The sequence below is a fragment of the Psychrobacter sp. MES7-P7E genome, from assembly GCF_002863645.1.
In the GTDB taxonomy this organism is placed as follows: Bacteria; Pseudomonadota; Gammaproteobacteria; order Pseudomonadales; family Moraxellaceae; genus Psychrobacter.
Genome location: NZ_PJBU01000116.1, coordinates 1 through 110,330, shown reverse-complemented (window position 1 = coordinate 110,330; position 110,330 = coordinate 1). Strand labels below are relative to the sequence as shown.

Sequence of the window (110,330 nt, the reverse complement as noted above, 5' to 3'; positions counted from 1 at the left end):
GAACTTATTTTAAGAGAGAAACAAATCTGTATTTCTTTCAATGGGTTATAAAACTGAGGATTTCTATTTTCTTTAATACTAGTGTGCAATACCATTTAGTTCATCAGTTTCCATTAAAGACCAGCTTTATCTAATCCTCATAACTGGACTTATTCATCTTGATATTCTTACATATTTCTCTTAAGCAGATGATCTATGATGTTTTTGAATGTTGATATTCATATAACTAGCACTATATAGAAGCTAAGTTATTCGGGGTTATATGATGCTTTCAATATATTGTCCTATATAGTTCAGTATTTGATACTACCTTTATCATAAGATATGGCTCTTATATTAGTCGTCGCGCAATCCCTTGATATCTAGTGTTGAGAGACGGTTTTTGCTATAATAGGTATTTTGCTGCATTACTTATATATGTTGGCTGTTGTATTATTCATATAGCGAAATGCATTTTGCTGCAATGCTATTGATTAACTGGCCTTAAGCCTTACATCAGCTCTAGCTTAGATAGTCATAGTAAAACTCTAGGTAATGCGTCCCTTTCACAACATATCACGATGATTAGATATAATTGATGTGGTCTCACGGTTATATGATTGATGGTTGCAATCATCACTGCCAACGGACCCAATAATAGGCGAATAGATTATGGTAGCGATTACTTTACCCGATGGTAGTGTAAAAGACTTTGAAGGTCATACAACAGTCATGGAAGTGGCGCAAAGTATTGGGACAGGACTCGCTAAAGCGACGGTTGCTGGACGTGTAAATGGTCATCTAGTAGATGCACATGATCCTATCGTCGCTGATGCCAATGTTGAAATCGTAACGCCAAAAGACAACGACGGTGTTGATATTATTCGTCACTCATGCGCTCACCTGTTAGGTCATGCTGTTAAACAGCTCTACCCTGATGTGAAAATGGTCATTGGTCCTGTTATTGATGATGGTTTTTATTACGATATCTTTAGTGAAACGCCATTTACGCCTGAGCATATGGAAGCGATTGAAAAACGCATGATGGAGCTGATCAAGCAAGATTATGACGTTATCAAGAAAATGACGCCCCGTGCCGAAGCGATTGAGATATTTGAATCACGTAACGAAGACTATAAGTTAAAGCTTATTAATGATATGCCAGGTGAAGAAGCCTTCGGTTTGTATCATCATCAAGAATACGTGGATATGTGCCGTGGCCCGCATGTGCCAAACACGCGCTTTTTAAAAGTATTTAAACTGACCAAAATGTCAGGTGCTTATTGGCGCGGCGATGCGAAAAATGAGCAGTTACAACGTATCTATGGTACTGCGTGGGCTGATAAGAAACAGCTAAAAGCTTATATCCAGCGTATTGAAGAAGCAGAAAAACGTGACCATCGTAAAATCGGTAAAGCGCTGAACCTATTTCATATGCAAGAGCAAGCGCCAGGTATGGTGTTCTGGCATGCTAATGGTTGGACGATTTATCAAGTACTTGAGCAATATATGCGCAAAGTACAATACGATAACGGCTACGAAGAGATTAAGACACCTCAAATCGTTGATCGCAGCTTGTGGGAGCGTTCAGGACATTGGGGCAACTATGCAACCAATATGTTCACGACTTCTAGCGAAAACCGTGATTATGCAGTAAAACCGATGAACTGCCCTTGTCACGTGCAAGTGTTTAATCAAGGTTTAAAGTCTTATCGTGATCTACCATTACGTATGGCTGAATTTGGTTCTTGCCATCGCAATGAGCCATCAGGATCATTACATGGTCTGATGCGTGTACGTGGTTTTACGCAAGATGATGCGCATATTTTCTGTACGCAAGCACAGATTCAACAAGAAGTTGCTGACTTTATTAAGCTAACGCTCGCTGTCTATGAAGATTTTGGTTTTGACAATATCATTATGAAGCTTTCTACCCGCCCTGAAAAACGTGTTGGTAGTGATGAGTCTTGGGACTTTGCAGAAAAGGCTCTTGCAGATGCGCTTGATAGCTCAGGGCTAGACTGGGATTACTTACCTGGCGAAGGTGCATTCTATGGTCCAAAGATTGAGTTTAGTCTAAAGGATTCATTAGGACGCATTTGGCAGTGTGGCACTATTCAGGTTGATCCGAATATGCCTGAACGACTAGATGCAGAGTTCGTCAATGAGCAAAACGATCGTGAAGTACCTATTATGTTGCACCGTGCAATCTTAGGGTCGTTTGAGCGTTTCATCGGTATTTTGATCGAAAACTATGCCGGTTGGATGCCAGTATGGCTAGCACCGCAGCAAGTTGTGGTCATGAATATCACCGATAAACAGGCTGATGCATGCGAAAACGTAGTTAGCGAGCTTAAAAATGCAGGTTTGCGCGCTATTAGCGACTTGCGTAACGAAAAGATTGGATTTAAGATACGAGAGAAAACATTAGAACGTATTCCCTATATGCTAGTATTAGGGGATAAAGAAGTCGAATCGGGCAGTGTCAACGTCCGAACTCGTGAAGGTGAGAACCTTGGCGTGATGAGTGTTTCTGAATTTATTACATTAGTACAGACCGCTGTCAGTAAAAAAGGCCGACAGACCCCAAAAACAGATGAGGAGTAATACCTATTAAACAGTCCAACCGTTTGAACATCAACGAAGATATCAATGTCAAAGAAGTCCGTCTCGTTAAAGAAGATGGCGAGCAAATGGGCGTGGTTGATATCGCAACCGCGATGAAAGCGGCACGTGATGAAAATCTAGATTTGGTTGAATTAGTTCCTGAAGCTAAGCCGCCAGTATGTAAGATCATGGATTATAAGCACTTCCTCTATGATCAAAAGCAAAAGGCTAAAGAAGCTAAGAAGAACCAAAAGCAGACTCAGCTGAAAGAGATGAAGCTACGTCCTAGTACCGAAGAGGCCGATTATCAGGTTAAACTGAGAAAAATCGTGAGCTTCTTGGAAGATCAAGACAAAGTTAAAATTAGCATCCGTTTCCGCGGACGTGAAATGGCGCACCAAGACATCGGTCGCAAACAACTTGATCGTATCATTGAAGATACTGCTGATATCTCAAACGTCGAACAGTACCCTAAGATGGAAGGTCGTCAGATGGGTATGCTGCTTGGACCCACTAAGAAAAAGTAATCTGTTTATTGGATTGCTTTGAGTGGTGGCTGTTAGTCTATATAGCTATTTATAACTCTAACCATCAATATGCTGCGGGATATTGATGGTTTTTTATTATTTGGACTCAAAAACGGCAGTAATGAACGCAGCTATATTGAACATAAATAGCCTAGCATCATTGATTGACGCTATTTTACAAAACCCACCTTCTCAACTTTCTGATTACACGGTAATCTAAAGGTCTAGTTATATTTACTAGTTAGTATTTAGCAGTAACTAATGATCATTTGATAAAAATTAGTACGAGCTAAAAACATTTTATAAATGTATAAAAGCTAAGTGTATAAATAAAAACAATGTATATCACGACTGTCAGAGTCGTTGAAAAAAACACTTCCCTTCTCCGATATCAGAGGATATTTCATGCAAGAATTGACGCCACCAGAAAACGCTACAACTCCCAGTATCTCTCTAACAGCACCTGAACCTGTCAAAGAAATACAGAAAAGTGAAGCAGATCAGATGGTCAAATTGGATGAAAGCCAAATTCCTGAGCTCGATGCCAAGGTTGATGCTTTTGTTGATCATGTGCTTACCAACTCTGTGCATAGCGATGAGTTTCGACAAAATGTGCAGTCTATTCATAATCTAGGTACCAAAGAGATTCGTGAATCTGCGCAAGTATCTAATCGAATGTTAGATTTGCCTGCAAAAAGTCTTAATGACAGTTTATTCGACAACTCTCCTATCGCCAAATCATTGACGGAACTACGCGGGATTGTCGAAGACTTAGATCCGAGCAAAAAAGAGCTGACCAGCTCACGCAAGTTGTTCGGTCTCATTCCCTTCGGCAATAAGGTGCAAGATTATTTCCGTCAGTATGAATCAGCACAATCACATATCAATGCGGTCGTTACCAGTCTCTACAATGGTAAAGATGAATTGCTCAAAGACAATGCGATGATTGAGCAAGAAAAAGTCAATATGTGGGAGCTGATGCAGTCTATTCGCCAGTATGTCTATGTTGGCAAAAAAATTGATGAGCAACTTGAGCAGAAGGTCTATGCGATAGAAGCAACAGATCCAGAAAAAGCGCGCATCATTAAAGAAGAGATGTTGTTCTATGTCCGTCAAAAAAACACTGACTTTTTAACCCAGTTAGCAGTGAATGTACAAGGCTATTTGGCGCTTGATACCATTCGCCGTAATAACTTAGAGCTGATTAAAGGTGTCGATCGCGCAACCACGACGACGGTATCTGCACTACGCACGGCTGTTGTCGTTGCTCAAGCCATGACCAATCAAAAATTGGTATTAGATCAAATCACTGCTTTGAATAAAACCACCAGTAGTTTGATTGAATCAACTTCAGCGATGCTCAAGCGTCAGTCAGGTGAAATCCATGAGCAGGCGACCAGCAGTAGCATTGAGCTTGATAAACTGCAAAATGCCTTCAATAATGTCTATGACACTATGGATATGATTAGCAATTATAAAATTGAAGCACTAGAGAATATGAAGCAAACGGTCAATACATTGACCACTGAAGTAGATAAAGCACAAAAATACTTGGATAAATCAAATCAGACTACGGTGTTAGAAGTCTCAAAAGAGTTGGATAGTAAAAAAATCACTAACCAATCGAGCAATGTCGATATCGATATTTGATTTATCCCTATAGCGGTCGCCAGAAAACTGACCGCTTCCTGCTACCGAATACACATAAGACAATTGACGCAAGATATTGCAACGTCGTTCGTGTTAAGATAGCCACTATTAATAATTTTAAAAATAGATACGGTAATTTATGAGTTGGAATGATCCAAACGCCTCAAGTGAGGCAAAAAAATATGATAACCCGATTCCTAGTCGTGAGCTGATACTCAGCACGATTAATGAACATGGGGAAGTCACGCATCAGCAATTGGCAAAAGCCTTTAACATTGATGACCCTGATCAGTTTGACGCTTTGGGCAATCGTCTAAAAGCAATGGCACGTGATGGCCAAGTGAATCGTGATGGTCGTCCTTATCGCTATCGCACAGTGACCAAGCAAGATATCGTTTCAGGTACAGTGTCTGCCCATCCAAAAGGTTTTGGTTTTGTGGTGCTAAGTGATATGCCAGATTTGTTTTTACATGAAAAACAAATGCGCTGGGTATTCAATGGCGACACGGTAGCAGCCGTCGGCACTTCGACAGACAATCGTGGACGTACCGAAGGGCGTATCGTCGATGTTGTCGAACGCCGCCAAAACAACTTTATCGGTACACTTGCTCGTGATGAAGACGGCTATTGTGTTGAGCTTGGTAGCCCGAACAATCATCAACCGATTACGGTTACTGATGACAATGTTCAGGCGCTAAATATCAAACAAGGCGCTCCTGTTAAAGTCGATATCATTGACTGGCCAAACCAGCATGAATTTGCCACTGGTAAAATCACTGAAGTGCTGTCTGACGATAATGATCGTGAATTGATTATTGAGACTACCCTGCTCAACTATGATATTCCATCAGATTTTAGCGAAGCTGCGCTTAAACAAGCTGATGACTATCAGGAGCCAACCGAAAAAGACATAAAAGGCCGCACAGACATACGTCATCTACCGCTTGTCACTATCGATGGCGAAGATGCTCGTGACTTTGACGATGCTGTATTTGCTGAAAAGCGTTCTGGTGGTAACTACCGTGTCGTGGTTGCGATTGCGGACGTCAGCTATTATGTGACACCGAATTCACCACTTGACCAAGATGCTTATGAGCGTGGTACTTCAGTATACTTCCCGCATCGCGTGATTCCAATGTTGCCTGAAGTATTATCTAACGGCCTATGTTCATTGAACCCTAATCTAGATCGCTTATGTATGGTTGCTGATATCAAGATATCGCGTGCCGGTAAAGTGACTGGATATGAGTTCTATCCGTCAGTGATGCACTCACAAGCACGTCTAACTTATAATCAAGTAAATGATTATCTTGTGAACCCAAATGATAAGAGATTACCTAAATCACTGACAGGTAATAAAGACGTTAAAAAATCTGTTGATACGTTACATCAATTGTATGAGCTACTGCTTAAAAAGCGTGAAGAACGTCATGCAATGGAATTCGAAACAGTTGAAACGTATATCAAGTTTAACGAGAAAGGCGGAATCGAAGCGATTTTACCACGCACTCGTGGCGACTCTCAGAAGCTAATCGAAGAATGTATGCTGCTTGCCAATACTTGTGCGGCAAACTTCGCGCTTAAGCATGAGTTACCAGTTTTATATCGTAACCATGATAAGCCTGATAATGAGAAGTCGATGCGTATTCATGAATATGCAAAAAACTTTGGCTTACCATTCCCCGAAGAGAATCCAACGCAAGCGGATTATCAGCGGATTATCGAAGCGACCAAAGACAGACCAGATGCCATCAGTATTCATAGCATGCTGCTGCGTTCAATGATGCAAGCAAATTATGCACCTGACAATATTGGTCACTTTGGCTTAGCATATGACGAATATAGCCACTTTACCTCGCCAATTCGTCGTTATCCAGATTTGATGCTGCATCGTGCGATTAAGGCAAAAGTTACCAACAGCCCACAGCCTGTTATGGACTTTTCTCTTGAAGGTGCTGGTACACAAACGTCAGATACAGAACGCCGTGCAGAAAAAGCATCACGTTATGTAGAATCTTGGCTCAAGTGTCACTATATGACCGATCATGTCGGTGAAGAATTTGAAGGCGTTGTGACTACGGTTACTAGCTTTGGTCTATTCGTCACATTGACTGACTTATATATCGACGGTTTGGTTCATATTTCAAACGTTGGCGATGACTTCTTTGTCTACGATGAGCAGCAACAGCAGCTTATCGGTAAGGATAAAGGCACGCTATTTGGACTGGGCGATTCAGTTAAGGTGAAGGTTGCGGGTGTCAACATGGACCTGCTACAAATTGATTTTGATTTGAAGGCTAAATTGCAATCTAGTGCAATGAACCAAAGCAAAAAAGGTCAACCGAAGAAAGAACAGCCTAAGAAAACCCCAGCGAAAAGAAGCAGCAACCGCAGAGGCGCTGCCAAAAAAAGCTAAGCTTAGACTGATACTTAGATACTGATGTTGTAATACAATAAAAAAGGCTAACGTAATCGTTAGCCTTTTTTATGCTGTGTACTTTTCAATCATCAATGATATAGCTATTTATTGTGCCTATTGCGCATCGTCTAATTGCTCTACACGGTCTTGCTCGGCTTGCTGCGCTTGATCAATTTTGCTAGTAGCACTATCTACGATAGCTTTCGGCTGTTGACTAAGTGGCTGGCTAGTAATATCTGTATCAGAGGTAGCTACTGTAGAATCAGGCTGTTCAGCCGCTACGCTACTGGCTGCGATCTCTCTATTTTGTTCGCGACTATTGCCATTGATGATGTTGAAGCCGAGTAATGCCACAATACCAATTACTGCAAAGATAATGACGTGTTTCATTTCCATAAAAAGCCCCGTATTTGAATAACTACCAAATATAGATTCTGTTGCACTTTTTATGCCTAAACTTTATTTAACGTTTAATATCTATTCTTGAGGACTATTATTATTCAATAAATCCGTCTCATCTGAGCTTTGAGCAATCTCTTGCTCGACTTTTTCCATCAGCTTATCGTCAGGACGGGCATCGAGAACATCATTAGCACTGCGACCTTGCAGAATGGTTTTGGCTCGAGCCTTGGCTTGTTTTTTATCTTGGTCATCCGTATGACTCTCGCTGACCTGATTTTTTTCAGCAGATTCAGGAATCGTCGGCGTAATCGTCATATCAGATTGAACATTATTAGCATTGCTGACACTGCTTTGCATGTGCTCAAAGGCTTTTTCTAACTTATTGTTGAAGCGCAGACGATAAATAGGCTCAGGTAAGCTAAAGCCTTTATCTTCTAGTGCGTGCTTGGTTTCACGAATGGCGATACTGCGTGCTTTGGCAAAGTCAGTCTCTGATTGATCTACCCAAACCTGAAATTCCAAAACAATATTAGAATCACCCACATTGGTAATAACCGCAATCGCCTTTGGTTCATTCAACACAAACGCCAGCGTATGTATCGCATCCAATCCGACTTTGATTGCTGCTAATGGATCATCATTGGCATCAACGCCCAATTCAAAAGTAAATCGGCGCTCAGGATTTTTGGTATAGTTTAGAATCGTACCTTTAAAGACTTCAGCATTAGGAATACGTAACTGATTACCATCTAATGTCATCAGTATCGTCGCGCGCGAGGTCAAACGAACCACGATGCCCTCTTGCCCATTAATCACGATATGGTCACGAGCACGAAAAGGTTGGCGAATGCTCAGCATTAGTGAAGCGATATAATTCTCGATAGTATCTTTGACTGCGAAACCAACCGCAATACCAATGACACCTGCACCACCAAGCAATGTGCCTAAAATAGTCTCTGCACCTATAAGACTTAGTCCTAGAATCAGACCAAAGATAATAAAGATGACTTTGACTGTTTGTGACAGCAGCTCAGCGACAAATGGATTGGGCGTCAGACGTTGCCACATTTTTTTGCGATTAGATAACCAGCTGCCAAACCATGCTACCAAGGCAAATATAACAATGCCGACCAATAGTAGCGGCAGCGCCTTCACAAGATTGGTCACCTGCGCTTTTAGACCTTGATAGACCGTTGAGACATTCTCTTGAACATCTAGTGTACGGTTAATTCTGTCTTCTACAGTGACGACATCTGTTAGACGGTTGGTTAGGTTAATAGCTTGTTGTGCTTTTTTTTCGTTGGCTGTTTCTCCCGTTAGGGTAACGACCCCTTGGGTGACACTAACGTTGACGGCTTGTAAGCCTTCGATTTCAGAGAAAATACCGCTGATACGTTGACGAATGTCGTTGTCTTTTTGCGGTGTGGGTGTAGTCTCGATTTGAGCATTATTAGTGCTTTCGCCACTGATTACTGGCGGTGGAGCAGGCGTTGGCAATGAGCTGTCAAGTTCTGTTGTATCACCTGTTGATGTTTCATTTTCTGATGTGGCAGAATTATCGTTAGATACGCTTTCCTCTGTCGTTTCTACACCTTCAGTTGTCTCCATACCTAGTGCTGCTGCGATACCAGAAATTTCTTCACTGGCAGCATGCGCTGAAAACGCAAAAAGGATGCTTAGTAGCAACACTATTTGACCCCACGCTTTTATAAAAATGCGTACTATCGGACGGTCAATATAAGTGGCCATAAGCATCCTTTATTTTTTACGGATTTTCTCGCTTAGCTTGTTGTTGGTAACTGGCTATCTGGATTTAGCTATCTAAATAAAGCTGCGCTTCGCTCAAATTCAACGTGCCTTCATAGATAGCACGACCAGTGATGATACCTTCGATACAATCACCATACGGCTTTAACAGCTCGATATCTTTCATATCAGTAACGCCGCCTGATGCAATCACAGGTAATCCGCCTTCACGCGCCAAATTAACAGTTTGTTCGACGTTGACTCCTTGCATCATGCCATCACGGGCGATATCAGTATAAACGATTGATGACACGCCTACATCTGCAAAGCGCTTAGCAAGCTCGGTCGCTTTGGTATCTGTCACGTTTGCCCAGCCATGAGTAGCTACCATACCGTCTTTGGCATCGATACCGACGATGATATGCCCTGCAAATTCGCGGCAAGCTTCCGCGACAAAATTAGGATCCTCAACGGCTTTTGTACCGATAATGATATACGTCAAACCTGCGGTAATATACTGCTCGATGGTATTCATGTTACGTACACCGCCGCCCAATTGAATAGGCAGGTTCGGGTAGGCTTTGGTAATATCATTGACTACTTGTCTATGTACTGGCACGCCATCAAAAGCACCATTCAAATCGACCAAATGTAAGCGACGCGCGCCTTCATCTACCCAACGCGCTGCCATGGCAACTGGGTCATCTGAGAACACCGTATCATCTTCCATACGGCCTTGTTTTAAACGTACACACTTACCATCTTTTAAATCAATAGCCGGGATAATGACAGGCACAGCACACATATAGCATTCCTTATAAAGCACAAGATTGGCAATAAATTTAGTAAATTAAAATTTTGAGAATGAAACGTTATTGAAGCGTCAAATAACGATAGAAAACGCTGCTTAAAAGTAGCATAAATTATGGACAGATCGAAAACCAAGACATCGCTAAGTTAGCAATCTGTTTGAATACAAATAAGAAAGACAGAAACTAGACAATCATAACCATAAGTTTTAGTACGTAGAATCACTACCAACAATCGTTAAATTCTATTACTGACTGGCAATTTTAGGTCAATTTAGCGTATAATCCTAGGTAAATTTTTATTTGTTTCTATGTGATAGTAACCATGTGTTACGCTTTTTGTTGAGTTGTTACAGCTCACTAATACAGCATGGTGATCAGGATGGATCGAGCAATCGTTCAATACGCCAATAAAATATTGGCCAAGAAATTGCTAAAAAGGACTATCTGAAAAAATCTCAACCAATAGTCTCTAAACCATCGATTCTGCGGTATTTAACCTTAATTAGATGTCTTGCAAGTCCCTATCACTAGCTAACTATATTAAAACCGTTACGATTAAAACTATAGCAGCTTATAATAAGTGAGGTTTGCTTATCAGTTGCTTAGCTAGTTTGTCTTTTAACCAGTATATCATCTACCTTAATAGATCGTTATTTGGCCACACTCTTATTCTATCGAATATCTTTGAACGATATTAGTGAACGAGAGAGGGTCAAACATACTGGTGTTACAAGTTTTAAATTTCAATGAAACGTGTGATAAAGCCATTTGTATTTAAACCAGTCTCTTTTAGCCATGCGCTGTAGCGATTGATTTCGATGAAACGGTTTTAGCATACACCTTGGTAGCCAGTCGCCACTTTGGTAATTCGAATAAGACATTAACGTGTTGTTAAGGAGTCTAAGGTCAGCGTTAATACTCTTACTAGTAGTTATGATCATGTATTGTCTTCACAGAGCTTTCATCCCTATTTCACTATAAAGGAAATAGGCGATTGAAGGCTTTGTTGAGTGATACAAATGTTCATGCTACCGATATACCAAACAGGACGTCTGGTATCGTTTTAGACTATGGACTAAGTTTTCGCTTATGATTACCATCAAAAAAGGTTTGGATTTGCCCATCACTGGTGAACCCTCCCGCGAGATATCTGAGCACCAACCGACACATGTAGCACTTGTTGGCTATGATTATGTGGGCATGAAGCCCACTATGAATGTCAAAGAAGGTGACATTGTAGCCAAAGGTCAGCCCGTTTATGAAGACAAAAAACGTGTTGGCGTGATCTACACTGCCCCTGCTGCCGGTAAGGTCGTCGCTGTTAAACGTGGCGAACGTCGAGTGTTTGAGAGTCTTGTGATTGCGGTCGACCCAAATGGTGAAGAAGTAGACTTTGAGCGCTATGACTCACAGCAGCTTGCTGACCTAGACTCTGAAGTCGTTGAAACCCAACTGATTGCCTCTGGTGAATGGACGGCGTTCCGTACGCGTCCTTATAGCCGCGCACCCGAAATCGGCGCTCGTCCACATGCCATCTTTGTCACAGCAATGGATACCAATCCACTTGCCTTTGACCCGATGCTTGTGATCAATGAGCAGCTACAAGCGTTCAATGATGGACTTGCTGTATTATCTACGCTTAGTCCAAAGACCTTTGTCTGCCATCACGGCGATACCCAACTGACGCCAGTTGCAAAAACTGCAGCGAATAACGTCACTGAGTATCATGGTTTTGCTGGTAAGCATCCAGCTGGTCTTGCTGGTACGCACATTCATTTCTTGCACCCTATCAGCCGCGGTGTAACCGTATGGACGATTGGTTATCAAGACGTGATCGCCATCGGTAAATTATTTACGACAGGTCGTCTATATACGCGCCGTATGGTGAGCTTAGCAGGACCTGCGGTCACTAACCCGCAGTTGGTTATGACTGAGCGCGGTGCTGATATCACTGCATTAACCAAAGGTAAGCTGGCTGCTGGCGAGAACCGTATCATTTCAGGTTCAGTATTGTCTGGTCGCAAAGTGTTTGAAAACATCGCCTATTTGGGTCGTTTTCACAATCAGATCAGCGTCTTGACTGAAGGTCGTGAGCGTCCTGCGTTCCATTTCTTTACTCCAGGTAAAAACCGCTTCTCAAAACTGCCTATCTATATTTCGCAGTTTTTTGGTGGCAAAAAATACGACTTTACTACGACCAGTAACGGCTCACCACGAGCCATGGTACCAATCGGTGTCTATGAAGAAGTCATGCCACAAGATTACCTACCAACTCAATTACTACGTGCATTGATTGTCGAAGACATCATTAGCGCAGTAGATTTGGGTGTGCTTGAACTGGACGAAGAAGATTTGGCACTATGCACCTTTGTATCTCCTGGCAAATATGAATTCGGTGATATTTTGCGTGATAACTTAACGCGCATTGAGCTGGAGGGCTAACCACGATGAAATTTTTACACAATATGTTCGATCGTATGGAGCCATCTTTCACCAAAGGCGGCAAACACGAAAAGTACTACGCTATTTTTGAGATGTTTGATACGTTCTTACGTCAACCAAGCTCAACCACTTATGCATCATCGCATGTACGTGACGGGATTGACCTAAAGCGTATTATGATTACCGTATGGCTATGTACGTTCCCAGCGATGTTTTGGGGTATGTACAATATTGGTCATCAAGCACTAACCGCTATCGCTCAGCTTGGATTGCAGCCAGAAGGTTGGCGTACTGTGATCACTAGCATGGCAGGCTATAATCCAGACAGTATCTGGGCAAGTTTCGTCTATGGTGCGATGCAGTTTTTGCCTATTTATATCGTGACGTTTGCGGTAGGTATTCTTTGTGAGATTATCTTTGCTGTCGTCCGTGGACACGAAGTTAACGAAGGTTTCTTTGTGACTTCAGTTCTATTTGCATTATGTCTACCACCTGATATTCCTTTATGGCAAGTCGCCCTAGGTATTATCTTCGGTGTGGTTGTCGCAAAAGAAGTGTTCGGTGGTACTGGTAAAAACTTCCTTAACCCTGCCCTATCGGGTCGTGCATTCTTATACTTTGCTTATCCAGCCTATATGTCTGGTGACTCAGTATGGACAGCAGTAGATGGTTTCTCAGGTGCAACCCCTCTTGGCCTTGCAGCCCTTGGTGTGGTTCCTCAGGACTTCGTCGATGTCTATGGTAATGCCATCACGTGGAGTGATGCATTCTTAGGTAACATGCAAGGTAGTATCGGTGAAGTATCGACGCTAGCTATCCTAATGGGTGCGGCAGTGTTGCTATGGACGCGTATTGCTTCTTGGCGCATTATGGCAGGTTGTGTGGTCGGTCTGATTGCGACGTCTCTTGTATTCAACATGATTGGCTCTGAAGACAATATGATGATGAGCTTGCCGTTCTACTGGCACTTGGTTATCGGTGGCTTTGCTTTCGGTGCTGTATTTATGGCAACCGATCCAGTATCAGCTGCGCATACAAACAAAGGCCGCTGGGCTTACGGTATCTTGATTGGTTTTATGACCGTATTGATTCGCGTCATCAACCCTGCTTTCCCAGAAGGCATCATGCTGGCAATTCTATTCGCCAACTTATTTGCTCCATTGTTTGATTACTTTGTGACTCAAGCAAATATCAAACGCCAAACCGCTCGGAGGGTTCGCTATGTCCAAGCCCAAAAGTAATAACGCGAAAACCATCAGTGTGGCTTTGACGCTATGCTTGGTGTGTTCAGTGTTGGTCTCAGCAGTGGCTGTTGGTCTAAAGCCTGCGCAAGTTGAAAACGCTCGTTTAGACCGTAACAAAAACATCTTAGTCGCGGCTGATATGTATGACGCTGAGTCTGATACAGCAGATGATGTCGCCGAACGTTTTAAAGACTTTGAAGTCAAAATTATTGATCTAAACGAAGGTACTTATCTCGATGACGATGCGCTAAAAACTGCTGGCATCCCTGATCGTAATGCTTATGACGCCAGTCAAGCGACAAAAAACCAAGCTTTAAGTGAAGACTTGGGTGACAACGATCCTGCTGGTATTGGTCGTAAGCCAAAGTATGCCAAAGTCTATGTCAAAAATGATGATGCCGGTCAGCCAGAAACGGTTGTATTGCCAATTCAGGGCTACGGTCTATGGGGCACTATCTATGGTTTCTTAACGCTCGAAAGTGATATGAATACCATCAAAGGTATCAGTTTCTACGAGCATAAAGAAACCCCAGGTCTTGGCGCTCGTATCGAAGAGCCAGAATGGCGTGCAAAGTGGAGCGGTATCGAGTCTTATGACGAGAATGGTAACGTTGCCACTGGTGTAACCAAAGCTGGTAACCCAAAAGAAAACTGGGTTGATGGCATCAGCGGTGCGACATTGACTAGCCGCGGCGTCAGCAATATGATTCAGTTTTGGTTAGGTGAGCAAGGTTATAAGCCTTATCTAGATACGCTACGCGAAAAGAGCGGCCAAACGGTTGAAGGTGCAGACACGCAAGCAAATCAATCAAAGCCGGCAGCTCAACCTAAAACCGAATTGGCAGCCAAGCTACCAGTAGCAAACGGCAAGGAGGCATAACATGGCTGACACTAAAAGCATTTTAACCACGCCTATCTTTGATAATAACCCTATTGCCCTACAGATCCTTGGTATCTGTTCGGCATTGGCTGTCACCACCAGCATGGCTAACGCTATGGTCATGTGTGTGGCATTGACCTTGGTAACGGCATTTTCAAGCTTCTTTATCTCGATTATCCGTAAGCAGATTCCATCAAGCATTCGTATCATCGTACAGATGACGATTATTGCTTCGTTGGTTATCTTGGTTGATCAGGTACTAAAAGCAGTTGCTTATGACGTCAGTAAAGGTTTGTCAGTTTTCGTTGGTCTGATTATCACGAACTGCATCGTTATGGGCCGTGCCGAAGCATTTGCTATGAGCAACCCACCAGTCCCAAGCTTTTTAGATGGTATTGGTAACGGTCTTGGTTACTCAGCAGTACTACTATTCGTTGCAACTATCCGTGAGCTATTGGGTGCTGGTACTTGGTTCGGTATTACGATTCTACAGCCAGTCACTGATGGCGGTTGGTACATACCAAACGGTCTATTACTGTTACCACCATCAGCGTTCTTTATCATTGGTTTGTTCATCGCTGTTGTCCGTATCTGGAAACCAGAACAAGTTGAAGAAGCTGAGTTTGTAATGAAGCCGCAGTCTAAAGGCATGGCACATGGAGGCGGTCACTAATGGGACATTATGTTAGTTTATTTATAACCTCAGTCTTTATTGAGAACATGGCGCTTGCCTACTTCTTAGGCATGTGTACTTTTTTGGCCGTATCCAAAAAAGTCTCTACAGCGATTGGTCTAGGTGTTGCTGTTGTTGTCGTGATGGCAATTACCGTTCCACTAAACAATTTACTATTCCAGTTCATCCTAAAAGATGGTGCGCTGGCATGGGCAGGGTTCCCTGATATCGACTTGAGCTTCTTAGGATTGCTAAGTTATATCGGTTTGATTGCAGCCACCGTACAGATCCTAGAGATGTTCTTGGATAAGTTTGTACCGAGTCTATATAACGCGCTTGGGGTATTCTTACCACTAATCACCGTAAACTGTGCCATCTTGGGTGGTGTATTATTTATGGTTGAGCGTGACTATAACTTTGGTGAATCTGTTGTCTATGGTGTGGGTGCAGGCTTCGGTTGGGCACTTGCTATTACAGCATTGGCGGGTATCCGTGAAAAGCTAAAATACTCAGATATTCCAGCACCGCTGCGTGGTCTTGGTATTACTTTTATCACGGTTGGTCTTATGTCGCTCGGCTTTATGTCGTTCGGTGGTATGTCCATCTAAACCGCTAAGCTCAAAGCTTTCATTAGCTATTTGACTTATTTAATTCATTTATTCGGTAGAGGTTTGGGTACAGCATAGATTATGCTCCCACACCCCTACCCCATAGATTAAGGATACCTACCATGGATTACGCTACGGCGATTGGTGGCGTTGCTATGTTTACCTTGATCATCATGGGCCTCGTCGCTATTATTTTGGCGGCGCGCTCAAGACTGGTCAGTTCAGGCGATGTCACTATCCATATTAATGATAATCCCGATAATGATGTGGTGACACCAGCTGGCGGCAAACTACTACAAACGCTAGCGGGCGAAGGTATATTTTTATCTTCAGCTTGTGGTGGTGGTGGTACTTGTGCGCAGTGTCGTTGCCGCGTTATTGAAGGTGGTGGTTCTATTTTGCCCACCGAAGAAGGCTACTTTACTCAAGGTGAAATCCGCAATCACATGCGCTTAGCTTGTCAGGTAGCTGTTAAGCAAGACATGAAAATTGAGATTGACCCTGAGTTCTTTGATGTACAGAAATGGGAATGTGAAGTTATCTCTAACGATAACGTTGCCACTTTCATTAAAGAGCTGGTACTAAAAATTCCAGAAGGCGAAGAAGTAAACTTCCGCGCTGGTGGTTATGTACAGTTGGAAGCGCCACCGCATGAAGTGCACTACAAAGACTTTGTGGTTGATGAAGAATATAGAGAAGACTGGGAAAAATTCGGTATCTTCAACTATGTTTCAAAAGTTGATGAGCCAGTTATCCGTGCTTACTCAATGGCCAACTATCCTGAAGAGAAAGGCCTCATCAAATTTAACATCCGTATCGCAAGTCCACCGCCACGTGGTCCTGACGGTATTCCACCAGGCAAAATGTCTTCGTGGGTATTTAGCTTAGTACCTGGTGACAAAGTGACGGTTTCAGGTCCTTATGGTGAGTTCTTTGCCAAGAAGACTGAAGCTGAAATGATCTTTGTCGGTGGTGGTGCTGGTATGGCTCCCATGCGCTCGCATATCTTTGATCAGCTCAAGCGCTTGAAAACAGATCGTAAGATCAGTTTCTGGTATGGTGCTCGCTCGATTCGTGAAATGTTCTATGTTGAAGATTACGATCAGCTAGAAGAAGAGTTTGACAATTTTGAATGGCATGTGGCTCTGTCTGACCCATTACCAGAAGATAACTGGGAAGGTCCAACAGGCTTTATCCATAACGTGTTGCTCGAAAACTATCTGAAAGATCATCCAAACCCAGAAGACTGTGAATACTACATGTGTGGGCCACCGATGATGAACGCTGCTGTGATCGATATGCTACACAGCTTGGGCGTAGAAGACGAAAACATCATGCTTGATGATTTCGGTGGTTAAATAACCCCGCCAGATAAACTTAAAAGTGTATGTAAAAGAGTCTCAATTGAGGCTCTTTTTTTGTGCGATTTTTACACATAGTAATGCCGTTACAGACTACAAATCTAGCTAGTAGAGTCGCTTTATTATCCTATATGATGGACTATCTAAACATTGAGAAAGGACTCTTATGAAAACGAAATACAAAGATCTAACCATTTGGATTACAGGTGCCTCTAGCGGTATTGGAGAAGCCCTTGCCATAGCCTTTGCCAAAAAAGGTGCTCGGATTATTTTAAGTGGACGCGATCAGGACAGATTAGACACAGTCAAACAACGCTGCAAGCGTGCTGACACACATATTGTCATTCCCTTTGATATCAGTGATTCCAGTCAAGCAAAATCCGCTTATGAGATGGCACTAGCTCAAGTAGGAAAGATCGATTGGCTGATTAATAATGCCGGTATCAGTCAACGCGCACTTATCATGGATACCGATGAAGAGGTCGAGCGTCAAATCATGGAAATAGATTATTTTGCTCAGACGCGCCTTACTAGACTGGCACTGCCTGACATGATTGCACAAGGTGGCGGCAAAGTCGTGATGGTCTCGAGTGTGGCAGGCCTATTAGGTACACAATATCGCGGCGCTTATGGAGCAGCCAAGGCGGCACTGCATATGTGGGCAAATAGCTTGCGCGCTGAGCTACATGACCAAGGTATCGAAGTAGCCACGATATTCCCCGGGTTTATTCAGACCAACATCTCTATCAATGCATTGACTGGCGATGGTAGCGCACAAGGTACGATGGATGAGGCAACCAATAATGGTCTAACTGCGACTGAGTTTGCTAAACAAGTTGTGAAGGCGCTCGCCAAGGAAGAAGAATATATTATCGTCGCTGGTCGCAAAGAAAAACTGGCAACACGGGTCAACCGCGTCTCTCCGCCACAACTCTATAAGCTCATACGTGAGTCACAAGTAAAATAATTCGATCAACCGAACGAATTGTCGCTGAATGGTGCCTTCATTAGTATTTTTGGGTTCAAGGGGTGTAAAATAAGCGTGGCTTGTTTTACACCCTACTCATTTCTACGCCATACCGAAAATATTATGAAAAACACTATATACAGCTTATCTTCCAAAAAACCTCTACACCTTACCTTAGTAGGCGTCGTCAGCCTTGCCAGTACTTTAGGTCTCAGCGCTTGCCAGCAAACCCCAGACTATAACTATCTGATCGGTGAGACGATGGGGACGAGCTACCATATTAGCTATCAGTTGCCTGATGATGCGGACGAAGCTGCCATACAAGCTGCGGTAGACGAGCGCCTAAAACAAATTAACGATAGCATGTCTACCTATCAAAACGATTCAACAATATCTACATTCAACCGTTTGGGCAAAGACAAACCTATCACTATCGATGCTGATTTTAGTCGTGTGCTAGATGTCTCGCAAATTGTCTATCAGCAATCAGGCGGTGCTTTTGACCCTACCGTTATGCCACTCGTAAACACCTGGGGCTTTGGAAGTACCATGACGGTCGAGCGTTTACAAAGTCCACCGACCGCAGTAGAGATTGCTCAAGCAAAAGCATTGGTCGATTTTGAGAGCATCATAAAGAAAGACGACACCATCTATAAGACCAAAGACGGCGTTGGTTTAGATTTTTCTGCCGTTGCCAAAGGCTATGGCGTCGATGTCATCGCTGATGTGTTGAGAGATGATTACCAGATTCGTAACTATATGGTTGAGATCGGCGGTGAAATTGCCACCTCTGGTGTGAACAACCAGCAGCAGCCATGGCAAATTGCGATTGACGCTCCTATTGAAGGCAGCACGGTCAGCGAACGCCAAACCGTATCTGCTATTCGCCAGCCCAAGAATACGGCTAGTCAAATGCATTTAGCGACCTCTGGCAACTATCGTAACTCTGTCATATTCGATGGCAAACGCTATAGCCATACTATCGATCCGACAACGGGCAACCCTATTGCAGGCGGCGCACCTTCAGTCACTGTCGCAGCTGATTCGGTTGCACTGGCGGATGCGTGGGCAACTGCCCTTACCGCGATGCCTTATCACAAGGCACTAGATGTCGCTAAAACACAAAATCTGGCGGCCATGTTTGTGGTGCTAGCTGATGATGTAAAAGCAAAAGGTTCTGACGATATGTCTAACGAAGCTGCTGACGATGACATTGACGACTGGCAGGTGGTACAGACACCAGCGATGAAAGCGTTACGTGCTGATAAAAAGCTCTAAACGTTCTCTAAGCTCTAGACGGTATACTCTACAAGCCACTGGTAAGTGATAGATGTGAAACAAGAGAATACGTTAACGCACAACGAGCTGCACTAAAATTTGCTATACTATTATACAGTTGTTATTAACGGTGCTTAGCTGTCATGAACTTAGACAACACTACTAATAACTGCCCTATTTTTTAAAATGAGGTTTCCTCTATGCTTAGCCAACTGCTTCCTATGCTTGCCATTACTTTCACCGTATTTGTCCTATTCTTCATTTTTATGGGCGTCGGTTATATGGTCAAAAAAAAGCCGCTTAGAGGATCTTGTGGCGGTGTTGCCAAATTGATGGGCGACGAAAATTGCTCGTTTTGCGGCAATGATCCCAATAAGTGCGATTCATTAATCGCTGAACAACAAGAGAATGCATTAAGAGCTGCTCAATTGGGTAAATCGGTTTAATAGCCTATTGGTTACCATACGCTGGTAGCATTTACCTGACATATGTTCTTATAATAGCGTCAAGTCATTCAAAAGTGACTTGGCGCTATTTTTATTGTGCGATAAGACTACTTATTTAAGATTCCTTATTATCGCCATCTTTTATTATCACTGTTCTAAAGCCGTAACTCGAAGTAACCACTCATATATTAAGCTGCCTGCCGATTTAGCAAAGTCAGTTAAGCGAATGTATGTCTTACGCGCTACATATATTTTTCGGTCGCATTTAAGATATCGATTACCGTTTAGGTACGTGTCTGGGTAAATGCTCTCTGGTGTTATTTTATAAGCGGCAATTTCTTGGCGCTGTTTGATAACGTGTTCTTTTTTCGCTGTCATCGTTGTGCTGCTATGTCTACCTCGTCCAATCTATCTGCTTCATCTAGCCTGCCCTCCTCACGCTTTACCTTTTGGTTGGTACTGTGTGCCATGATTCTGCTAGCTACCAATATGCGTGCGCCTATCGTCGCGCTAGGTTCTATCGCCCCAGTGGTAAAAGACGCGCTTGATATCTCTGAGTTTCAGATAGGCTGGCTAGGAGCAGTGCCTATGCTGAGCTTTGCCGTTGGTGCGCTGATTTCCCCAACCATTGGTAAGCGATTCGGACTAGAAAACACACTGATTGCCATGATTGGGCTATTGACGGTAGGGATGATTATCCGTACCGCTATCCCGACATGGAGTGGGTTTTTAATTGGTACTTTGCTACTTACCCTTGCTATTGGTTTCGCTAATACTTTAGCAGCACCGGTCATTAAACAGCGTACCCCGCAACATATTCCGCTGATTACTGGTCTGTTTAGTCTGACGATGACCACAGCAGCAGGTATCGTCGCAGGCGTCGTATTACCGCTATCGGAGCAAGTAGGTTGGCAGTGGGCATTAGGCGGTTGGACAATACTAGGCGTATTTGCCTTTGTTATCTGGCTGTTCTTACGTGTACGTTTGGGTTCGTCCAATCATCAAGCAGTTATCCCTGCGGCTTTAGGTTCTTCTGATATCTCTATGTGGCGAACCACCTTTGCGTGGCAGATTGCTATTTTTATGGGATTGCAGTCATTATTGTTTTACACCGTTGCCAGTTTTTTACCATCGATTTGGGTCAGTAAGGGACTATCTGCCGTCAGTGCTGGACAGATGGGCTCTGTATTTCAGTTTATGGCACCGGTTTCTATCTTAAGTTTAACTTGGTTGGTCAATCGCGGCCGACCTATTCAAGCATTGGCTGTATTTGCTGCTGTGCTAAACGTCGTTGGTATATTGGGTGTCAGCTATCTATCGACTGATTTGGCATGGCTATGGTCAGGTATGATGGGCATGGGCTGTTCAGCAATTTTTACCTTGAGCATGATGCTGTTCTCTATGCGTACTTATACGACCAATCAGGCAAGTGAGCTGTCTGGCATGGCTCAAGCAGTTGGTTACGTCATTGCGTTTTTTGGGCCATTGGGTACAGGCTGGCTGCATGAAACAACGGGCAGTTGGAGTGTGCCACTTTTTATTATGCTGATACTGATGATTGTCAACGTCGTGATTGCTTGGCTTGTTAGTCGTCCAGTGATGGTCGATGGCAAATATATTTGATTGCTATAAGCCTTTGTTATTCATAAGGCCATAATTGCTAACACGCAATAAAGCGGCTTTAAATTAACCTTAGGGCAATATAGGTCACTGTCTTATTTTGCTATAGTCAGTTCAATATAACTTAGATACTTAATATAAGCTGGATACTCAATATAATCTGGATAAAAGGAAGGTGAGTGACAGTACTACCAATAGTAGACTGAGCGAGCCTGACGACTCATCCGACTGATACCGTATCTGATTTAGATAGGATTTGACTATACCTTGGTTTGATTGCATATAGGACATAACACCCATGATGAAATTTCCCTCTCGTTTTGGTCGGTGCTTGCCTGCTATCGCTATGCTCGCAGCTGTAATGGCTATCAGTGGCTGTCAAAAAGAAGCTGAAACGACACCTGCTACTGACACGCAGAGTACCAGTACTGAAGCGACTAACCGTCAAGCCAGCACTGCTCCAGTAGCCACTGAAACCGCAGCATCAACTGATCAACAGGTCAAATCCTCATCACTTACTATTCTAGCGCTTGGTGACTCACTGACAGAAGGTTTGGGAGTGGACAAAGACGACAACTATCCTGCTCAGTTAGAAGATCGTCTGCAAGAGATGGGCTACGCTAACGCCAAAGTTATCAACTCAGGTCTAAGCGGTGAAACCAGTACGGGATTGGTCAATCGATTGGACTGGGTATCGCAAACCAAACCTGACATCACTATATTAACTATCGGTGCTAACGATGCGATACGCGGTATCGATGTGGCGACCATTGAAGCCAATATTCGTACTGCGGTTAAGCACCTGCAAGACAATGGCAGTGTCGTCATCTTGGGCGGTATGTCGATCTATGACAATCTAGGCAGTGAATACGTCGCGGCATTCTCAGACATTTATCCACGTGTTGCCAAGGATATGAATCTAACGCTTATTCCGTTCTTCTTAGAGGGCGTCGGCGGTGACCGAGAGCTTAACCAAGCAGATGCGATTCATCCAACCAAAGAAGGCTATGAGATTATCGTTAATAACAATATCCTGCCTATTCTAGAGACTAAGTTAAAAGAGCTAGAAGAACTACAAGAGTTAAAAACAGCCGATACCGATAACACAGCTACGACTGCTCAAGACAATACGACAGAAAATAAGACAAACGAGACTATTTAACGAGACCATTAAACGAGATACTGTAATGACATCATCATCTTCGACTGCCACAGCAACGCCACAAGCAGACGCTAAGACACAAGCACTACTGACCGCCTCACAGTTAAATAAAACCGTACAAGTCGGTGAGCAAAAGCTGTCCATCATCAAAGACGTGGATATCTATGTTAATGCTGGCGAGTTTGTGGTCATTATGGGCAAATCAGGCTCAGGTAAATCTACTTTGTTAGGTTTACTCGCGGCATTAGACTATCCCGATAACGGTACGGTATCGCTGGCAGGTCAAATGCTTAGCAGTCTTGACGAAGATGCGCTAGCCGTTATTCGTCAACAGGATATGGGCTTTGTCTTTCAGTCGTTTCATTTATTGCCCACACTGACCGTCGCTGAAAATATCGCCTTTCCACTTGATATTGCCAGACGTCCAAACCTAGCACGCGTAGACGAGCTGATAGATGCGGTCGACTTAGGGCATAGACGTCACAGCTTACCCAATCAGTTGTCAGGTGGTGAGCAGCAGCGTACAGCAGTAGCACGAGCACTGGTATCGCATCCAAAGATTGTGTTTGCGGATGAGCCAACGGGTAACTTGGATGAGCAAAATGCTGATCAAGTCATGCAGCTATTGTTAGACCTACGTCAACAGGTTGGCTCGGCACTGGTGGTCGTGACTCATGACCCTGCACTTGCCGAGATGGCAGATCGCGTCATCACTATGCATGACGGCCGCATTGTACCTACATGAATAACTGGATTGTATCTTAATGAATAGTAAGCCCACAGACAACAAATCGCCTGATACAAAAAAGACTGCTACCAGTATGCATCAAGAGTCCAGTTATCCTAGCGGCATTCTTAGTCAACTATTTACCCGTACTCTAGGTTTTCAAACACTAGGCTCACAAGCACTCAGCCGTAGTTGGTGGCAGCGCTGGGTGTATCCCGTGTTGTTCCTACTAACGTTGACCTTGTCACTTGCAACCTACCTAACCCTCGACTCTGTGCAGCAGTCTGTCGATAGCTACATCAATGACAATCAGCGCGCGCTCGTTGGTGGGGATCTAATCCTAAACAGTAAGCAAGACTGGCCAAGCGAAGTATTGTCACAGGTAGAAACTATCCCTGATACACAGACGGTGTATGACTATCAGTTTAGCGCCATGCTGGTCAACGATGAGCAAACCTTGCTTGCCAGCGTCAAAGCCGTCTCGCCGTCGTATCCCCTATACGGCACAGCGGAGCTTGCCTCAGGACAGCCACTGTGGGATCAGCTAACATCTGACAGTGTGATCGTCGCACCAGAAGTGCTCAGTAGTCTACAGGCCGATGTCGGCGACCGTATCACCATTGGCGATGCGCAGTTCACGATTAGTGATGTACTAACCAAAGAGCCTGACCGTCCGCTGACCACCTTTGGTTTCGGTGGGCGTGTGTTGATGAAACAAGATGCACTTCCATCAACCAACCTATTGGGACAACGTAGCCGAATAAACTATCGTATCGAGATGGCAGGCGATCCAGAGCTAATAACCACGCAGCGTGACAAGCTCACAGATATCCTGACTAATTATCCTGATATCGAGCTCTCTGACGCAGAGTCTGCAGATACCTCGGTTTCGCGTATCTCTGATAATGTGCTGATGTTTTTAAAACTGCTAGTCATCGCGGTGTTACTACTATCTGCGGTCGCCATGTACGGCGTCATTAGTGCGTTTGTCAGCAAGCAGCAGTCCAATAACGCGATTCGCTTGGCGCTCGGCGAGCCACTTGGCTCACTCAAGCGTAGCTACTATCAGCTACTTATCGTCACGACTGTCATTGCTTGTATCGCAGCGGTTACCCTTAGTCTGGGCTTGCTTAAAATCGGTCAGCCGTATCTGGTCGCTATATTGCCTGCCGACGTTGGTCTAGCCATCAATCCAATCAGTGCGATTAAAACCATTGTGATTGCTTTAGCCCTGACGCTACTGATTGCGCAGCGTGGTCTAAGCGCACTTAACACGACCAAACCCGCTACCCTACTCAATCAAGGGGCGAGCACGCAAACACAAAGCTTGCCTTGGTATCGACGCGTACCGTTACTATGGTATGGCTTGGTGCTGGCAGGGCTGTATGCTTTCTTTGCTTATGAAGTGGGTTCGCTGTCATTAGGCGCACAGTTATTGGGCGGCTTGATTGGCTTTGTGGCGATATTTTGGCTATTGGCACGTGGGTGGCTCTGGCTGCTCAACAAGTTGGCAAGTAATACCAAGGTCAGTTGGATGCAGCGTATCTCCATTCATAATCTGGCGCGTAAAGGCAACCAATCAGCGTTATTCTTTGTCACCTTATCACTATCGGTGGCGGTGCTGACGCTTATCACCACACTCAATCACAGTATCAATGCGCAGTTTATCAATGCTTATCCTGAAGACGCGCCCAATCTGTTTTTGCTCGATGTGCAGAGCGATCAGCATGACGATATTGATGCGTTCATTGAGGCGCCTGTCACTTATTATCCCGTCATTCGTGCCCGTGTGGAAACGGCAAATGATGTGGCGGCAAAAGATATCGAGCCTGCTGATGGGTTTGATGATCCCACGCGTGTCTTTAACTTGAGCTATGCAGATACGGTCATGGAGACAGAATACATCACTGAATCGCTCACAGATGATGCGCTATATACCCCTATCGATGCGACAAATGAGCAAATCAAACCCTTGTCTATCTTGGACACTGCTGCCAGTATGCTCAATGTCGGTATGGGTGATCAGGTACGTTTTAACATTCAAGGTATCGAAATCATCGGGCAGATTACCAGTATTCGCACGCGCTATGAGCGTGGCCCAAGTCCGTATTTTTACTTCTTGTTTGAGCCGTCTGTACTATCCGCCGCCCCGCAGATTCAATTTGCCACCGCGCACGTATCAGAAGATGCCATTCCAGAACTGCAAGGCAAGCTGGTACGCGAGTTCCCTGCTGTCACTACGATTGATGGCACTGCTATCGCCAAGCAAATCCAAGAGTTGGTGGTACAAATGAGCCGCTTGGTCTATGTGTTTACCTTACTTGCCCTACTCACTGGCGTCATGGTGCTGATCAGCTCGCTACTGTCTACCTCACAAGATCGCATGAAAGACAGCGCGTCATTTAGACTGCTCGGTATGCAAAAGCGGGACTTGTATATGCTCAATATCTTAGAGCTGGGTGTGCTTGGTATTAGTGCGGCGACCTTTGCCGTTGTGATCGCCAGCGTTGGCGCATGGGCAGCAATCACGCAATGGTTTAATCTACAATTTAGTGTGCCGTGGACGAGCTTGGCGATTGGCGGTGCAGCATTAATCGTGTTGCTGTTTGCCATTGCTATTATTTATGTGAGATTGGTGATTGGGCGCGGAATTATGGCAAGAGTAAGGGCGATGATTTAGTGAGTTGATGTTGAAGATTTTGTTGTAACGAAAATATGTTTAGTGCATGTAACCAATATCTCGTGTATTATTGTATTTAAATGTAGATTAAATATTACAATATTTTACATATTTCTATATCTTGTCATCACCTGAATAGGATAGAATAAATGCTTGCATTTATTCTATCCTATTCAGGTGATGACATAGTTTTTCATGCCTTTCATCTTATTTATCTTTTATAAATCAATATCTTATACATCACTAAAATTTATATTCTGATAATGATTTTTTCTAATATAGAGGTTAGTTATTACTATCTATATACATTAACTCCTTGTTAATCCTTAATATTACAGTTACGATACCTTAGAAATAAAGCTGTGCTCATTATCATAATATGAGTATAATATCCGACCATTAAAAATTAGAGGTTTCTATGATAGGAGATATTTTTAGAAAACTAGTAAATTCAAGTGCTGAAAATCTTTCTATTCTAGAAATCGAAGAGAAAGTAAGAAGTACTAAGAATTTAGAAGTGATACCATTTACTAAATCCGAGAATAGTCTTGTTCCTGCAAGAGGGAATGTTTTTGATTATAAAAAAATGACTACTAGTGATATTAATGATGCGCTTGACGAGTACGTTTTTATAGAGTGTTAGATTAATGACAGTGACTAATGAAGATGAAGTCTACAAATTTTATAATGAAACATTTAAGTACTTATACGCTGATTTAGTTGCAACCATTGGAGAGAAAAGCGAGCAAGTATCATTCGAACTGCAAGCATGCTTAAGCCATTTAGTTGTTGCTAAAACCACTACTTGTCTTGAGACAGCTACAAAGAACTATGACAAGGCACACGGTCATCTAGTTAGGGCGTCTTTAGACTGCGCAAAATTGATATGGATTGAACTACGTAAAAGAGCTAAAGACTTTTCTAGTGATGCAGACTTGATGCAACTTGGACATAATTCTACAATGGATGGTTGTTATAAATTACTCAAAGAATCTGAAGAATTTGCTAAAAAAGCTCGAAGAGCAGAAGTAACGAACACAGGTGTAAACCCTGAAGACACAATTATTCTGTGGTATCAATCTATTGAGGCTTTAAATAAATTTTTGGATTTATTTGTAGCAAGCAAAGTGAGTTCTATTAAAAAGGTTAGAAAAACCAAGACTTTTAAAGATAGATTATGGGATATATTAGTAGCTTTTGTTATAGGTATGATTGTTACACTATTAGCTGGTTATGCATCGGGAAGTTTTGAACTAAAAAAACCAGATTTCTTAGTAAATTTTTTATACTCTCAAACGACTGTACAAAAGTAAGTTTCTTCAAACGTAGTACTCATAACTATTATAGACTGTTTTATTGGTCCAAACATTTGTTACTTTTAACCAGATCTACCTAGCAAACTTTTGTTTAAATTTATATTTCGTTACATTCACAATTAAGATTTGGAAATTTTGCGCCCCTATTCATTTAGCGGGCGTTTTTTATTTACTTGACGTACAAACAGATAAGACAATATCAACACTACTGCGTGCTTACCTTACCCCCACCATTTGCTATACTAGCCCCACTTTATCGGTTAAATACCCACTTATAACACCCTCCCAAACAGCATGGTAGCCTTATGAAATTCTCAAAGTTCGGTCAAAAATTTACCCAGCCCACTGGCATTTCACAATTGATGGACGATTTGGGCGACGCGCTAAAAAGCGATCAGCCAGTCAACATGCTGGGCGGTGGTAATCCTGCCAAAATTGATGCTGTCAATGAGTTGTTTTTGGAGACCTATAAGGCGCTGGGCGTTGATAACGACGCAGGCGTACCCAACAGTAGCGCGATTATTAGCATGGCGAACTACTCTAATCCGCAAGGTGATGCCGCCTTTATTGATGCGTTGGTTGGCTTCTTTAACCGTCATTATGATTGGAATCTTACTTCAGAAAACATTGCCCTGACCAATGGCTCACAGAATGCGTTTTTCTATCTGTTTAATCTGTTTGGCGGTGCGTTCGTTGATGAAAATAGTCAAGATGAGAATAGCGAGTCTATCGACAAGTCCATTCTACTGCCATTGACCCCTGAGTATATTGGCTATAGCGATGTGCATGTGGAAGGTCAGCATTTCACCGCGGTATTACCGCATATCGATGAAGTGACGCATGATGGCGAGGAAGGTTTCTTTAAATATCGTGTGGATTTTGACGCGTTAGAGAACTTGCCAGCGTTAAAGGAAGGTCGTATCGGCGCGATTTGCTGCTCACGCCCAACTAATCCTACTGGCAACGTGCTAACCGATGATGAAATGGCGCATTTGGCCGAGATTGCCAAACGCTATGACATACCGCTAATTATCGATAACGCCTACGGTATGCCCTTCCCCAATATCATCTACTCTGACGCGCATCTGAATTGGGATAACAATACGATTCTGTGCTTTAGCCTGTCGAAGATTGGTTTGCCTGGTATGCGTACGGGTATTATCGTGGCTGATGCCAAAGTAATCGAAGCGGTCAGCGCGATGAATGCAGTGGTCAATCTAGCGCCGACACGCTTTGGTGCAGCGATTGCCACGCCGTTGGTAGAGAATGACCGTATCAAGCAGTTAGCCGATAATGAGATTAAGCCGTTTTATCAAAAGCAGGCGACACTCGCGGTGAAGCTATTAAAAGAAGCCTTGGGCGATTATCCGTTGGTCATTCATAAGCCTGAAGGCGCGATATTCTTATGGTTATGGTTTAAAGACTTGCCAATTAGCACGCTGGATCTATACGAGCGCCTTAAAGAAAAAGGCACGCTTATCGTGCCAAGTGAGTACTTCTTCCCTGGTGTCGATGTTAGCGATTATCAGCACGCACATGAGTGTATCCGCATGAGTATCGCCGCTGATGAGCAGACGCTAACGGATGGTATTAAAGCCATTGGTGAAGTCGTACGTGAGCTGTATGATGAAGCCAAGAAATAAGATGAGCTGCTAGAATTATAAATTCAAATAGCAAAGTGAAAAAACGGACTAATCAATAGTCCGTTTTTTTATGGCGTTTGGTCAATGAAGTAGATTTATAGGTTGGTCGAAATATAGTCGTCCACTTATTCAATGCAAAGAGCACATACGACAGCATACACGTATTAATCAAATCACGGATACTCGCGAGTATCTGATCACGGCTCAAGCTTGCCAAGCCAAGCGATTCAATCGTATCTCGATTGTCCAGATACTCACCCAACAGCGCAATGCAAGTCACGACGATCAGAGCGATAAATGACCGAATACCTTGGCTTTTGATAATAGGACGCAGCGCAACCAGACACAGCAGATAAACACCGACACCGACATAGATATGTAAGGCATCTTTGGCAAGGCCAGTTGTTTCCACAACATTCATTTTAAAGGCAGTAAAATCCACTGAGATATTCCAAATATAAGCAAGTAGAAAATAACTGAGCGTATCACTAAACCATGATGGCTAAACTATAATAGCTGAAGAATAGCAGCTACAAAGTGATGGCTGAGCATAAAAAAGGCAGATTATACAATTGATAATCTACCTTCTACTAAATTAAATATTCACTTCACGTTTATCGCCTACTTACACATTCCACTCTACGAAGTTCTTGAGCAGTTGCAAGCCAGCAGTATGGCTCTTTTCTGGATGGAATTGGGTGGCAAATAGATTGTCTTGGATCACACTGGCGCAGAACGGTTGACCATAGTCACATACCGCCGCTACTTGTGAGCTATCGGCAGGCTCACAGTAATAACTATGCACAAAGTAAAAATGCGCATTGTCTTCGATACCGTGCCAGAGCGGATGGTCAAAATCCATACCGCTGATGGTATTCCAGCCCATATGCGGTACTTTTATCGTCGCACCCTGCTTGTCTTTCCACGTAGGGTCAAACGCTTCTACAGTGCCGTTTAAGATGCCTAGGCAGTCCGTACCACCATTTTCAGCTGACTGCTCAAACAACGCCTGCATGCCCACACAGATGGCCATAACGGGCTTGTTAAACACTGCATGACGTATGACATCATCAATGCCCGCCTCGTGCATACCAGCGATACAATCACGCATCGCACCCACACCAGGGAAAACAATTTTATCAGCCGCCGCAACGACTTTTGAATCATTGGTGATAGAGACTTCTGCCCCGACTACTGATAGGGCTTTGCTAGCAGAATGCAGGTTGCCCATACCATAATCTAGTAGTGCTACTTTAGTCATCGATTGGTTCTCATTTTTAAATATTTTGACTACTGTACTATTTATATTATTGACCATTTATATTGTTGGCTATTGCCCTTTCTATTATCGCGGGTGTAGATAAGGTTTTGCTACAAGGAAGTCAAGCGCAGGCTGTACAACTAGTACGCCAAGCTTGACTGACACCGTAGAAGAGCCTTAAATGCGCCTTAGAAAGCCTCTTTGGTCGATGGCAAGGTGTTCAACGCACGCTCATCGTACTCACAGGCCATACGTAACGCACGAGCAAAGGCTTTAAAGGTTGATTCGATCTGATGATGGCTGTTTTTGCCTTTTAGATTGTCCAAATGCACAGTCATCCATGAGTGATTGACGAACCCGTAGAAAAACTCACTGAATAGGTCAACATCGAAACGGCCGACGTGCGAGCGCGTAAATGGAATGTCCATATGCAAACCAGGACGCCCTGACAGATCGACGACAGCACGGGTCAATGACTCATCTAGCGGCGCATAGAAATGCCCATAACGACGAATGCCTTTCTTGTCACCCAATGCTTTATTGAACGCTTGGCCAAGGGTAATGCCAGTGTCTTCGACGCTATGATGGTCATCAATAAACGTATCACCGGTACATTTGATATCTAGGTCAAACAAACCGTGACGCTTAATTTGATCAATCATATGATCCAAAAATGGCACACCAGTGTCTACCACACCTTTACCCGTACCATCTAGATTAACGGTACAGGTGATTTGTGTTTCGGCAGTGATACGCTCAACGGTCGCGATACGTTCAGGGCGACCATATAGATTTACGTTTTTTGACTCAGTTTGCTCAGGTGTGGCAGCAGTCGTCGTTGCATTGGCTGTCATGGCTACTCTCTATCAGTTTTTTATCAGTGAAAAGCGGTCAATAAATAAGGCAAAAACCTGCCCAAAATATTTTACTAGTGTCTGGGTCAGACCTTAGCAAAAAATGATATATACAAAAGATATCAACATATTAGGGTTTATACATACTAAATATTATATAGCCTCATCATAGCAAACCCTAACATTTACTGCCACGACCAAGCGGTAAACCACGCACAAAATCACCTCATTCTGCTAAAATAGTGTGTTCAGTATTATCAATCATGACTCGCGCTGACTTTGAAGACCCTTACTTACGGCACTGCACGCTATGACTTGTGCTGTCTCATACTGCTTATTTATACTATAGAAACCCTCTATTTATAGGAACTGCTATGCCTTTAGAAGCGATCGCCATTAATAGTTTGGATGCGCCACTTATCAAAAAACCTGCTCGCGACAACGAGCTAGCAGAGCGCTTGCAAGCGTTGTACGATAGTGATGATGCACAGCCTGACGGTCTCGAGGTATTAAATATCATTAAGCAAGGGTTTAAACGTGGACAGTACCTCTATGTCGGGATGTTCAATGATAAGCCTATCGCCGCTGTCGCCTGCTTTGATGACGGGCAGACCAATGCTAAGCGCCTGCAGTACCTCACTGTGCATCCAGAGAATCGTAAACGTGCTATCGATGCCAAGTTTATTAAACTGGTCTATGATTGCGAAGTTAGAAAAGGCGTACGTGAATTTGTCCCTGCTGACGCCGATATTCACCGTATCATGAGCGAGTACGAACTATTACGTGTAAAAGACTAAACTGAGCGCTAAAACGGTTAATTTTGCCAATATCTAATTATTTATCGTCTTTTATCAGATATAATGCAAAAACAGCTTGACAGAAGCGCGTATATTTAGTTTAATAGCGACCTCAACGAAGACGGCTCGATAGCTCAGTAGGTAGAGCAACGGATTGAAAATCCGTGTGTCGGCAGTTCGATCCTGCCTCGAGCCACCATTCGTTAATAGAATTCTAAAAAGCCCTAAACAGCAATGTTCGGGGCTTTTTTTATGTTTAAATTTTACCGTATTCTTTAGCGTTCATTCTATTCATGTGTTGCTCTTATTTGTAGAGCCGACCACTATTCGTACAACCGACCACGTAATAATAAATTACAGCGCTCACGCGAATCCAAGTCGTATATAGTTGCGTGGTAATCAATACCGTGACGCCCCTCAAAAAATATCACTCGGTCGCCCACTGCCAAAAAACAAGACGTGCGTGCATCATAGATAAAGCCATCTATCACAAATGCCAAATCGCGATCTATCTCGCGTACCGTGTAGGTCTCACCTTGCGGAATCAAACGTTCAAACCATGCGCTGTGAGCCGTCGTGTTGGCTAGTATGCTTGTCGTTAGCAATAGCCATGCCACCAGTATATTTTTGGTCAATCGCAAACGGCTCAGCTCATTTACACTTATTTTATTTCTCAACATAGTATCTCTCGTGGCATTGCACTCATCATATTTGTAGCCTTCATACGTCCCACAGCTGACTTTACCATAACCATTTCTACTTAACGCTTTTGATGCTAAATACCTACTGTCACGGTTGCATAACATTTTTGTGCTTTTTTCTAAACAGCTTGGCTAAGTATACTCAATAACCATATATGAATAGACAAAAATAATAGGTCATAGCTATGAGAGAGTTTGATTACGACTTGGATTATAAGAGTTTAGATTTGCGCGCTCAGCCTGAGTTGTACCGTGTCGCTCGCGGTGAGCAAGGCGTATTACTGGTAGAGCCGTATAAGTCTGAGATTTTACCCCATTGGCGTTTTGCGACTCCTGACATTGCCCGCGAAAGCAGTGAAGCTATCTATCAGATGTTTTTAGATTACTTGGCTGACGATGATTTCGTCGGTGCAGATATGGCGCGTAAGTTTATACAAATGGGCTATACCCGCGCTCGTCGCTATGCCAATCATAAAGGCGGCAAAAAATATAAAGGCGCGGTACCTGATGATAAAAAAGGTCAAAGCGGCGCCCATGGCCGCGAAGAATTGCCACGACAAGAGGAAGACCCAGTCAAAGCAGAGTCCGCACGGATCTTTAAAGTTAAATGGGATGAATGCCGTGAGAACGAAGATTATTTAAGAATGAAGAAAGAGCATCGTGAACGCTATAAAGATGTCGAATAGTTGCTACTGTGCTAAGGTATGGCCAATATAATAAATATAACGATTTCCAATAGTGAGGAACAATGAATAAGCAGCTTTTAATTTTTGATTTTGATGGAACACTCATTGATAGCGTACCCGATTTGGCCGACGCAACCAACGCCATGCTAACCACATTAGGCAAAGACACCTACCCTATCGAGACGATACGCAATTGGATAGGAAATGGCTCACGCCTGCTCGTAGAGCGCGCTTTGGTTGGTAAAGTGGAAGTAGCAGATGGCGAGCTAACGGTCGGAGAAGCTGATCACGCAGAGCAAATATTTTTTGAGGCTTATAGGAATCTTAGTGGTAGTAAAACCGTTGCCTATCCAGATGTCGATGACGGACTCAAAAAACTGCACGCAGCTGGCTATACGCTTGCTTTAGTCACCAACAAGCCCATTCGATTTGTACCGAAAATACTACAGTCGTTTGGCTGGCAAGATTTGTTTAGTGAAGTGATGGGCGGTGACAGTTTACCTGTCAAAAAACCAGACCCAACGCCCCTACTGCATGTCTGTGAGACTCTCAATGTCAGTGTCGAGCAAGCAGTGATGATTGGTGACTCTAGAAACGATATGTTGGCTGGACAGAACGCCAATATGGACACGCTCGGCCTGTCTTATGGCTACAACTATGGGCAAGATATTCGCGAATTAAATCCAACCGAAGCCTTTGATCACTTTGCTGACTTGGTTGCTTGGATTATGAAAGATAAAGCCTAGTGTATATGGAATCTAACAATTATCACGGTGTAACTTTCTCAAATAGGGATTACGTTTTACTGCGATAGCTCAGCGCCTCAGATACGTGGGCGCTGTTGATATCGGTACTGTTAGCCAAATCCGCGATTGTACGTGCTACTCTTAGCACTCGATGATAACCACGAGCGGACAGATTCAAACGCTGCTGAGCAAGTTGCAATAACTGCTTTTCATTGTCGCCTAGTTGGATATATTCATCAATTTCGCTAGGGCTAAGTTCATTATTAACCTTTTGCTGGCGCTGCATTTGATGCTGATGCGCGACCACTACGCGATCCCGTACTTGCTTGGAGGTTTCACCTACCTGACTATTTTGCAAATCAGCAATCGGTAACGCAGGCACGGTAATATGTAAGTCAATACGATCTAAGAGAGGTCCAGATAACTTATCTTGATAGCGTTTGATTTGCTCAGGTCGACATCGACAACGTCCTGATGTATCGCCATCATAGCCACATGGGCAAGGATTCATCGCAGCGACCAATTGAAAATTCGCTGGAAAGGTCATTTGAGAGTTAGCACGGCTAATAGTAATTTGTTTGGCTTCTAACGGCTGGCGTAATACTTCAAGCACGCTCCGATCAAATTCTGGTAACTCATCAAGGAACAATACCCCTTTATTAGCAAGCGTAATCTCGCCTGGTTTTGGCCGTGAACCACCACCGACTAATGCTACAGCTGATATCGTATGATGCACTTGTCTGAACGGCCGCGTCCCATAGTCATAATCGCTGTCCGCCACCGAATAGGTACTGGCAACCTCTAGCGCATCTTCATCACTTAAGTCTGGCAATATTGTTGGCAATCGTGACGCCATAAGCGTCTTGCCAGAACCTGGTGGCCCTGTAAATAACAATGAATGACCACCCGCGGCGGCAATCTCTAGCGCGCGCCGAGCATGATGTTGTCCTTTGACATCGGCTAAGTCCACTTGATAGCCAACATGCTGCGGTGCTGGATTAGGCTGCACCACTGACAAACTCTCATAGTTTGCACTTGGGTCAACGAGCGACTGTAGATGATCACAAACTGCTTTTAGACTCTGAGCAGCTAGTATCGTTACGCCATCAACGCGGCTGGCCTCACGACCATTATCAATCGGTACAATCAGTTGCGGTGTCATCGGCGGCGAGTTATTTGAGTTATTTGAATTATTTTGCCTTTGTTCATCCGCTGCTACCTGAGACAACGCTATTGCTAGTTTTTCAGCTTTAATCGCCCGTGCGACTGCCAAACTACCAGTTACTTGTCGCAACTGGCCATTGAGCGCTAATTCGCCGATAAACTCAAATCCTGATAGTACCTCTGGCTCAAGCTGTCCGCTTGCTGCCAGTATGCCGATAGCAATTGGTAAGTCTAAACGCGCGCCATCTTTAGGCAAATCAGCAGGGGCTAAATTAATCGTGAGGCGGCGGTTAGGAAACTGGAAACCTGAATTGAGAATGGCAGAGCGCACCCTGTCTTTACTCTCACGCACGGCGGCCTCAGGTAGGCCAACGATGGTCAATGCAGGTAATCCTTGCGATAGATGCACTTCAATGATGACCTTGGGAGCATGCAGACCAACCACCGAACGGGTATAGACTTGGGCAAACGACATCAGCATCTTCCTAATACAGAGTGTCATTGATAATAAAGTATTATTTATCAACGCGCAAATGTCGTGTTTTATTGCTGGTGTAGAGAGAATCACCACAACCTCAGCGTCGTTCTGGGTTTTTTTATGTGTAAATGATAGCTCTATTCTAATATTTAAGAATACTCTCCGACCACCCCACTGCTAACAAGGATTTGTTATACTATCTACTATACATTTAGCGATACATACTGCTGCCGATGACGTATTAGAATCTTATTCTTAATCATTGATACAAGCGAAAAATAAACACCAAATCCGAAATCATTGTTAATCCAGAAACCAGCAGTATCTAGAGTAAAAACGAGGAATATCGCATGACAGACTATTCAGAACAAAATACTCAGCAGCCCTACAACCGTGCGGACGAGCCGCCCACGACTGTGCGCCCTGTTATGCAACCTGACAACCCTTATGCCAGTACACGCGGCAGTATTACGAGCAAGCAGCTACCAGCATTTGATGAGGCAATCATCAATAAGTACAATCGCTCAGGGCCACGTTATACCTCTTATCCGACTGCGCTAGAGTTCGCGCCAATACCAGATAGCTTCGAGAATATCGGTCTTGAGACGAAAATCCTGCAAAACCGTGAAGCGCGTGCTCCTTTATCGCTATATTTTCATATTCCGTTTTGTCGTCACCTTTGCTACTACTGTGCTTGTAATAAGATTATTACCAAAAAAAATAGTGATTCTGGCGATTACTTGCAGTATTTGATTGGTGAAATTACACATAAACGCCGCTTATTATCTACGCCAGAAGGCAGCGACAAACTATTGGTCAAACAGCTACATTTGGGCGGTGGTACGCCAACGTTTTTGCGTGACGAAGAGATGGTGCAGTTGTGGGAGTTTTTACAGACTCAGTTTGATTTTTTGCCAGAAGATGAAGGTGACTACTCTATTGAGATTGACCCTCGTGAGCTGAGTGAAAACACTCTAAAGATAATGCGTAATCTCGGTTTCAACCGTATTAGCTTAGGGGTGCAGGACTTGGATGAAACGGTGCAAATCGCCGTTAATCGTGTGCATTCAGCAGAGATTATTGAAACCGTGCTAACAGAAGCACGTGAGCTTGGTTTTCGCTCTATCAATATTGATTTGATTTATGGTTTGCCGCATCAAACACCTGATACGTTGGACAAAACTGTAAATCGTATCATCGAGATGTCACCAGACCGCCTATCGGTCTTTAACTATGCGCATTTGCCTGAGCGATTTAAAGCCCAACGTCAGATAAAAGATGAAGACTTGCCCAGCCCAGCTGCCAAACTGACGATGCTCGGCAATACTGTCAACACATTGACCGAAGCCGGTTATCAATATATCGGTATCGATCACTTTGCCAAACCTGATGACGAGTTGGCTATCGCCCAGCGTGAGGGTAAATTACATCGTAACTTTCAGGGTTACACCATCATGGGTGATTGTGACTTATTAGGCTTTGGTGTCTCATCAATCAGTCAGATTTCTAATGCCAATACGCGCTATATTTTGCAAAACGATACTGAACTACAGAGCTATCAAGCCAAGATTGATATGGCGAAAATTAATCCAACTGTCATGCCTGCAGTAAAGTACATTAAAACCTCTATTAAGGATCGCTTGCGTGAATATGTCATCATGAACCTACTATGTCATGACTATCTCGATTTTAAAGATGTGAATCAAAAATTTGGTATCGATGCCATCACCTATTTTATTAGTGAGATTCAGCAGTTGGGCGCTATGCAAGACGATAGATTGATAGATATGGATGCAGCAGGTATTCGCGTCTTACCTAGAGGTCGCTTGCTTGGCCGTAACGTCGCCATGGTATTTGATGAATATTTAGAAAAGAAACATCAAAACCGCTTTTCAAAAGTTATCTAAGCTAGCGAAACTTTAGTCCAATTAATACACATAAAAAAGACCTCAAGCGAGGTCTTTTTTTAATATTGCTATGACTTTTTACACTTTTAATTTATCACCGACCATACCTTTTACAGTGCTTAAGATATCTGCTGGTAATACCACCATTTTGGAGTTATCAGATTCAGCCAACTCTCGTATCGCTTTGATATACTGCTCACCCAGCAAGTATACGATGGGCATCTCTTCCTCGCCCATCGCACTAGTAATCAAACGAATCGACTCTTCAGAACCTCTGGCTAGTACTACTTGCGCTTCAGCATCACGGCGTGAAGCCTCCAAGCGACCATCTGCTTCTAAGATAGCAGCTTGCTTTTGACCATCAGCACGGGTCACGGTTGCACGGCGTAAACGCTCTGCCGCTGCTTGCTCTTCCATAGACGCTTGCATGGTCTGCGAAGGATTAATATCTTGAATCTCTACTGTCTTAAGGGTAATACCCCAATCTGCGATATCTTCTGAAATTGCATGTTTGAGCTTGGTTTTGATCTCGTCACGACTGGACAATGCACTATCAAGATCCATCTCACCAATGATTGAGCGCAATGACGTCTGCACCAGATTACGGATACCGTACTCATAATCTTCGATACCGTAGACCGCCTTGTCAGGACGCACGATATTAATATAAGCGACAGCGTTTGCAATGATAACGACGTTGTCACGAGTAATGACTTCTTGTGACGGGATATCGAGTACGATGTCCTTAGTCGTTACTTTATAAGCCACATCATCTACATAAGGGATGATGAGGTTGAGTCCAGGCTCTAGCGTTTGGCTATACTTACCCAGTCTCTGCACCACCCATTTATAACCTTGCGGTACAATACGTACGCCTTTAAACACGGTGAATACCACCAGTGCAATCAATACCACCATGACAATACTAAAGCTTTCCATAACTCATCCCTTATTATTATACCTGCATACTTTTATGCATCGCTGCCTGCGCTTTTGTACTGCTCACAATCAGCTCGTTACCCACGATATCCGTCACTACCACTCTATCGCCGATTGCCACCTGCTCCCCTCTCGTACGGCACATCCATTCAGCAGCACCAACGATAGGAACACTAAATCTAACTGTGCCAGCTTTATCTAGCTGCGGTGACACGATAATCATTCCGACCTCACCAACTATGACACTACCGCCTAGCCCAGCTTTGGTACGATCTACTGACAACGGTTTGATAAACTTAAACCAAGCTAGCAAAAACACAGCAGAGAGCACTAACCAGACGATAATCTGAACAGAGACAGAAATAGGCAACAGCCATGATAGCGCTGCAACGATGATGGCAGCGGCACCAAACCACAGACTGGCAAACGTCGGTACAAACATCTCAACGATTAGTAATAAGAAACCTAATACTAACCAATGCCAAGGTTCAATCATCCAAAGTATCTCCATCCTTGCCACCATTCCTATCTTTATCATTCCAGTTTTTAATGTAGCACATTTTTAAGGATAACAACGCTTTAACGATAATGATATATTATCGGTGAGCTACTTATAAATTATTACCCTAAAAGCCCCATCATAAATTTTAAGCAAAAAAAACGACCACTTAAAGTGATCGTTCTATTGACTAACTCTAACTCTATACTAGAATTTAAAATGGGCACCTAGAGTAATGCCGCTTGCATCAAAATCATCGCCTTCTACATCTATAGAAGGATAATAGTTGTACATGACTTCGGTAGAGACCATAGGAGTGAAGTTATAGCCTAAACCCAAGCCACCAGCTATACCTGTTTCTGAGTAGCTATCATCTGCACTAAATTCAGAATCTTCTTTGTCAGTATATTCTAAATCTAATTCATTCTTTGCTATTCCTAAACGACCTTTTGCATAAAGTGTAGTATTTGGAAATGCATAATCATAAGTTGCATATAAACCGTATACATCAGTGCTGTATTCTAGCTTTTCGAATGCATCATTGAAAACTTCTTCATCGCTAGTTGTCAAATATTCAGCTTCAATACCTATCTCTGGAGCAAACTTGTATCCCCCATAAACTCCATATGATACCGCATCATCAAGGTCAACTGCATCTACATCTGGGTTGTACTGGCCTACTTTCGCACCAGCATACGGTTGGCCTGCATAATTAACAGCTGCTTGTGCGCTCATCGTCATTACTGAACTAGCGATTACTGCGATTAAGGCCTTTTGTAGATTTTTCATAGATTTTCTCAACTTTATGTTTAGTAGAAAAACAACTTTCTAGTTATCAGATTTTACTGAACTATTTTTCACTAGATAGCAGTATCAGTATCAGTATCAGTATCAGTATCAGTATCAGTATCAGTATCAGTATCAGTATCAGTATCAGTATCAGTATCAGTATCATACCAAACTGTTTGATAAAGTAAACATATGTTTTGTATAATTTTAAGCAAAAAAAAACGACCACTTAAAGTGATCGTTTCTTTATTATAGCTGTTTGCTAAAAGCTTGTTTTCTAAATAATTAGAACTTTAAGTTAGCACCAACAGTAAGCAGCTTAGTATCTGCATCACTATCCATCATGGCATATTCTGTTTCAACATTGAAGTTAGGATTCACCGCATAGCCAAGACCGATGCCACCAGCAATACCAGTATCACTCACTGAATCACTGCTACCGTCGTTAAAATCAGCTTCTAGCTCTGTTTTAGCGATACCAAGCTTACCTTTGGCATACAGTGCAGTATTTGGGAACGTGTAACGATAAGTACCGTACGCACCATAAGTTTTCGTATCATAATCGCCAGCATTATTGTCTAGATCAGCATCATCTGAACCAACATATTCAACTTCCATACCAAAATTAGGATCGAAGTTATAACCAGCATACACACCATACGCAGTTGGATCGTCGCCGCTTACATCATTATCGAACTGACCAATCTTAGCACCAACATACGGTTGACCTGTATAGCCGTTACCATAATTAACGGCAGCTTGTGCACCTACAGTAAGTAAAGAACCAGTTGCTAGTGCAAGTATAGTTTTTTGTAGAGTTTTCATTATTAGCTCCTTCAAGTAAATTTGGACAAACAAGTTATTTAGTTGTATTGACCATTTGGCCGTATCGCCTTGTTTGCTAACGATGGGTACATAGTAACAAACTATTTCAGACACTCTGTCAGTGTTTAATGGTATGAGAGTTAAGATTTGAAAGCATTTGTCAGTGCTCGGGTTACAAAGGCCTAGATATGAAACCTTTTGTTACATCCACCCAGTTTATGCAATAATTCGTACTCATTTCATATTTTTCTTGCTATACAAATCAGATAAATATGGCTGATATAACAATAATTAGAGAGAAAAAATGCAAAATTCAATCACTGAGCGTTTGCAAAGCACACTTGCAGACTTGAAAGCAAAGCAGCAGTACCGTCAATTACCAAACCTGCAGCATGACGGACGATACGTTATTAGCAATGGTAAAGCTCTGCTTAATATTGCGAGTAATGATTATCTTGGTTTAGGCGGCGATACTGAGCTGCAAGCTGAGTTTCTTACTCAAGTGGGACAGCTATCTACTACACACACTCCTAAAATGAGTGCCACTTCCTCACGCCTACTGACAGGCAACGATATACAGTTAGAAGCCCTAGAAGAAGAACTGCAAAATTGGTATCAAAGCGCCATAGAAAAACAGAGTTTGACCGATTCAAAATCTGTATTGGTATTGAACAGTGGCTATCACGCCAACCTAGGTATCTTGCCAGCATTAACAGCTTTGCCAGTCAAGACACTCATTTTGGCTGACAAGCTAGTGCATGCCAGCATTATCGATGGGATGCGCTTGAGCCAAAGCAAACTGGTCACCTATCGTCGTTACCGTCATAACGATTACGAACATTTGGCCAAGTTTATTGAACAAGCAGACGAGACGGTTGAACGCATCATTATTGTCACCGAGAGTATATTTAGTATGGATGGCGACCGTGCTGACTTGCCTGAACTAGTACAATTAAAATCCAAAGATGCTCGTATTGAGCTATATATCGATGAAGCACATGCTGTTGGAGTGCTTGGCGATACAGGTCTAGGATTAGCGGAAGAAACGCATACCTTGGCCGATATTGACTACTTGGTGGGTACCTTTGGTAAAGCATTTGCTTCAATGGGTGCTTATATCATGTGTGATGAGGTCGTCAAACAATGGCTGATCAATGCCATGCGTCCATTGATTTTTAGCACTGCACTTCCTCCTATCAATCACGCATGGACACGATTTATTTTAGCAAAGATGCCGACCTTAACTAATCAACGTGCGCATCTAGCACAGTTATCTACCACGCTTAGCCAAGCCATTAACCCACGGCACCGTGTATCGCCAACCTTGGAAGATATACACTATGAATCCCCTATCGTTCCTTATATATTAGGCGATAATGCGAGTACCCTTGTCAAAGCACAACAGTTGCAAGCCGCTGGATTTTACGCGCTACCTATCAGGCCGCCTACTGTGCCTGCAAACACTGCTCGCATTCGTTTAGTTATGAATGCCAAACTGACTAACGAAGACTGTGCGCGACTGATACAGCAGTTGTAACTTTATCGTTTGACACAAACTTTATTTCTACTATTGATAGATAACTGGCACACTTGGATATAATGAAGCCTATGACAACATTCGACACAGCTGACGACCTCAGTGTTAGAAAACAAACCATCGCTCGCCACTTTGCTAATGCAAGCGATTATGACCAGCATGCCAATGTCCAGCAGATCGTTTGTCAGTACTTATTAGACAGTATTGCTCATACCAAACAAAGTAGTGTGCTAGAAGTGGGTGCAGGCACAGGTCAAATGACGCGCCTACTCGCTGATCATATTCAAAGCCAGTATTGGCTTATTAATGAGTTATGTAGTGAGCAGAGTGCTACATTGCAATCAATACTGCCAACTGCTGACGTAATGATTGGTGATGCTGAAACGATAGATTTAGCAGAAAATCATAGCTTGATAATTAGTGCCAATGCCGTGCAATGGTTTGATAATCCGTTGAGTTTCGTCACGCAATCAGCGCAGCGTTTACAATCTGGGAGACAGCTGGTCTTTAGTACTTTTACGCCAAATAACTTTTCGCAAATTAAAACTCTCACGGGCCAAGGACTTCACTACCCAGATATTAATGAATGGCAATTGGCATTAGATAGTGCTGGCTTTGAGAATATCAAACTCTCAATTCAGCGCTTTGATTTACCATTTCCTACCCCCTACGCTATCTTAAAGCATATGAAACTCACTGGTGTATCGACCAATCAAACGCAAGTTAAATCAGAAGATACTCAAACCTTTATATGGACCAAATCGCGTCTACAGCAATTTGAGTCAGACTATTGGCAACATTTTTCAAGAAAGGATGAAACAGGACAGCTCGTGGTTAATTTAACCTATGAAGTGCTCATAGTAAGCGCGTTTAAACTATAAGCACGCATCTTATTAAGAAAAACAATAGCTAGCAGAAATAGTAACCGATAGGAAAAATAGCCATAAAAAAACGCACCCCGAAGGATGCGTTTTTTAATTTAACTAGTTAATAGCCGTATTATTTTTTATCTTCGTCTACTTCAGTGAACTCAGCATCAACAACGTCGTCATCAGCTTTGTTGCTACCAGCATCGTCAGCACCTTGTTGGAACTGGCTTGGATCCATACCTTCTGCGCCAGCGCCGCTATCAGCGTAGATTTTTTGGCTGATTGGCAAGAATGCATTGTCTAATGCTTCAAGCTTAGCTTTGATTTCGTCATGATCGTCTTCTTTCGCCGCCGCTTCAAGCTCAGTGATGGCAGATTCTACTGTTGATTTTTCTTCATCAGTCACTTTATCTTCTGCTTCTTTCAGCGCTTTTTGTACCGCATGGATACGACCATCTGCTTCGTTACGAACTTGCGCTAGGTTAGCGAACTTCTCATCTTCAGCAGCATTAGCTTCTGCATCACGAACCATTTGTTCGACTTCTTCGTCCGACAAGCCAGAATCCGCTTTGATCTGGATGCTTTGTGCTTTACCAGTACCTTTATCGGTTGCTGAGATATTCATGATACCATCAGCATTGATGTCAAAAGACACTTCGATTTGTGGTAAGCCACGTGGTGCTGGTGGAATATCCGTCAAGTCAAAACGGCCAAGCATTTTGTTTTGGTTAGCGATTTTACGCTCACCTTGATATACCTGAATCGTTACTGCTGGCTGATTGTCTTCAGCCGTTGAGAATACCTGTGATTTCTTAGTAGGAATCATGGTGTTTTTCTCGATAACTGGCGTCATGACACCGCCCATCGTTTCGATACCTAAGGTCAATGGCGTTACATCAAGTAGCAATACGTCAGTTTTGTCACCAGACAATACGGCACCTTGAATCGCTGCACCAGCTGCAACTGCTTCATCAGGGTTCACGTCTTTACGTGGCTCTTGACCAAAGAATTCTTGTACTTTTTGTTGTACTAGTGGCATACGCGTCTGACCACCGACGAGGATAACGTCATCGATATCGCCAATTTTTAGGCCAGCATCTTCAAGTGCAGTCTTACAAGGACCCATTGTACGTTGTACTAATTCTTCAGTTAGGCTCTCTAGTTTCGAGCGGCTGATAGTTACAACCAAATGCTTAGGACCACTGCTATCAGCAGTGATGTATGGCAAGTTTACTTCAGTGCTTTGTGCACTTGATAGCTCAATCTTCGCTTTTTCTGCCGCTTCTTTTAGACGCTGCATCGCAAGAGAGTCACCTTTTAGGTTAACGTCTTGCTCTTTTTTGAATTCAGCAACTAAGAAGTCAATCAATGCTGAGTCAAAATCTTCACCACCTAGGAAAGTATCACCGTTGGTCGCTAGTACTTCGAATTGTTGCTCACCATCTACGTCTGCGATTTCGATGATTGAGATATCGAAAGTACCACCACCCAAGTCGTATACAGCAACAGTGCTATCGCCTTGCTTCTTGTCCATACCATAAGCAAGTGCAGCAGCAGTTGGCTCATTGATGATACGTTTTACATCAAGACCAGCGATTTTACCCGCATCTTTAGTTGCTTGACGCTGTGAGTCATTGAAGTAAGCAGGTACAGTTACAACCGCTTCAGTCACGCTCTCACCAAGATAATCTTCTGCTGTTTTTTTCATTTTTTTCAAGATTTCAGCAGAAACCTGTGGTGGCGCAAGCTTTTTACCATTGATTTCTACCCATGCATCGCCGTTATCTGCTTTAGCGATTTCGTAAGGAACCATGCCAATGTCTTTTTGTACGACTTTGTCATCAAAACGACGACCGATCAAACGCTTGATCGCAAACAAAGTGTTGCTTGGGTTGGTTACTGCTTGACGCTTAGCTGACTGACCAACAAGCGTTTCGTCATCTTTATAGGCGACGATCGATGGTGTTGTACGAGTACCTTCAGCATTTTCGATGACTTTGACTTTGTCACCTTCCATTACTGCTACACACGAGTTAGTAGTACCTAAATCAATACCAATTACTTTACCCATAATCAATTGCTCCTAATTTGTTTTTAACTATAAATACTTATTTATCCAGACCGTAGTCGGTCACTTGTTGCTATATATCGGTTTACCCGTCGTATTTTTCAAGGCGATAATCACGCAAAAACTGTGTTTCATGTCATTTTTTGTGAAAAACCTTCATATTAGTAGGGTTTAGCCCTAAAAATATTACTGACCAACACGAACCATAGCTGGACGTAATAGACGACCGTTTAGGCTATAGCCTTTTTGTAAGACCGTACCAACTGTATCTGCCGCTGCTTCTGGGTCAATACCCACTGCTTCATGGAAGTCAGCGTTGAATTTTTCGCCTTGTGGATCGACCACTTCTACGCCGTTTTTGGTCAATACCGCAACCAATGCTTTGTGCGTTAATTGCACACCCTCAGCGACTGGATCATTGGCATCGGCATTTTCGATAGCGCGCTCTAAGTTGTCAACGATGTCTAACAATTCTTTAGCAAATTTCTGTAGTGCAAATTTTTTGCTCTTATCCGCTTCTTGCTCCATGCGTTTTTGCGCATTATAAGCTTCAGCATTAGCACGTGCAGTACCTTCTTTGGCTTGTTTTACTTCGCCTTCTAGCTCAGCAATACGCGCTTTAAAAGTATCAAGGTTGATTTCGTTTTCGATAGTCGTTTCTTCACCTGAATTATTCTGTGGATCAAACTCTTTCATGGTTTCTTCTAAGATACTGTCATTGTGATCAATATTCTCATGTGCCACATTTTGGTCAAGATTTTCGTGGTTCGGGTTTTGCTCGCTCATGATAGCTCCTTGGAATTTCAATAATGAAGATTAAGAGACAGCACAGTAGACCGAATAATTACTGGTCCTACTATGCCATTATTAAATACTCGATGTTTCTAACTCATTGTTTTTTTTAATACGCTTCAATAGCTGCTTGATAAAGGTGATAAGGACAAATTTCAAGCCTAGAGCAAAGGAATTTTTACCATTTATGACAAATATTCGTGAAGTGTCATTAATACGATGCGTCAAACATTTTTGTTCCATGTCAATAAATCTCAATATTTATTCACAAAAAGAACAAAAAACCGCTATTTATTCCAATTGCTTTACGCTTATTAATCAAGCTATTACCAAACGATACGCTATTATTCTGCTGTCTATTTTATCATTGCTATAAATATTATCGCCTACACTCAAATGCACGCTAAAAATCATTTATGAGAGCTGTTATGTCTAATTCAAAAAATTTATCTATCAATACTTTGCTTAATAAAGCATTGATGACATTGCACTTAGCGTCAAAAGAAAATCCAGCGTCAAGAGAGTCATCGAACCAAGATGCACAAACGTATGACTTATTAGAAAAACGTCTGAGCGTTAAAGAAAAAATACTCGCTTATAACCCTGTCGCAAACTACCAGCCGCATACATTGCACTATGCAATGAAAAGTCTCGGTTACTTACCAGATCCTATTTTAGAAGGGGTAATTGGTTACCTTAAAGGCCCTAATTCAAAACAATATCTGCATGCAAACGCTCACCTGCGTCTCATCCTTGCAGTAAATAGCTACCTCAAAACACCGTTAGAACTAACTCCAATGCCAGAGTTGCGTGAGAGATTTACTGCTGATGCGGTAGCCATGCAGTCACCTAGAGTATGGCAGCAAGCCAATACGACTATGCTAAGCAATATAAAGCCCTTCACTAAAAAAAATGATTCACCTGTTAGTTGGAAAGATGAAACGATTGCCAATGCTGATGATGGCGACATGACCGTCCGTTGTTATAAAGCCGGCGGCAAAAAATCTGGTTTTAGAAGAAAACGTATCCATAATCCTGATGAAACAGTCATGCTGTTTTTTCATGGTGGCGGGTTCTGCATTGGTGATGTCGATACACATCATGAGTTCTGTCATGCGGTATGTGAGCAGACTGGCTGGTCTGTGGTTAGTGTCGATTATCGCTTAGCTCCTGAATGCCCTGCTCCAGCAGCATTGAAAGACTGTATCACTGCATATGCTTGGTTAGTTGAGCACTGTCACACATTGGGCGCATTACCTTCTCGTATCGTATTAGCTGGTGATAGCGCAGGGGGTGGTCTATCAACTTTAATTGCGCAGCAGCTGACAGCACCGAGCAAAAGCGCATGGGCAGACCTAGGGATAGAAGGTCAGAAAATGTTTAATCTATTAGAAAAACTACCCGAACCTCTAGCGCAAATGCCCTTGTATCCAGTCACTGATATTGAGACAGATTATCCTAGTTGGGAGCTATATGGTGAGGGTCTACTATTAGATCATGCTGATGTAGCAGTATTTGATGCTGCTTGTTTGGAAAATAGTCCGCTGCCTCGTCTACATATACTGAACTCACCTATGCTGGGTGATAATAGTAAAGTTTGCCCAACTTACATTGTAGCTTCTGAGCTCGATGTATTACGTGACGAGGCATTTGCTTATGCAAAGCAGCTGAGAGGTTATGGCGTTGCTGTAGAGACCTATACTGTGCTTGGAGCACCGCATGGCTTTATACACTTTATGAGTGTTCATCAAGGTCTTGGACAAGAGACAAGCAATATTATTCATGGCTTTAGCAGCTTTGTACGTGAAATCATCAATACACAATCCCAGTTAGCTGCATAAACCGTTAGTTATTTAGTTAGCCAGCTAATTAATGATTTGTATAACTGATTAATTGGTATTACCAGATAGCGTAATCAACCAAATCTCTGAGCGCGATCCCAATCGAAAGGGAATGCCCCAAAAACCATAGCCAGAGGACACGACAAAGTGTCCTTTACCAATCTGCTCATAGCCATAGCCTAATCTATTAATAGCATTGACGATGAAATTAGCGGGGAATACTTGACCGTTGTGAGTATGTCCCGAGACTTGTAAATCTATAGGTAATTGACTGTGATTATCTATATCACTCGGTCTATGATCTAACAATATCACTAGCTGCGACGTATCTACTTGCGCAAGCAGATCAGTAGTCGCTACACGTTGACGTTTATGGTTATCAAAACGTCCAACTAGCCATACTGATTGACCCTCATGCTCGATACAGAGCACCTCATCGTTCAACAGTTGTATACCTGCATTTTGCAGCGCTTCGCTAATAGGTCGCTCATGACCATACAAATCATGATTACCCAATGTCGCATAGACACCACCTGGCAGACTACGGCACAATTCTGCTAGGTTTTGCTCCATATGATATTCATTAAAGGCATCTGTATTATCATCCATAATATCCCCAGGCATCAGCAGCATATCTGCACCAGAGCGAATTATAAGTTGCTGCAATCTATCTATGGCTTTTACACCAAATAATCGGCCTATATGCAAGTCACTAGCGACTGCAATGCGTAGCGGCTTGGTTAAAGGTTTACCTATATTAATAGAAAGCTTGCGTATAACAGGGGTATAGGCACTATATAACGAATAAATAAATAGTCCTAAAAATAGGAATAGCGCTAGTACTCTTAGCCCTATAGCCATTTCATTCGATTGGTGTAACGTACTACCTGATAAAGCAACTACTAGCAGATACCCTCCGTAGAATAGACTCACTGCCAACGCCGTCAGTATCATAAAATGCATGATTAGCATCCATCCACTAATCCAGCGATAACTGTTAGCAAATGCTCTTTTTACGCTCAATACTAATAGACCATTAGTAATAATAAATACACTAACCCATATCGTTGTCTGTAATGTTGGCGTCATCCAAGGCTGGAGCCACCACTGTATACTTAATACTGTACCCAGACTGAACAGCTGTAATAGCAAAAAGATAGTGAAGAAAAATGCGTAACGCATGGACTGCCCTTAGACATAAATACTGTTTGATAAGTGATTATCAGAAAATAAACTCTAATGTTTCACATGAAACAACTGCTATATAACTATTTCTGATTTCCTAATGCTTGCTGGAGTGTCGAGTGTTTGAACGAATAACCTGCATCCAATAGCGCTTGTGGCAGCACCTTTTGACCATCGATAAGTAAGGTCGACATTTTGCCAAACATCAGCTTAAGCAAAAACTCTGGTAAAGTAAAAAAGGTTGGGCGATGTAGCCATGAGCCAAGTGCTTTGGTAAAAGTATGATTGGTCACAGGATTCGGAGCAGTAAGGTTATATACGACTGCATTTGTATTATTTGCGGTACCGCTTGCAGTTTTGATAGTGCTATCATTAATAGGTGCATTGTCTTGGGCTAAGCTTTCAATGTGATTAACGTCTGATTCTTTAGTAAGTTTAAGCTGCTGCTCAATAATAAAGATGACCGCACTAACCCAATCTTCACGGCTGATCCAGCTCATGACTTGCTGTCCATCACCCAACTGTCCACCGACACCAAATTTAAAGGGTAGCAACAATTTAGCCACCATTCCGCCCTCAGGATGAATGACTACACCTGTTCTGACAATAGCTACAGGAACATCATGATTGGTTGCTTTAAGCGCTAATTGCTCCCATTCATCACATAATGTATGGGCAAAGTCTGTCTCATAATCGCTATTTTCAGTCAATGGCTTGTCGCCTTGCGTACCATACCAACCGATTGCTGAGCCGCTTACCAGTAACTTGGGTTTTGTGCTAGCACGTGCTATAAAATCCAATATCGACTGAGTAGGTTTGATACGGCTCGCCATCAACTGCTCTTTGCGCTCATCGCTCCAACGAGAGTCAGCAATCCCAGCACCTGCTAAATTTAATATGACATCAAAACTCATATCAGACTTCGCAAGCTCGTCATAAGTCATCATATTGATATCATCGGGATGTGGTTGACTGCTATTACGAGTTAACCAAGTAATCGTCACGTCTTTATTCTGCGCGCGAGACCGTGCCATTAGCTCTCGACTAAAAGCACTTCCCAAAAACCCTGAACCACCACTAATCAAAACATTCATACCCTACTCCCTATATGCCTCAAATCTCGCCAATATGACTGATCGTTAAATTATTTATTGTTGAAGTACTTATCGTTCAATAAAAACCAGACCGTTACAACCATCGTCTGCTTTTTTGTGGTTTTTATCAAAACGACTTTTACATACTTTTGGTAAAGGAAGGTGAGGAATGAAAGGTTTACGAGGTCAAACATTGCACTTTGATAATTACTGTCAAAAATAGAAGTTTTTTTATTAAAAAAGTATCCTAATTTTTTGGCTAATATTGCAGACTTTGTTTAGGTTTAGGTAATACGGACATACTCACAATCAAAGCACTTATACCTCCTACTAAGCTAATCGCCAACCATGTACGAGCATCTTGACCAATAAAAAATGTGGCATTAATAGAAAAACCAACAAGAAAAACTCTTACCCACCATCTTTTGGACTTATATGTTTGTTTGGAAGCAAGCCATATACCGCACAATAGTGTAGGCATTCCAATAAGAAATACACCTGCAATAAGGTAAAAAGGTATGGCTACAGCGTATGCCAGACCTATATCCTTATTCCACATTATCAGCGATACTAAAATAGGGAATAAGATCAACTGATATAGCGTACCTAAAGTTAAAAATAAAAATATCACCATTTTTTTTGGATAGTGGCTGTTGTTATCTAACATTAGTTTTAACTCATAAGTTGGTCAATTTGTGAATGGAAATAATATAGCTGTTATAAACCGTTTCGAACTTTCTTGACCATCCAAACGCATCATAATATTTCAGAAATAGTTTGATCAGCTCTTTATTTAATGGCTCAGCCTACGTCTTCAATATTTTCTTTCAATACTGGTAAAGCTGACATACCTGCTAATACGGCACTTACTCCTCCAGTTAAACTGATAGAGAACCATATCACTAAACCAAATTTAGAAAATATAAACCAAACAAAAAATAAAGCATTAATAAGAACTCCCATAAAAAAAGTTCTTATCCACCACCCATCTTGTATGTATATTTCTTTATACGAATGCCACTTTCCCATCATTAATGTAGTTGGCATCGCAAACAAGCCACCTGCAATAAGATAAACTGGAAAAAACAGTATGAACAATAGACCTATGCTGTCATCTGGGCTAAGAGGTGTCGCTATCCATGGAAAGATAATGAGCTCATACAGCGCTCCTACGAATAAAAATAACTTAGTAACCTTCATTTTTGGATATTCAGCCAAACTTTCGTTCAAACTATGACTTGGCTGATTTAATTTATTTTTCATATGACTGCCTAAATCCTATTCAGGGCTACCGTCAGTGTGTGATAAACAGTATTTGTGCCAGCATTACTGTAAAAATGTAGCTCATACAATAGAAAACATGTTAAGTAAGGCAAACAGGTAGCAAAAAAAACGTCTACATCTTTCTTGTCCACTAACGAATAACCAAGCCTGTCGTTGCGTCACGAATCTGGCTAGGTAAGGTATAACCCAATGTATCACCCTGCAAATAACCAATTTGCTCTTTGAAATAAGCATAGGCGGCTTCAAAGGTGCTAGCAGGCGTTTGTCCTGATCGGTTGCAGCTTGTAGAAACCAATAGCCCAAATGGGTTTTGCTCACTGACCATCTGTTGACAAAGCTGACGAACTGTAGGATGCGAGATAACTCGAACAGCAATAGTCTGATGCTGACCGGTAATCCAAGTGGGCACAGTGCTTGCAAGCGGCTGAGGAATCGGTAATAACCAAGTATGTGCTTGGCGATTGTGCTGTTCATCTCTACTATCGTCTGTCTGCCAGCTATCAATAACCTGCTGGCGCTGAACATCATCTAAAGAGGCTAGTAAGGGGGCTAAGCGAGACACACTATCAGTAACGACTATCATGCCTTTGGCTTGTGGACGTTGTTTGATATCCAAGATACGCTGAACAGCTGCTTGGTCATAAGGGTCGCAACCAATACCCCAAACGCTTTCTGTAGGATACGCGAGCAGTTTTCCTTCTTTTAGCCACTTAGCAGCTTGGATGGCAGAATTAGTAATAAGAGGTGTAGGTTGGCTCATGACTTAAATGGTTCGTAGAAGTAAATTCTAATAATACCACAAGAGGGATATTGTCTAGGAGAGACTATAACTAAGGGCTATCTATGCCAGCGTCTAATAAGGAATATTTGCAATATTTTAAACGCGTAAATATCGTCCACCTTGTTCGCTGATAAGACCCATTAACTCAAGCTCCATTAGCTGACCAATCAACTGCGGCGGTGCAAGCTTGGTTGCACTAATAAGCGCATCTAAATCTTGCCCATGCCAGTCAAGCTGCTCATAGATTGCAGTTAAATGCTCAGGCACAACGACTGTACTGCGCGCAGGTTTTATCTCAGAGGATGGTTGCCGGCTAGTAGATTTGATTGAGTTTTTCTCTATCTCAAACGTATCGGAAGTCTGAGTGACATTCGAGTGATTGCTATTAGAGTTGGTAGCGTTTGCTGTTCTATAAGCGCCTTTATCGTAATCAAGCTGACCATTGACGTCTTCTAGTACTTGCTGCGGATGATAAATCAAGGTCGCACCTTCACGTATCAAATGATGGCAACCCTCTGCATTACTATTATCAATATGACTGGGAATAGCAAAGACCTGTTTACCTTGTTCAGACGTGAGACGTGCTGTTATAAGCGAGCCGCTTTTGATGGTCGCTTCCGTTACAATGGTCGCGAGACTCAGCCCAGCTACCAAACGATTGCGACGCGGAAAAGTATGTTTATGTGGCTGCGTATGCGGTAGTAGCTCACTAATAATGCAGCCACCTTGCTCGATAATTTGAGTAAATAACTGATCTCGATGATTGGGATAGTTTACATCGATCCCCGTACCCATTACACCAACTGTACGTCCCTGATAGTCAGAATCTGCCTGTGCTAGTGCACCTAAATGTGCGCGTTTATCCACACCCATAGCCAGACCGCTAGTAATAATATAGCCTGCTTGCGCTAAGTACTGCGCCATATCAAACGTGATTTTTTGCGCATGCGCGGTGGGTTTTCGGCTACCTACTATAGCGATTTGTGCTTGATGCAGGCGTGCGCTATTCCCACGATAAAATAATAATGGCGGCGGGTCGTAGATTTGTGAGAGTTGGGCAGGATAATCGGCGTCATCAGCGAATAGTAAACCATAACGCCCATCTATCAATGCTTGCTGAATCTTATCGATATTGGCGAGTGTTTGCTCTGGCTGTTCATGACGTTTGAGATGGGTATGATGAATACCGAGCTGCTTCCATGCCTCTACTTTGGCTTGCCAAGCAAGCTGCGGATAACCAAAAGAAGTGATCAGTTTGTGATAAGCAGATAACGACGCATTCACCTCATACCACAGCGCTAAGATAGCGCGCTGATCGTCGGATAAAGAAGAGGTGACTGCCGTCATTGTCATCTGTCTCGTATAGGCAAGCTTAGATTAGTATTTAGTTTAATATATTGCTTAATACGGCCTTATAGCTATTTATAAATAAGGGGGTGGTAACAACTGATCGCCAATATTAAGTGGTAACTCAGAGTCAAGTACGTAAGCATAGCTGATGTGGTCAAAGGTATTAAAAATCATCACCATACCGCTAGGCTCGTTTGGTAGACGTACAGGTGTGTCATTGTCCTTAGTATCACGTACCAAAGGTCCTTTTTGATAAACCGTTAGCACATCACCTGGTTTGGCGCCTTGCAAGCTACCCAAGTTAATAGCGACCACACTACCCTTTGCAGCCGAGCTGATAGAGTCCATCACACGTACGATCATACCGCCGCGACTGACACTTGCAGGCGTTGGATAAAAGACAGGAGGAATAGCGTTATCTAACTCTACAAATACGCGATCTCCTTCACGCACTTCTTTGCCATAACTATCAATAAGCTGCAAGCTAGTCACACCATTACTTTCTGTAGAAGTTACTAGTCCTGTCGCTACTTGTGTAACTTCCAAGCCGATCACTTCTTGCGTTTTGGGATCTACATATAGCTCACCTTCACGGTATACACCGTAACGCTGGCCTACGATAAGCGGTACGCCTTTAGCATAGACCTTATCACCGCGCGCAGTAATTAAGTTACGGTTTTTAGAAGCTAAAATATAAGGCGTGGTATTAAAGTCTTGGGGATTAACGATAAGCGTTTTATCAAGCCAATGCTGAATAGCTGACCACGGAATAGGAGGAATACTATTGGCCGTCGAGGTAATCGCGACCGTGCTCGTACTTACATTTCCAGTAAGCTGCTTTTCAACGCCGGCACAGCCTTCACCAGTATCAACGCCAATCAGCGTTTTACCTTGAATCACACAAAGGATAAGAACGTCATTAGGGTAAATAAGGTTTGGATTTTTGATTTGCTTATTGGTTGCCCAAATTTCTTTCCAGCGCCATGGGCTATCTAGATAGCGACCTGAGATGTCCCATAAAGTATCGCCTTTTTTGACGATATAACGATTGGGCGCATCAGCTTTGATAGTTGGTGGCGGATTGTTAGCTTGAGCCGTGCTCATCAACATGGCACTACTAAACGTCGTCATTAACAGTGCTTTTGCTATCTTTTTTAAGCTCATCTTCATCGTTATATCCACAATATGTACCACTGTGTTCCACGCAAAGAACTGTACTTAATTTATTACTGTAAAAATCTCTTAAATCAATAAAAAATCAAATTTATCAGCAACTTATTAATAAAATTCTCATGGCGATTATAGGGTAACTGTTCAGTGTAATTGGCTAGAATAATTCCTAAAAAAGCGCCTAGCACGATGATGACTTGCTGACGCTGTTTCTAATATTACAATTATATCTACCATAACACAATCATAAACACTTTATTACAATGTTGTAACTTTTACGCGGATACTTTTCCTTGTTGATGATAAGCCTTAAGACCGTAATTACTTAAGCAGGATTCGGCGTAACATGTTGGCGGATTTGTTCAGCGACCAGTTCAGCCTTGTTATCCAGTACCACTACGTGCTGCGGTAAATCTTCTAACCCTTCAGTATGCGCTGGACGCTCAATGTCTATTTGACCTACTGCTTCCATAATAGTATCCGCAAATTTGACGGGTAATGCCGTCTCTGCACAAACGATGATTTCATCTTCTAACTGTAGCTCTTTGGCAACTTTAATCCCGTCTGCAGTATGTGGATCAACCAATTCACCATGCTGCACATAAAGCGCTTTGATAGTCTGCAAGCGGTCGCTATGAGTAGATTTACCAGCAGCAAAGCCATAACGCGTATTAACTGCTTCCATCAAGTCAGACAAGTCAAACCCTCGACCTGATTTTACGCCGTCAAATAACTCATGAACGCGCGCACTGTCTTTTTCTAATAATAAATAAACAAAACGCTCAAAGTTAGAGGCTTTTGAAATATCCATTGACGGACTAGAGGTTACATAGGTTTTTTCAGTCGGACGCGGCTGATAAGCGCCTTGGTTAAAGAAATCATTCAACACGTCGTTTTCATTGGTTGCAACAATCAGACGGTCAACTGGCAATCCCATTTCGCGAGCGATGTGACCAGCACAAATATTACCGAAGTTGCCTGATGGTACGCTAAAACTGACTTTTTCATCGTTACTCGTCGTGACCGCAAAGTAAGCTTTAAAGTAATAAACAATCTGCGCTAGGATACGACCCCAGTTGATAGAGTTTACCGTGCCTAGGTTATAAGCCGCTTTAAATTCAGCATCTTGCTGTAGCGCTTTGACGATATCTTGGCAATCATCAAACATCCCATCGATAGCGATATTGTGAATATTAGCATCGGTCAAGCTATACATTTGCGCACGCTGGAATTTACTCATTTTGCCATGTGGTGACAGCATAAATACTTCGATGTTTTCTTTGCCGCGCAATGCATACTCTGCTGCACTACCCGTGTCACCACTGGTCGCACCAATGATCGTAATACGCGCGTCTTTTTTCTTAAGCACATACTCAAAGCCATTGCCCAAAAACTGCATGGCGACATCTTTAAATGCCAATGTCGGACCGTTTGATAATCCTAGAATATATAAGTTATCTTCGAGCTTACGGACAGGAACAATCTCGTCAGAGCCAAACACCTCAGTGGTATAAGTACGCTCAATAATATCTTGCAAATCAGCCGCAGGAATATCCGTCGCAAAACGCTGCATAATCGCCATCGCAAGCTTTGGATAGCTGAGCGTACGCCATTCATCAAGCGTTGCGCTATCGATGTTTGGATAGTGCTCAGGCAACATCAAACCACCATCTGGGGCAAGACCCATCAAAAGCACATCACTAAAATCCATCGGCGCTGTCTGACCACGGGTACTGATATATTTCATTAGATTGTCCTGTCTACAATAATGTTATTCAATAGTTAAAAATGGTTTATTCAGCAGTTTTTTGTAGCAATGCATAATAAAAACCATCGCCACTCGCGCTATCAATCGGTAAGCACTGACGACCGATCGCTTGTTCGATGCCCCATTTGCAATCGTCGGTAAACTCAATCACTACCGCATCATTATGATGAGTAATAAAGTCCTGCATTTGCTCGACGTTTTCTTGCTTTAAGATAGAACATGTCACATACAACAGATAACCACCAGCTTTGAGTTGTGGCCATAAATTATGCAAGATGTCTGCTTGTAGCAGCGCTGTTTGCTCGATATCTTCTTCGGTACGCAAGATACTGATATCTGGATGACGGCGAATCACGCCAGTCGCAGTACAAGGAGAGTCCAATAATATCGCATCAAATACGGGTTCATTTGTCGCCGCTTTTTTATTTTTTCCATGCTGCCATCTGGTCGCATCTGCACAGACGATATTAAGTGCAATGCTGTTATCTGCTTGCTGCAAATCATGCTGACTTAAATTTAGGCGCTGTAAATTCTCACGAATACGCTCGATACGTGGTGCTTCGTTATCGATAGCTGTTACTTTGATGTTGGTATTTTCAGGCGACGTTTCAGATGACATCCCATTGTTATCTTGTTTCACGTGAAACAACGATGACTGGTCGTTAGCACTTATAAGCTCTAACCAATGAGCAAGCTTACCACCAGGGGCTGCACAAGCATCTAGAATATGTATCTCTTTCCTAACACTATCACTGTCAGTATCGTCAGCACTTTTACTTTCAACGCTGAGCTTAGCCATCAATGCTTGATTAATAATAGGTGCAGCTAACTGAGCATGCATATCTTGAACGCTAGCTGTTCCTAAAGCAAAATCAGGCAAAGCGTTAACGGCAGTGCTTTGATGTAGTCTAAGACCTTTGGTTGATAGCGTGGTGGAAGTGGCAGACCCTGATGAGTTTGCTACCTTAAAACCAGTCGTTAGCTCAACGATATCTGCATCAATTTCTGCGCCATCCAATGCATGCTGATAATCCTCTACCGAAGTAACCGCCGAATTCACTCGTAAAAACATCGGGGCTGGTTGGCGCAAGCCTTGTGTCAGCTCATCATACTGTTCGCTCCAATCTTGTTTAAGCTGATAAGCGAGCCAATTCGGTAGACTATGCTTTTTATCGCATTTCTTACGGAATTTGCTTGGATTCTTGGCGACTTTACGCAAAATAGCATTTACTAAACCAGTCGAATGAGCGAACTCAATTTCTTTGGCAGCTTCAACGGTTTCATGAATTGCAGCATGGTCAGCCACTTCTAAATATAGCAACTGTACTAAGCCGACTTGAATAGTGGTACGCACTTCAACTTCGTCGATAGGGTTGTCTGCTAAGCTATCGAGCAAACGTGCCAGCGCATGCCACTGGCGCAATGTCGTGAGCAGTAACGCATGAGCAAAGCCTTTATCGCCATCGTGCAGACTATTCAGTAACGGGTCAAGGACGCTTGAGAGCGACTGACCATTTTGAATAGCCAGTAAGGTACGAATCACACGCACGCGTACGCTGCCATTCATAATAAGATTGCTTGATGGTTTGAGCTTATTGTTTCTAGGCGCAGTACTGTTTTGTCTCATTAAATTTCATTTCCTTGACGTATGATCGATAGCGTCTTGTGCAAGTAGGTTAAATATAAGTAAAAGTTATTTTGATTATGACGTAAATTGATCGCCGTCATTTAATTGGTTGCCGTGGCAAACTTGTTCAGCAGTCATCGGCTTACCACCCGCAAACTGTAAATGGGTAATGGCTAAAGTGGTGGCTGACGATTCAGCGTCACTCTCTTTACCACAAGCGACTAAGATCGCTTTTCGTCCGACACTGATGACAGTTCCAGCAGGCTCATTGGTTTGCTGCGATGTATTTACAGGCAAGCTAGCCAACACTTTGACACGTTGCCCCGCCAAAAAAGTATAAGCACCTGGCCATGGTGTCAGCCCTCGAATTTGGCGTTCAATAGCGGCAGCAGGCTGCGACCAATCAACTTCGCCTTCGGTTTTGACCAGCTTTTCAGCGTAGTTGGCTTGACTATCATCTTGAGCGATAGCTTGAGCTTGATAAGCAGCTAAATCTTTTAGCACCGTACTAATGGCTGTCGCACCAAGTGCAGCCATCTTATCATGTAGGCTAGCAGCGGTATCATCAGAGGCAATACTTTCGCTAACTTTATAAAGCATGTCACCCGTATCAAGACCTTTGTCCATCTGCATAATGGTAATGCCGGTCTCATCGTCTCCGGCCAAGAGTGCTCGATGGATAGGTGCAGCACCGCGCCAGCGTGGCAACAGTGAAGCGTGAATATTCAAGCAACCATGAGTAGGCGTCTCTAATACACCGATAGGTAAAATCAATCCGTAAGCGGCGACAATCATCACATCTGGTTGGTAGGTGCGCAGGGTTTGCCTAGCAGCTAGCCCTTCTGCACTAGACTTTTTAAAAGTGACTGGTTGCTCTACAGCGATATCATGTGCCAATGCAACTTCTTTTACCGCAGATGCTGACAGCTTTTGACCACGACCTGCTTTACGATCAGGCTGCGTATAAACAGCAACTATCTCTATATTCAGCGCTTCTTGCTGATTAATTAACGATTCAAGGCTAATAGCAGCGAATTCAGGTGTACCCGCAAATACTACCCTTAATCGGTTAGTAGTTGGGTTATCATGGTCAGTAAGCGAGTTAGATGTATCAAAGGTAGGAGCAGTTGTAGTCATAATCATGCATTATATAAGGTTTATTTGTTCATTATAGGTGAGTTTACGGCGCAGTGCCATGATTGTAATGACCTCACTTCATGATAACCAATGACATTATTTGCCTTTATAATATCAAGGACATCGAACGTTCTATTTATATCTTTTACAAAACAATTTGGTGTTAATAACCACTCTCTGTAAACAGTAAGCCGTTATTCTGCTATAAATAGAAGGTAACACTAAAAATTTTAGACAATTCAACTGTCGTATAATTCACCTACTATATGTAGAAACCTCATTTTTATTTCACTATATTCTTTCGTGTCGAGATAGGGCCACGCTTTCATGCAACAGTTTCAGTCCTTACAGCGCTTATTGATTTTCTATACCTTGTCTCTCACGGTTATGTTACTGCTGTACTATGTCACACTGTTTGATGGGATAAAAAAACATAGTGAGCAACATAGCATAGATACTTTTTATTCCCTACAGCACAGTATTATTGAGCATGCAGCACCTGTAGATAGTGAAATAAAAAAAATCTTAGAACAACCTACTTTTGATCAACTGAGTTATCAGCTGATTTTGATGATGCCTTCTGGGCAAACCTATATTCATCATAATACTCGTCCTAATGAATCTGCTTTTTCTACCGTTGCTTTCCCTACCATCGGTACATCAGCTTCTAGCAGCAGCGACCATAGCTCCTATACAGTTAATAGCAATGAACTAACAGGAATCATTACTCTAAAAAGCGGACATCAGATTTATATCGTATTACGCCATGAACCTTTTGTTGTCGACTGGATATCTTACCGTTATTGGCTCCCCTTGATGGTCGCCATCGTACTGTTCTTCATGGCATTGCTCTATATGCTCAATCGTCGAACCAACTGGGAACAGTTACTGGTTTATACGGATAATTTGAGTAGCCGCGCAAAAGAATCTTATACGCCGCCGCCATTTCTACAAAAGAAATCTACTACCGAGTTCATGCTGTTAGGTCATGCATTAAGTCGAGTCAGCTACCAACTACATAATGACTATCGGCGTATAAAAACATTGACTCATCGGTTAGAACGCTTGGTTGATCAAGCACCCTTACCAATGTTGATGAGTATACGACATGGTCAAATTAGCTTCTATAATCAACGCTTTGAGCAAGTATTTACCCCTCCTACACAGAGGGAACAGAGCTATGAGCTGACTGATTTCGTTGAAGGGAAAGATGAGGCCACTCAAATACTGTTAAAAACCATCTCAAGTTTACGCGTTACTCGCACACTGATAGTTTATGGCTTGGAGAATAAACAAGCCTACCAACTACACGTAACACCATGGTTCGGTGAACATGGGCAAGTTCATGGTTTTACTGTGATTTTTAATAATGTCGATGAGATTTTCCATCAATCTGAGCAATTACAGCTGCACAACCAACAACTGCAATTACAAATTGATGAATCAAACGAAGCCCAGGCATTTATAGGTCGTAAGTTAAGGTTACCACTAGAGAAGATAATTGATTCGTTGGAACCCATCGACCCTTCAACATTGACAGCTCAAGGCAAAAAAACTCTAAATACATTGATTACAACCAGTCAAAGCATGTTGACTGTGCTCAATGAGACGCTAGCAACAGAGGAAGTTGAAGTCAGAAAAACACGTCTAAGTATAGAAACGGTTGATATTTATAAGGTAAGCAAAGAGGTTAGCAATTTAGTCACAAAAGAAATAAGACAACAAGGGTTAGAATTGATCTATTTCTTTGCGCCAGACTGTCCTCGTTACATCGAAACTGATTACATTCGACTGCACCATATCCTATTAAACATGTTGAAAAACGCTATTAGCTTTACAACATCAGGCTATGTCGCGCTCACTGTTGATCGTGTACCTGAAGATAAAGTAACGCGAATAAGTAATCAGCATTTAACTCCTAACAATGACACGACAATGCCTGCGCAGACATCTTATTGGATTCGGTTTAGCGTAAAAGACACTGGAGCAACTATTACTCCTGAGAGAAAAAATCAATTAGTCAATATCTTGAATCAAAGCAATCATAACTTAGTTGAAGACAGTAATATTGGCTTGAGTGATGCCAATAGCTTTGCTCAGTTACTCGGCGGTTTTATCGAACTAAATAATACGGTGGATAAAGAAACGATATTTAGCCTCTACCTTCCTTATCCTCATGCCACTTATCAATCGGTATATCATCGTTGTTCGCAGCTGCCCCATATTCACCTTATCGCTGTCATCAATCAGCCTCTAGTTGCTGAACATTTACAACGTTTGTGCGAGTACTTAACGATATCCGTGACTATCTACAGCACTTTAGATAGAGCTACTGTACAGCAGCTAAAAAATAAATTAAAACAAGATGAGCAAACCGTCATTCCTATCTTGTTATTAGATTATGAATACAGCCAATCCATCACCTTATCAGCTCATGCGAGCAACAAGTATAGCGAGCAGCAAGAAGCATTAAATGACCTAGTCACTACGCCTTCACTACCAAAGATATTACTTAGCATGAAACTTGAAAGGCATATCCCTTCTACTTTACTAGGCCAGTATGATGGATTTTTGACCAAACCCTTGGACGCAAGTTTACTACTGTCTGAGCTACTACGCTTAACCTTGTTTGCAAGGAAAACGCTAAACATACTGGTCAAACATCAATATGACAGCAGTTCATCTTTTATGGAAGAAGAGATACCTAAGAAAGAAATCTTGTCTCCACTGATTTTGGTGGTAGAGGACAGTCCTACTAACCAAAAGATAGCCTGTAAGATGTTAAGTAAGCTTGGTTATCGTAGTATTGTCGCAGAAGATGGACAGCAAGCACTCGAGAAACTCAAAAGCCAACGTGAAGAGATTTCTTTGATTTTGATGGACTGCAGAATGCCCGTTATGGATGGCTTACAAGCCACACAAGCGATTCGCTCGCAAGGTGATAAAATACCGATTGTGGCGCTAACTGCAAATAATACAGAAGAAGATCGCGAGGCTTGTATGCAAGTTGGTATGGACGAGTTTTTATCCAAACCCATTAGTAAGAAAGACTTAGAATCCGTTTTGCAGAGTTTTATACAATAAATCTCTAGTGCAAATAAAAAACACCCTATCGATATCATTTAATCAAAATAATATCGATAGGGTCGAAAACTTGGTACGAGGATAATATTTCGGTAAGCTTAATTATTATTTCATAAACCCATTATCGGCCAAAAATGTTTCTGTGATTTGGCTTTGCGGGCTTGATGCATTCATACCGCCAGATTGAGATTTATTTAGTAGACGTTCTAGATAACGAGCAACGATATCTACTTCAATATTAACTTTGTTACCTACTAACCAATGCTTAGCGATATTCGTCACTTGAGCAGTATGCGGAATGATATTTAGAGAGACAATATTGTCACGCACTAAATTGGTCGTCAGACTAATACCATCTACTGTAATAGAGCCTTTGGTCGCTGTATAGTGCGCTAGCTCTTGCGGTATCTCAATCTCAATATAGATAGAACGAGCATCTTGTTGTAATTTACTAACGATCCCTACGCCATCTACATGACCAGCGACAATATGACCACCAAAACGAGTTGTCGGTAGCATGGCCTTTTCTAGATTGACCGTATGTCCTGCTTTTAACCCTTCTAATGCTGTTCTAGCAATCGTTTCACGTGAGACATCAACAGAGTAGTAGTTGCTTCCGAGCTCCACCACGGTTAAACAAATACCATTTGATGCAATAGAATCGCCTAGCTTCACGTCACTGAAATCCAAGTCATCAGACTCTACTGTCAAACGTATGTCACCGCCTGTCGCCTGCATCGATTTAATTTTTCCAACGCTTTCTATAATTCCAGTAAACATATTATCCTCATCTCATTACTGAATTGCCTTCATAGGCGAATATTTTAGTTTATCAAATCAGCTATCAATTCTTTATCACAATTTGTTCAAATAGATGACAGTGAAACATCGTTAGACTTGACCTTTAATAGGATAGATTGTGGATAAGTAGGGATAAATCAATAGAGGTATAGCTAGAACCCGCTATAAATACATAGTTATCCACAATAAATAAAAATTTCACATCAAACCTATTTACTTATGAATAGACTTTTAAGGTATTGATTTATATAAGCATTTATTAAAATAATCAAGATATTAACATCTTTTGTGTTTCATGTGGAACAAAGTTATACACAGTTCCATGTGAAACACGTAAAACGAATAACTAATTTATCCACATTTTGGGATTATTATCAGAACTCATGGAAAACATACTTATTTGAAAGATATTTATAAAGGTAATAAGGTTAATTTGAGATCTGGACCAAGCTGCTGATGACTTTCTATATCAAACCGTAATTGCTGAGCAAGGAACATAGGATTGAAATCAACCATTGGCCGAGCGTCATCACCAAGTAAACAAGGTGCTTGATACACGATTAACTCATCTACCAACTGTTGACTCAAAAAACTACCTGCAACGCTAGCACCTGCTTCCACCAACACGTCATAGCATTGATGCTCACTGACTAACTTTACTAACAACGCTGGTAAATCGTCTTCATGCCAATAGATAGTATCTGGATGCTGACACAGCTGATACTCAGACTGTAGACTTCGCTTTAAACGCTGACGCCTATCAAGTATGACTATCTTAGGGTTAGGTATTTTCTCAGGTGGTACGTCCAGTTGTCTTGAGCGCACATTGAGCTGTGGGTTATCAGTTATTACAGTTTCACTACCTGTAATAATCGCGCCACTTTGTGCTCGTAGTTTTTGTACATCTTCGCGAGCAGCTGTCGAGGTAATCCACTTTGATTCACCAGATGCCATCGCTGTACGGCCGTCTAAACTGGTCGCTATTTTCAATCGTACATAGGGCATCTGAGTGCGCATAGCTTTTAGAAACCCACGGTTTAGTGCCTCTGCCTGCTCTGTCAGGACACCGACCGTTACCTCAATACCAGCTTGCTCTAATAGTTTCACACCGCGACCTGCGACCTGCGGATTTGGATCCAGACCTGCAATCACAACGCGCTTTACCTTAGCGGCAACAAGCGCCAATGCACATGGCGGCGTACGTCCCGTATGACTACATGGCTCTAATGTAACGTAAGCAGTTGCCCCTGCTGCCTGTGTACCAGCCTCTTTCAGCGCAAACACTTCTGCATGTGGCTCACCAGCTTTAGGGTGAAACCCTTGACCAACAATCTGCTCTGCCTGAACAATAACGCAGCCCACTGCAGGATTCGGTCTAGTAGTATACAAACCGCGCTTCGCTTGTTCGATAGCAAGCATCATAAAGTAGCGGTCTTGAGCATCTTGAGCATGGCTTTGAGTAGACATAAGGCTAGGCTTAATAAATGATTAAGGGTTCTATATAAGAAAATAAGGTTTGAAAGCTGATTGGTAATTAGAAATTACTTATCAACTAAGGATTACTTAAAAGCTTGCTTCACTTACTTCTCATTTGGACGAATATTGGCAATTTCTTGATGGAATGCATCGATATCTTGAAAGTCGCGATACACGCTAGCAAAGCGTACATAGGCGACATCATCCAAAGTTTTGAGTTCACTCATGATGATTTCACCCAAGACTTTACTACTGATTTCTCGCTCACCCATCTGCCTAACACGCTTTTCAATACGACTAATCATCGCCTCTTGTTCATCGATAGTGATAGGACGCTTTTGTAAAGGTAGTAAAATAGAACGGCGCAGCTTTTCATTGTCATAAGGTTCAATCTTGTTGCTTGATTTGATAATCCTTGGCATGACAACTTCTACCATCTCAAAAGTCGTAAAACGTTCTTGGCAGCTGTTACACGAACGGCGTCGACGCACTTGTGCACCTTCCGCAGCAAGACGTGAGTCAATAACCTTGGTCTCTGACGCATTACAGTACGGACAGTGCATAGCATTTCCTTATTTTACGATTGAGAATAAGAGCAGTATTTCCAAAATAGCTAATTTTATTAAAAAATAAAGAATACCGTTTATCAGTTATTTACCAATACAAAAGCTGCCGAATATCTTACCCAATAAGTCATCAGCACTAAACTCACCTGTGATTTCACCCAAGCTCTGTTGGGCCTGACGTAAACTATCAGCAACCAACTCACCTGCTTCAAATACGGTTAATTGTTCATGTGCTTCTGCCAAGAAATTAGCTGTCCGTCTAAGCGCGTCTAAATGTCTGGTACGAGCAATTAAACTGTTTTCTGGTGGATGAAAGCCTACTTTCTCACATAGTGCTTCAACTAAATCATCAATACCAATACCTGTTTCACATGAAACATTGACTTGCTGATAACCTCTTTTCTTGATCTCAGCTTGAGTCTTAGCAGCACTTTCTTCTCTATCATTATTGCTCAATAAGTCGCTTTTATTAGCAATGATTAGTAAGCGTTTAGCTTCTGGTAACTCACCAAATAACTGTTCAGCAAGCTGTAACGGTGTACTTTCTTCTTCAACATCGCGAGTCACATCGTAGACCATCAGTAGCATATCAGCTTGCGTGATGGCAGTACGGGCACGCTCAATTCCGATACGTTCCACAGTGTCTTCTGTCTCGCGTAGGCCTGCTGTGTCGGTCAGATGTAGTGTCAAACCATTGAGCACAACTGTCTCTTGCAGCGTATCACGTGTAGTACCAGCGACATCAGTCACGATAGCACGCTCTTGTCCTGCAAGACGGTTGAGCAAGCTAGATTTACCTGCGTTTGGCCTACCTGCTAGCACGACATGGATACCATCGCGCAAAAGCTGACCTTGCTTTGCCGTTGATAAAACTTGTTGTATCTTATCTTGCGTCTGCTCAAGTTTGCTTTGTATGACGCCATCAGACAAAAAGTCCACATCCTCTTCATCAGGGAAATCAATCGCTGCTTCGACATGTAAACGAAGGTGAATGAGTTGTTCTAGTAGCTGGTTAATTTTTTGTGAAAACTCACCGCTTAGAGAACGAATCGCACTACTGGCCGCGGCAGCACTAGTCGCATCAATCGCATCAGCGATCGCTTCGGCCTGTACCAAGTCCAATTTATCGTTATCAAAGGCACGGTAAGAGAACTCTCCTGCACTCGCTTGCTTGGCACCTAGCTCAAAAACTCGTGCAAGCAACTGGTTTTGCAAAATAACACCACCATGCCCTTGTAGCTCAATAACGTCCTCACCTGTGAATGAATGCGGACCTTTGAAAAACAAGACCAATCCCTCATCGATGACAGTGCCATCAGCTTGATAAAAACGACAAAAGCTGGCCATCCGCGGCGTAAAAGCAGACTTACCTGTTAAAGCACATGCCATATCGTAAGCACGGCTGCCTGATAGACGTATGACACCCACACCCCCTCGCCCGAGCGGCGTTGCAATCGCAGCAATTGTAGCCAATCCAGATGTATTAGACTTTTCAGAAGAATTAGGTACGGCTAATGCTGTCTCTAAGGAATCCACAATGACTCTCAATGTTTAAAAGCTCCATTATAGACGTCTGGACTCATACTGACAAAGCAAACTTTGAAAGGTAGCCGCATCAGACATATTTTCGTTTTAATATTTATAAACTATGGATAATGTTGATAAGCTGTGGATAACATTTACCACTTATACACCACCTATAAAAAAACCACCGCTTGCGCGATGGTTTTTTATATTTCTAAAAAAGAACTAATTAATCGACTACTTTTACCGTACGACGCTTCTGCTCTTCATCGACTTTCTTATTAACGATATATTGCTGAGTCATACTAAACAAGTTGTTGACTGTCCAATATAAAACCAAACCTGCTGGGAAGAACAACATGAACGCAGTAAAGATAATCGGCAAGAACTTCATGACTTTTGCTTGCATCGGATCTGCTGGCTGCGGGTTCAACTGCTGCTGTACAAACATCGACGCACCCATTAGCAATGGTAAGATAAACCATGGGTCCATCGCTGATAGATCTTGAATCCACAAAATCCATGGTGCATGACGCAGCTCAACACTCTCTACCAACACCCAATATAAAGCTAAGAAAATAGGCATCTGCATCAAGATTGGTAGACAACCTGCCATCGGATTGACTTTTTCTTCTTTGTATATCGCCATCATTTCTTGCGACATTTTCATCCGATCATCGCCATGCTCTTCTTTAAGCACTTTAAGTCTTGGTGCAATGGCACGCATTTTAGCCATCGAGTAGTAGCTCTTATTAGAGAACCACATCAAGGCAATTTTTACTAAGATAGTCAGTAAAATAATTGACCACCCCCAGTTACCAACAACCTTATGCACACCTTCCAAGATAGCAAATAAGACCTTTGATATTGGCCACAGCAGACCATAATCAACTGTTTTGTTAAGGCCTACCGCAACGTCTTTTAGCTCAGACTGAACTTTTGGACCTGCATACAGTGTTGCATTTAAAGTAACTTGTTTGTTTGGTGCTACGTTCACTGGTTGACTATTGAAGCCAATAAAGTAATCACTACCTGTTTCACGTGTAAAGAATTTGCCAGTGAAATTTTCAGGTGTCCAAGCAGATACAAAGTAATGCTGTACGATACCAACCCAGCCTTTATCGCTAGTCGTCGTCAACTCACCATCACTAAAGTCGCCAAATTTCAGCTTATTATAAGGATCATCTGGTGTACCCCAAGCGCCGCCTAGATAAGTCGCCATGCTCAGCGCGCCTTTATCAGACATACCAGGGTCTTTACTATCATCACGCTTTAATTGCGCAAACATCTGACCTTGCCAAGCATTGGTAGACGCGTTTTGGATCTGATAACTAATATCGATTGGATATTTATTTTCAGTGAAAGTGAAAGTCTTGGTGATCGTCACGCCGTCTTTTTTGTAAGTAAGCGGCACTGACAACGTTTGCTGTCCATCTTCCATCACATAATTGTTAGCAGTATGGCTATAAGTCGCTCTACCTTCTGCTGTATCAATACCGTTCTGACCAATAAGTCCAGATTGAGCCACATACACACGGTTACTATTGTTTTCTAACAATACGAAAGGCTTATCGCTATCGAGCGTTGCGTCATACTGCTTTAGCGCAGCATAAACAATATCACCACCTTCTGGATTGATTTTTATATCATAGCGATCAGTTGTTACCGTGATTAGACCAGCGTTTTTCGCAGGCGTCGCTGTCACAGCACTGTTATCCACAGGTAATGTCTGTACCGGGATATCACCTGCTGCACCAGTAGTAGAAGGAATGTCAGCACCTACCGAACTCGTAGTTTCTGGCACCGCATCTACAGCTGGAGCATCGGCATAATCATCTCGCCATGCCAAAATCAGCAGATAAGCGGTAATTAGCATCGCAATGATGATCATCACCCGAAATATCTTTTGCATAAACCTTTCCTAGATTAAAAAATTAGGGAATGAAAAATTAGGGCATGTGTCATGACTGACCTACACAGCTGTCCTGTCACATTGCAACTGAATTAGTAGTCATTTACATAAAATGTGCATCATTTTACTAAAAATCTGTCTCAAATGATACCAAGAGTGTGGATAACTTGTGGGTAACTCAACAGAGTATCTATCTGAGACTAAAGAGGTCAACTTTATGTTGATTTCATCAAATAATTAAGCTGTGAAACATAGCTAGTATTGTCTCGATAGACACCCAAACCCTGAAGGTTGATATTTAGTACATCACTAAAAGATATATATTGATAACTATAGGAAGCTAAGGGTAAGGGTACAAAGTCTATACCGTGCCCACCTAAAGGGTGACACCTACTAAGACGTTTTAACAACAACCAACCACCCTTACAGGCACCATGCCATGTTAAAGCTTGTTTGCCATAATTTGAGCATGTCGGATAATAGCGACAACGAGCAGGTATTACAGGACTAACTATTTTTTGATAAAAAACAATAAAATCAAAAAATACTTTATAGAAAAATTTATTTATATTTTTTATTTTTAATAAAATATTCATTTTATTTTTTTTCTATTTTTTTAAAGATATTAATTATTTGATTTTTTAATTCTTCATTATCTATATCTTTAATAGATTTTTTGACAATAAAAACAATATCTTTATTTTCCATTTTAAAAGCTTTGGTACGGAACTCTTCACGCACATATCTTTTGATTAGATTACGAGCGACAGCAGTAGGGACTTTACGCTTGGTAATAGCCATACCGACTCGCGGCTGTGCATGCTCGTTAGCACGTACAAAAGCCATTAAATGACTCTGATGAATCTTGCGCTCAGGTGCGTCAAATACCTCACGAAAGGCTGCAGGAGTAAGCAGGCGTTGCTGTTTAGTGAAACTAGCTGCAGGTGTATCTGATAGAGTATTGGACATAGTACAACCTAGTAGAATAACGATAGGAGAAATAATAACAAATTATAGAGACAAAAAAAGCGCCGATGTAGGCGCTTTTAATATATGGCTAAGTATCAGTTGTGATGATTGACTATCGCAATCTATAAACAATAAGAACACAACAAGCACTATTAGCCATGCTTATCGCAATCTACTGATTATACAGTAAGGCGATGACGTCCTTTAGCGCGGCGACGAGCTAAGACCTGACGGCCTTTTTTAGTTGCCATACGAGCACGGAAACCGTGAGTACGTTTACGCTTGATCACGCTTGGTTGGAATGTACGTTTCATAACTCACCTATCAAAATAATGGACTAAATTCGTAATAACGGAGGATTATACCATTCAGTATAGTTTTGGTCAATAAACTAATTTGCTTTGTCCCTAAATAGGAAATACCTCATACGAACTTAGTAGAGATATTTCCTTAAAAACTTATTTCTAGTAATCAAATTTTATAGTTATATATTCTATAATTTACAAGGTTATCCACAGCTAGACTGAAATACTATAATAATAATTAATTAATATAAATATAGTATTGTTATTATTGGGACCATGATTATCTGTGGTTAAGTCCATTTTCCTTTTTATTATCAAATTACTAGACTATGGGTAAGCCTGTGGATAAACTGTGGGTTAAATATGGATAACTAACTTATAAAAGTTATACACAAAATTATCCACAGTCTTATCCACAAAAAAACGAGGTTTTATCCACAGGGTATCTGTGTTAAATTAGGCGCTACTTGATATACACCTTCGTATAGGGTGCTAGTACGAACTCTTTGGTTAGTTGTTACGTGTAATATCGAGGCTTAGGTAGCAAGTTATATTGCTAAAAAATAACTATTATTTCAGATCACAAGGTCAGTACTTTTCATGATAGACACAGCAAATATTTGGGATAAATGTCTAAACGATTTGCGTTACAACGTCAAAGACAACGTGTTTACTATGTGGCTGAGACCTCTGTCAGCTCATCAAGAAGCGCAAACTTTGATTATTCTTGCTCCCAATGATTATTTTGTGACGTATATCAAGAAGAATCATCTTCAAGATATTCAGCAGTTGGTGACCAAACACAGTCAAGGTAGTATTGAAGAGGTCGTCGTACGTGTTGATAATGCTGGCCGCAATGCAGAAGATAATAGTCAATCAGGTTCTTTGTTTATAGAAGACGAGGTCTCCCCTACCCCATTCGAACATAAATTTGAATCTATTCATCATAACAACGCAAAAGCAGATATCGACGCGAACATGCGTCATAATGAGCCAGTTGAGTCTGCTGATACAAAATCATTAAGCTACCTGAACCCCGAATTTACTTTTGAAACCTTTGTTACAGGTAAGTCCAATAACTTGGCTTACAAGGCTTGTTATGAACTTGGTAAGCGCCAATCGAAAAATCGTCATAATCCTTTATTTATATACGGCCCTTCTGGATTGGGAAAAACCCATTTAATGCATTCTGTAGCTCATCGCTATTTAAAAAATAATCAAAGTTTTTATTATTTCACTTCTGAAAAATTTATAAATCAATTAGTTTATTCCTTAAGAAATAATAAAATAGAAGATTTTAAAAAGAAAATAAAAAAAGTAGATTTGTTAATTGTAGATGATATTCATGTATTGGCAGGAAAGACTAAAAGTAGTAATGAGTTTCTAACATTATTTGCAGATTTTACTAGTGGTGATAAACAACTTATTTTAGCCTCTGATCGACATCCCTCCCAAATGACAGAATTTGATGAACGATTTAGATCACGGTTTTCTTGGGGGTTAACAGTCGCTGTTGATCCTCCTGAGATTGATACTCGAGTACAAATTCTGCAGAAAAAAGCAGCCTCCTACGGTATGGTATTACCAAAGGAATGTGCGCTATTCATTGCGCAAAATGTGGTGTCTAATGTCAGACGTTTAGAAGGTGCCCTAAATCAGGTGTTTGCCAATGCTAACTTAACAGGGGCACAGATTACCCTTGAGATGGTGCAATACGCACTAAAAGACATCGTTGCGATGCGTGTGCAGGCAGTGAATATGGATAACATCCGTAAGGTAGTGGCTGAGTACTATGATGTCACGGTCAAAGATATTATGGGGCGCAAACGTACGCGTAGTATTGCAAGACCACGTCAAATAGCGATGGCTTTGTCGCGTGAATTAACAGGCGATAGCTTCCCTGAAATTGGTCAGTCGTTCGGTGGACGCGACCATACGACGGTGATGCATGCTTGTGATAAAGTAAATGAGTTGAGAGCAGCAGATCCTGCATTTGATAAGGATTATAAAACCCTAGCTCTGATGTTACAGGCAGGATAAAAGCGCTAGATATCGTTGTATTCTAGTAGATACAGATGGTTTATAATATCGAAAATATAAGTCCACAGATGCTTTGTAGATTATCGTCAGCAGACAAGGTATTATTAAGTCATTACGACAAATTTTTATAAAAGAATCATTCAAATAAGAGTAACTAAGCATGCAATTATCGATCAATCGAGAATCGTTACTAAAAGCTATCAACTTGATCGCCAAAGCCGCTGATAAACGCCACAATATGGTTATATTGGGTAATATGAAGCTACAGCTATCAGACTCCGAGCTTATCTTAACAGCGTCAGATTTAGAGGTAGAGCTGACATCGACATTGAAATTGCCTGCTGGTGCTTGTGTTGAAGCAGGTACAACGACGCTTCCTGCAACCAAGCTAAAAGATATTTGTAAATCGCTACCAGCGCAGGCGCAAGTTAATCTAGCAACTCAGGTAAATGAGCGTTGCTTGTTAACTAGTGGTAAGAGTCGTTTTACATTAGGAACATTGCCAAGCGAAGACTATCCGAGCTTGGGTAACCCTGAAAATATCACACCTCTGACCATTAGCCGTAATCGTCTGACAGATTTGATTCATAAAACGCAGTTTGCAATGGCGATTCAAGATGTACGCTACTACTTAACAGGTATGCTCTTTGACGTTTCACAGCAGCAACTGACAACGGTAGCAACAGATGGCCATAGATTGGCATTAGCCCGTAGTGTGATCAATGTAAGCGCAGATCTCAATATGCAGGCTATCTTGCCACGTAAGGCAGTGATCGAACTTGAGCGTTTGGCTTCTGAGCTTGGTAAAATGTTGGGTGATCAGGACAACGCAGTTACTCTGAGCTTCGGTCGAGAGTTTTTACAAGTAAGTTTGCCATTTGGTGATGTAGATAGTGCAGGGCAGGTCAGCCAAGATCTAATGGTAACATTTACCGCACGTTTAATTGATGGTAAGTTCCCTGATTATCGCCGTGTGATGCCAAGCAATACTGACAAGCTGGCTTTATTCAGTCAGGAAAAAATGACAGATGTTCTACGTCGTGTTGCCATCTTGAGTAATGAAAAATCTCGTGGTGTGATTTTTAATTTTGCTAGCGATGGTATGGTAGAAGTACGTGCTAATAATGCTGAGCAGGATGAAGCAGTCGAGATGATACAAGCTAAGTATCAAGGTGAGCCAATGGAGTTGTCATTTAATGCTGCTTATCTGCAAGATGTATTAGGCGTCATCCAAGGCGATTTGCAAATGCATATGAGTCAATCGAATGCCTCTGTATTGGTCAATCAACTAAATGATGAATTCCATCAGTATGTCATTATGCCAATGCGTATATAGTGAGTTTTTCTTTGGAAATAAACAAAATTGAATAGAACTAGTATGTTTCAAAGGGTTTTGTTTTCAATACTCAGTATTGATTTTTAATAAACTTTTGACTGCTAAATAAGTAGGCTTTAATGGGCGGCTATCGATACTATGATTGAACGTCTACAAATATCCCATCTTAGAAACCTTACTCAAATTAGTTTAGAGCCTGCTGCCTGCAACATCATTATCGGTGCAAATGGCAGTGGTAAAACCTCGTTGCTTGAAGCTATATTCTTGTTATCAAGAGGTAAGAGCTTTCGTCATCACCAGCCTAAACGTTATATCCAACATCATCAAAATAACACGACTGTTCATGCTAAGCTCAATGATAGTCGTACTTTAGCTATTCAAAAGCAAGCAGATGCTACGACCATCTTACGCCTCAATCAAACCACTGTTTATAACCAAAGTATCTTGACAGAGCAGCTACCTACATTGCTGATAGATCCATCGACGATGGATATGTTGGAGCAGGGAAGTGCGAGCCGTCGACAGCTGCTAGATTGGCTAGTGTTTCACATGAAACAAGGGTTTCATCCACAATGGATGGCTTATCAACGCCTACTGAAACAGCGCAATAGTTTGCTAAAGAGGACTCGTCATTTAACCCAAGTACAGCTTTCTGAGCTGAAATCATGGGATAAAGGGTTGAGTAACCATGCTGCTTTGATTCATCATTATCGCGAGCAAGTATTTACTGAATGGCAGCCTTATTTTGCCAAGAGTATTTTACAGCTATTGCCTTCTTACGCTGAGCAACTGAGCCTAAGCTATAACGCTGGTTATGACACCAGTGTCGCGCTAGATGTGCAGCTTAATGAGCGGTTAGAGCAGGATTTGCAATTGGGATATACTCGTATAGGCAATCATCGTGCTGATATTCATGTGCATTGGCGTTCTAATGAGTCTGTAAACGATCAAACGACAGATCACAGAACAGCAGCTTCAGCAAATAGTATCCAAACCAAATTACCGACTTTAAAAGAGCAGGCAGCAAATGTATTGTCTCGCGGTGAAAAGAAACTGCTCATTACTGCACTGCGCCTATCGCAGCTACCACTGTTGCTAAACGATAAAGAGAGCAGTGACTCACTCAATGATGATTTATCATCGAAAGCAACCCCTGTTGTGCTTCTAGATGATATCACTGCAGAACTAGATGATAGAGCTATAGAAATACTGCTATCGACCCTAGCTCAACTCCCTTGCCAAGTATTTATGACCAGTCTAACAGACGATATTTTACCTTTAGTTAATGAACTTTGGTCACAACCAAATACGTTTCACGTGAAACAAGGAAAAATCTCATTTACTAACTAATATTTCATTCTTCTGCTTATACTTTTGATGATTACCCATCTACTTTAACTTCTCATTATTCAATACACTAGCCACTACTATCTGTCCTGACAGTTACTATGTTAAGACGACCTTTCACAGACCGTAAAACTCTCAGTAAACAGTGACTTAGAAGCAAAAAAATGTTAAAATAACCCTTTATTTTTGTCCTGTGCTCAGCAATTTATTTGATAGCATCATAGAAAAGATTTCTATTTTTCAATTATTCATAAATGTTTGATAAATTTGTATTTTATTTATTTCAATAGTTTTAACAAAGGTTAGAAAAACAAAGACTATTACTAATAAATAATTTACTAATTTTATCTCTGTGCGGCCTTTTTTGAGGCTACCGGTGGTTAGTGGTTTAGCTGCTCATATGCACTTTAGATTATGAATAATAGACGTTAATTCTAAGATGCCACTATGTAGCGGACTTTTTATAAGTGCGCTAATCGTAAATGGCTGATTATGGCTAGATTAAGGAATGTACATGAGTGATTCATTACCTATTGACCACGAGCAATTGATAGACGACAGTGCTACTGAAGCCACCGTGCCTACTGTAGTTTCAGAAGTATTGCCTTCTGATTATAGTTCTAAAGATATTCGCGTATTGCGTGGGTTAGAGGCCGTACGTGTGCGTCCTGGTATGTATATCGGCGATACCGATGATGGCACAGGCTTGCATCATATGGTCTTTGAGGTAGTGGATAACTCTATCGATGAGGCGCTTGCTGGTCACTGTGATCAGATTGATATCGTTATTCACGAAGATGAATCTGTCAGTGTGATGGATAACGGTCGCGGTGTGCCTGTTGATATTCATCCAGAAGAGGGTGTATCAGCGGCGCAGGTTATTATGACGGTCTTGCATGCAGGTGGTAAGTTCGATGACAATAGCTATAAAGTGTCAGGTGGCTTGCACGGTGTGGGGGTATCAGTAGTTAATGCTCTATCTCAAAAACTTGAGATGAATATCTGGCGCGAAGGCTATCATTATCATCAAACTTATACTGATGGTGTACCTGATAGCGATATCCAACAGATGGAAGCCACCGATCAGACGGGCACACAAATCCGTTTTTATCCTAGTAGTGATGTGTTCACTGGTACGATTTTTGAGTACGATATCTTGGCAAAACGCTTACGTGAGCTGTCATTTTTGAACTCTGGTGTGCGTATTGTTTTGACTGATGAGCGTATTGATAAGCGCCATGAGTTTGAGCATAAAGGTGGCTTGCTAGAGTTTGTTAGTTACATCAATGCTGGTAAAGACGGTATCAATGAAGTATTCCATTTTACCAGTCAGCAAGATGACGGTATCAGCGTAGAAGTTGCGCTACAGTGGTCAGATACATATAACGAAAAAGTGCTATGTTTTACCAACAATATCCCGCAAAAAGATGGTGGTACTCACTTATCAGGTTTCAGATCAGCACTGACACGTGGCTTAAATAGCTATATGGATCGCGAGAACTTGTTTAAGAAGGAAAAAGTAGCTGCAACTGGTGATGATGCTCGTGAAGGTTTAACGGCAATCGTCTCTGTTAAAGTACCAGATCCAAAGTTCTCAAGCCAGACGAAAGATAAGCTAGTATCAAGCGAAGTAAAATCTGCTGTCGAATCTGCGATGCACGATAAATTTAACGATTATCTATTAGAAAATCCAAGTGCTGGTAAAGCCATTGCTAATAAAATTATGGAAGCAGCGCGTGCACGTGATGCGGCTCGTAAAGCACGTGAAATGACACGTCGCAAGACCACTTTGGATATTGCAGGTCTGCCTGGCAAGTTGGCTGATTGCCAAGAAAAAGATCCAGTATTATCTGAACTATACATTGTGGAGGGTGACTCTGCAGGTGGGTCAGCTAAACAAGGTCGTAGCCGTAAAACGCAAGCAATCTTGCCACTAAAAGGTAAGATTCTAAACGTCGAGCGTGCTCGTTTTGACAAGATGTTATCATCTGCTGAAGTGGGTAACCTGATTACGGCATTAGGTTGTGGTATTGGTCCTGATGAGTATAATCCTGACAAAGTACGCTACCACAAAATCATCATCATGACCGATGCCGATGTTGATGGATCGCATATTCGTACGTTGTTATTGACGTTCTTCTTCCGTCAAACACCTGAATTGATCGAGCGTGGTTATGTATATATTGCTCAGCCACCGCTATACAAAGTGAAAAAAGGTCGTCAAGAGTTATACCTAAAAGATGATGAAGCGCTTAAAGCGTATCTATTGTCTTCAACGATTGATAATACCAAGCTACATATCAGTGCCGATGCGCCTGCGATTACTGGTCAAGCACTTGAGACACTGCTTAATGACTATAACCAAACTCAGTTGATCAAAGCACGTCTGCAGATTCGTTTCCCAGCGGTGATTTTGGACGCATTGACGCATACGCCAAAACTTAATACTGACATGACTTATGATGAGTCTGCCATGCAGGATTGGAAAGCAGCGATGCAGACTAAGCTAGATCACTTCGGTAGCGATCTAAGCCCTGAGATTGAATTGGTTAATATCCACGCGCCGCAGCCAAAAAATATGGACGCAGCCGCAGCAGATCTATTGGGTATGACGCCAGTAGTAGGTACTGAGGAAGGCGAAGCGTCAGATAGTGAGGCTTTATCTACCAAGGCACAGTGGCTACCACGCGTCACAGTATACGTGCATCAACTGGCGCATCATTATCTGCTAGATGCTAGCTTCATCAACTCTGGTGAGTATAGCAAGTTGCTACGTTTATCAAGCGAATGGAATACGTTGCTTGAGAGCGATGCCTTTATCCGCCGTGAAGCGTCTGCGGGAACGACTAAAGACATCCCAGTACGCGACTTCGATTACCTATGGCAACAAATGATGCTGGATGCGCGTCGTGGTTTAGCTATCCAGCGTTACAAAGGGCTAGGCGAGATGAACGCTGATCAGCTATGGGATACAACGATGGATCCTGAAAATCGTCGTATGCTACGCGTCACTATCGAAGATGCTATCGCCGCTGACCATATGTTTACTTGCTTGATGGGTGATCACGTTGAACCGCGTCGTATCTTCATTGAAGAGAATGCGCTAACAGTATCGAACTTAGATATCTAAATTTGAAACTGGTTACTGACAATTTATAAAAATACCGCTTTGATATTCAAGGCGGTATTTTTGTTTCACGTGAAACTCATTTGTTAGCGTTTCTATTACCTAATAATTATAATTTGTGGGAATCAAATGGTTGAAGTAATTTTACTCGCTATTGCTTTAGCGATGGATGCGTTTGCAGTGTCGATAGGGTTGGGTGCTAAGGCTCAAAAATACAGTCATCAATATGTACTGCGCTTGGCTATCTATGCTGCGCTTTACTTTGGTATTGCTCAAGGTGTCATGCCGCTTATCGGATATTTATTGGGTGCGGCAATGTTGGGTTGGTTGGCCGCTGCTGCACCTTGGATTGGCGGCACTATTTTGATTGCTCTAGGTGGGAAAATGCTTTACGAAGTGTTTACTGCTGATGAGTCGGATGATGACAGTGATGATCTGGACGTCAATGATGTTGCTATTAACACTGGTAGCGACACAGTAATAGCCACGAGTAAGCATGGACATATCAATCATCGCACTATGTTTACGTTAGCGGTTGCAACCAGTATTGATGCAATGGCAGCAGGGTTTACGCTGAATTTATTGGCACTGAACGCGTGGTTAGCTTGCTTTATTATCGCTATAGTAACCGCTATATTTGGCTGGCTCGGGGTCTATTTGGGACGTCGCTCAGGCACATGGCTAGAAGATAAAGCTGAAGCATTGGGCGGTATCGTGCTTATTGCGATTGGTCTAAAAGTAATGTTTTTTTAGCTAATTTAGTTTTTTACTGAGTATTTATACAAAAGCACCGCTTTGAATATCAAAACGGTGCTTTTTTGTTTCACGTGAAACTCAAGTTAGTAGTTTTGCTTAGTGGTTACTCTTCGTCACTGTCAAAGCGCCAAGCTAGTACGCGAGTGCTTTTTTGACCTTGGCTCATTTCGATGATACGCATTTGAGCGACGTTTAGCTGCTTTAATAATAATTGCAATGGCTTAACGTTTTCAGATTTTGATACTAAGGTTGTGAACCAACCAACGTGTTCTGCAAAGCTCTGACTTTCTTTTGCCATCTTGGTCAGGAAGGCAATCTCGCCACCTTCACTCCATAGCTCTTTGTGCTGACCGCCAAAGTTTAGGTTTTGCGCAGCGTTGCCTGATTTGGTTGAGCTACGGCTGATTTGCTCGCTTTCATTTTTACCACGATGGCGCTGCAAATTGTGCTGCTTGCGGCTATTGGCTTCCATCGCTTCTTCTAATGAAGCATGAAACGGAGGGTTACAAACCACGACGTCAAAATAATCTTGACGACCAATGATGTTTTTAAAGATAAATTTAGGCTCAGGCTGTAGCTTTACCTTGACCGCACTCTTTAGCTTTGGATTGGCTTCACAAATCAGCGCTGCGGTATTGACAGAGATGGGGTCAATGTCGCTTGCTGTAAAGCGCCAGCCATAGCTCTGACTACCAACGATAGGATAGATAGCACTGGCACCAGTACCGATATCAAGAGCATGAATTTCTTTACCCGTTGGCGGTGTGTTATCAGCGTTTACGTGAGTGGTTTGCGCCAATAAATCTGCGATGTAGTGAATATAATCGGCACGTCCAGGAATAGGCGGGCATAGATAGCCTTCAGGAATGTCCCAGAATTTAACCCCGTAATAGTTCGCTAACAGTGCTTTATTTAACACGCGAACAGCCTGATGATCCGAGAAGTTAATCGTCGACTCACCTTTAGGGTTGGTAATGGTATGGTCAGCAAGCTCGGGTAAGGCACGAGTCAATACCGCAAAGTCATAACGACCTTGGTGCGGGTTGCGTGGGTGCAGCTGACCGAGTTTTTTCGCGGTCGCAGGAGATCTGTTTCTGTGTTTACTATTTGCAGGGTTACGGGTCATGGGCTTACTTGTCATAATGTCAGGCTACGATATATGGATATAAGTAACCAGTGTAGCAGATTTCGCAGGTTGCTAATTGTTTATCCGCGCTTTATCGGTCGCTTATCGGTGACGCAATATCAAGTTAAGCCCTAATACGATCATCGCAGTACCCAATACGCGGTCGATCCAATGCTCAAACCTTTGGAAGCGTCGATGTACCGCAGGGATAGAGAGTAGCATGACGACCGTACTAAACCACGCCATCTGTAACACCATCATCCATACGCCATAAATAGCCAATTGCCACAGCGGTATGTCAGGTGACAATACGAGTGTGAATATCGCCACAAAATACACGGGCGCTTTTGGATTGAATACATTACAAAAAAAGCCACGGCGCATGGTGGCAAACGTTGATTCGTTATTGCTAGGCGATTTTTCGATAGTGGTTTCTTTGGTTGTAGGTATAGTTTGACTAGTGAGCGTATCTTGTGGAACGTGAGCACTTGAACTTACTTGTGGTTCTGCTTTTTCTAAAGCATGTGTTTTTTCAAAAATATGAGCTGTGTCTAAATCCGCTGGTTTTTTAGGCTTAGCTTGGATACCTTGCCAACCTAAGTAAATTAGATAGCCGCCACCTAACCATTTAATAGTAGTCAATAAAGGCTGTGAATGAGCAATGACAGTCGCCAGTCCTAATACAGAATAGATAATATGGACGGCAAGACCCAAGGTAATACCGAAACTACAGATCAAACCAGTGCGTCGACCTTTTGCCAACGTCTGCTGTGAGACTAAGACAAAATCAGGACCAGGTGAGGCTGCAGCCAATAGATGAACGCTGGTGATGAGTAAAAAGCCGTGCCAAAATTCCATAAAATACTCTAAACAATACCTAGACCTGCATCATAGTTGCACTTATCGCAAATGAGGTCAACTTTTATCGATTTTTGCACTATGCGAGTCATCTCTATTGCTTGTGTTATAGAACAAGGGTGTCTATATTAAAGGTGACTTCTCACTCAATCTCTACCGATAAATTATTGAGAATTGATCATATAACCACTCATTATATGCCAATGATTACTTTAACAAGGATGGAACCATGACTACGGATAGTAACGCCACAGAGAACCGCATCACTTATAACACACAAGGCCATGTTTGCCTTGTCGGGCTAAACCGTGCCAACAAACGCAACGCCTTTGACAGTCATATGATTGCCCAACTGTCTGACGCCATGACTCGCTACGAGCAAGACGACAACTTACGCTGTGCATTAATATTTGCCCATGGAGATCACTTCACTGCTGGGCTAGATTTGGTAGAGCTACAAGACAAGCTAAACGATGGCGTGTTTGAGTTTAATGATGATCAAATCGACCCATGGGGCATTAGCGGGAAACTACGTACCAAACCCGTGGTCGTCGCGGTAAAAGGTACTTGCTTTACGGTAGCTATCGAGCTGATGCTAAATAGTGATGTGGTCATCGCTAGTGATAACTGCAACTTTGCTCAAATGGAAGTCCAGCGAGGCATTATGCCATTTGGCGGTGCGACGGTACGGTTTGTCGCAGCAGCAGGCTGGCAAAAAGCCATGCCGTATCTACTCACTGGTAAAGCATTTGATGCGCAAACGGCCGATAGGATGAATTTGGTCAGTGAAGTAGTAGCAAATGGGACTGAGTACGAGCGAGCATTGACGCTGGCGCAAGAGATATGTAAAGCTGCGCCTTTGGGTGTGAGAGGTGCATTGTCGTCAGCACAAGATGCTAGCCGTAATGGCGCAGCAACGGCATTGGCCAATATCCATAGCTATCTGCCGCCGCTGTTTCATTCAGAAGATGCGAAAGAAGGTGTGATAGCGATGGTTGAGAGACGTGAGGCTGAGTTTAAGGGGCGGTAGTTTTAGGAAAAATACTAAAAAATTATTAATTTATAGGAATAAATATGGAGCAGGTCGTCGTTAGAAGTGATGATTATAATTCTAAATCGCAAGTTACTAAGTATGAATGGTTGGAGATATTATCTGACGATAATTTTATGACCAGTAACTATAAATATGTACTGAGTATCTTTTTTTTAGAACCTGAGTACAAGGCAACCTGTAAATATTTAGCAGAAAAATATCATACACATTCTAACTCTCTTACTGCTCTAGTAACACATTTTAGTAGAGTTGTTCAAGAGCGTTTAAATAGGTTTGAAATAACTACTGAGGAGGGAGATAAGACCTACTGGCTAGTTACAATGCTTGGCAAGAAGGTAGCGGGTAACTTATTTGAATGGAAACTACGGGACGAGTTAGTTGAAGCAATGAAGGAACTCGACTATATCAATGCCAATGCTATCAAAATAGATAGCATTGGTCATTTAGTCAGTCTTATAAACAAAGACGTTGGTGATTTAAAAAGAGACTTTCTTATAGCGAGAAAAGAGCTGACAGGCAATCAAAGAATCACTAACTCTAAATTGCTGTTCAAATATGATAGCGAAGACAGAGAGTGGGCAATTAACGAAGGGGCTGGTACCGAAGTTCAGTACCATATTTACTTGTCAGACAATAGAATTGGTTATGGACTGGGGTTTAATACGCTGTATGTCAGATTCAAAGAAGAAAAGACTCCGATAGAGTATATCAAGCCTTATATAGATGCTTTCATTGCTTTGAAAGACAGTGACGAGATGATCAAGCTTGCCAATAGAGACTTTGCATTAAATACGGATGAATACGACTTCCAAAATCCTGTTAGAGACGAGCATTACTTATTTGGTCGAATAGTAGCGTTAGATGATGAACAAAAACTGCATTTAGTAGAATACTACAATATTATAAATGATCTAAAAGGCGATCTATTTAATGCCTATAAAAATATTTTTAAACTCGCCAATGAATTAAATATGACTGAAAAATCAAGTAATCAAAATCATCAGCCACCTATCACTAATCCTTTGCTACAAGAAATTAGCGAGTTATTACTAGCCAACAAAAACATTGTTCTTACAGGTGCGCCTGGAACAGGTAAAACCTATTTAGCTAAAACGTTGGCTGAGGCATGGGGTGCAGAATATAAACTTATTCAATTTCACCCTTCTTATGACTATACCGACTTTGTAGAAGGCTTACGACCTATTCAAAATGAAGACGGAAAAGTTGGTTTTGAGCTACGAGATGGAAGCTTTAAAAAGTTCTGTAAAGAAGCACGAAAATATCAAAATAATCAACAGTTAAATAATTTTGAAGAAGTTTATCAAAGATTTATAGATGATATATCCGAAAGCGCTATAGACTTAGTGACGCCTAGCCAAGGAAGTCCATTCACAATTATTGTGAACACGCGTGAAAACATCACAGCTGTTTTATCAAGTGAAACACAGAGACAAATCACATTAACTAAATCGTTGATACAAAATTACTTTGAAACAGGCAAAGCGCTCAACTGGAAGCCTTATCTGATTCCAGTATGCGAATATATCAAAAAGAACTACGACTTAACCCTTACCAATACAGATAATCAGAATAAAAAATTCATTATTATCCTTGATGAGATTAATCGGGCTGAAATCTCTAAAGTATTGGGTGAGCTGTTCTTCTCTATTGACCCTGGCTATCGAGGGGAGAGTGGTAGAGTCACTACTCAATACGCCAATTTGCAAACGGATGAAGACGTATTCAAAGAAGGTTTTTATATACCAGATAACGTCTATATTATCGGCACAATGAATGATATCGACCGTAGCGTTGAGTCTTTTGATTTTGCTATGCGCCGCCGTTTTGCATGGAAAGAAATTAAATCAGAAGATCGACTATCTATGTGGGAAGGTCAAATTGATGATTGGGCAGAGGAAGCCGAACAGCGCCTAATGGATTTGAACAAGGCTATCGAATCTGTGCAAGGATTGAATTCGGCTTATCACGTTGGCCCATCTTACTTCCTAAAGCTTGCCAACTATGATGGCGATTTTGATAAGTTATGGACATATCATTTAGAGTCGCTACTTTTTGAATATCTGCGTGGTTATCCTAATGCTGAGCAACAGATTCAAGGATTAAAAGATGCCTATAATCTACAGTTAGGGTTTGATGATGATCGTAACGACGGATAATACCTCATTAATTTTAGGCTCTAATGAGCCAAACGTTAATAAAATTATAGATGATTTATCACTACTCGCTAGTAAAAATATTGGCGAGCTAGTGACCGCACACCCCAATTTATTGATTTTCCCCACACATTTTGAAGATAACGAAGATGATATTGCCAGTAAGCCAATCTTTGAATTAAATGTTAGTGAGTCTCAGACCGTTTTAGAGACAGGCAATGTCATGGGCTTTATTGGTGTAAAAGGTACACAGTTGAAAATCCAGTCCCGTTTTGCTCGGGCATCTGTTGTAGGTAGTGATGACCAAGCCAATCAAGAAGAGGCTATTGAAGAAGATTATTTTCTACATTATATGCTGCAAAAAGTATTGTGTATTAACCTGTTTGATTTAAAGCACAGTAGAAATCAAACCAACCTATTTGATTTTTTAGTATATTTATTTCCTCATTTTCTTAAAAAAGCGCTCTCACAAGGCCTGTATAAAGAGTATCAAAAGCAAAGCTATAACGACAGTAGTCTCAAAGGGGCTATCGATGTCAAAGCCCATCTGCGACAGAATCTGCCGTTTCGAGGCAATGTTGCCTACAGTGTGCGTGAGCATAGTTTTGATAATCCAATTTCCCAGCTCATTCGTCACGCCATAGAGTTTATCAAACAAAAACCCAATCTGAGAGATGTGTTGCATAGCGACAGCGAAACACTTGATTTCGTCAATCTGATTGTCCAACATACTCCGTCATATCATGTACGTGACCGGCATACTATTATCAATACTAACCGTAAGCCTTTTGTACATCCTTACTTTACGGAATACAGTGGCCTGCAAAAAATCTGTCTGCAAATTTTACGTTATGAAGGTTTGAAATACGCTAACAATGATGATAAGGCTCACGGCATTTTGTTTGATGGAGCGTGGTTATGGGAGGAGTACCTCAACACACTACTACGTCCTATCGGATATGACCATCCCACTAATAATAACCGACAAGGTGGTATCAAGGTCTATGCTCAAAAATTTTCAGGTAATAACGTCCGTCGTTATCCTGACTTTGTGAAAGACAATCGTATTATTTTAGACGCTAAATATAAGCGTATGAAAGATAATAAAATCGATAGAGATGACCTTAATCAAGTCCTGTCATACTTGTTTTTGTATAAAGCAGATATCGGAGGTTATATTGCCCCTACAGAAGAGGATGACTTGGCGCTAAATATGGGATTGCTTAATGGTTTTGGTGGCAGTATCCATAAATTTAAGCTATCCATTCCCCAACATGTTGCAAGTTATCCAGAGTTTAAAAAAGCTATTGCTGAAAATGAAGCAAAGTTAGTTAAGAGTATTGATGAGTTATCAGGTATTCAGAGTAGTAATCAACCACTTATGATTATTTAAAATTCGTCACTATATAATATGAGTTTTAAGGTACGTTTTAGCCATGAGATAATCTCTAATGGCAGGATTAGCTCCAATTTTATAATAACTCTGATAACCACAAAATCTAACGCAGCACTCCAAAATACCACCAAGCAAACCAAAAAAGACCTTGCAATTGCGAGGTCTTTTTTATTTTATTGAGTGTAGCTAATTACATCTGTACCAGCGTTAGAAACTAAGCTGTGATTGACGATTATTTAGCCGACTTGTAGTAATCAACCATCATAGTACCCAAAGTGCCGTTGTCATCGATCGTGACGATTCTGACCGTACCTGATTGTGCTGCGGTACTCGACTGCACTTGTCCAGCGTTACCTAGGACGACTTGGTTGTCTTTGGATGCTTTCGCCTCGTTACCGATAGCGATACTGTTCATGCCGCCTGCCATAGATTTATTACCGACCGCCACCGAAGTTGCGCCTTGTGCCATAGCCGCTTCACCGACAGCGGTAGAGCGCATACCGCTTGCATTGGCTAGATGACCAAACGCTTGTGCACGTTCAGCGGTGGCTTTTGACTGCCAGCCGATAGACGTTGAGCCTAGACCAGCAGCATTGGCTTCACCGCCTACGGCAGTGGCTGAGTTGAGACCTGCATTGGCTTTATTACCGACAGCAACCGTGTCATTATTGCCACCTGCCATAGCTGCCTCACCGACAGCGGTAGAGCGTACACCACTTGCATTGGCTAGATGACCAAAAGCTTGCGCACGTTCGGCAGTGGCTTTTGACTGCCAACCGATAGAGGTTGAGCCTAGACCAGCAGCGTTGGCTTGACCGCCAACCGCAGTAGCTGAGTTTAATCCTGCATTGGCCTGACTACCGATGGCAACGGTATCATTGGTGCCGCTAGTTGTGGCAGCATTGCCAAGAGTGATGGCGGTGCTGCTAGTTGCGTTTGCAGTCTGATGGTCAGTTCCTGTTGCCATAGCAGTGCAAGAAGCGGTTGCAGCAATGGCAAAAGTGAGGGCACTAATCTTTAGTACTGATTTCGGTAACAAGTCCATTTTCATTCTTCATTCCTTTTTGTTAGCCTTGATGGCTTATTAGATAGTTTGGGTAGATGTTGATAGATTATAATCATGGCAACATCAGCGCACTCTGGCACAAACAACTTTATGATAGATAGAGTCCGAAACCTTAATGTAGCATTAATTTTTAATCATTATTAAAACAATGTTCACTTTATATCTTTGACGGTTATTTAAGCCGATAAATGGATAATTAAAGTCTAAAAGCACTTTAATTATTTGTAAAAAATCGAATGCGCCTTAATCTACTAGAGCAGATAGCGTAGCGTATATTGATAATATAGTGCACATATTGCGATGTGTTTTTGACGTTTCAAACCATTATTATTCCAAATAAGAAGAGTAGCAATGCAATATAACTTTGATGAAATAATCGACAGACGCGATACCGGCTCACTTAAGTGGCACTATACCGATGACACGATTGCGCTATGGGTCGCGGATATGGATTTTAAGGCTGCCGCACCGATATTAAGTGCGGTTGAGCAAGTCATGCAGCATGGCATCTTGGGTTATACCAAGCCTACTGATGCTTTATACGACTCGATTATTAACTGGCATGGCAGTCGTTATGAATTGCAGTTAGAGAAGCAGAATATCTTGTTTTCCCCTGGTGTCGTGCCAAGCCTAACGCTGATGATGAATGTCTTTACCAAGGTAGGCGAGGCGGTAATGGTCAACGATCCTATTTATACACCCTTTATGAGTAAGGTTGAGCAAAATGGCCGCAAGCTTGTGCTCTCTGCATTAAAGGAAGTCGAAGGTAAATATCATTTAGATTTGGCTGATATCGAAGCCAAAATCATCGAGCATGAGGTTAAGCTTTATCTACTGTGCAATCCACATAATCCTGGCGGGCGTGTATGGACGAGGGACGAGCTGGAAGCGCTACTTGCGATTTGTAAAAAGCACAACGTGGCGATTGTTAGTGACGAGATTCATCAAGATTTGACCTTGACTGGTCATACATTTACGCCATATCTGACGCTGGCAGAAGGCTATGAGCACAACGTCGTCAGCCTGACTTCGATGACCAAAACCTTTAACATCGCTGGTATCAAAGGCTCTATGATATTCGCTAAAGATAAGGCACTAACCAAAAAAATCAGTCAGCAGCAGCAGTTAAATGATGAGTACGAGCTGAACCTATTTGCGTATACAGCCATGCGTAGTGCTTACGAGCACGGCGGTGAGTGGCTAGAGCAGGCGCTTAATTATATCGAGGCCAATATTGAATTGACCGTGCAGTTTTTAAATGAGCATTTGCATAATATTAAAATCATGCGCCCAGAAGCATCGTACCTAATTTGGGTAGATTGCTCAGCATATAGCCAAGACGATCAAGCGCTGTATGATGCGCTTAGAGCCGCCAAAGTTGAGTTAAACGCTGGCATTAAATATGGCAAAGAAGGGCATTTAAAGATGCGCCTAAATGTGGCCTGTCCTAAAGAAGTATTGATACAAGGGTTAAATCGTATGCACTCAGCTTTGAGTGATATTACGTAGTAAACCTAGTAAATGGCTGATGAATAGAGAAGAAGATAGTTTGCTCGTAATTGGGTTTGCTGTCTACTCTTTGCTTATTTTGATCCTTACTTAGGGAGTGATTATTCAAATTGAGGGTATGCGCAAATAATAATCGCGAATAATTAACCATCTAATAGCCAATAGAGGGCGTAAACTTGTTAAAATAGGGCACCAATTTATCTATTGATGGATATCGATTTATGACCACTGCTGCTGCCACTCCTGCAATCAAAGAAGATCGCATCTTAATCCTCGATTTTGGCTCGCAATATAGCCAGTTAATCGCTCGCCGTGTGCGCGATTCTGGGGTGTTTTGTGAGATGTTCCCTTATGACATTGACACTCAGCGCATCATCGATTTTGGCGCAAAAGGCGTCATCCTATCGGGTGGCCCTGAGAGCGTCCACGCAGAAAATAGCCCACGTATTAACGACGCGGTATTTGATCTAGGCGTACCAGTACTAGGTATCTGCTACGGTATGCAAGCAATGGCAGATCGTTTCGGCGGGCAAGTTCATGCCAGTGATATTCATGAGTTTGGTGCGGCGACTATCGAAGTAAATGGGCATTCGCAGCTGACTGACGGTATCGAAGACAGCAAGACTGACGGCGCGGCTGCCAAGCTAAACGTTTGGATGAGCCATGGTGATAAAGTCATCGAAGCGCCTGAAGGCTTTGACATCATTGCTAGTACGCCAAGCTGCCCGATTGCGATTATGGCTAATGATGACAAGCAATACTACGGTCTACAGTTCCACCCAGAAGTGACGCACACCCTACAAGGTCAAGCGCTGCTAGGTCGTTTTGTCCATCAGATTTGCGATTGTGCTGGTGAGTGGACGCCAGACAATATCGCTGATATGCGTATTGCGCAGCTCAAAGAGCAAATCGGTGACAAGCAAGTATTGCTCGGACTATCGGGCGGCGTGGACAGCTCAGTCGTTGCAGCACTATTGCACAAAGCCATTGGCGATCAGCTGACTTGTGTGTTTGTGGATAATGGTCTCTTGCGTCTGCATGAAGGCGACCAAGTGATGCAAATCTTTGCAGAAAACATGGGCGTAAAAGTCATCCGTGTTGATGCCGAAGATTTGTTCTTAGATGCGCTAGCAGGCGAGTCTGATCCAGAGAAAAAACGCAAAATCATTGGTAAAACCTTCATCGACGTATTCGCTGATAGTGCGCGTCAAGTGAGCGAGCAGAGCGATGGTAAAGTTGTTGAGTTCTTAGCACAGGGTACGATTTACCCAGACGTGATCGAATCTGCTAAGTCACATCAAGGTAAAGCACACGTCATTAAGAGCCATCATAACGTTGGCGGTTTGCCAGATGACTTGGCGTTTGAATTGGTTGAGCCGTTACGCGATCTATTTAAAGATGAAGTGCGTAAACTTGGTATCACGCTTGGCCTACCAGAGAAGATGATTTACCGTCATCCGTTCCCAGGGCCAGGTCTAGGCGTGAGAATCCTTGGCGAAGTGAAAAAAGAATATGCTGATATCCTCCGTCTTGCCGATGCTATCTTTATGCAGGAGCTTGAGCGTTCAGGCTGGTATGACAAAACCGCGCAAGCCTTTGCGGTATTCCAACCAATCAAATCTGTCGGCGTGGTCGGTGATGGTCGCCGCTATGCATGGGTAATCGCGCTACGTGCAGTTGAGACCGTAGACTTTATGACGGCTCGCTTTGCGCATCTGCCATATGATTTGATCGAGACAGTATCGAACCGCATTATGAATGAAATCGCTGAAGTATCACGTGTGACTTATGATGTTTCGAGTAAGCCGCCTGCAACGATTGAGTGGGAATAAATTGTTTAAGTGTTCTAAACGGTAACGGCGTTAACCTCGCTAGATATACAAACACGTATTATCTGCGCTCGGCTGCCTTGTTACCATCTTAGACTACGTAAACTTATCTAAACAGCTTTTCAACTCAGTTTTTTGAATTGATATACAGCTTGTCGTCAATAAAAAAACACTCAACTTGGTTGGGTGTTTTTTTTGGTTTATTTAGCCTAGTTAATTCAACTTATTTAACTAATATATAAGGTAAAATTAAAAAAATAATCGACATTATTGGTATAAAAATGAAAGAGTCATTTGTTCTATGTTCAAGTTGTTTTTCTAATCAAGGTTTAAAAATTTCAGCACAGAAGCTCGGTACTAAAAGCAATACGAGCTGTAAAGGTTGTAATGAGAGTAAGGGCTATAAACTGACAAAGAATATTTTAAATGATTTAGCTCATCAGTTTTTCGTAATGGGAAGTAGCATTAAAAGTGATTATGGAGGCGCACCCCGCATCCAGTTCAATGAGCATCAAGAAACAAGCATTATTTGTACTGATGATATTAATCAAGATATAAAGCTATTTGAAAAATATCTTGGTGTGGGATTTTTTCACTATGGGCCTAGATTATGGACTCTAGGTTATATTACACCCTTGGAAGAACTCCAAGATGAAAATAAGAGAATGTATATAATAAAGAGAATAATCAATGAATACCCTATTTTTGAGCTTAACAGTTCAAAAGTATTCTATAGATTGAGAGTTGAGCCGAGTGAACCTAGTAATATAGGCGAGTATGATAGCTCGCCTTTCCCAGGAAAAGGCAGACTAGATTCAAAAGATTTCAAGGTGTTTTATGCCTCACAGGATTTGGAAGTTTGTATTCATGAATGTAGAGTAAGCGTGACTGATGAGTTGTACGTCGCTACAGTTAGACCTGCGAAAAGCTTAAAAATGTTAGATTTGAGTACATCAATTTCAGAACAGTGTACTGAGTTTGAGAGTTTAAATATTTCTCTAATGATGTTGTTCTATGCTGGTAAGCATTCTTACGAAATTTTAAGGTTGCTAAGTTTGGAAGCCTATGAGAAAGGTTTTGACGGTATCATTTTTCCATCCTTCTTTACACAGGCTAGACTAGGCAAGCTACCATTGCCTTCTATATATCAAAGTTTAGATAATAGAATAGATGAGTTTAGAGAGATTGAAATCTCTGGTAAAATTCCGAACATTGCTATTTTTGGGCAACCTATAGAAGATAAACGTGTTGAAGTAGTAAGTATAAATAAGCTAGTTCTAAATAGGGTTGTATATGATTACTTCTTTGGCCCAGCAGATGTGAATTAACCTTATTCATTCTTATTGAACGAGTACTTTCGAAGATTTTATAGTGGTGAACGAATACAAGTTTTAACCATTTACCTGTTCCCAAAAAAAGGCAGCACCTCAAAAGAGATGCTGCCTTTTCTTTATAACGCTAACTCTTAAAACCTAACCCTTCACATTCACCACATAACGCCCAACCACTTTGCTAGACATAAAGCGATCTAGGTATTCTGGCGTTTGCTCTAACGTAATCTCTTCACCATAGCTCTCAAGATTAGGCAGCTTCATATCGGTAGCGACACGTTTCCAGATGGCTTCTTTATCAGCCAATGGGATATAAACCGAGTCGATACCCAATAGCGACACCGCGCGGGTGATAAAAGGAATCACCGACATCGAAAACTCAGCACCACCCGCTAGACCACAGCTCGTCACTGCGCCGCCCGCCTTGGTTTGTTTGAGCAAGTTAGATAGATAGTCGCCGCCGATAGTATCAATGGCGTTTGCCCATAGCTCACGGCCGACAGGTTTGTTACCGATTTCATTGATGGTATCGCGATGACGTACTTCGCTCGCGCCTAATGCCTTTAAGTGTTCGCTTTGCTCTGGCTTACCTGAGAATGCAATCACCTCATAGCCGAGCTGCTTTAAGATAGCGATACTGATTGTACCGACGCCACCTGTTGCACCAGTTACAGCGACTGGGCCATCACTTGGTTTTGCGCCCATTTTTTCTAGCTTTTGGACACTTAGTGCTGCGGTTAGACCGCCAGTACCATAGGTCATTGCTTCTTTTAGCGTCAGCATTTCTGGGCAAGGTAGCGCCCAATCTGCTGGTATAGATATCATCTGACCGAGGCCGCCATCGGTATCCATACCGAGATCATAGCCGAATACTAATACTTCTTGTCCTGCGCTAAACGTGCCTGATTTATCACTGACGACCACGCCAGCGGCGTCGATACCAGGGGTATGTGGGTACTGTTTGGTGATTCGTTTATTACCAGTGGCTGACATCGCATCTTTAAAGTTTAATGATGAATAATGCACTTCGATGAGCAAGTCATTTTCTGGCAAGTCACTAACTTTGCGCTCTTGGATGCTTTTTTTGAATTCGCCATCACTGGTTTCTTCGACGACTAAGGCTTTGAAGGTTGTATCGTTTGACATAGTTATATCCTTATTAAATCTTATTATATGGGTTGATGAGTAATTGTTGATGGCTCTAATTACATTAGAGTCATCATGACAACAGCATGGTTAGAATAAAAAAGCCCATAGTATTATCTAACGAGTAATACAAATGGACTTTTCATATTTATGATGCCTTTAATGACAATCATTACAAGGTTAAAGTATCACTTAAGGTTTTAGGATAACTTTACCTTTTTTGCTTGATTGTACTTTTCCAGAAACGGCAGTCGTGATGTCGTCCAGACTATAGATGGCTTCGATTGGTAATTTTAGGTCGCCGTTCGAAGCACGTTCTAGTAGCTCATCGATTAGACGTTGTTTGTTGTCTAGATCCATTTCTTGACTGGTTTTGCTGCCCCAGAAGCCTTTTACAACGGCTTGCTTAAAGATCAAGCTGCCAGCGTCTAGTGCCATTGGCTTGCCTGACATGATACCAAATGAGACCAGCGTGCCTTTGCTACCAAGTAATGATAGTAGCTCGTTGCTCGACTCACCACCGACTGAATCGACGGCTGCTGTTATCTTGTCATCACCAATGATAGCGCGAACTTGGTCTTTCCAGTCATCATCAGCGGTGACGACATTGTTTTTGATACCGAGTGAGGTCAGCTCTTCTATCGCGTCTTTACTACGTACGAGGTTAATCGTATTTACACCGCGTGCTGCTGCTAGCATCGCAAGCGTTTTACCGACAGCGCCGTTTGCCGCGTTATGAATAATCCATTGACCTTTATCTACTTCCAGGAATTCTAATAGCATTAGGGCAGATAACGGCATCGCAATCAGTTGGGCAGCCAACTCGTCTTCGATGCTATCAGGCATGTTAAATACCATGCTGGCAGGGGCGACAAAATACTCCGCCCACGTCTCGTGCACACTGGCACAAGCCACACGTTGACCAACACTTAGATCTGTCACATCATCGCCCACGGCATCGATAATACCTAGCGCTTCACTACCACCGATGGCTGGCATCTCAGGCTTATAGCCGTATTGACCACTTACGGTTAGCAAGTCATGGTTATGAATAGGGGAGAGAATGGTTTTGATACGGACTTCGTTGGCAGCAGGCTGCGGCATGGGACTGTCGCCAACGCTTAATACGTTGGAGGGTTTGCCAAAGCTGTTATGAATAGCACTACGCATGATGATTTCCTTTATATATTTATGATTTAATTTACGTATAAGTGTATGAATAACCGACTATAAACATCATGTCATTGAGATCACTCATCGATGTATTTTTTCTTCTAGTAGAAACGATACCATGATAATGATGCTTAGAGGTTATCGACTAACAAAGACACTATACTTAAAAATAGACTGGTCGTCTAGGAATTGGATACATTTGCGCTAACGGAATTTTGTTATAGAAAGCTTGGCTTACATCGGTCATATTCTCTAGCGTTAGATAGTCAATCGCATATATATGGAGTACGGCATTAGGCTAGTTCAGTCTATTCTCTATAGAACCTTGACTTGCTTGCCCTATATCTAAACTATCTTATAACGACGATGACTCAGAATTATGATAGCTATCGATACTGTTTAATAAAACTCTATCCTGCTCAGTACATGCTCTTGTACTAGATAGGCGCAGATGTACGCACTTGGCCACGCAAAAATAAAGGCCAGTCCCCAAGAATGCATCAATTCTGTAAAAAAGCCATCAACGTAGCCTACTTTTACTAATAATAGCGCTGACGAGATAATCAGTGACATCATCATCGCCATTAGACCTGTAAATATAAGGCGGTAATATTTGCGGCGCGTACGTATTCTGATAGTGGGGAAGTTGGTCATAGTATTCGGTTGTCCTACATAGTGTTAGCTATGCCCAGCCTATGATGCGGGCATACGTTGTAAGTTAATAGTTAGGTGGTGAGCAGGCATAATAAATGGATAAGGTATTGGCTACCAGTGTTCATCATACTCCGTGAGGTCAAACGGGTAAAATCGTTATTATCAATGGTAGGGTTTGCGATATGTTATTAATATGATTATTGTCTTTAAGGCAGCATTTTAAAGCTTTTTGAAGAGATTATTTCTAAAACGGATATCTCTAAAAATAGCGCGTTCTCAACAGTCGATTTTGCTACGATAACTTACTATAACTAAGAACAAAAACCACTAGGGGTATAGTATGGCAGTTCAAGAGCAACGAGGGTCTCAACAAAAAACATTAGGAATCATCGGAGGTATGAGCTGGGAGAGTACCGAGAGCTATTATCGTCTGATCAATGAAGGTATCAAGCAACAGCTTGGCGGACTACATTCAGCAGATTTGTTGATTCATAGTGTGGATTTTGCGTTGATCAATACGTTACAGGAGCAAGGCAGATGGGACGAGCTAGGCGTGATAATGGCTAGCAGCGCTCAGCGTCTACAAGCAGCTGGCGTACAAGGAATCATGATTGCCTCTAACACGATGCACAAACTTGTCGATGACGTGCGCTCCGCCACAGACTTGCCGTTGACTCATATCGCTGATGCGACTACTGGTGCTATCAAAAAACAAAATCTTACCAAAATAGCCTTACTTGGTACTCAGTTTACGATGACTCAAGATTTTTATAAGCAGCGTCTGATTGATGCGGGTTTACAAGTATTGATACCAGAAGATGAGGCAAGAGCAGAAGTGCACCGCATTATCAAAAAAGAGCTGTGTGTCGGTGAGTTTAAAGACAGCTCACGAGAGTATTATCGTCAAGTGATTAAAGATTTGGCAGCGCAAGGGGCAGAGGGTGTGATCTTGGGCTGCACAGAGATTGGTTTACTTATCAAACAGGCTGATAGCCCGATACCTGTATTTGATACCACAGCTATTCATGCAGCTGCGGCGGTAGATTTTTTATTAGATTAGCGCGGACTGATAAAAATATTTAAGCCTATAACGTTTTTACCAGTCGCTCAAGCAGTTCAAGCGTGCTTTCTTGTTTGACCAAAGTTACCCCTTGTCCTGCCCATAAAGATTGATGTTCTGCATCCATATTTTTAGAGGCATGAGCTCGCATAGATTTGGACATGGCATTTAATTGTGGGTAGGGCGGTAGCTCATCAGCGCTTTCAAATTGAGCAAAATCACGCAGATAATCGTTTAATAAACCACGAGCGAGCTTACCTGAAAACAATCGAGTTAAGCGCGTTTCTGAGCTGCGCCTGCTGTGACTGGCATCGAGTAAGGCTTGTTTATAAATATTATTGATACCGCATTGGTCGGTGGTCAAGAACGCCGTTCCCATTTGTGCAAGCTCAGCACCTGCCGCTTGTACTGCTTTGATATCCTGTCCTGTCATAATGCCACCTGCTGCAATCAAAGGAATATCAGTACAGGCGCGGGTTTGGCCAATCAAAGTCAATAATCCCAATGGATCGCTTTCACTTTGTGGTAACCAACCACCGCGATGTCCACCCGCTTCGACCCCTTGTACACATACCGCATCTGCGCCAATATCTGCCCATGCTTTTGCTTCTAATGGATGATTAGCGGTACCGATGACGCGTGTGCCGAAACTTTGCAGACGCTGAGCTTGCTCAGCACTGATAATGCCAAAGGTAAAACTGGCAACAGGCACAGGGTTGTCATAGAGCACTTGTAGCTGCTCTGCGAAGCTCTGCGCGGGGCGTTCAGGTAGTGTAAATTCGATATTATTGTCTTGATAGTACTCACTCAGCCAAGTGGGGATTTCGGTATCAAAGGTCGTAGATTCTTGCTCAGACAATACCATGAGATTGACCATAAACGGACGGTCGGTGAGCGATTTAATGGTATCAATTTGGCTGGTCAAAACATTTGGCGCAGTCATGCCAGACCCTAATGAGCCCAGCCCACCAAAATTACTCACCCTCGCTGCCAGCTCAGGTGTGGTTGCTCCTGCCATGGGTGCTTGGACGACAGGGTAGGTTAAATTCAGAGTATCAAGTAAGCTCATGACTGGCTGCCTTTTTAGTAGGGTGTTTGCATGACTTACTTTAACAGAGCTGAGTACAGAGTATGTGAGATAGTGTTTATTTAGTTAGGAAATAGGAGGGGTGGGTTTTTGCATTTGAAAAACTATCCTAATGTTTTATTGAAGCTGTTAAAGTGTTTGTATATAAAATCTAGGAGTTCAAAATGTCTTATGATGATGCACTAACTAAAGTATTCGATGCTTCTCATACGAAAGTCTTAGAAAATAAAGAGTTAGCTTTATATTGTAATGCAGATTCTCCACTGTTTGAACAAGCTGAGCAATATTTTGCAAGGTTGAAAAGTCTGAAAACTGAAATATTTTCGTCAAAAATAAATTACAGAAACCAAGTTGTTGATGATAGCTTGAGAATTATAGATGCTTTTAAACCGGAGCTAAGTATAAGTACAAAAGATGTTAAAGAAGAACAGAAACCTTTTATTAAGGATCACTACTTTGATGTACTGAATAAACTTAACAACGCTTTAAAGATAGCAAATTTCAACCTAGAACTATTTAGCAAGTTCAACTTTTTCCATAATAATATCGTAGCAATAGGTGCAAATGGTAGCGGTAAATCTACTTTATCAGCAAAATTAAAAGAGTACTTACCAAAGTCCGCAATGACAATTTCGGCTCAAAAATTGCTAATCATTCCTGTTTTTAAGAATGTTACTAACCCGATTGACACTACAAAAGACTTACAAGAGTCACAGTCTCATGAAAAATCTACTAGATTCAAGTCAGTTTCAGATTCTAACTATTCTCCAGAAACTGATGTAATCAAAAATGAGTTTAAAGTTCTATTAAATAATCTATTATCAGAAAATAATACTTTAAATAACAAATATGTTCAGTCTGTGAGGAACGGAGAAAATTGTAGTGTGCCAGAATCTAAGCTAATTAAAGCTATAGAAATTTGGAATTCACTTATTGAGCATAGAGTTTTAGAGTGCTCTGATGGTATTAATATTAATTTGAAGGCTTTAACTTCTGAAGATAGTTATCCTGCATATCAAATGAGTGATGGTGAAAAAGTTGTTTTATACTATATAGCACATGTACTACAAGCACCTCAGGATGGTTTTATTATTGTTGATGAACCAGAAATATATCTCCATAAAACACTTCTAAGTAAGCTGTGGGATATCCTAGAAACAGAGCGAGAGGATTGTATATTTGTCTATCTTACTCATGATTTAGAGTTTGCTACCAGCCGAAACACTGCTAAAAAAGTATGGATAAAATCTTTCAATCATCCTGATAAATGGGAGATAGAAAACATACCAAGTAATGAGCTTCCTGAAGCCTTACTTTTGAAACTCTTAGGTAGCCGTAAACGTATTCTATTTTGTGAAAGCGAAAGTGGTAAAATCGATGAGAAAATTTATAATATTTTATTACCGAACTTCACTATTACGCCAGTTAAAACATGCTTCGATGTTATCAATTATACAAAAGCGTTTAACGAGCTACCTAACAAGACAGCAGAGTCATTCGGCTTGATCGATTCAGATCACCATGATCCTGATAGGCTATTAAGTCTACAAGCTCAAAACGTGTTTTCATTGAACGTGTCAGAAGTTGAAAACTTACTATTTGACGAAGGCTTTCTAAGAGATTTTAGTAGGCAGATGATGTGTAATGGAGATGTGGTTTCTACTATAAAAAGAGCCGTAATAGAAAAGCTGTCTAATACTAAAGAGCTACAAGTCGCAAACTATATATCTGCCAAAATAAATTACTATTTTAAAAGCTCTCATGTTTCTAAAGGGAATACACGAGACGAAGTCAAAAATCATTATTCCCATTTTACGGATAATATCAATATCGACAAGTGGCATGATACTCGAGAAATTGAATTACAAGATATTATAGATAGTCAAGATTATGATAGAGCATTATTTGTGATTAATGATAAAGGCTTAAAAACTATAGCTAATAGAAACTTCAACATAGGCAACTTTCAAGAAAAAGCTCTTAATTACCTACAGTTCAATCGTGATAGCCATCAGCATTTACTAAAACATTTGCCTAGTGAGTTAACAGCAGGGTAAATCAAAAAGGGTTACCAGTTCAAACTGATAACCCTTTTTAAGGTATTTAAGAAAACTGACCCATTCTTATAACTTTATTAACTGATTTTGCTTATATTTTAATTCAACTGCAATGACCCTTTCGCATTCATCAGTAGCTCAACCACATCATCACCACTAATCACTTCAAAGCGCTTGTCGATATCTGACTCTTCTACACCGTTGTGTTTCATACAAGCGCCGCAGACCAATACTTGCCCACCTTTTTCGATAAAGGCTTCTAGTAACTTACCAGCTGGCTCAAACGGATCGCCGATATCTACATTGTCTAGCGCGTTTGGTTTTGCCAGATGTACGGCATCCACTATTAATATCACAGTAGCAGAATGACCTTTTTTCAGTGCCACGCCTGCCATGGTAAATGCTAAAGTAATTTTGCTTGGGTTCGATTCGCTATTATCAAATAACGTACCGACATAATCTGTTGTATTAGCCATATTATTCTCCTTATAAGACTATATTTGTTTTGTCTGAGTATGTACTCACTACTATCCTAACATTTATTATATGTATTTATATAATGAGTTGTTATGAAATAGTAGCTATAAGGTTGCTTGCTTGTACTATCTGTTAAATAAGTTAAAAGTAATGGATTTCTAGCTTATAAAGTTAAGTTAGTCAGCTGTATCGACAGGCGGCCACGGTCGATCAGCATCACTTTTGATCCACTCAGCCACGTAACCCGTTGGCGGTAGATCCCAGTCAGATTGGCCAAGTGCAGCCAATACTTGTGCCGTGTCAATCACTCTGCCACCTTTGGTCACACCGGTACGCAGTAGACCAGATGAGCAGGGCTGTCCTTTGACCCACATTGATTGCTCAATATATAGCCAGCGCGCGTCGATGCCGACGATTTTGGTTTTGAGCGTGACTTTTTGAAAGGCGCGAATACGCTTACGGTATTGAATAGTGCTGCCAGCGATGACCAAACCCCAACGTTGTTTTAACAACTGCTTGCCAAGCCCAGTCCGTACCGCAAAGTCCATACGACCCAAATCATAAAGCGTAAATACGCGGCCGTTATTCATCTCCAAAAAATTATCTATATCGGATAAGCGGCAGCGGAACTGAATCTCACTGGTGTCCTTAAACGTCAGTGTATCGCCCTTTTTTGCTTTTAGAGCAGCATGAGCAATGGTGCTAGCATAACGGATAAATGGGTACATAAAACACTCTCAAAAGGTTATAAACGTTGGCGTTATTATTTTGTCATTGATGACAGTGATTATTTATTGTCAGAGCCCATATCCTGAGAAGACTCTCTAGTAGAAGCCACACCAATCCAATTAAAATAAGCGCTGACAGTTTCAGGTATCCAGTTAATATCGAATTTTGAAGTCTTGGACTCTTTATCATTGGGGACAGATGATTTGCTTTTGGACTGACCGTTGTCTGAGCGATAACGCAAATAACCGATGTGTCCACCGTGCTCAGTATCTAAGATAGTGACAGCCTCAGAGACATCGTTTGGGGTAGCAGTGAAGCCAATAAAAGGGTCGTCTTTTGCACTGATTAATAGCAGAGGGTGAGTGACGTTGCGCAAATATGGCATGGCGGATGCAGTATGGTAATAGTCGTTTTTGGAGCGATATCCGTGACGCGGCGCAGTAAAGATGTCATCGAAATCACTGATACGATTGGCAGCTTTGATAGAGTTGATTTCATCCTGCGTGAGATCGTTTGCCAATGCTTTTTTGATAATTGGGTTTAGCAGATAAGGCGTATAGATACGATGACTCAAAAAGCTGTGCATAGTAATGGCAGCTGAGGACATATCGACTGGCGCGGAGATAACAACGGCACCTTTACATAGGACTTTGTCCTCATATTCGCCCATGTATTTGGCCAGTGCATTGCCTCCTAATGAGACACCAACGGCATAGATATTGGCATACTGCTCACGCAAATTCTGTAGCGCATGATGCACCTCGTCCGTATCGCCGGCATTATAAAAAACTGTGCCACTAGCAGGAATACCACCGCAACTGCGAAAATGCGCCACTACAAAATGCCAGCCTTGCGCGTGCATTTGGTACGCCAGTGCGCGCGCATAATGACTGTCACTACTGCCTTCCATGCCGTGGAAGAGGACAATCAATGGGGTTTGCTCAAGCTCGCCATCTTTTGATGCTTCTATAGGGTGCGCATCATAGAAGTCATAGGCAATATCACTCTCGTCCAATGAGTCTTTTTCGACCACGCGGCGGTAGGTGGGTGCCTTCGGCGCAAAAAACTTGGGTAAGATGCTTTGCAGATGGGGATTGGTCAGCCAAAATGGTGGCTTAAAAGGTGCTGGAGAAAAAGGTTTGGTTGAAGTTGGCATATATTGGTCTTATTTAATAATCGTGGAAAAACAAATAGAGTAGTGTGATAAGGGTTTTTTATCATAACGCCAGTACCTGTGAAAACCAATAATTTTCAGTGAACGCATAATTACTGAAAACAGCTACTGAAAATTAGCTACTGAAAACAGCTACTGAAAACAGCTACTGAAAATTAGCTACTGAAAACAGCTACTGAAAACAGCTACTGAAAACAGCTACTGAAAACAGCTACTGAAAACAGCTACTGAAAACAGCTACTGAAAACAGCTACTGAAAACAGCTACTGAAAACAGCTACTGAAAAGTAGGTGCTAAAAATAATTTACCGAACAACAGCTCCTGAAACAATTTAACGAATAAATATACTGAAAAAAGAACTATCTAAAACGGCCGATAAGTAGTTAGTCAGAATTTTTTAGTCTTCTGATTTATCCAATACTCGACCATCCATTGCTAAGCGGGCTTTTAGACTTTCAACATCTGCTTCAGCAAGTGTAGCGGTTAAAGTCACTTGTTTGCTATAGGCGACATCGTCGATATGACCGCCAAGGCTCTCTATCATATAGCGGCATTGCGCTTCAGTCGCAAATTCTGCCAGTATCTGAATCTGGGTCATCGGTACATAAGGGTTTAATATCATTTCATCGACGGCCGCTTGAGCAGAGCCTGCATAAGCACGGGTAAGACCGCCAGCACCTAATTTGATACCACCGAAGTAACGCACCACGACGATAATCACATTGCCGATCGACTTATGCTGAAGGACATTTAATATTGGCCTGCCTGCCGTACCACTTGGCTCGCCATCATCATCGAAACCAGCACTAGTGGTATTATCTGGATCACCGATGATGTATGCCCAACAAAAATGCCGTGCATCGGCATATTGCTCGCGAAGTTGTTCCACGTGAAACATTGCTTGCTCGCGAGAGGTCACCGGATAGGCATAAGCAATAAACTCAGATTTTTTAATTTCGAGTCTCGTGGTAACGGCACGTTTTAGCGTTTGATAGCTCATATTTCATCAGGCTTAGGTTGGATATGTTAAACTGGTCTGACTTTCACTGGCTTTGTATTGAGCACAGTGTTCATTTAATTTTTCATTATAGTACCATTTCTAACCATCGAAGATAACGAGCCGCTCACGGCTGAGTGCTGGCGTCGTTAGTTTCTGATTTAGGGCTGGTATAATAAAACCGATGGTAGTAAATAGTATGCGTTTAGATAAATTCATTAGTAAAGCCACTGAGCTGTCGCGCAAAGAGTCAAAGAAGATCATGCACGCCGGCGAAATCACCGTAAACGATCAAGTTGTTAAAGATCCTGGCTTACATGTCGATGTCGTCAATGATGATGTGATGTGGGCAGGCGAGCCATTATCGGTCGCTGCGGGTAATCGCTATATCTTGTTGTATAAGCCTGAAGGCTTCGAGTGCACGCTAAAAGTTAAAGAGTATCCAATTGTCACCGAACTGATTGCTGTACCAGAATTGGGTAGTCTGCGTATCGCTGGACGTCTCGATGTTGATACTACTGGTGCGTTACTGATGAGTGATGATGGCGGCTGGCTGCACCGTGTCACCAGTCCTAAGCACGAGCATGCAAAGGTGTACGAGCTGACTTTGGCAGATGCAATGGATAGTGATGCACAAGAGAAAGCCGTGAAGAAAGTGGCGGAAGGCATCTTGCTTGAGGGTGATTATGAGCCAACCAAGCCTGCTATTCTTGAGTTCATTGATGAAAAACATGCACGCCTAACATTAGAGCAGGGCAAATACCATCAGGTCAAACGGATGATGGGTTACTTCGGTAATAGAGTAACTGAGCTGCACCGCGCCAGTATCGGTCATATCAATCTAGAAGGCCTAGAAAAAGGCGACAGTCGTTTCTTAACGCCAGAAGAAGTTGCCAAGTTTTAATAAATGAGCACTGAGATTATTAAGCTTTGGCATTGATACTTATCTTGAAATTATCGTTTTAAACCCATTAGCAGCCGCTACCCAGTGTGCTGCTTTTTGCGGTCTGCTATATTAAGTTTATGTCTACTATCTGGCTGTGTTGCCTATCTCTTAAAGCTAAGTAGCAGTTTTGCGACATTAGCCATTTAGTGTTTTGCAAAACTATCCCATATACTACAGTCTTTTTTATCTATATTTTTATGACAGACAACCCTGAAACCAACTCTAAAAATCTGACTAATCAGAAAATGTATTGCTACCTTTGAGTTAGTAATAGCTTTGGAATTGGTCTTAATATCGAAAATCGTCATTATTAAAAACCAGATAGGAATCTCTCTGTGACATTACCTGTATTAAAGTCCGCTAGCCTAATCAGCGTCATACTATTAGCAACCACTGCTTGCGCTCAGCCAAGTTCAGCGGATGCCAACAGTAATAACGTAACGCAAAGCACTACAAATTCGCAAGTAGCTCAGGCAGTGAGTGCGACTGTCGATAAGCGATTGCGCCAAGTACTGACTCAAGCAGGCATCAAAACACAGATTACTTCTATTGTGCCATCCAAACTGCCCAATATGTATCAAGTGAATTTGGCTGGCCAGTTGCCGCTGCACATCACCGAAGATGGTTGCTACGTCATTCAAGGTGAGCTACAGAAGAATCCAAGTAAGCAAGTTATCACCGAAACACCAGTACGTAGCACAAGTGCACAGGTAGGCGAACCTGTCAGTGCCTCAGTCAAATCGTCTATGCTAGCAAATATGGCTGCGCTTAAGAATATGAGTGCTAAAACGCCATTCTTTTATACCGCAGTACCGGGTGTTATCTGGGGAGCAACGCTAGAAGGCATGCCGTTTTTACTATCGGACGATACGCAGTATATTACCGATGGTGAAATATCAGTCATCGAAAATGGTCAATTTATCGGCCTCGATGAGAACTTTGAAAAACGTAAAAACCAGTCTGTGTTTGCGTCATTGGACAAAGGCCAACTGATTACTTATCCAGCAACCACTACTGAGAGAGCTGTTATCTATGTAGCTGATGATGTGAACTGCCCTTATTGTCGCCGATTACATCAGCAAGTCCCCTCGCTCAATGCAAAAGGCGTGACAGTCAATGTTATCGGCTATCCGATATATGAGGCGTCACCAAAGCAGATGCGTGGTATCTGGTGCCAAGCGGATGAAGACAGTCGTCGTCAGGCATTTGACAAGGCAATGCTGACAGGTGAAATGACACCTGCATCAGCAAGTTGTACGGTTGACCATGTAACACCCAATCGTGAAAAAGCAGCTGGACTCGCGGTAATGGCGACGCCTGCAATCTATCGTGAAGATGGCGTGCTATATCAGGCGAGTTTTGAGAGTCCAGAATTTCTAGAATTCTTGGGCGTTGAATAATCGACTGGTATGGTTAAGTGTTTTTTAGTTTAAAAAATTAAGATATTTGACTGCTAAACAACGTAAAAAGACCGCCTTATGAATCAGTTCATAAGGCGGTCTTTTTGGGTTCTATTCAGAAGTTTTTGCATCTCAAAAGCTGTATTAAATAATTTATGGTAAGACGATATCAACAATTTTCCAATTGATAAGCCCTTCACGCTGCATCTCGATAGTAAGAGGATAGCCTTTTACCTGACCACTAATACTAAAACAATTGATACCGCAGTAGCTCAGCGTTGGCTTTTCACTGTCATTGCCTTGGGCGACTTGCTGCTCAAGTTCTGCCGCTTGTTTTTTCATGACTTGCTGCATTTGGCTTTTGACCACGGCATCGACATCACCGCGCTGAATGATTAAGCTCTGAATTAGGTTTTTCAAGTCGACTTGATCGCTAGCGATGGCCCATGCTGCGGCTAGCTCTTTGGTTGCTGTATTGGCTTGACCTTGGGTATTAATCACTTTTTCGATATTCTGCGGCGTGATAGCACCTTCAACCGCCTGCGCGATAAAACCATTCGCGGCTTCGGTCAACGGCTCACCGCCCAATTCAGAAATTAATGGATACTTAGTCATTGTCGTCGCAAACTGGCTGGTTAGCTGATTTTGGACGCTTGGTCGCACTTGCTCGTAATCAATAGCCGCTGCGATAGTGGCACCGTCTTTATCGTCATAAGCGTTTTTGAGCTGATAAGCGCTGTAGTAAGGCGAGCCTGCATATACTGCTATCGCAATGATGATTAATAGAATAACCAGCTTTTTCATAAGACTTAATACCTTGTCGCAATCGTCATCACTATGAGTATAAATGACCGTAGATGTGACGGTAAATATTAGCACGACTGGGCACCGCTCAGGTACGAAAAGCTTTGCAGTAACCTTAATGAATCGTTTGGCTTTTGCCGCAGCGATGCCAACTGCTAATTTCATCATTTAAGAGCTTGATAAATCAGCAGACCATCTCCATAAATAGCGCAAACTTTTTATAATTGATTTGGCTAAGCAGCCTACACCGTATTTGTTGGTTAAGTCTAAGCATTATGGTTCTATAGCATGGTGAATTATTGTGTTTCATGTGAAACGTTATATATATCTATTAGCTAAGAACCACGAATAAGATTAAGACAACTATCAATTGAGCTGATGATTTGACGAACCGGTGTGGCTGTAAAGACGATAGGAGAGAGCATGAGTAAGCGCGATTTTTATGAAATATTAGGTGTCAGCAAGACCGCTGACAGCAAAGAAATTAAGCGAGCCTACCGTAAGCTTGCCATGAAATACCATCCAGATCGCAACTCTGATGATCCTGATTCGGAAGACAAATTCAAAGAAGCTTCAATGGCTTATGAAGTATTGAGCGACGAAGAGAAACGTTCAGCCTACGACCGTATGGGCCATGCAGCCTTTGAAAACGGCATGGGTGGCGGCGGCTTCGGCGGCGCAGGTGGCGGCAACTTCCAAGATATCTTTGGCGATATCTTTGGTAACTTCGGTGATATCTTCGGTCAGCAACGTGGCGGCGGCGGTGGGCGTTCGCGTCGCGGCTCTGACTTGCGTTATGTGATTGAGCTGACATTAGAAGAAGCTGTACGTGGCTGCAAAAAAGAAATCAGTTTCACGGCTCCTGCGCCTTGTGATACCTGTGATGGTAAAGGGGCAAAAAATGCTTCCGATGTGGTTACCTGTCAGACTTGTCATGGCCAAGGTCAAGTACGTATGCAGCAAGGTTTCTTTGCGGTACAGCAAGCTTGTCCTCATTGCGGCGGTACTGGTAAACAGATCAAAAACCCTTGTTCAGACTGTCATGGCAACGGCGTAAAAGACAAATCACGCACGTTAGAAGTCTCTATCCCTGCAGGCGTCGATGACGGTGATCGCGTTCGTCTAGCAGGCGAAGGCGAAGCGGGCGGCGCTGGCGTACAAAATGGCGATCTATATGTCGAAGTACGCGTCAAACAGCACAATGTATTTACCCGCCAAGGCGCTGACCTATATATGGATGTGCCAGTAAGCATCACTGATGCAGCATTGGGTAAAGAAGTCGAAATCCCAACCTTAGATGGCAAAGTAAAAATCAAAGTGGCAGAAGGTACGCAAAGCGGTAAGTTACTGCGTGTACGCGGCAAAGGTGTGACGCCAGTCCGAACTACTATGAAAGGTGACTTGATTTGCCGTGTGGTTATCGAAACGCCAGTGAATCTGACTCGTGAGCAAAAAGACTTGCTACGCCAATTCCAGGACACGTTGGATGACGACAGCAAGCATCAACAGTCGCCACATAAAAAGTCGTTCTTCAAAAAAATCGGCGATTTATTCGATTAAGAAACAGTCTAACTAAGTAGCTAGTATTAAACTAAGCCCAAAGGTTTCACATGAAACCTTTGGGCTTTTTATTGATGGTATAAAAAGCCATTCATGTGATGATATTTGCTAAACTTACGATAAATATGGTCAAAAATAATTTCACCAAATATAAAACATCTAAGGTAAAAACATGAGCGAACAAGTAAATAATAAATCTATCAACGTTGGGGTAATCGGTGCAGGCGGGCGTATGGGTCGTATGCTTATTGAGGCAGTACAAAACAATCCACAAACTGCATTAAAAGCAGCGATTGAGCGTCAAGGCTCTAGCCTAGTCGGTGCTGATGCCGGCGAAGTTGCTGCTATCGGTCATTTAAGTGTACAAATCGTTGATGACTTAGCCGCTGTGATTAGTGATATCGATGTGCTGATTGATTTTAGCTTGCCTGACGCCACTGAAAAAAACATGCAAGTTTGTGCTGAGCATAATGTTGCTATGGTCATCGGTACCACAGGATTCAATGAACAGCAAGAACAAGTACTGGCAAAAGCAAGTGAGAAAATCACTATCGTATATGCGGGTAACTATTCGACAGGCGTTAATTTATCATTGAAGCTACTCGGTATGGCTGCCAAAGCGTTTGGTAATGATGCTGATGTAGAGATCATCGAAGCACATCATAAGCACAAAATCGATGCACCTTCTGGTACCGCATATATGATGGCTGAAGCCGTCGCAGAAGCTCGTGGACAAAACCTAAAAGACGTCGCTATCTATGGCCGCGAAGGACAAACTGGCGAGCGCGAATCTGGGACAATTGGTATCCACGCTGTACGTGGTGGCGAAATCGTAGGCGACCATACTGTGATGTTTATCGCAGATGGCGAAGTGGTCGAGATTACCCATCGTGCGCGTGCGCGCATGACATTTGCCGCTGGCGCCGTACGTGCCGCAACTTGGGTTGTTGAGCAGGAAGTAGGTCAGTACAACATGCAGGACGTGCTTGGATTAAGTGACTAACGACTATTTATAGTTAATGGTTAATGGTTAATGGTTAATGATTGACTACAAAGTTATAACTGATGGCTCGATGACTTAATAGCAGCAAGGGGGCAGGTATGAATAGTATCAAACGTTATATTAGACATAAACTGATTAGTGCTATTTGTACAATCAACCTTGCCAGCCTATCAGCTTTTGCACTGAGTCTAGCGGTTCTACCAGTAACCGTACAAGCTAGTACTGCTCAAACCTATGTTATCCATACTTATGGCGGGGCTAGCCTACTACCTGCAGTAAGGCAGCAATTAAATAGTAGCGCAGACGGTGGTACGGTGACTACCTATCAAGATAAATTGGTACTGCGAACGACGGCACGCAATTATCAGGCGGTACAGCAATTGTTGTCTCAGATTGACCGTCAGCCACAGGCATTGACGGTCGCCGTACGTGTTGGCAATAGTAGTGGCCTGCAAGGTAGTATTCAGCAGGGTCAAGTCATTATTACCAATCGTGGTATTCAAGGTGCAGGGGTTATTAGTCAGCGTAGCAGCCAGCAGCAGAGTACTAATCTATATCAAGTACAAACATTATCTGGCAGTGCGGCGAGTATCAGCACAGGTACGCTCTACTCACTGACTCAAACCTATAATGCTAATAACTATTCAACTTATCATCGTTCAGCTAACGATAATTTCAAACCACAGATCGTGATTCAGCAGCAAATACTACTGCCAACGACACAAGGGATTGCCGTCACACCAAGACTGCTGCCCAATGGACAGGTGGAAGTACAACTATCCCAAGTAGAAGAAAGCTTAGTGCAGCCGAATTCACCTTATAATCAAATGAGTTCTACTGACAACTCTACTGGCAGTGCTAGCAATGCTATTCGAGGTCAAAGATTGAATAGTACGATTATTGTGCCGCGTGGACAGTGGGTGACGATTGGACAAGCTTCACAAAACTCAAGCAGTAGCACCAGTAACGGTAGCCGAACTATTAATACTAATAATAGCGTGCCTATTTCCTTACGAGTTGACTAGTTATGAAATCGTTACGTACAAAAAAGCGCGATACGGGTATTAACCGTGCCGCGCTTTTTTGTGGAGTAGCATTAAGTACTAGTCAATATAAACCACTTCTAGCGGTGGGAAACCATTGAACTCTACCGATGAGTACGAATTGGTATAAGCACCAGTAGTGAGCCAGTAGATTTTATCACCAATCTCAAGCTCTTCTGGTAGCTGATAACCTGCTTCTTCATACATAATATCAGTTGAATCACAGGTTGGGCCTGCCAGTACTACTGTACCTTCGCTGGTAGACGTCTCCATCTTAGGCGTATAGACAGGGTACTTGATAGCTTCACCTAGCGTCTCGATTAAGCCTTGGAATAGACCAACGTCGGTATATACCCAACGAGTCAAATCGGTATCAGACTTACGAGAGATCAGTACCACATCACTGACCAAAACGCCTGAACCACCAACCAACGAACGACCCGGCTCTAAAATAATCTCCGGCATCTCATTATCATCATAGTCGTCAGTCAGATAGCTGGTAATCTCTTCCGCATAGACTTTAATAGGGTTAACTTCGCTGATGTAATTGGTCGGGAAGCCACCACCCAAATTGATCATTTGTAGCTTGATGCCTTCTTCGTTCTTCATCCAGTCAAACATATATTTAACTTTGGCTAACGCATCATCCCATGCAGCGACGTCTTTTTGCTGGCTACCAACGTGGAATGAGATACCATAAGGCACCAAGCCCAGCTCGCGTGCTTGAACCAGTAGGTCGATGGCCATATTAGGATGGCAACCAAACTTACGTGATAATGGCCATTCTGCTGTCTCTGATCCTTGCACCAAGATACGAACAAATATTTTAGAGCCTGGAGCGTGTTTGGCAATGTTTTTTAGATCCGCTTCTGAATCAGTCGCATATAGATCGATGCCTTTTTCAAAGGCATATTTAACATGCTCAGCTTTTTTGATGGTGTTGCCATACGAGATACGAGATGGATCAACGCCGCAACCAAGCACGCGATCAAGCTCATAAATAGAGGCACAGTCAAAGTTAGAACCAAGGTTTGCTAGTAAATTGATTACTTCCACCGCAGGGCTAGCTTTCATTGCATAATGCAGTTTTGCATTAGGAAAAAGACTTACCATTTCATGGTATTTGGTTTCGATTCGACTAAGGTCAACTACCAAGAAAGGCGTCTCGCGACCTTCAGCAGCCTTGGTAAATTTCTGCCAGCTGGCAGGTTCAAAATATTGGTCAATTTTGATCATTGTCATAGTAGTAAACCTTTTGTGGAAACTGTATCGGTTAGAAAAATTATCGCCAAACGGTGAATGCTAAATATTAACACTCACTGTGACGTAACTATGTGAAGGATAAAGACGAAATAAAAAAGATAAGAATAAAGAGTAGGGCTTTAAGAATTGACGGCTTGTGTCTGTTTTTCTGCTGATTGAGCTTCTTGCTTTTCGCGTATTTTAAGAACTTTGCGAACTTTATCACGAGCACGAGTCTGTTTAAGACGAGACAAGTAGTCAACGAAGATTACGCCATTTAGGTGATCCATTTCATGCTGGATACAAACAGCAAGCAGTCCTTCGACTACTTCGTCGATGACCTCACCGTTACCGTCTAACGCTTCAATACGGACTTTATTAGGACGCTCGACCTTGTCATAGACATCAGGTACAGATAAGCAGCCTTCTTCATACGGTTGCTTTTCTTCTACCAGTGGCGTGACTTTTGGATTGATAAAAACTCTAGGAGAGCTTTTGTCTTCAGACAAATCCATAACGATAAGCTGAATATGATGATCCACTTGACTGGCTGCAAGCCCAATGCCTTGAGCATCATACATCGTCTCGATCATGTCTGCGATTAAGGTTTTGATTTCAGCAGTCACTTCCTTGACAGGCTTGGCGATAGTACGCAAGCGAGGATCTGGGTAACTTAAGATAGGGAGTAGTGCCATAACGCTCACCTCAATGATAGGGACAAAATAGGGTTGGTATTATAAGATAAATGGGGACAAAAGTAATGCTTATCAATACTTTCCCGTTCATATCAGGTTTTATAAGTCTGTAGAATAGAGAGGCTTATGTTTATTGATACAAAAAAAACCTCGCTTAGT

At 42.2% G+C, this 110,330-nt stretch carries 93 protein-coding genes and 1 tRNA gene; 47 read left to right on the top strand and 47 right to left on the bottom strand.

The annotated features are described in order from the left end of the window. The first annotated feature begins 651 nt into the window (after positions 1-651). The 4 genes from thrS to rnr all read left to right on the top strand — a co-directional run bounded on the left by thrS (position 652) and on the right by rnr (position 7,179). Positions 652-2,586, top strand: a complete 1,935-nt coding sequence (thrS, locus tag CXF62_RS14155) for a threonine--tRNA ligase (RefSeq protein WP_102094881.1) — start codon at positions 652-654, stop codon at positions 2,584-2,586. Positions 2,587-2,609: 23 nt separating this feature from the next. After that, positions 2,610-3,113, top strand: coding sequence for a translation initiation factor IF-3 (gene infC, locus CXF62_RS14150; protein ID WP_057762155.1), 504 nt, complete (start codon positions 2,610-2,612; stop codon positions 3,111-3,113). Between the two features lie 405 nt (positions 3,114-3,518). Further along, positions 3,519-4,763: a toxic anion resistance protein gene (locus tag CXF62_RS14145; RefSeq protein WP_057762157.1), complete on the top strand. Its 1,245-nt coding sequence runs from the start codon at positions 3,519-3,521 to the stop codon at positions 4,761-4,763. A 139-nt stretch (positions 4,764-4,902) separates the two neighbouring features. After that, positions 4,903-7,179 carry a ribonuclease R gene (gene rnr, locus CXF62_RS14140; protein WP_101204722.1) on the top strand — a complete coding sequence of 759 codons (2,277 nt, stop codon included), beginning with the start codon at positions 4,903-4,905 and terminating at the stop codon, positions 7,177-7,179. A 117-nt stretch (positions 7,180-7,296) separates the two neighbouring features. Here the strand turns inward: rnr and CXF62_RS14135 are convergent, their stop codons facing one another. The 3 genes from CXF62_RS14135 to hisA form a co-directional block, all read right to left on the bottom strand. Beyond that, positions 7,297-7,578 (bottom strand): hypothetical protein, encoded by a 282-nt coding sequence (locus CXF62_RS14135; RefSeq protein WP_102094880.1) that lies wholly within the window; start codon positions 7,576-7,578, stop codon positions 7,297-7,299. A gap of 81 nt (positions 7,579-7,659) precedes the next feature. Continuing rightward, complete coding sequence (locus tag CXF62_RS14130) at positions 7,660-9,333, bottom strand: mechanosensitive ion channel family protein (RefSeq protein WP_102094879.1); 1,674 nt, start codon at positions 9,331-9,333, stop codon at positions 7,660-7,662. A gap of 64 nt (positions 9,334-9,397) precedes the next feature. Beyond that, positions 9,398-10,135: a 1-(5-phosphoribosyl)-5-[(5-phosphoribosylamino)methylideneamino]imidazole-4-carboxamide isomerase gene (hisA, locus tag CXF62_RS14125; RefSeq protein ID WP_102094878.1), complete on the bottom strand. Its 738-nt coding sequence runs from the start codon at positions 10,133-10,135 to the stop codon at positions 9,398-9,400. Positions 10,136-11,231: 1,096 nt separating this feature from the next. Between hisA and CXF62_RS14120 the strand changes: the two genes are divergently transcribed. From CXF62_RS14120 to CXF62_RS14040, 16 genes are all read left to right on the top strand, one after another. Continuing rightward, the gene (locus tag CXF62_RS14120) at positions 11,232-12,584 is read left to right on the top strand and encodes a Na(+)-translocating NADH-quinone reductase subunit A (protein ID WP_101204726.1); all 1,353 of its coding nucleotides are present in this window, start codon (positions 11,232-11,234) and stop codon (positions 12,582-12,584) included. Between the two features lie 5 nt (positions 12,585-12,589). Then, complete coding sequence (locus CXF62_RS14115; RefSeq protein ID WP_057762164.1) at positions 12,590-13,825, top strand: NADH:ubiquinone reductase (Na(+)-transporting) subunit B; 1,236 nt, start codon at positions 12,590-12,592, stop codon at positions 13,823-13,825. Continuing rightward, entirely contained in the window at positions 13,806-14,708 is a 903-nt protein-coding gene (locus tag CXF62_RS14110) for a Na(+)-translocating NADH-quinone reductase subunit C (RefSeq protein ID WP_057762167.1), read from the top strand. The genes CXF62_RS14115 and CXF62_RS14110 overlap by 20 nt, the downstream gene beginning before the upstream one ends. A gap of 1 nt (position 14,709) precedes the next feature. Then, positions 14,710-15,381: an NADH:ubiquinone reductase (Na(+)-transporting) subunit D gene (locus tag CXF62_RS14105; protein ID WP_101204727.1), complete on the top strand. Its 672-nt coding sequence runs from the start codon at positions 14,710-14,712 to the stop codon at positions 15,379-15,381. After that, the gene (gene nqrE / locus CXF62_RS14100; protein WP_011281361.1) at positions 15,381-15,989 is read left to right on the top strand and encodes an NADH:ubiquinone reductase (Na(+)-transporting) subunit E; all 609 of its coding nucleotides are present in this window, start codon (positions 15,381-15,383) and stop codon (positions 15,987-15,989) included. The genes CXF62_RS14105 and nqrE overlap by 1 nt, the downstream gene beginning before the upstream one ends. 122 nt (positions 15,990-16,111) lie before the next feature. Then, on the top strand, positions 16,112-17,347 hold the full coding sequence (gene nqrF, locus CXF62_RS14095; protein WP_102094877.1) for an NADH:ubiquinone reductase (Na(+)-transporting) subunit F: 1,236 nt from the start codon (positions 16,112-16,114) through the stop codon (positions 17,345-17,347). A gap of 169 nt (positions 17,348-17,516) precedes the next feature. Next, positions 17,517-18,317 carry an SDR family oxidoreductase gene (locus tag CXF62_RS14090; RefSeq protein ID WP_102094876.1) on the top strand — a complete coding sequence of 267 codons (801 nt, stop codon included), beginning with the start codon at positions 17,517-17,519 and terminating at the stop codon, positions 18,315-18,317. Between the two features lie 123 nt (positions 18,318-18,440). Continuing rightward, complete coding sequence (locus CXF62_RS14085; protein WP_102094875.1) at positions 18,441-19,595, top strand: FAD:protein FMN transferase; 1,155 nt, start codon at positions 18,441-18,443, stop codon at positions 19,593-19,595. Between the two features lie 200 nt (positions 19,596-19,795). Beyond that, positions 19,796-20,041 carry a (Na+)-NQR maturation NqrM gene (nqrM, locus tag CXF62_RS14080; protein WP_057762175.1) on the top strand — a complete coding sequence of 82 codons (246 nt, stop codon included), beginning with the start codon at positions 19,796-19,798 and terminating at the stop codon, positions 20,039-20,041. Between the two features lie 390 nt (positions 20,042-20,431). Next, positions 20,432-21,664 (top strand): MFS transporter, encoded by a 1,233-nt coding sequence (locus CXF62_RS14070; RefSeq protein ID WP_102094873.1) that lies wholly within the window; start codon positions 20,432-20,434, stop codon positions 21,662-21,664. 298 nt (positions 21,665-21,962) lie between these two features. Next, positions 21,963-22,823 (top strand): arylesterase, encoded by an 861-nt coding sequence (locus CXF62_RS14065; protein WP_371547886.1) that lies wholly within the window; start codon positions 21,963-21,965, stop codon positions 22,821-22,823. Between the two features lie 25 nt (positions 22,824-22,848). Continuing rightward, the gene (locus CXF62_RS14060; RefSeq protein ID WP_102094871.1) at positions 22,849-23,568 is read left to right on the top strand and encodes an ABC transporter ATP-binding protein; all 720 of its coding nucleotides are present in this window, start codon (positions 22,849-22,851) and stop codon (positions 23,566-23,568) included. Between the two features lie 19 nt (positions 23,569-23,587). Further along, positions 23,588-26,230 carry an ABC transporter permease gene (locus tag CXF62_RS14055; RefSeq protein ID WP_102094870.1) on the top strand — a complete coding sequence of 881 codons (2,643 nt, stop codon included), beginning with the start codon at positions 23,588-23,590 and terminating at the stop codon, positions 26,228-26,230. 418 nt (positions 26,231-26,648) lie between these two features. Next, positions 26,649-26,873 carry a hypothetical protein gene (locus CXF62_RS14050; RefSeq protein WP_102091073.1) on the top strand — a complete coding sequence of 75 codons (225 nt, stop codon included), beginning with the start codon at positions 26,649-26,651 and terminating at the stop codon, positions 26,871-26,873. A 4-nt stretch (positions 26,874-26,877) separates the two neighbouring features. Continuing rightward, positions 26,878-27,543 carry a hypothetical protein gene (locus tag CXF62_RS14045; protein ID WP_102091074.1) on the top strand — a complete coding sequence of 222 codons (666 nt, stop codon included), beginning with the start codon at positions 26,878-26,880 and terminating at the stop codon, positions 27,541-27,543. A 308-nt stretch (positions 27,544-27,851) separates the two neighbouring features. Further along, positions 27,852-29,189: a valine--pyruvate transaminase gene (locus tag CXF62_RS14040; protein ID WP_102094869.1), complete on the top strand. Its 1,338-nt coding sequence runs from the start codon at positions 27,852-27,854 to the stop codon at positions 29,187-29,189. Between the two features lie 52 nt (positions 29,190-29,241). Here CXF62_RS14040 and CXF62_RS14035 read toward each other — a convergent pair whose 3' ends face one another. From CXF62_RS14035 to hisB, 3 genes are all read right to left on the bottom strand, one after another. Next, positions 29,242-29,610, bottom strand: coding sequence for a hypothetical protein (locus CXF62_RS14035; protein ID WP_228153258.1), 369 nt, complete (start codon positions 29,608-29,610; stop codon positions 29,242-29,244). Between the two features lie 204 nt (positions 29,611-29,814). After that, the gene (gene hisH / locus CXF62_RS14030) at positions 29,815-30,450 is read right to left on the bottom strand and encodes an imidazole glycerol phosphate synthase subunit HisH (protein WP_102094867.1); all 636 of its coding nucleotides are present in this window, start codon (positions 30,448-30,450) and stop codon (positions 29,815-29,817) included. A 188-nt stretch (positions 30,451-30,638) separates the two neighbouring features. Continuing rightward, positions 30,639-31,304 (bottom strand): imidazoleglycerol-phosphate dehydratase HisB, encoded by a 666-nt coding sequence (hisB, locus tag CXF62_RS14025; protein WP_057762189.1) that lies wholly within the window; start codon positions 31,302-31,304, stop codon positions 30,639-30,641. Between the two features lie 374 nt (positions 31,305-31,678). Here hisB and CXF62_RS14020 point away from each other — a divergent pair, with 374 nt between their 5' ends. Both CXF62_RS14020 and CXF62_RS14015 read left to right on the top strand, forming a co-directional pair. Then, positions 31,679-32,101, top strand: coding sequence for a hypothetical protein (locus CXF62_RS14020; protein ID WP_102094866.1), 423 nt, complete (start codon positions 31,679-31,681; stop codon positions 32,099-32,101). 123 nt (positions 32,102-32,224) lie between these two features. Then, positions 32,225-32,300, top strand: a tRNA-Phe gene (locus CXF62_RS14015). A 124-nt stretch (positions 32,301-32,424) separates the two neighbouring features. Here CXF62_RS14015 and CXF62_RS14010 read toward each other — a convergent pair. Beyond that, the gene (locus CXF62_RS14010; protein ID WP_145990562.1) at positions 32,425-32,781 is read right to left on the bottom strand and encodes a hypothetical protein; all 357 of its coding nucleotides are present in this window, start codon (positions 32,779-32,781) and stop codon (positions 32,425-32,427) included. 206 nt (positions 32,782-32,987) lie between these two features. On the opposite strand from CXF62_RS14010, the gene CXF62_RS14005 reads away from it, so the two are divergent. Both CXF62_RS14005 and CXF62_RS14000 read left to right on the top strand, forming a co-directional pair. After that, positions 32,988-33,488 (top strand): DUF4385 domain-containing protein, encoded by a 501-nt coding sequence (locus CXF62_RS14005; RefSeq protein WP_101204739.1) that lies wholly within the window; start codon positions 32,988-32,990, stop codon positions 33,486-33,488. Positions 33,489-33,550: 62 nt separating this feature from the next. Further along, the gene (locus CXF62_RS14000) at positions 33,551-34,234 is read left to right on the top strand and encodes a phosphoglycolate phosphatase (protein WP_102094864.1); all 684 of its coding nucleotides are present in this window, start codon (positions 33,551-33,553) and stop codon (positions 34,232-34,234) included. A gap of 49 nt (positions 34,235-34,283) precedes the next feature. On the opposite strand, the gene CXF62_RS13995 is transcribed toward CXF62_RS14000, so the two are convergent. Continuing rightward, positions 34,284-35,873, bottom strand: a complete 1,590-nt coding sequence (locus tag CXF62_RS13995) for a YifB family Mg chelatase-like AAA ATPase (RefSeq protein WP_102094863.1) — start codon at positions 35,871-35,873, stop codon at positions 34,284-34,286. Between the two features lie 431 nt (positions 35,874-36,304). On the opposite strand from CXF62_RS13995, the gene hemN reads away from it, so the two are divergent. Beyond that, entirely contained in the window at positions 36,305-37,783 is a 1,479-nt protein-coding gene (hemN, locus tag CXF62_RS13990; protein ID WP_371547884.1) for an oxygen-independent coproporphyrinogen III oxidase, read from the top strand. A gap of 78 nt (positions 37,784-37,861) precedes the next feature. On the opposite strand, the gene CXF62_RS13985 is transcribed toward hemN, so the two are convergent. The 5 genes from CXF62_RS13985 to CXF62_RS13970 form a co-directional block, all read right to left on the bottom strand. Further along, positions 37,862-38,722 carry an SPFH domain-containing protein gene (locus CXF62_RS13985; protein WP_057762202.1) on the bottom strand — a complete coding sequence of 287 codons (861 nt, stop codon included), beginning with the start codon at positions 38,720-38,722 and terminating at the stop codon, positions 37,862-37,864. A gap of 16 nt (positions 38,723-38,738) precedes the next feature. Further along, on the bottom strand, positions 38,739-39,218 hold the full coding sequence (locus CXF62_RS13980) for an NfeD family protein (protein WP_057762204.1): 480 nt from the start codon (positions 39,216-39,218) through the stop codon (positions 38,739-38,741). A gap of 210 nt (positions 39,219-39,428) precedes the next feature. Continuing rightward, positions 39,429-40,010 carry a porin family protein gene (locus CXF62_RS13975; RefSeq protein ID WP_102094861.1) on the bottom strand — a complete coding sequence of 194 codons (582 nt, stop codon included), beginning with the start codon at positions 40,008-40,010 and terminating at the stop codon, positions 39,429-39,431. Positions 40,011-40,081: 71 nt separating this feature from the next. Then, entirely contained in the window at positions 40,082-40,225 is a 144-nt protein-coding gene (locus CXF62_RS14775) for a hypothetical protein (protein ID WP_185156664.1), read from the bottom strand. Positions 40,226-40,295: 70 nt separating this feature from the next. Further along, a complete protein-coding gene (locus CXF62_RS13970) occupies positions 40,296-40,835 on the bottom strand; it encodes a porin family protein (RefSeq protein WP_102078619.1) in 540 nt (179 codons plus the stop codon). A gap of 304 nt (positions 40,836-41,139) precedes the next feature. Between CXF62_RS13970 and CXF62_RS13965 the strand changes: the two genes are divergently transcribed. Further along, positions 41,140-42,372, top strand: a complete 1,233-nt coding sequence (locus CXF62_RS13965) for an 8-amino-7-oxononanoate synthase (RefSeq protein WP_102094860.1) — start codon at positions 41,140-41,142, stop codon at positions 42,370-42,372. Between the two features lie 71 nt (positions 42,373-42,443). Next, complete coding sequence (locus CXF62_RS13960; RefSeq protein WP_228153257.1) at positions 42,444-43,253, top strand: methyltransferase domain-containing protein; 810 nt, start codon at positions 42,444-42,446, stop codon at positions 43,251-43,253. A 118-nt stretch (positions 43,254-43,371) separates the two neighbouring features. Here the strand turns inward: CXF62_RS13960 and dnaK are convergent, their stop codons facing one another. Continuing rightward, the gene (dnaK, locus tag CXF62_RS13955; protein WP_102094858.1) at positions 43,372-45,312 is read right to left on the bottom strand and encodes a molecular chaperone DnaK; all 1,941 of its coding nucleotides are present in this window, start codon (positions 45,310-45,312) and stop codon (positions 43,372-43,374) included. A gap of 183 nt (positions 45,313-45,495) precedes the next feature. Beyond that, a complete protein-coding gene (gene grpE, locus CXF62_RS13950) occupies positions 45,496-46,095 on the bottom strand; it encodes a nucleotide exchange factor GrpE (RefSeq protein WP_057762215.1) in 600 nt (199 codons plus the stop codon). Positions 46,096-46,529: 434 nt separating this feature from the next. Between grpE and CXF62_RS13945 the strand changes: the two genes are divergently transcribed. After that, a complete protein-coding gene (locus CXF62_RS13945; RefSeq protein ID WP_102094857.1) occupies positions 46,530-47,942 on the top strand; it encodes an alpha/beta hydrolase in 1,413 nt (470 codons plus the stop codon). A 48-nt stretch (positions 47,943-47,990) separates the two neighbouring features. Here the strand turns inward: CXF62_RS13945 and CXF62_RS13940 are convergent, their stop codons facing one another. The 10 genes from CXF62_RS13940 to fmt all read right to left on the bottom strand — a co-directional run bounded on the left by CXF62_RS13940 (position 47,991) and on the right by fmt (position 59,338). Then, positions 47,991-49,124, bottom strand: coding sequence for a metallophosphoesterase (locus CXF62_RS13940; RefSeq protein WP_102094856.1), 1,134 nt, complete (start codon positions 49,122-49,124; stop codon positions 47,991-47,993). A gap of 86 nt (positions 49,125-49,210) precedes the next feature. Next, positions 49,211-50,221 carry a TIGR01777 family oxidoreductase gene (locus tag CXF62_RS13935; protein ID WP_102094855.1) on the bottom strand — a complete coding sequence of 337 codons (1,011 nt, stop codon included), beginning with the start codon at positions 50,219-50,221 and terminating at the stop codon, positions 49,211-49,213. A gap of 259 nt (positions 50,222-50,480) precedes the next feature. Continuing rightward, positions 50,481-50,888 (bottom strand): hypothetical protein, encoded by a 408-nt coding sequence (locus CXF62_RS13930; protein ID WP_102094854.1) that lies wholly within the window; start codon positions 50,886-50,888, stop codon positions 50,481-50,483. A 134-nt stretch (positions 50,889-51,022) separates the two neighbouring features. Further along, entirely contained in the window at positions 51,023-51,484 is a 462-nt protein-coding gene (locus CXF62_RS13925) for a hypothetical protein (protein WP_102094853.1), read from the bottom strand. A gap of 151 nt (positions 51,485-51,635) precedes the next feature. Continuing rightward, the gene (locus CXF62_RS13920; protein ID WP_102094852.1) at positions 51,636-52,265 is read right to left on the bottom strand and encodes an L-threonylcarbamoyladenylate synthase; all 630 of its coding nucleotides are present in this window, start codon (positions 52,263-52,265) and stop codon (positions 51,636-51,638) included. A 117-nt stretch (positions 52,266-52,382) separates the two neighbouring features. Then, positions 52,383-53,633, bottom strand: coding sequence for a DNA-processing protein DprA (gene dprA, locus CXF62_RS13915; RefSeq protein ID WP_102094851.1), 1,251 nt, complete (start codon positions 53,631-53,633; stop codon positions 52,383-52,385). Between the two features lie 75 nt (positions 53,634-53,708). Further along, entirely contained in the window at positions 53,709-54,806 is a 1,098-nt protein-coding gene (locus CXF62_RS13910; protein ID WP_102094850.1) for a LysM peptidoglycan-binding domain-containing protein, read from the bottom strand. Positions 54,807-55,131: 325 nt separating this feature from the next. After that, positions 55,132-56,553, bottom strand: coding sequence for a threonine synthase (gene thrC, locus CXF62_RS13905; protein WP_102094849.1), 1,422 nt, complete (start codon positions 56,551-56,553; stop codon positions 55,132-55,134). 46 nt (positions 56,554-56,599) lie between these two features. Beyond that, positions 56,600-58,201: a transcription antitermination factor NusB gene (locus tag CXF62_RS13900; protein ID WP_102094848.1), complete on the bottom strand. Its 1,602-nt coding sequence runs from the start codon at positions 58,199-58,201 to the stop codon at positions 56,600-56,602. A gap of 75 nt (positions 58,202-58,276) precedes the next feature. Then, positions 58,277-59,338: a methionyl-tRNA formyltransferase gene (gene fmt, locus CXF62_RS13895; RefSeq protein ID WP_102094884.1), complete on the bottom strand. Its 1,062-nt coding sequence runs from the start codon at positions 59,336-59,338 to the stop codon at positions 58,277-58,279. Between the two features lie 327 nt (positions 59,339-59,665). Here fmt and CXF62_RS13890 point away from each other — a divergent pair, with 327 nt between their 5' ends. Continuing rightward, positions 59,666-62,422: a response regulator gene (locus CXF62_RS13890; RefSeq protein WP_102094847.1), complete on the top strand. Its 2,757-nt coding sequence runs from the start codon at positions 59,666-59,668 to the stop codon at positions 62,420-62,422. Positions 62,423-62,527: 105 nt separating this feature from the next. Here the strand turns inward: CXF62_RS13890 and CXF62_RS13885 are convergent, their stop codons facing one another. The 8 genes from CXF62_RS13885 to rpmH all read right to left on the bottom strand — a co-directional run bounded on the left by CXF62_RS13885 (position 62,528) and on the right by rpmH (position 69,984). Next, positions 62,528-63,202, bottom strand: a complete 675-nt coding sequence (locus CXF62_RS13885) for a riboflavin synthase (RefSeq protein ID WP_102094846.1) — start codon at positions 63,200-63,202, stop codon at positions 62,528-62,530. A gap of 432 nt (positions 63,203-63,634) precedes the next feature. Further along, positions 63,635-64,690, bottom strand: coding sequence for a bifunctional diaminohydroxyphosphoribosylaminopyrimidine deaminase/5-amino-6-(5-phosphoribosylamino)uracil reductase RibD (ribD, locus tag CXF62_RS13880; RefSeq protein ID WP_102094845.1), 1,056 nt, complete (start codon positions 64,688-64,690; stop codon positions 63,635-63,637). A 113-nt stretch (positions 64,691-64,803) separates the two neighbouring features. Then, the gene (nrdR, locus tag CXF62_RS13875) at positions 64,804-65,262 is read right to left on the bottom strand and encodes a transcriptional regulator NrdR (protein WP_057762240.1); all 459 of its coding nucleotides are present in this window, start codon (positions 65,260-65,262) and stop codon (positions 64,804-64,806) included. An 87-nt stretch (positions 65,263-65,349) separates the two neighbouring features. Beyond that, positions 65,350-66,738 (bottom strand): tRNA uridine-5-carboxymethylaminomethyl(34) synthesis GTPase MnmE, encoded by a 1,389-nt coding sequence (mnmE, locus tag CXF62_RS13870; RefSeq protein ID WP_102094883.1) that lies wholly within the window; start codon positions 66,736-66,738, stop codon positions 65,350-65,352. 280 nt (positions 66,739-67,018) lie between these two features. Next, positions 67,019-68,701, bottom strand: a complete 1,683-nt coding sequence (gene yidC / locus CXF62_RS13865) for a membrane protein insertase YidC (protein ID WP_102094844.1) — start codon at positions 68,699-68,701, stop codon at positions 67,019-67,021. A 215-nt stretch (positions 68,702-68,916) separates the two neighbouring features. Then, a complete protein-coding gene (gene yidD / locus CXF62_RS13860) occupies positions 68,917-69,297 on the bottom strand; it encodes a membrane protein insertion efficiency factor YidD (protein ID WP_102094843.1) in 381 nt (126 codons plus the stop codon). Between the two features lies 1 nt (position 69,298). Then, entirely contained in the window at positions 69,299-69,670 is a 372-nt protein-coding gene (gene rnpA, locus CXF62_RS13855; RefSeq protein ID WP_102094842.1) for a ribonuclease P protein component, read from the bottom strand. Between the two features lie 179 nt (positions 69,671-69,849). Next, a complete protein-coding gene (gene rpmH, locus CXF62_RS13850) occupies positions 69,850-69,984 on the bottom strand; it encodes a 50S ribosomal protein L34 (protein ID WP_007394757.1) in 135 nt (44 codons plus the stop codon). A 591-nt stretch (positions 69,985-70,575) separates the two neighbouring features. Here rpmH and dnaA point away from each other — a divergent pair. The 5 genes from dnaA (at position 70,576) to CXF62_RS13825 (ending at position 78,578) form a co-directional block, all read left to right on the top strand. Beyond that, complete coding sequence (gene dnaA / locus CXF62_RS13845; protein WP_102094841.1) at positions 70,576-72,015, top strand: chromosomal replication initiator protein DnaA; 1,440 nt, start codon at positions 70,576-70,578, stop codon at positions 72,013-72,015. Between the two features lie 160 nt (positions 72,016-72,175). Continuing rightward, complete coding sequence (dnaN, locus tag CXF62_RS13840; protein WP_102094840.1) at positions 72,176-73,351, top strand: DNA polymerase III subunit beta; 1,176 nt, start codon at positions 72,176-72,178, stop codon at positions 73,349-73,351. Positions 73,352-73,489: 138 nt separating this feature from the next. Next, positions 73,490-74,701 (top strand): DNA replication/repair protein RecF, encoded by a 1,212-nt coding sequence (gene recF / locus CXF62_RS13835; protein WP_102094839.1) that lies wholly within the window; start codon positions 73,490-73,492, stop codon positions 74,699-74,701. Between the two features lie 511 nt (positions 74,702-75,212). Continuing rightward, entirely contained in the window at positions 75,213-77,828 is a 2,616-nt protein-coding gene (gene gyrB / locus CXF62_RS13830) for a DNA topoisomerase (ATP-hydrolyzing) subunit B (RefSeq protein ID WP_102094838.1), read from the top strand. A 126-nt stretch (positions 77,829-77,954) separates the two neighbouring features. Beyond that, entirely contained in the window at positions 77,955-78,578 is a 624-nt protein-coding gene (locus CXF62_RS13825) for a manganese efflux pump MntP (RefSeq protein WP_102094837.1), read from the top strand. Positions 78,579-78,684: 106 nt separating this feature from the next. Here CXF62_RS13825 and rlmF read toward each other — a convergent pair whose 3' ends face one another. Together rlmF and CXF62_RS13815 are read right to left on the bottom strand one after the other, a co-directional pair. Continuing rightward, the gene (gene rlmF / locus CXF62_RS13820; RefSeq protein ID WP_102094836.1) at positions 78,685-79,722 is read right to left on the bottom strand and encodes a 23S rRNA (adenine(1618)-N(6))-methyltransferase RlmF; all 1,038 of its coding nucleotides are present in this window, start codon (positions 79,720-79,722) and stop codon (positions 78,685-78,687) included. An 87-nt stretch (positions 79,723-79,809) separates the two neighbouring features. After that, positions 79,810-80,565 carry a LysE family translocator gene (locus tag CXF62_RS13815; protein WP_102094835.1) on the bottom strand — a complete coding sequence of 252 codons (756 nt, stop codon included), beginning with the start codon at positions 80,563-80,565 and terminating at the stop codon, positions 79,810-79,812. Between the two features lie 229 nt (positions 80,566-80,794). Here CXF62_RS13815 and CXF62_RS13810 point away from each other — a divergent pair, with 229 nt between their 5' ends. Genes CXF62_RS13810 through CXF62_RS13800 form a run of 3 tightly spaced genes read left to right on the top strand, consistent with a single transcriptional unit; the run spans position 80,795 to position 85,186 of the window. Continuing rightward, positions 80,795-81,595, top strand: coding sequence for a crotonase/enoyl-CoA hydratase family protein (locus CXF62_RS13810; protein ID WP_102094834.1), 801 nt, complete (start codon positions 80,795-80,797; stop codon positions 81,593-81,595). 44 nt (positions 81,596-81,639) lie between these two features. Further along, positions 81,640-83,796, top strand: a complete 2,157-nt coding sequence (locus tag CXF62_RS13805) for an McrB family protein (protein ID WP_102094833.1) — start codon at positions 81,640-81,642, stop codon at positions 83,794-83,796. Continuing rightward, positions 83,774-85,186, top strand: coding sequence for an McrC family protein (locus CXF62_RS13800; protein WP_102094832.1), 1,413 nt, complete (start codon positions 83,774-83,776; stop codon positions 85,184-85,186). Before CXF62_RS13805 ends, CXF62_RS13800 begins: the two co-directional genes overlap by 23 nt. Before the next feature lie 235 nt (positions 85,187-85,421). Here the strand turns inward: CXF62_RS13800 and CXF62_RS13795 are convergent, their stop codons facing one another. Further along, on the bottom strand, positions 85,422-86,240 hold the full coding sequence (locus CXF62_RS13795; RefSeq protein ID WP_102094831.1) for a hypothetical protein: 819 nt from the start codon (positions 86,238-86,240) through the stop codon (positions 85,422-85,424). Between the two features lie 366 nt (positions 86,241-86,606). Here CXF62_RS13795 and CXF62_RS13790 point away from each other — a divergent pair, with 366 nt between their 5' ends. From CXF62_RS13790 to CXF62_RS13780, 3 genes are all read left to right on the top strand, one after another. Beyond that, positions 86,607-87,764, top strand: coding sequence for a MalY/PatB family protein (locus tag CXF62_RS13790; RefSeq protein ID WP_102094830.1), 1,158 nt, complete (start codon positions 86,607-86,609; stop codon positions 87,762-87,764). A 221-nt stretch (positions 87,765-87,985) separates the two neighbouring features. Beyond that, complete coding sequence (gene guaA / locus CXF62_RS13785; RefSeq protein WP_102094829.1) at positions 87,986-89,596, top strand: glutamine-hydrolyzing GMP synthase; 1,611 nt, start codon at positions 87,986-87,988, stop codon at positions 89,594-89,596. Positions 89,597-89,874: 278 nt separating this feature from the next. Beyond that, positions 89,875-90,921, top strand: coding sequence for an RES family NAD+ phosphorylase (locus tag CXF62_RS13780; RefSeq protein ID WP_102094828.1), 1,047 nt, complete (start codon positions 89,875-89,877; stop codon positions 90,919-90,921). 144 nt (positions 90,922-91,065) lie between these two features. On the opposite strand, the gene CXF62_RS13775 is transcribed toward CXF62_RS13780, so the two are convergent. The 3 genes from CXF62_RS13775 to CXF62_RS13765 form a co-directional block, all read right to left on the bottom strand. After that, a complete protein-coding gene (locus CXF62_RS13775; protein WP_102094827.1) occupies positions 91,066-92,070 on the bottom strand; it encodes a YhdH/YhfP family quinone oxidoreductase in 1,005 nt (334 codons plus the stop codon). A 192-nt stretch (positions 92,071-92,262) separates the two neighbouring features. Further along, a complete protein-coding gene (locus CXF62_RS13770; protein WP_102094826.1) occupies positions 92,263-93,240 on the bottom strand; it encodes a zinc-binding dehydrogenase in 978 nt (325 codons plus the stop codon). Positions 93,241-93,642: 402 nt separating this feature from the next. Continuing rightward, the gene (locus CXF62_RS13765; protein ID WP_102094825.1) at positions 93,643-93,897 is read right to left on the bottom strand and encodes a DUF2798 domain-containing protein; all 255 of its coding nucleotides are present in this window, start codon (positions 93,895-93,897) and stop codon (positions 93,643-93,645) included. A 340-nt stretch (positions 93,898-94,237) separates the two neighbouring features. On the opposite strand from CXF62_RS13765, the gene CXF62_RS13760 reads away from it, so the two are divergent. After that, positions 94,238-94,957: an aspartate/glutamate racemase family protein gene (locus tag CXF62_RS13760; protein ID WP_102094824.1), complete on the top strand. Its 720-nt coding sequence runs from the start codon at positions 94,238-94,240 to the stop codon at positions 94,955-94,957. Positions 94,958-94,982: 25 nt separating this feature from the next. Here the strand turns inward: CXF62_RS13760 and CXF62_RS13755 are convergent, their stop codons facing one another. Further along, on the bottom strand, positions 94,983-96,026 hold the full coding sequence (locus CXF62_RS13755) for an NAD(P)H-dependent flavin oxidoreductase (RefSeq protein ID WP_102094823.1): 1,044 nt from the start codon (positions 96,024-96,026) through the stop codon (positions 94,983-94,985). Positions 96,027-96,208: 182 nt separating this feature from the next. Between CXF62_RS13755 and CXF62_RS13750 the strand changes: the two genes are divergently transcribed. Next, positions 96,209-98,101 carry an AAA family ATPase gene (locus CXF62_RS13750; protein WP_102094822.1) on the top strand — a complete coding sequence of 631 codons (1,893 nt, stop codon included), beginning with the start codon at positions 96,209-96,211 and terminating at the stop codon, positions 98,099-98,101. 98 nt (positions 98,102-98,199) lie between these two features. Here the strand turns inward: CXF62_RS13750 and CXF62_RS13745 are convergent, their stop codons facing one another. The 4 genes from CXF62_RS13745 to CXF62_RS13730 form a co-directional block, all read right to left on the bottom strand. Beyond that, complete coding sequence (locus CXF62_RS13745) at positions 98,200-98,577, bottom strand: DsrE family protein (protein ID WP_102094821.1); 378 nt, start codon at positions 98,575-98,577, stop codon at positions 98,200-98,202. 177 nt (positions 98,578-98,754) lie between these two features. Beyond that, the gene (locus tag CXF62_RS13740; protein ID WP_057757622.1) at positions 98,755-99,306 is read right to left on the bottom strand and encodes an acyl-CoA thioesterase; all 552 of its coding nucleotides are present in this window, start codon (positions 99,304-99,306) and stop codon (positions 98,755-98,757) included. 59 nt (positions 99,307-99,365) lie between these two features. Then, on the bottom strand, positions 99,366-100,463 hold the full coding sequence (locus CXF62_RS13735) for a YheT family hydrolase (protein WP_102094820.1): 1,098 nt from the start codon (positions 100,461-100,463) through the stop codon (positions 99,366-99,368). Positions 100,464-100,878: 415 nt separating this feature from the next. Continuing rightward, positions 100,879-101,481, bottom strand: coding sequence for a YigZ family protein (locus CXF62_RS13730; RefSeq protein WP_102094819.1), 603 nt, complete (start codon positions 101,479-101,481; stop codon positions 100,879-100,881). A 196-nt stretch (positions 101,482-101,677) separates the two neighbouring features. Between CXF62_RS13730 and CXF62_RS13725 the strand changes: the two genes are divergently transcribed. Both CXF62_RS13725 and CXF62_RS13720 read left to right on the top strand, forming a co-directional pair. Next, positions 101,678-102,382, top strand: coding sequence for a pseudouridine synthase (locus CXF62_RS13725; protein ID WP_102091327.1), 705 nt, complete (start codon positions 101,678-101,680; stop codon positions 102,380-102,382). 377 nt (positions 102,383-102,759) lie between these two features. Further along, entirely contained in the window at positions 102,760-103,824 is a 1,065-nt protein-coding gene (locus CXF62_RS13720; protein ID WP_102094818.1) for a thioredoxin fold domain-containing protein, read from the top strand. 153 nt (positions 103,825-103,977) lie between these two features. On the opposite strand, the gene CXF62_RS13715 is transcribed toward CXF62_RS13720, so the two are convergent. Further along, positions 103,978-104,796 (bottom strand): DUF2939 domain-containing protein, encoded by an 819-nt coding sequence (locus CXF62_RS13715; RefSeq protein ID WP_228153255.1) that lies wholly within the window; start codon positions 104,794-104,796, stop codon positions 103,978-103,980. A gap of 255 nt (positions 104,797-105,051) precedes the next feature. Here CXF62_RS13715 and dnaJ point away from each other — a divergent pair, with 255 nt between their 5' ends. From dnaJ to CXF62_RS13700, 3 genes are all read left to right on the top strand, one after another. Next, entirely contained in the window at positions 105,052-106,188 is a 1,137-nt protein-coding gene (gene dnaJ / locus CXF62_RS13710; RefSeq protein ID WP_057757637.1) for a molecular chaperone DnaJ, read from the top strand. A 172-nt stretch (positions 106,189-106,360) separates the two neighbouring features. Beyond that, positions 106,361-107,191 carry a 4-hydroxy-tetrahydrodipicolinate reductase gene (dapB, locus tag CXF62_RS13705; RefSeq protein ID WP_102094816.1) on the top strand — a complete coding sequence of 277 codons (831 nt, stop codon included), beginning with the start codon at positions 106,361-106,363 and terminating at the stop codon, positions 107,189-107,191. Between the two features lie 98 nt (positions 107,192-107,289). Beyond that, positions 107,290-108,216 carry a hypothetical protein gene (locus tag CXF62_RS13700; protein ID WP_102094815.1) on the top strand — a complete coding sequence of 309 codons (927 nt, stop codon included), beginning with the start codon at positions 107,290-107,292 and terminating at the stop codon, positions 108,214-108,216. 78 nt (positions 108,217-108,294) lie between these two features. Here the strand turns inward: CXF62_RS13700 and CXF62_RS13695 are convergent, their stop codons facing one another. After that, a complete protein-coding gene (locus tag CXF62_RS13695) occupies positions 108,295-109,470 on the bottom strand; it encodes a type III PLP-dependent enzyme (RefSeq protein ID WP_102094882.1) in 1,176 nt (391 codons plus the stop codon). A 146-nt stretch (positions 109,471-109,616) separates the two neighbouring features. After that, entirely contained in the window at positions 109,617-110,171 is a 555-nt protein-coding gene (def, locus tag CXF62_RS13690) for a peptide deformylase (protein ID WP_057757649.1), read from the bottom strand. Between the last annotated feature and the right edge of the window lie 159 nt (positions 110,172-110,330).

Excerpts from the sequence above, each read along its gene's own strand:
- recF (WP_102094839.1), top strand. The coding sequence starts at position 73,490 with ATGATTGAACGTCTACAAATATCCCATCTTAGAAACCTTACTCAAATT.
- CXF62_RS14000 (WP_102094864.1), top strand. The coding sequence starts at position 33,551 with ATGAATAAGCAGCTTTTAATTTTTGATTTTGATGGAACACTCATTGAT.
- CXF62_RS14115 (WP_057762164.1), top strand. The coding sequence starts at position 12,590 with ATGAAATTTTTACACAATATGTTCGATCGTATGGAGCCATCTTTCACC.
- CXF62_RS14130 (WP_102094879.1), bottom strand. The coding sequence starts at position 9,333 with ATGGCCACTTATATTGACCGTCCGATAGTACGCATTTTTATAAAAGCG.
- guaA (WP_102094829.1), top strand. The coding sequence starts at position 87,986 with ATGACCACTGCTGCTGCCACTCCTGCAATCAAAGAAGATCGCATCTTA.
- CXF62_RS13810 (WP_102094834.1), top strand. The coding sequence starts at position 80,795 with ATGACTACGGATAGTAACGCCACAGAGAACCGCATCACTTATAACACA.
- CXF62_RS13780 (WP_102094828.1), top strand. The coding sequence starts at position 89,875 with ATGAAAGAGTCATTTGTTCTATGTTCAAGTTGTTTTTCTAATCAAGGT.
- rpmH (WP_007394757.1), bottom strand. The coding sequence starts at position 69,984 with ATGAAACGTACATTCCAACCAAGCGTGATCAAGCGTAAACGTACTCAC.
- CXF62_RS14070 (WP_102094873.1), top strand. The coding sequence starts at position 20,432 with ATGTCTACCTCGTCCAATCTATCTGCTTCATCTAGCCTGCCCTCCTCA.
- dapB (WP_102094816.1), top strand. The coding sequence starts at position 106,361 with ATGAGCGAACAAGTAAATAATAAATCTATCAACGTTGGGGTAATCGGT.
- CXF62_RS13760 (WP_102094824.1), top strand. The coding sequence starts at position 94,238 with ATGGCAGTTCAAGAGCAACGAGGGTCTCAACAAAAAACATTAGGAATC.
- CXF62_RS13725 (WP_102091327.1), top strand. The coding sequence starts at position 101,678 with ATGCGTTTAGATAAATTCATTAGTAAAGCCACTGAGCTGTCGCGCAAA.
- CXF62_RS13695 (WP_102094882.1), bottom strand. The coding sequence starts at position 109,470 with ATGATCAAAATTGACCAATATTTTGAACCTGCCAGCTGGCAGAAATTT.
- CXF62_RS14035 (WP_228153258.1), bottom strand. The coding sequence starts at position 29,610 with ATGAATGTTGTGGAAACAACTGGCCTTGCCAAAGATGCCTTACATATC.
- yidD (WP_102094843.1), bottom strand. The coding sequence starts at position 69,297 with ATGAATATTTTATTAAAAATAAAAAATATAAATAAATTTTTCTATAAA.
- CXF62_RS13975 (WP_102094861.1), bottom strand. The coding sequence starts at position 40,010 with ATGAAAAATCTACAAAAGGCCTTAATCGCAGTAATCGCTAGTTCAGTA.
- CXF62_RS13735 (WP_102094820.1), bottom strand. The coding sequence starts at position 100,463 with ATGCCAACTTCAACCAAACCTTTTTCTCCAGCACCTTTTAAGCCACCA.
- nqrF (WP_102094877.1), top strand. The coding sequence starts at position 16,112 with ATGGATTACGCTACGGCGATTGGTGGCGTTGCTATGTTTACCTTGATC.
- CXF62_RS13730 (WP_102094819.1), bottom strand. The coding sequence starts at position 101,481 with ATGAGCTATCAAACGCTAAAACGTGCCGTTACCACGAGACTCGAAATT.
- CXF62_RS14120 (WP_101204726.1), top strand. The coding sequence starts at position 11,232 with ATGATTACCATCAAAAAAGGTTTGGATTTGCCCATCACTGGTGAACCC.
- CXF62_RS13890 (WP_102094847.1), top strand. The coding sequence starts at position 59,666 with ATGCAACAGTTTCAGTCCTTACAGCGCTTATTGATTTTCTATACCTTG.
- CXF62_RS13985 (WP_057762202.1), bottom strand. The coding sequence starts at position 38,722 with ATGGAAAGCTTTAGTATTGTCATGGTGGTATTGATTGCACTGGTGGTA.
- CXF62_RS13770 (WP_102094826.1), bottom strand. The coding sequence starts at position 93,240 with ATGCGTAGTGCTATTCATAACAGCTTTGGCAAACCCTCCAACGTATTA.
- CXF62_RS13925 (WP_102094853.1), bottom strand. The coding sequence starts at position 51,484 with ATGAAAAATAAATTAAATCAGCCAAGTCATAGTTTGAACGAAAGTTTG.
- CXF62_RS13885 (WP_102094846.1), bottom strand. The coding sequence starts at position 63,202 with ATGTTTACTGGAATTATAGAAAGCGTTGGAAAAATTAAATCGATGCAG.
- CXF62_RS14010 (WP_145990562.1), bottom strand. The coding sequence starts at position 32,781 with ATGTTGAGAAATAAAATAAGTGTAAATGAGCTGAGCCGTTTGCGATTG.
- rnr (WP_101204722.1), top strand. The coding sequence starts at position 4,903 with ATGAGTTGGAATGATCCAAACGCCTCAAGTGAGGCAAAAAAATATGAT.
- CXF62_RS13960 (WP_228153257.1), top strand. The coding sequence starts at position 42,444 with ATGACAACATTCGACACAGCTGACGACCTCAGTGTTAGAAAACAAACC.
- CXF62_RS14145 (WP_057762157.1), top strand. The coding sequence starts at position 3,519 with ATGCAAGAATTGACGCCACCAGAAAACGCTACAACTCCCAGTATCTCT.
- CXF62_RS14085 (WP_102094875.1), top strand. The coding sequence starts at position 18,441 with ATGAAAAACACTATATACAGCTTATCTTCCAAAAAACCTCTACACCTT.
- CXF62_RS14040 (WP_102094869.1), top strand. The coding sequence starts at position 27,852 with ATGAAATTCTCAAAGTTCGGTCAAAAATTTACCCAGCCCACTGGCATT.
- dnaK (WP_102094858.1), bottom strand. The coding sequence starts at position 45,312 with ATGGGTAAAGTAATTGGTATTGATTTAGGTACTACTAACTCGTGTGTA.
- CXF62_RS13745 (WP_102094821.1), bottom strand. The coding sequence starts at position 98,577 with ATGGCTAATACAACAGATTATGTCGGTACGTTATTTGATAATAGCGAA.
- thrC (WP_102094849.1), bottom strand. The coding sequence starts at position 56,553 with ATGAAATATATCAGTACCCGTGGTCAGACAGCGCCGATGGATTTTAGT.
- dprA (WP_102094851.1), bottom strand. The coding sequence starts at position 53,633 with ATGACGGCAGTCACCTCTTCTTTATCCGACGATCAGCGCGCTATCTTA.
- dnaA (WP_102094841.1), top strand. The coding sequence starts at position 70,576 with ATGATAGACACAGCAAATATTTGGGATAAATGTCTAAACGATTTGCGT.
- ribD (WP_102094845.1), bottom strand. The coding sequence starts at position 64,690 with ATGTCTACTCAAAGCCATGCTCAAGATGCTCAAGACCGCTACTTTATG.
- gyrB (WP_102094838.1), top strand. The coding sequence starts at position 75,213 with ATGAGTGATTCATTACCTATTGACCACGAGCAATTGATAGACGACAGT.
- CXF62_RS13965 (WP_102094860.1), top strand. The coding sequence starts at position 41,140 with ATGCAAAATTCAATCACTGAGCGTTTGCAAAGCACACTTGCAGACTTG.
- CXF62_RS14045 (WP_102091074.1), top strand. The coding sequence starts at position 26,878 with ATGACAGTGACTAATGAAGATGAAGTCTACAAATTTTATAATGAAACA.
- CXF62_RS13910 (WP_102094850.1), bottom strand. The coding sequence starts at position 54,806 with ATGAAGATGAGCTTAAAAAAGATAGCAAAAGCACTGTTAATGACGACG.
- CXF62_RS13945 (WP_102094857.1), top strand. The coding sequence starts at position 46,530 with ATGTCTAATTCAAAAAATTTATCTATCAATACTTTGCTTAATAAAGCA.
- CXF62_RS13995 (WP_102094863.1), bottom strand. The coding sequence starts at position 35,873 with ATGTCGTTTGCCCAAGTCTATACCCGTTCGGTGGTTGGTCTGCATGCT.
- CXF62_RS13750 (WP_102094822.1), top strand. The coding sequence starts at position 96,209 with ATGTCTTATGATGATGCACTAACTAAAGTATTCGATGCTTCTCATACG.
- fmt (WP_102094884.1), bottom strand. The coding sequence starts at position 59,338 with ATGACTACAACTGCTCCTACCTTTGATACATCTAACTCGCTTACTGAC.
- CXF62_RS13815 (WP_102094835.1), bottom strand. The coding sequence starts at position 80,565 with ATGGAATTTTGGCACGGCTTTTTACTCATCACCAGCGTTCATCTATTG.
- yidC (WP_102094844.1), bottom strand. The coding sequence starts at position 68,701 with ATGCAAAAGATATTTCGGGTGATGATCATCATTGCGATGCTAATTACC.
- CXF62_RS13715 (WP_228153255.1), bottom strand. The coding sequence starts at position 104,796 with ATGATGAAATTAGCAGTTGGCATCGCTGCGGCAAAAGCCAAACGATTC.
- CXF62_RS14090 (WP_102094876.1), top strand. The coding sequence starts at position 17,517 with ATGAAAACGAAATACAAAGATCTAACCATTTGGATTACAGGTGCCTCT.
- CXF62_RS13740 (WP_057757622.1), bottom strand. The coding sequence starts at position 99,306 with ATGTACCCATTTATCCGTTATGCTAGCACCATTGCTCATGCTGCTCTA.
- thrS (WP_102094881.1), top strand. The coding sequence starts at position 652 with ATGGTAGCGATTACTTTACCCGATGGTAGTGTAAAAGACTTTGAAGGT.
- dnaJ (WP_057757637.1), top strand. The coding sequence starts at position 105,052 with ATGAGTAAGCGCGATTTTTATGAAATATTAGGTGTCAGCAAGACCGCT.
- CXF62_RS14055 (WP_102094870.1), top strand. The coding sequence starts at position 23,588 with ATGAATAGTAAGCCCACAGACAACAAATCGCCTGATACAAAAAAGACT.
- CXF62_RS13900 (WP_102094848.1), bottom strand. The coding sequence starts at position 58,201 with ATGAGACAAAACAGTACTGCGCCTAGAAACAATAAGCTCAAACCATCA.
- def (WP_057757649.1), bottom strand. The coding sequence starts at position 110,171 with ATGGCACTACTCCCTATCTTAAGTTACCCAGATCCTCGCTTGCGTACT.
- CXF62_RS13800 (WP_102094832.1), top strand. The coding sequence starts at position 83,774 with ATGATGATCGTAACGACGGATAATACCTCATTAATTTTAGGCTCTAAT.
- hemN (WP_371547884.1), top strand. The coding sequence starts at position 36,305 with ATGCAACCTGACAACCCTTATGCCAGTACACGCGGCAGTATTACGAGC.
- CXF62_RS13825 (WP_102094837.1), top strand. The coding sequence starts at position 77,955 with ATGGTTGAAGTAATTTTACTCGCTATTGCTTTAGCGATGGATGCGTTT.
- CXF62_RS13980 (WP_057762204.1), bottom strand. The coding sequence starts at position 39,218 with ATGATTGAACCTTGGCATTGGTTAGTATTAGGTTTCTTATTACTAATC.
- grpE (WP_057762215.1), bottom strand. The coding sequence starts at position 46,095 with ATGAGCGAGCAAAACCCGAACCACGAAAATCTTGACCAAAATGTGGCA.
- CXF62_RS14050 (WP_102091073.1), top strand. The coding sequence starts at position 26,649 with ATGATAGGAGATATTTTTAGAAAACTAGTAAATTCAAGTGCTGAAAAT.
- CXF62_RS14135 (WP_102094880.1), bottom strand. The coding sequence starts at position 7,578 with ATGGAAATGAAACACGTCATTATCTTTGCAGTAATTGGTATTGTGGCA.
- CXF62_RS14005 (WP_101204739.1), top strand. The coding sequence starts at position 32,988 with ATGAGAGAGTTTGATTACGACTTGGATTATAAGAGTTTAGATTTGCGC.
- CXF62_RS13700 (WP_102094815.1), top strand. The coding sequence starts at position 107,290 with ATGAATAGTATCAAACGTTATATTAGACATAAACTGATTAGTGCTATT.
- CXF62_RS13790 (WP_102094830.1), top strand. The coding sequence starts at position 86,607 with ATGCAATATAACTTTGATGAAATAATCGACAGACGCGATACCGGCTCA.
- hisA (WP_102094878.1), bottom strand. The coding sequence starts at position 10,135 with ATGTGTGCTGTGCCTGTCATTATCCCGGCTATTGATTTAAAAGATGGT.
- hisH (WP_102094867.1), bottom strand. The coding sequence starts at position 30,450 with ATGACTAAAGTAGCACTACTAGATTATGGTATGGGCAACCTGCATTCT.
- CXF62_RS13795 (WP_102094831.1), bottom strand. The coding sequence starts at position 86,240 with ATGAAAATGGACTTGTTACCGAAATCAGTACTAAAGATTAGTGCCCTC.
- CXF62_RS13755 (WP_102094823.1), bottom strand. The coding sequence starts at position 96,026 with ATGAGCTTACTTGATACTCTGAATTTAACCTACCCTGTCGTCCAAGCA.
- rlmF (WP_102094836.1), bottom strand. The coding sequence starts at position 79,722 with ATGACAAGTAAGCCCATGACCCGTAACCCTGCAAATAGTAAACACAGA.
- hisB (WP_057762189.1), bottom strand. The coding sequence starts at position 31,304 with ATGACAGCCAATGCAACGACGACTGCTGCCACACCTGAGCAAACTGAG.
- CXF62_RS13935 (WP_102094855.1), bottom strand. The coding sequence starts at position 50,221 with ATGAATGTTTTGATTAGTGGTGGTTCAGGGTTTTTGGGAAGTGCTTTT.
- CXF62_RS14110 (WP_057762167.1), top strand. The coding sequence starts at position 13,806 with ATGTCCAAGCCCAAAAGTAATAACGCGAAAACCATCAGTGTGGCTTTG.
- nqrM (WP_057762175.1), top strand. The coding sequence starts at position 19,796 with ATGCTTAGCCAACTGCTTCCTATGCTTGCCATTACTTTCACCGTATTT.
- CXF62_RS14105 (WP_101204727.1), top strand. The coding sequence starts at position 14,710 with ATGGCTGACACTAAAAGCATTTTAACCACGCCTATCTTTGATAATAAC.
- CXF62_RS14060 (WP_102094871.1), top strand. The coding sequence starts at position 22,849 with ATGACATCATCATCTTCGACTGCCACAGCAACGCCACAAGCAGACGCT.
- nrdR (WP_057762240.1), bottom strand. The coding sequence starts at position 65,262 with ATGCACTGTCCGTACTGTAATGCGTCAGAGACCAAGGTTATTGACTCA.
- CXF62_RS13805 (WP_102094833.1), top strand. The coding sequence starts at position 81,640 with ATGGAGCAGGTCGTCGTTAGAAGTGATGATTATAATTCTAAATCGCAA.
- CXF62_RS13970 (WP_102078619.1), bottom strand. The coding sequence starts at position 40,835 with ATGAAAACTCTACAAAAAACTATACTTGCACTAGCAACTGGTTCTTTA.
- CXF62_RS13775 (WP_102094827.1), bottom strand. The coding sequence starts at position 92,070 with ATGTCAAACGATACAACCTTCAAAGCCTTAGTCGTCGAAGAAACCAGT.
- dnaN (WP_102094840.1), top strand. The coding sequence starts at position 72,176 with ATGCAATTATCGATCAATCGAGAATCGTTACTAAAAGCTATCAACTTG.
- CXF62_RS14020 (WP_102094866.1), top strand. The coding sequence starts at position 31,679 with ATGCCTTTAGAAGCGATCGCCATTAATAGTTTGGATGCGCCACTTATC.
- CXF62_RS13920 (WP_102094852.1), bottom strand. The coding sequence starts at position 52,265 with ATGAGCCAACCTACACCTCTTATTACTAATTCTGCCATCCAAGCTGCT.
- nqrE (WP_011281361.1), top strand. The coding sequence starts at position 15,381 with ATGGGACATTATGTTAGTTTATTTATAACCTCAGTCTTTATTGAGAAC.
- CXF62_RS13765 (WP_102094825.1), bottom strand. The coding sequence starts at position 93,897 with ATGACCAACTTCCCCACTATCAGAATACGTACGCGCCGCAAATATTAC.
- CXF62_RS14065 (WP_371547886.1), top strand. The coding sequence starts at position 21,963 with ATGAAATTTCCCTCTCGTTTTGGTCGGTGCTTGCCTGCTATCGCTATG.
- CXF62_RS13940 (WP_102094856.1), bottom strand. The coding sequence starts at position 49,124 with ATGCGTTACGCATTTTTCTTCACTATCTTTTTGCTATTACAGCTGTTC.
- CXF62_RS13930 (WP_102094854.1), bottom strand. The coding sequence starts at position 50,888 with ATGTTAGATAACAACAGCCACTATCCAAAAAAAATGGTGATATTTTTA.
- rnpA (WP_102094842.1), bottom strand. The coding sequence starts at position 69,670 with ATGTCCAATACTCTATCAGATACACCTGCAGCTAGTTTCACTAAACAG.